Below are 115343 nucleotides of genomic sequence, written 5' to 3' on the forward strand. Positions count from 1 at the left end.
AAACCGTGGCAAGACCAGTTCGTCTTGGTCGCAACAATGGATCGTCAACCTCTCGAAATGATCGACAGCATCTTCGGCATTCAAGCCTTCGAGATGAAAGATCCGCGCCCGATCACGCAACGGTGCTGGAATAAGATCAGCATCATTTGCTGTCATGATCCAGACTACGCGGGACATATCGAAGGGCAATCGATGGAACGGGCACTCAAAACGCTGCGCTGTGCCTGCTTCAAGCAAAGGCAGCAGCGCCGTTGTCAAACTCGTTGACCGCCCACTCTCGCTCCACATTTCCCCCGCTTTATCAACTTCATCAACCACCATAACCGGATTTGCGGCATGCGAGGACAAGATGGTCTCGACGGGAATACCTGCCTGAGCTGAGCTCCAACCTTTCTCCGTCCCTGTGATCCGGAATCCGGCGCTGCCGCCGCCCACATCGATCAAACGCGAGGGCGTTCCGGCGAGTTCTGCCAGGCGCCGTGCAAAGTGCGACTTTCCGATCCCTGGCGGCCCCGCAAGGATCACAGGCGGCAGGGCAAGGCCGCACCCGCCGTTCTCGACGTGCGCAAGCATTTGATGCATCACCCATGCGGAAACATCTCGCATCCAAGGGCTTTCGGCATGGAGGTCAGCCGAGAATTGATGGACGGCGTCCTCACATGAGGGCACATTGAGTGTTGCGCCGGCACGGGCCAAGGCAATAACTTGAGCTCGGGCTTCTTTTGGCAGCGCACTCATACCTGCCTGACGCAAGCGACGAGCATGAGCATAGCCCGCAAGGTCCTTAGCCTTCTTCTCCTGTCGGTAGCCCAGCTCTTGAACACGCCCCCCAAGCTTGAGGTTTCCCTTCATACGGATCCAGGCGTGGATGAAATCCTGCTCCATATCCTCAAGGCGCGGCGTGACGAGATCGGGTGACACAACGACAAAACTGTTAGCTTGACGCTTATCCATGACCGCCCCCCGCTCGATACCGATGGGCGCGGCGCGATGCGGTCCCGATACTGATGATCTTGTTGGTTGCCGAGAGTTTGTGTTGGATGGACATGGTTTTGGTCTCCTTTGGTTGAATAACCGGGAGGGCCACGGGCAAATGCCCGGCCATGATGGCGTCAGTGCTGTTGGAAAAATGACAGAAGTGACCGGCCCCCGGGGTGGGGTTCAAATGGCGCGTATTGCGCCCTGAATATGCCGAATACTGTAAGTCATGATGGACACCGATAGGCCACATCTGCGGTCTGTGTCAACTATCCGCCGGATCAGCGGTCACCTAATGGAGTGCGGCGAAAATAAATAAATTGGGATTCATTATTTCTCGACCACCCAAGAAGACCCTCTCTTAGAAGCCGAACAGGGCACAACCGCCTCACCACATTGCAACACCATTCTTGAACACTCGGGAGAGCCAAAGCCGACGCAGCTGCGCATAATGCAGGCCGCGAGGCTCCCGGAGACACTAAATCACGACAAGCCTCTAGCTTTAAACGATAAATTTGGCTCATAAAAATAAGCCCCGTCAAGAGAATTAACTCTTGACGGGGCTTGCGCATGCTATTGCTTGCTTTTTCTGCCTTCTGCCTCACGCCACATCTAGCCGCATTTGGAATGGCCACAAGACGAACAGGTCATGCATCCTTCGACCATGCGCAATGTGTATTGACCGCAAGATGAGCACGCTTTGCCTTTGGGTTTGCCTTGGCCAGCATCCATCGCCACGACTTCGGCGTGTGGATCAGTTTTAAGGCCCATGCCTTCGCCTTCGATAAAGCCCGTCTCGATGAGGTGCGTTTCGATCACGCCGCCGATAGCCGCCAAAATCGATGGGATGTATTTGCCCTGAATCCAAGCGCCTCCGCGTGGGTCAAACACCGCTTTGAGTTCTTCCACCACGAAAGACACATCGCCGCCACGGCGGAACACGGCAGAAATCATCCGTGTCAAAGCCACAGTCCACGCGAAGTGTTCCATGTTTTTCGAGTTGATGAAAATCTCGAACGGCCGGCGATGACCACCGTGAATCGTGTCGTTGATTGTCACGTAAATTGCGTGTTCTGAGTCAGGCCACTTCAGTTTGTACGTGTTGCCCTCAAGTTGCTGCGGACGCTCAAGCGGTTCTGCCAAATACACGACTTCTGCGCCGTTTTCCACTTCTGGCGTTTTTTCAGACGTCTCAGACACGGACAAAACAGACCCCGTCACATCATTTGGACGGTATGTTGTGCAGCCTTTACAGCCTTGATCCCAAGCGGCCATGTAGACCTCTTTGAAATCGTCAAAGGAAATGTCTTCTGGGCAGTTGATGGTTTTGGAAATCGAGCTGTCGACCCATTTTTGCGCTGCCGCCTGCATGCGCACGTGATCAAGCGGCGCAAGCGTTTGCGCGTTGACGAAATGCTCAGGCAGTTCCGCGTCAGCACCGAATTTTTCACGGTACATTTTGACAGCGTAATCAACGACTTCTTCTTCGGTGCGCGATCCGTCTTTTTGCAAAACTTTGCGAGTATAGGCATAGGCAAACACAGGCTCGATGCCGGATGACACATTGCCCGCGTACAATGAAATCGTACCTGTTGGCGCGATAGACGTCAGCAAAGCATTGCGAATGCCGTGTTCTGCGATCGCGTCTTTGACGTCTTGGTCCATGTCGATAAGCGACCCAGAGGCCAAGTATTTATCTTTGTCAAAGAGCGGGAAAGCGCCCTTTTCTTTCGCAAGCAATGCAGAGCCCATGTAGGACGCGCGGGCGATCATTTTGAGCCATTTTTCACAGGTCGCCGCCGCCTCGACAGAGCCGTAACGTTGACCAACCATCAGCAAAGCATCCGCCAAACCAGTCACACCAAGACCGATACGACGCTTGGCTTGCGCTTCTTGGCGCTGTGCCTCAAGTGGGAAACGAGACGCATCCACCACATTGTCCATCATCCGCACAGCTGTGCCGACGAGATCATATAGGGCGTCCTCATCCATCTCGGCCCCCGCCTCAAACGGGTCTTTGACCAAAGTTGCCAAGTTGATCGACCCAAGCAAACATGCACCGTAAGGCGGCAAAGGTTGCTCACCACAGGGGTTGGTCGCTGCAATGGTTTCAACGTAGTTCAAGTTATTGAGCTTGTTGATGCGGTCGATAAAAATCACACCAGGTTCGGCGTATTCATAGGTGCCTTTCATGATCTTATTCCAAAGATCTTGCGCATCGACTGTGTGATAAATTTTGCCATCGAATTTCAAATCCCACGACCCATTGGCTTTCACAGCTTCCATGAAATCATCGGTGATCAATACGGACAGGTTGAACATGCGCAAACGTGCGGAATCTTGTTTGGCTTCAATGAATTGCAACACATCGGGGTGGTCGCAACGCATGGTCGCCATCATCGCACCACGACGCGAGCCTGCGGACATGATCGTGCGGCACATCGCGTCCCACACATCCATGAATGACAATGGACCAGAGGCATCAGCCGCCACACCAGACACGCCTGCGCCTTTAGGGCGAATCGTCGAGAAATCGTAACCAATGCCGCCGCCTTGTTGCATGGTCAGCGCCGCTTCTTTGAGCATATCAAAGATGCCGCCCATTGAATCTGGTACAGTGCCCATAACGAAACAATTGAACAAAGTCACAGCGCGTCCAGTGCCCGCGCCGGCCAAAATGCGGCCTGCTGGCAGGTACTTAAACCCTTCCAACGCATCGTAGAATTTTGCTTCCCAAGCCTCGGAATCTTTTTCAACCGCGGCCAAAGCCCGCGCAACGCGGCGCCAGCTGTCTTCGACGCTTTGGTCAACGACAGTCCCATCTGCGTCTTTCAAACGGTATTTCATGTCCCAGATTTGTTCAGCGATGGGGGCAGCAAAGCGCGTCATATGGTCGGTCCGATCTTGTGCGAGTCGTTGTTGGAAGGCCTGTGATTTACCCTAGCCCCATGCTAAGAGCAACACGTCGCCGAGCGAAAACAGCTAAATAATCACTACACCTAGGGGTACATCGTGCCAGAACACATACATCTTGTAAAACTCTGTGTGGGAATCGACAGCTTTGATGATCTCGATAGGCACATTTCCGCAACATCGGGCGATACCACGGGTCACGTAACGCGGATGCGACCCAAGCAAGAAGCACAGCTGTTAAACGGTGGCTCGCTGTATTGGGTGATCAAAGGCGTTATTCAAGCGCGACAAGAGGTCTTGGCCCTTGATGAATACAACGGCGGTGATGGCATCAAACGTTGTCGTATTGTGTTGGCCAAGCCCTTGATCCGTACACAAAATGCCCCCCGTCGCGCGTTTCAAGGCTGGCGCTACCTCAAACCCGAAGACGCACCTGCCGATATGCCAAAGGGACGCGAACACGAAGACGAGCTGCCAACAGAATTGGCACAAACCTTAGCGGACCTTGGCCTGTTCTAAGGTCTGTTTTAAACCAATCACCCACCCAAAACTGTCAGGCGCGCTTTCGTCAGTCACCCAAGTCCAGCTTTTGCTTCAATTCAAACATGGTCGCACGATCCGCGTCAGACCATGGCGCCGTGCGACTTTTAAACAAAGTCGCCTGAGATTTGTGCACTGGTTCACACGTCAAAATTTTAAGATGGTTCGCTCGCAGGGTTTCCCCTGTCGACGTGATGTCCGCCACAACTTCGGCGGTTAGATTTTTCACTGTGCCCTCAGTCGCGCCTTGAGAATCCACCAGCTGATAATCAGCCACGCCATTGGCTTTCAAAAACTCGTGCACGAGGTGGTGATACTTGGTCGCAATGCGCAGGCGAAATCCGTGACGCTTGCGAAATGCCGAAGCTGCGGCATCCAGATCATCCAGATTATCCACATCAACCCAAGCTTTTGGCACAGCAATAATCAAGTCTGCGTGGCCAAAGCCCATGACTGACAGTTCACCAATTTTAGTGTCCCAGCCTACAAGTTTGTCACGCACCAAATCCGACCCAGTCACACCCAAATGGATGCGCCCAGCGGCCAGTTCACGTGGGATTTCCGAGGCAGAAAGCAACACAAGCTCAACCCCATCAATGCCTTCGACAGCGCCAGAATATTCGCGCTCTGCACCGGTTTGTTTCAGCGTGATCCCACGTGCAGCAAACCAATCAAAGGTTTTGTCCATCAAGCGACCTTTGGACGGGATACCAAGTTTGATGGTCATAATGCACCCTCCTGAACAGCCAAAATCATCGCGGGTCGCATCACGCCCCCCACTGCCGGAATAGACCGCCCATGCCCCAGCACCGAGGTCAAAGCATCATAACGTCCCCCCGTGGCCACGGGGGGCAGATCAGCACGGCCCTCGGCGTAGAACCCGAAGACAAATCCATCGTAATATTCCATCGATGTACGACCATAAGCCGTCTCAAACTCAAGATTTTCAACATCAACACCGCGCGCATCCAATGCATCGACACGGGCGCGCAATTGATTCACTGCGGGTAAGATCGCGTCCATATCCACCGCGATATCACGCAAGGCTGACAAAACGTGAGGCACGGTTTCTTTGAGGGACAAAATATCGTTAAGCAGTTCAATTTCGCTAGAAGATATTGAGGGTTCAGCCGCATCTGTCGACAGCGCCATAACCCGATCCAAAATTTCGGTTTCCGTCCGCAATCCGATCGCTGGTGCATTGTTGGCTGCCATATTGGCGCGCACGCGTGCAAAGTTTTCTTCGCGCATCTCGGCGCCTTTTACTGAATATCGGTTCATCAACGCGCGAAAACGGCGCGGACGCCAAATATGGCGCAGCAAAGCATTGCGACGGGTTTCGGTGGTTTTAAGGCCGCGCACAGCAGCCATCAAAATTCCGATATCTCCGGTCGCAGCACGCAAACCTAGCGGCGATAGAATGTCAGAGAAAGCCGCGAACACTTCAGCATCGGCAGCCGCAGGATTGCTGCCGTCAAACACCTCATAGCCGACTTGAATGTATTCAGCAGCGCGATCCAATAGATCGTCTTGCTTGCGAAACACTTCGCCTGCGTAGGTATAGCGCGCAGGATCCGCGCCGCTGTCCATATGCGTTTGCACCACAGGCACGGTGAAATCGGGGCGTAACATCATTTCGCCACGCGCGGGGTCATTGGTCACATAAGCGCGGTGACGAATGTCTTCGCCGTAGAGATCAAGTAACACTTCCGCAGGCAGCAAAATATCGGTTTCGACATCGACAGCACCTAGCCCTTCAAAATAAGTTTTAAGGCGCGCAGCTTCTGCCCGAACACGGGACTTTGGCATCGTTTTCAACGGCATTAGGAATACATCTCGATGATTTCACGGACCTTGGCGATCATGTCGCCGCGCGGCACTTCGTATTGCGAGGGACGTTCTTTCCATTCTTCAAGCGTGGCATTTTCTGCCAGTTTTGCGCCCAAGATCAGGTCTTTGATTTGAATGACATCGCGCTCTTGCTCGTCACCGCCTTGGATGATCGCCACAGGGCTCATCCGTTTGTCAGCGTATTTCAACTGGTTGCCAAAGTTCTTGGGATTGCCCAAGTAAACCTCAGCGCGAATACCTGCATCGCGCAACTCAGACACCATCTGCATGTAGTCGCCCATACGCGCTTTATCCATCACCGTAACCACAACAGGCCCAGCAGGTGCATCATTCATTCGGCCTTTGGCGCGTAACGCTGCCAAAAGGCGATCAACTCCGATCGAGACACCTGTGGCAGGTACTTCTTGGCCCGTAAAGCGTTTAACCAGATCATCATAACGACCGCCGCCAGCAACAGAACCAAAGTCCCGCACGCGGCCTTTTTCGTCCTCAATTTGGAACGTCAACTCGGCCTCGTAGACAGGTCCCGTGTAGTATCCAAGACCACGCACAACAGACGGATCGATCACGATGCGATCCGCGCCATAGCCCTGCCCCGCAAGAAGGTCTGCGATCTGGCGCAATTCATCAACACCTGTCACACCCGTTTGCGAGCCTTCAACCAATGTTGCAAGCCGCGCAATGGTGCCTGCGTTGTCGTCTTGGCGACCATTTACAAAACCCAAGATCAGCTCGACCTGCGCGCGCTCAAGTCCCGCGCCTTCGGTGAAATCGCCACTGTCATCTTTGCGACCATCCGTGAGCAGCGCCATGACGCCTGCGTCGCCGAACTTGTCGTGTTTGTCGATTGTGCGCAGAACGATGCCGCGCACAGAGGCAAATTCGTCTGTATCAGGCAAGCCAGCGGCCTCCAGTACACCATCAAGCACCTTACGGTTGTTCACGCGGATGATGTAATCCCCACGCGGAATACCGACCTTTTCCAAAGTATCTGCCAACATCGAACAAATCTCGGCATCGGCGGCCACGCTTGGTGCACCAACGGTGTCTGCATCGCATTGATAGAACTGACGGAACCGACCGGGTCCAGGTTTTTCATTGCGCCACACAGGGCCCATCGCGAAACGGCGGTAAGGCGACGGCAAATCATTGCGGTATTGCGCCGCAACGCGTGCAAGCGGCGCGGTCATATCATAGCGCAAGGCCATCCAATCGCCGGGCTTTTCAAGATCCGCATCCTCTTGCCACGCGAACACGCCCTCGTTCGGGCGGTCTACGTCGGGCAAGAATTTTCCCAAGGCCTCAACCGTTTCAACAGCCGAGGTTTCCAGCGCCTCAAACCCGTACAAATGATACACTTCGGCAATCTGATCGAGCATCGCTTTGCGCTCGCTCACTTCTACGCCAAAGTAATCACGAAAGCCCTTTGGCGTGATCGCCTTGGGGCGCGGGGTCTTTTTGGGCTTTGCCATGGGGCAGCTCCTGAGGTCTCACGGCGCAGCGTTCGGTGCTGCACTTGTGGTTGCACTTGCGCGCGGCATAGCCCAAGGGGGGGATCAGAGCAAGCAATTGGCGCGAATTGGGGATGAAATCGCTGATGATTTCACCTAAGTTACACAATGTTCAAACCCATGATCCTCAAAGGACGACACAGATGACTGAGCACGTAAGCGATACAGACGCATCCGAGATCCGCATGATGGCGCTCGAGGAACAGGTCGCGCATTTGACCAAAACCGTCGAGGAACTGTCAGATGTCGTTGCGCGCCAAGAGCAGGTGATCGAGGTTTCTACCCGTCGTTTGGCCATGTTGATGCAACGAGAGGCAGGCCGCGAAGCAGATGGCGGCGGCACCGTGGCCTTGGCCGATCAACGCCCGCCGCATTGGTAAGCCCATTGGCGGTTCTCAGACCCTATCGCAGCTCTTTGGTTTCCATTTTTCCGTCATGCAGTAACAGCTCAAGCCAACCTTTGGCATCGCCAAACTGTTTATAAACGGAAACAAACGCCATATGCTTTTCAAGTTTATCCACTTTGCCTGACGGGCATGGGGTATTGCGCCCAACGCTGCAAACTTTTGATTTTATAGTCTCATAACTGTTGTCAGCCTTGGACCAAGACACTTTCGAGCGCGCTTTAGAATAGCGATGGACTTCGTGCAGACTAGGTGAGCCAAACAAGATCAATGCGGCGGTCACTTGACGCGCACAGCCATCACTAAACCCCGTAATAAACTGCGTACGCGGGGCGGTGCTGGAGGGATCTGTATCGAAAATTTGCCAAGTGGGTGCCCCTGAACTGGGGAACTGGTCCACCCGTTTGCCCATATCCTTTGGGCGCGCTTCGCAAGAAATACCAACAGTTCCAAAAGGCAAAACCTCGCCGACTGCGACTGTCGAATGCGATTTATTGGCCTTTGTTGATCCACCTTTGGGCTTTAAAAAGCCGAATAATGGCTTTCTAGGTAAAGCTTGTGTGTCGGGGGCCGTTTCAGGTGCAATCACCGTCTCTGTCTGTGGGAGGGCGTCAGTTGAATCATCCGGCGCAAGGCTCGGCGCTTCATTTAAATCTTGCGGCGTATCCGGTACAGGGGCCCTAAGCGCTGCCTGCGTCACATCATCTGTGGCCTTGGGTTTCAAAAACCCGAACAAACCACCCAGCCCCGATTTAACCGGCGTTGTGGTCTCAAGAATAGGATCGGTGCCTTGCGATTGAGGCGCATTCTCTGCGACTGTTATCGCATCTGGTTTCGCGCCTTCATCTGTGGCCGACGCCCCATCCACAACCTCGATATCCGTTCCAGCCAGAACCGCGGGTGCGGGTTGCGGCTTAGGCTTTAAAAACCCCAGAAAGCTTTTTTTCTCAGGTTCCGCATCGGTTTGCACCGCCAGTGCGGCCTGTTCAAAAGCCGCAGCTAAATCGGTTTCGACAGTAGAATCATCTACCGCAACAAGTGGTTTGCTTTCGACACTGATTTGCACAGCAGGCAAGCTCATTTGACACGCTGGCAACACCAGAACGACTGCGACAGCCCCCAATACCCGCATCAATAATCCTCCACCATCACAACCCCATCCAGCGACTTAATTGCGCCTTTAATTTCGGGGGTTATATGGAATGGCTGATCAACGTCAATGTCCACCTCGCCAGGCAGACCATCGCCCATCAAGCAAAAACTGATCATACCTTTGGGGCGGGTTTTGGCCTCAGCGGTCACACGGGTTAACAAATCGTTCACGGTGCTAACCGCGTTCACTTCGTCACAAAAAATCTTAAGCCCCGCCGCACCGGCATCTGCCACCACAGTTTCCATCACAGCGACAGAACGAATCGTCGGGTCAAATTGTCCGTCGTTGAACTTGGCTTCCAAGGTGGCCACAACTTTATCCGTCTGCTCGAACACAGCACGCGCCGCCATCAAATCCTCGACTTTGCGCGCGAACATGGCGATGCCTGAAATCTGTCCGGTGCTGTCCGAAATATTCATCCGGAAATAACGATTGCCCTTGGACGACTTCATCTCGCGGAAACCCGACACCATGACGCCAACCTGCACCACAGCTGCACCGTCACGCTGCGCTTGGGCTTCAGCTTCGGCGATGGTTTTGACTTTTTTGCGCTTGAGTGCTGCGGCGTAGTCATCAAGTGGGTGACCCGACAAAAAGAACCCGATGGCTTTTTGTTCTTCCATCAGACGTTCCGATGACACCCAATCATTGACCGGCGACAGGCGCGGCTCTGGCAGATCATCGCCCGCTTCGCCAAACAAAGATACTTGGTTGGACGCTTTTTGTTCGTGGATCGCAGCCGAATATTGCACCAGACCATCCAGACTATCGAACACACGACGACGATTGCTATCAAGCTGGTCAAAGGCGCCAGCCCGCGCCAACATTTCCAGCGGGCGCTTCCCGACCCGTTTGATGTCAACACGGCGCGCGAAATCGAACAGCGTCACAAAATCTTTGCCGCCTTCAACGCGCGCATCCACGATCAATTGCATCGCATCGCCACCGACATTTTTCAAAGCGCCCAGCGCGTAGACCAGCTTTTGATCCACCACATCAAAGGTCGCCAAAGAGCGATTGATGCACGGCGGAATGATCTCGACACCCAAACCACGCTTCACCTCTTCGGCGAAGACGGACAGCTTATCAGTCAGATGGATATCGCAGTTCATCACACCGGCCATGAACTCAACCGGATGGTTCGCTTTCAACCAGCCCGTTTGGTAGGACACAACCGCATAGGCCGCCGCGTGGGATTTGTTAAACCCGTAGTTGGCGAATTTTTCCAACAGATCGAAAACCTCAGAGGCTTTCTTCTTGGGGACGCCATTCTCAGCTGCCCCTGCCTCGAACTTAGGCCGCTCTGCGTCCATCGCCTCTTTGATCTTTTTACCCATCGCACGACGCAACAAATCCGCACCGCCAAGAGAATACCCCGCCATGACCTGTGCGATCTGCATCACCTGTTCTTGGTAGACGATGATGCCTTGAGTTTCGGCTAGAATATGGTCAATCGATGGGTGAACAGATTCCAGTTCCTTAGTGCCGTTTTTCACCTCGCAGTAGGTTGGGATGTTTTCCATCGGACCCGGACGATAAAGCGCCACAAGCGCCACGACATCTTCGATACAGGTGGGCTTCATCTGGCGCAGCGCAGACATCATGCCAGAACTTTCCACCTGAAACACAGCTACGGTTTTGGCGTCAGAATAGAGCTTATAGGTTTTCTCATCATCCAGCGGAATCAAGTTGATTTGGTTTTCACCCCCCTCAGCAGGCTCATAAAGCGTGTTGCCGGCGGCATCGATATGAAGTGGACGACCGTTTTTGAAAATCAGGTTCATCGCAGATTGGATGACGGTCAGAGTTTTCAGACCCAAAAAGTCAAATTTGACCAACCCAGCTTGCTCGACCCATTTCATATTGAACTGAGTGGCCGGCATATCAGAGCGCGGGTCTTGATAAAGCGGCACCAATTGATCTGTGGGTCGGTCCGCGATCACAACCCCCGCTGCGTGGGTTGACGCATTACGCAGCAAGCCTTCGACCTGTTGCCCATATGTGAGCAAGCGATCCACAACCTCTTCGTTTTTCGCCTCTTCGCGCAAGCGCGGTTCGTCCTTAAGCGCCTGTTCAATCGAGACAGGCTTGACGCCCTCGACGGGAATCAATTTCGACAGGCGATCCACCTGCCCGTATGGCATCTGCAACACACGGCCAATATCGCGCACAGCGGCTTTTGACAAAAGCGCACCGAACGTGATGATCTGGCCGACTTTGTCGCGACCGTATTTTTCTTGCACATAGCGGATCACCTCTTCGCGGCGATCCATACAAAAGTCGATATCGAAATCGGGCATGGACACACGTTCAGGGTTCAAGAACCGCTCGAACAGCAAAGAATAGCGCAATGGATCAAGGTCTGTGATCAGCAGCGCATAAGCCACAAGCGACCCCGCACCAGAGCCACGACCCGGTCCAACAGGAATGCCCTGATCTTTCGCCCATTTGATAAAGTCCGCAACGATCAAGAAATACCCAGGAAAGCCCATGCCTTCGATGATTTTTAGCTCAAAATCCAAGCGGGCTTCGTATTCGGACACCTCAACCGCATGCGGAATAATCGCCAAGCGATTGCGCAGGCCCTCTTCGGCCTGACGGCGCAATTCGGCGACCTCGTCATCGGCAAACTTCGGCAAGATCGGATCACGTTTGTAGGTTTTGAACGCACAGCGTTTGGCGATCTCGACCGTGTTTTCAATCGCCTCTGGCAAATCGGCAAACAGGGCTGCCATTTCAGCAGGGCTTTTAAAATAATGCTGCGGCGTCAAACGGCGGCGCGGCTCAGATTGATCCACATAAGCGCCAGCACCGATACAAATCAGCGCATCATGGGCCTCAAACATTTCTGTTTTCGGGAAATACACATCATTGGTTGCTACAAGCGGAATGTCCATCGCATAGGCTGTTTCCACGAACCACTGCTCTGTCGCCAATTCACCCAGCGTATATTGACCATTCTCGCCCAGATGGCGTTGCAATTCCATGTACAAGCGATCACCAAAAACCGCCTTCAAGCGATCAACCAACGTCTTTGCCTTTGGCAACTGGCTGGATTGGATCAACTGTCCCAAAGGACCATCAGCACCGCCCGTCAGGCAAATCAAACCACCTGAATATTGCTCAAGCTCGTCTAGCGTGACTTGCGGCAACTGGTCTTTGTTGTCGACATACAAACAGGAATTGAGCTTCATCAGATGCTCATACCCCGTCTCGTTTTTGGCCAATAAAACAACGGGCGCAGGGGCACGTGGTTGCTCACCGGGTGCAGGCGCATCGAAGGCTACATCCACCTGACAGCCAACGATAGGCTGCACCCCTGCACCCGACGCATATTCGGAAAACTCCAACGCACAAAACAGATTGTTGGTGTCTGTAACGGCGACGGCAGGCATCCCCATTTCAGCGACCATGCCGCTGAGTTTTTTCAACCGCAATGCGCCTTCTAAAAGCGAATATTCGGTATGGGTACGCAAATGGATAAATGTGGGTGTGCTCATTTGGGCAAGCTACATGAAGCAGACGGGCGGGGCCAAGCGTAAAATCACCCTCGTGACATTCTGCCTTTCGCTCATTATTTGACCAAAAGGACAATCATTGGGCAAAATGTTTAACCGAATCCCTTGCAAAAAGACCAAAGCGCACGTTTGCTGTACAAAAGAGCCGCATTTTCCGCCGCATCGGATGCGCTTCATATCAAAAGAAAGCGGCAGGTCGACCACATGGAGATCACTTTCAACCTCAACGGGACGCGTGTGACCACATCGCAAAACGCGACGGACACATTGCTGGACTACTTGCGCGAAACGCGCAAACTGACAGGCACCAAAGAAGGCTGTAACGAGGGCGACTGCGGAGCTTGCACAGTGATTGTGGAAGATGAAGCTGGACCAACAGCCCTGAACGCCTGTATTTTGCTTATGCCACAACTGCACGGCAAATCCATCACAACGGTTGAGGGGCTTGCCCCCAAAGGCGCATTGCATCCAGTGCAACAAGCGATGATCAATGAGCACGGGTCACAATGTGGGTTTTGCACCCCCGGTATCGTGATGTCTTTGGCCGCGGCGCACGCTGCGGGTGATACGGATATTGAGGATGCATTGGCGGGAAATTTGTGTCGTTGCACAGGCTATGCGCCCATTTTGCGCGCGGCTGAGAAAGCGGCACAAATCGCTCCTGCCCCGAAACCTCAGTCTGTGCCGCTTGATGTTCCTGCCTTGGCAGAACGACCCGAAACGGTTGACGAATTGGCCGCTGTTTACGCGATGCACCCCAACGCGACCTTGATTGCAGGCGCGACAGACGTGGGCCTATGGGTGACGAAGCAATTGCGCAGCTTAGACGAGGTGATTTTTCTTGGCGGCGTGCGTGATCTAAAAGGCGTCAGCGAAACCCCCGAAGCCTATGTGATTGGCGCCATGACCCCAATCGCAGACTTAGGTCCGCTGTTCGCGCAATCTTGCCCCTCTTTATCTGAAATGTTTCGCCGGTTTTCATCGAAACAAGTGCGCGCAGCGGCGACTCTTGGCGGCAATATCGCCAACGGATCGCCCATCGGTGACAGCCCGCCCCCCTTGATCGCTTTGGGGGCCAGCGTCACCTTGCGCTGTGGTGAAGACAGTCGCACGACTGCGTTGGAAGATTTCTTTATTGAATATGGCAAACAAGACCGTGCCGCATCTGAGTTTGTAACCCATATCACAGTGCCCAAAGCTGGCTTAACTGATCTGCGTGTCTACAAATTGTCCAAACGCTTTGATCAAGACATTTCCGCCGTTTGCGGCGCATTCAATATCACCGTCACAGATGGTACTGTCACCAACGCCTGCATCGCCTTTGGCGGCATGGCAGGCACGCCCAAACGTGCCACTTCTGTTGAGGCTGCTCTTATTGGTAAGCCTTGGACAAACACAACGATTGACGCTGCCTTGCCTGCCTTCGAACAAGATTATCAACCGATGACAGACATGCGCGCCTCGGCCACCTACCGCCAAACAACAGCGCAAAACATGTTAAAACGTGTCTTTGCCGAGTCTATAGGCCATACCGTATCAGTTCTGGATGTACGGGGAGACGCGTTGTGAGTGTTGGTAAGCCCCTTCCCCATGATTCCGCCCACCTGCACGTCACAGGCCAAGCGCGTTACATCGATGACATCCCAACGCCAAATGGTACATTGCATCTGGCTTTTGGCCTGTCGGACGTGGCCCATGGCGACATCACATCAATGAATTTAGACGCCGTACGCGGCGCCGATGGTGTCGTCGCAGTTTATACGGCGGATGATTTTGATCACGTGCCGGATTGTTCGCCAACTCCGTTGCAAGACGAACCCTTACTGTCCACCGGCACCGTACATTATCTTGGGCAGCCTGTGTTCTTGGTCGTCGCCACATCGCATTTGGCCGCCCGCAAAGCGGCGCGTTTGGGTGACATTACCTACGCCGAAAAGCCAGCAATCTTCAGCTATGAAGACGCGATGGCCGCCAATGCTCGTTTTGAAGACGGTCCACGGATTTATACAAAAGGCGATCCAGCCAAAGCCATTGACGCTGCTACACATGTGACACGCGGCCAAATCGATATGGGCGGACAAGAACATTTTTATCTTGAAGGCCAAGTGGCTTTGGTCACGCCGCTTGAAGGCGGTGATATGCTGGTGAATTCGTCGACTCAACACCCGACGGAAATTCAACACAAAGTCGCCCATGCTCTGCATATTCCGATGCATGCTGTGCGCGTTGAAACCCGTCGCATGGGTGGTGGATTTGGCGGCAAAGAAAGCCAAGGCAACTGGCTGGCCATTGCTTGCGCGATTGCAGCGCGCGACACCGGACAGCCCTGCAAAATGCGCTATGACCGCGATGACGATATGATGGTCACCGGCAAACGCCACGATTTTCGCATTTCCTATACTGTCGGCTATGACGACACGGGTAAAATCGCAGGGATCGAGTTTGTGCAAATGACACGCTGCGGCTGGTCGATCGATCTTAGCATTCCTGTGGCCGATCGCGCGATGCTACACGCTGATAATGCGTACCTGTTAGAACATGCGCGGATTGAGAGCCACCGCTTGCGCACCAACACCCAAAGCGCCACAGCCTATCGCGGGTTTGGCGGACCGCAGGGCGTGTTGGGAATCGAACGTGTCATGGATCATATCGCCGCCGACTTGGCCCTTGATCCTGCCGAGGTGCGCCGCGCCAATTACTACGCCGATATGGGCGACGAGCCGCAGAGCGGACAAACCACGCCATATGGTATGCCTGTCACCGATGGGATCATGCACGCCCTGTCCGCCAAGCTTTTGGCGGATGCAAACTATAAGGCGCGCTGCGATGCGGTTCGCGCTTGGAATAATGCAAACCCAATCGTGAAAAAAGGCATCGGGATTTCTCCCATCAAATTCGGCATTTCATTCACGCTCACCCATCTGAACCAAGCGGGCGCTTTGGTGCATGTCTACCAAGACGGCTCGATCCAACTCAATCACGGCGGCACGGAAATGGGCCAAGGACTGTTCCAAAAGGTCGCGCAAGTCGCGGCCAGTGAGTTTGGCGTCAGCATGGACGCGATCAAAATCACCGCGACAGATACAGCCAAGGTGCCCAATACGTCCGCCACAGCGGCCTCATCGGGGGCGGACCTCAACGGCATGGCGGTGAAGGCTGCTTGCACCACAATCCGCACGCGCATGTCAGAGTTTCTAAAAGACTACTACGGCGTCGATACAGTGACCTTTGCCGCAAATATGGTCACGGCAGGTGAGCATAGTTTGACTTTTAGTGATGCAGCACAACTTGCCTATCAAAACCGGATCAGCCTGTCGTCTACCGGATTTTACAAGACGCCAGATATCGTATGGGATCGGATCAAAGGCACGGGCCGCCCGTTCTATTACTTCGCTTATGGCATGGCCGTGACCGAGGTTGTTCTTGATACCTTAACCGGCGAAAACCGTATTTTGCGCACGGATATTTTGCACGACGCAGGCGCCTCATTGAACCCAATTTTGGACACCGGCCAGATTGAAGGCGGCTATGTGCAAGGCGCAGGCTGGCTCACCACTGAAGAACTGATTTGGGACGCATCAGGTCGTCTGCGCACCCATGCGCCCTCGACCTATAAAATCCCCACAGCTTCAGACGCGCCAGATGTGTTCAACGTCAGCCTTTGGGATGCTCCAAACCCTGAGAAAACCGTCTATCGATCCAAAGCTGTGGGTGAACCCCCGTTCAACCTTGGAATTTCGGCACTTTTGGCACTCTCAAACGCAGTCAGTTCTTGTGGGCCGTCCTACCCTGCCCTTAACGCCCCAGCCACGCCCGAGGAACTGTTGAACGCCATTTCGCGAGCCCGCGCATGAGCTTTGATCGACACGCATTAGAGCGGGCCATCGCCGCGCACGGACCGGTCGCACGCATTGTTGTGGCGGAAGTCAAAGGGTCAGCACCGCGTGAAGTTGGCGCTTCGATGTTAGTGTGGACAGGCCCAAATGGGCTTGAACAATCGGGCACGATTGGCGGCGGCACCTTGGAATTTGAGGCGATGAAATCAGCGTTTTCAGCGCCACGCTTGCAACGCATTCCGCTGGGCCCAAACTTGGGGCAGTGTTGTGGCGGTGCTGTCACGCTGTTGACCGAAGTGTTCGAAACCGCCGATAACATTCCAACTGACGTCTACGCGCGTGGGCCAAATATAATGCCTATGGCTGTGCAAAAGGCACTCAAAGGGGTCCGTCGCGAGGGGATCACATCACCGCGCTTGATCCAAGACTGGATGATCGAACCTGTCAGTCCGCTGATGCGCCCCATTTGGCTGTGGGGTGCGGGTCATGTGGGACGCGCCATTGCAAATGTTTTAGCCCCCTTGCCGCAGTTTTCTCTGACGTGGATCGATACTCATGCAGATCGTTTTCCCGTTGTTTTGCCGGCACGCACAGAGCAGCTTATCGCTACCAATCCAGCCCATTTGGTCACCCATGCACCCACGGATGCCGAGCATTTGGTGCTGACCTACTCCCATGCGCTCGACTTAGAGTTGTGCCACCAAATTTTATCGCATCCCTTTGCCTTTGCTGGTCTCATTGGGTCCGACACCAAATGGGCACGCTTTCGATCTCGCCTTAAGGATTTGGGTCACACAGCCGCTCAAATAGACCGCATATGCTGCCCAATTGGGCAACCAAAGCTTGGTAAACACCCACAGGCCATTGCGGTTGGGGTTGCGGCAAGTCTAATCTCAGCAGGTGAGCAGATCGAGACACTCAAAACACATACTGGGGGCGTGTAAGTGACGGAACTTCTTAAACTGCAAGGGTTGACCAAAGCCTACCCTGGAGTCATCGCCAATGATGATGTAGGGTTCTCGATTGCCAAAGGTGAAGTCCATGCGCTTTTGGGCGAAAATGGCGCGGGAAAGTCCACTTTGGTCAAGATGATTTATGGTCTAACGAAACCTGACAGCGGCACGATGACGCTACATGGTGCCAGCTATGTGCCCACATCGCCCCAAGCCGCACGCGCTGCTGGTGTTGCGATGGTGTTTCAGCATTTCTCGCTGTTTGAAGCCTTGAACGTCGCGGAAAACGTTGCACTCGGGATGGAAAACCCACCCAAGATGAAAGACCTGGCCAAATCGATCCGCGATGTGTCGCATGCCTATGGCTTGCCGCTGGACCCTGATCGCACCGTGGGCGATCTGTCCGCAGGGGAACGCCAGCGCGTTGAGATTATTCGCTGCCTGTTGCAAGACCCCAAGTTGTTGATAATGGATGAACCGACATCTGTTTTGACCCCGCAAGAGGTCGAAATTCTGTTCAAGACCTTGCGCCAATTGCAATCTGAAGGCACCTCGATCTTATACATTTCGCACAAGCTAGAAGAAATTCGCAGCCTGTGTGACGGGGCCACGATTTTGCGTCTGGGCAAAGTCGTCGGCACCTGTGATCCGCGCGCCACCAGTGCGCGTGACATGGCTGAACTGATGGTCGGCGAAACACTGCATATTCCGACCCGCGACGCCAAAGCAAGTGGCGCGGAGCTACTCGCGATCAAAGACTTGAACTATGCCCCAAAAAATCCCTTTGGCACGCGATTGAAAAACCTGTCATTGACTGTGCACGCAGGCGAAGTTTTGGGCATCGGCGGCGTGGCGGGTAATGGCCAAGACGAACTTTTGTCGATGCTATCTGGTGAGGCGCGCGCCCAAACAGGGACCGTGGCGCTTGAAGGCAAAGAGATCGGTAAACTTGGTCCAAATGCACGCCGTACTCTTGGGCTATTGGCAGCGCCAGAAGAACGTTTGGGGCACGCAGCCGCGCCCAATATGAGCCTGATCGAGAACACAGCGCTCACCGCGATCATTCGCAAAGACCTGAGCAAGAACAGCTTTATCAATTGGACCAAGACCGAAAGTTTTGCCAAAGACATCATTGCAACTTTTGATGTGCGCACCCCAAGTGCAACGGCTGCGGCACGGTCTTTGTCGGGCGGCAACCTACAAAAATTCGTCATTGGCCGCGAGGTGATGCAAGACCCCAAAGTGCTTGTGGTCAACCAACCGACTTGGGGTGTCGATGCCTCGGCTGCGGCCAGTATTCGCCAAGCTTTACTGGATTTGGCAGCAAGTGGCGCGGCGGTGATTTGTATTTCGCAAGATTTGGATGAGCTCATGGAAATCTCCGACCATTTCGCAGCGCTAAACGAGGGACGTCTCAGCACGCCACGTGCTGCCAAAGGGTTAAGCATCGACGAAATTGGCCTGATGATGGGTGGCAGCGACACCGTAAGCGACACACAGACCACTGAAGGAGTGCCTGCATGATTTCTTTGGTCAAACGCCCGCAACCTTCCAAAGCATGGGTTGTCGCAACGCCAATACTTGCCGTGATCGTCACGATGATTTTGGGCGGACTGTTATTTGCAGCCATGGGCAAAGATCCCTTTGTTGCGATCCGTACGATCTTTTGGGACCCGCTCTTTAACCCTGATTTTGCAGCCTATTCTCGCCCACAATTATTGGTCAAAGCGGCCCCGTTGATTTTGATCGCGATTGGATTGTCCCTTGGGTTCAAAGCTGGCATCTGGAACATCGGCGCGGAAGGCCAATATATCATCGGCGCGATCACAGGTGCTTCTGTAGGTCTCGCATTTTACCCGATGGAAGCCTGGTTCATATTTCCGCTGATGATAATCGCGGGCGCTTTGGGTGGTTTTCTTTGGGGGTTAATTCCCGCTTTGTGCAAAACGAAATTCAATGCCCCCGAGATTTTAGTCTCGTTGATGTTGGTCTATTTCGCCGAGCAAATCATGATCGCCGTCTCGCTTGGCGCCTTGCGCAACCCCGAAGGCAACGGCTTTCCCGGATCGCGCAACTTGGCGCAATATGCGTCCTCAGCCAACCCCGAACTGATCGCAGGCACAGGCGCGCATTGGGGCGTTATGGCCGCTTTTGCTGCGGTGGTTGCGGCTTATGTTTTGCTCAGCAAACACATGCTTGGGTTTCAAATTCGCGTCACAGGTGAAAGCCCGCGCGCCGCGGGGTTTGCCGGTATCAACGCCAATCGTTTGATCATCTTTTGCCTTGGCACATCCGGCGCTTTAGCAGGACTTGCTGGACTGTTTGAGGTCACGGGGCCGGCGGGTCAAATCACCACATCCTTCAACACGGGCTACGGTTTCACCGCCATCATCGTTGCCTTTTTAGGGCGTCTGAACCCGATTGGCATTTTACTGGCAGGGCTCTTGCTGGCGCTGACATTCATCGGCGGAGAACTGGCCCAATTCATGTTGTCGCTGCCGTCAGCGTCGATCCAAGTGTTCCAAGGGATGCTGTTGATGACGCTTTTGGCCATGGATATTTTCGTGAACTACAAAGTCATCTGGCGCAAAAAGGAGGCCGTGTAATGGATCTCGGATCAATCTCACTGGTCGCGTTTTTCGCATCACTGATGGTCGCCTCCACGCCAATCTTATTGGCTGCTTTGGGCGAAATGATCACGGAGCGCGCGGGCGTGCTGAACCTCGGCGTTGAGGGCATGATGATCATCGGCGCGATCTGCGGCTTTGCGGTCGCAGTGGAAAGCGGATCGGCCGCCATGGGATTTATTGGCGCAGCCGTAGGAGGCGCGCTGCTCTCGATGCTCTTCGCGCTTTTGACCCAGTTTTTATATGCAACTCAAGTGCCAAGTGGCTTGGCTTTGACTCTCGTGGGCGTGGGGCTCGCGTCCTTTATCGGACAGCCCTATGTGGGCGAAAGCCCGCCCGCGGTCGCCAAGATGGCGATCCCTGTTCTGGAGCATATCCCATTTTTCGGGCCGGCAGTGTTCCAACATGATGCGATGGTCTATATTTCGATCCTGCTCACCATCGCCATCTGGGCGTTTTTAAAATTCACCCGTGGCGGATTGATTTTGCGTGCTGTGGGCGAAAACCACGATGCGGCCCATGCCTTGGGTTACAAAGTACGCTTGGTCCGCGTCATGGCGATTGGATTTGGTGGGGCCTTGGCAGGATTGGGTGGGGCCTATATTTCGCTGATACGCGTGCCACAATGGACGGACGGAATCACCGCTGGCATTGGCTGGATCGCGCTGGCGATTGTTGTCTTTGCCTCATGGAAACCGGGGCGTGTTTTGTTCGGCGCTTACCTGTTCGGGGGATTGACGGCTTTGCAGTTGAACTTGCAAGCGGCAAACGTGCCTTTGTTGTTGGTGCTGCCATATTTGGTGATGCTGTCTGGCGTGATATATCTTGCGATTGCCGTAGCGGCAGGCTCGTGGAAAAAAACCTTGGATGTTAAACCAACACTCAAGACATTTGCGCAATTCATTGGCACAGGGCTTGTGTTGTTATTGATCGGCGTTCTGACCAACTATGCGTCTAGTCTTGATCTATTGCTGTTGTCGTCTGCGCCTTTTGTGGCGACGATTGTTGTTTTGGTTGTGATTTCTGCCCGCAGCAAAGGGGCCTCAAACGGGCCTGCTATGCTGGGTAAAATATTTCAGGCCCACTAAGGTCTGGGACTTAAATGAGCCGCAAGGCTTGTATTTCAAAGGGGGCATCCGTCCCCAAAAATCTGGGAGTGAACATATGTTCAAAAAAATCCTCGCGACCACAGCTTTGGCCGTCGGCCTTGCTGGTGCAGCTTTTGCAGACGACAAAACCAAAGTGGGTTTCGTTTACGTCGGCCCAATCAATGATGGCGGCTGGACACAAGGTCATGATCACGGACGTTTAGAGCTTGAAAAACACTTCGGCGACAAAGTCGAAACTGTATTCGTCGAAAATGTGCCCGAAGGTCCAGATGCAGAACGTGTGATGACGCAAATGGCACTCACTGGCACAGACATCATCTTCACGACATCTTTCGGCTTTATGGACCCGACGCTTAACGTTGCGGCCAAATTCCCAGACGTAAAATTTGAGCACGCAACTGGCTATAAGTCTGCCGAAAACGTAGCCACATATTCGGCACGTTTTTATGAAGGCCGCGCGATCCAAGGGACTATTGCGGGCCGCATGACCAAATCCAACATCATTGGGTATATCGGTTCTGTTCCAATCCCAGAAGTTGTCCGCGGTATCAACTCTGCCTACATTCACGCGAAAAAAGTAAATCCTGATGTCGAATTTAAAGTTATCTGGATCTACGAGTGGATGAACCCAGCCAAGGAAGCAGACGCGGCCAAAGCATTGCTTGAACAAGGCGCAGACGTGATCTTGCAACATACAGATTCAACAGCACCATTGGCCGCCGCCAAAGAAGCTGGCGCTATTGGTTTTGGACAAGCCTCCGACATGTATGATTTTGCCCCAGCGCCACGCGTGTCGTCCATCATCGACAACTGGGCGCCCTACTACATCGAACGCACACAAGCGGTCATGGATGGCACTTGGGAAACGGTGAACACTTGGGATGGCATCTCAACTGGTATGGTTGGCATCGGCGAAATCACTGACGCAGTTCCTGCCGACGTGAAAGCCGAAGCCTTGGCTTTGAAAGATGCGATCGTTGCAGGCACGTATCACCCCTTCACTGGCCCCTTGAACAAACAAGACGGCACGCCGTTCTTGGCAGAAGGCGAAGTGGCCGATGATGGCACATTGGCAGGTATGAACTTCTATGTTGAAGGTCTTACAGGCGACGTTCCACAATAACTGCGGTTTATTAAAACGCAGAATTTAAATTGGCCCACCTGATTTGGTGGGCCTTTTTCGTGTGATCCCTGCGCAGATATTTCGAGATGCCATCTGACTTGTCTCGACAAGCCAACCACCATTCATCACTGAATACGTGACTTGTCAAAAACAAAAACGGAACGGATCATCTGATCACACGCCGTTTACATAAGATAGATCACGCCTAAGTTTGCGGGTTTTAGCGAATGATCGTACAGACTTTGCCACCACCTTTTTTGGGTTTGCAGCTCATTTCATAGCTGTCTTCTTTTTCGCCACGATCCCCCAAAATCCAACGCCAGACAACGCCGGCAAAAAAGACGACTTTTTCGACAACCCCGGCATCTTCGCTCAAAACATAATCGGGTTCCTCGATCACCTTTGCCTCAAAGTCCACATTACCGGTCCCATCATCAATGATAACTTCGGCACTCGGAATGCCGTCATCAATGATTTCCAATTCCGCCAATTTTCCATTACCGCCTTTGGGCGCAATAATGCGTGTCGGATCAAGCACATCACCGTCTGACCGACCATGATAATATGAACTACCGGTCCCCGAGACCCCTGATACTTCTCCCGACACGGTGCTCATAACCGAGGTCGAAATACTGATCTGCATCGCCACCAAAATGATACCAACGACCACAGCTATAGCGATCCCCGCAATGCTCGCTTTAGATTGAAACATGAAAACAGTCTCCGCAAAAATACATAATTCATTGGTAATCTCGCAACAAAACATGGCGAAACCATGGTTGACCTGAGGACAATATAAGAAATTTACCGCGTTTATCGACCTACTTAAAACCTTGAGACCCAGCCACCACTGACGCTTGCCGAGGTGCCACAAGCTCGCTACTGTCCGCGCAAGATTATGTCGCGAGGAGGCACTGCGATGAAAATTTGCCGAACCAAAGCCGAGCTGAGAGACGCCGTCCAAGGCTTTCGAGCCCAAAACGAAACCATCGGTTTGGTCCCCACCATGGGATATCTGCACGAAGGACACATGACTTTGGTACGCACAGCCAAAGCGCAGACAAACCGTGTTATAATAACGATTTTTGTCAATCCAACGCAGTTTGGCGACCCATCCGATTTGGACGCCTATCCCCGTGATGAGGCGCGCGATTTTGCCTTACTCAAAGCTGAAGGCGTCGACGCAGTATTTGCCCCAGCGGTTGAGGAAATGTACGATCCATCAGCGCAGACCGTGGTCGAAACTGAACAGCTTGCAAATATGCTCATGGGGGCTTTGCGCCCAGATCACTACAAAGGTGTCTGCACCATCGTCGCTAAACTGTTCAACATAGCACAAGCGGACAAAGCATTTTTCGGCGAGAAGGATTATCAGCAATTGTTGGTCATCAAAACGATGGTACGCGATCTCGACATGCCTATTGAGGCCATTGGCGTGCCGACAGTGCGCGAAATTGATGGTCTGGCCATGTCATCGCGCAATGTGCGGCTGTCACCTGAGGATCGCCAAGCCGCGCTGATTTTGAACAAAGCTTTGGCTTATGGCGATTACGAGGCCTCAGATGGTCGTGAGGCGGCCGATCTGGAAAACGACATTCGCGCCTTTATTGCCCGTGAACCCCGCGCCACAGTGCAAAGCGTCGATGTGCGCGATGCGGCAAGCCTTGAGGTTCCGACAGGTCAAATCACAGCCCCCGTGGTGATCTTGCTCGCGGCGACCTTTGGCGATGTGCTACTTATCGATCAACGGGTCTGCGACCCCAACTAAAGTCGGCACCAGCCGAACGTAAAGGAGACATATCATGTCCACCCAAACCGAAACGATCCGCCGCGTGACCGTGCCACAAATTCGTGACCGCAAAGGAGGGGTGCCCATCGTGTCGCTCACATCCTACCACGCGCATACTGCTGCAATCGCTGAAAAGTACTGCGACTTTCTATTGGTCGGCGATAGCCTTGGTATGGTGATGCACGGAATGGAAAGCACCGTTGGCGTGTCTTTGGAATTGATGATCATGCACGGCAAAGCCGTGGTTCGCGGTACCAAACGCGCGCTGATCGTCGTGGATATGCCGTTTGGCTCTTATGAAGAAAGCCCCTCGCAGGCGTTTCACAACGCCGCAAAAATCATGAAAGAAACGCAGTGCCAAGCGGTGAAACTTGAAGGCGGGGCGCGTATGGCCGAGACAGTTAAGTTCCTGACAGAACGTGGCATTCCTGTGATGGGTCACATCGGTTTGACCCCACAATCGACAAACACCATGGGCGGTTTCAAGACCCAAGGTCGCGACGAAGATACTTGGCAAGTCCACATTGATGACGCAATCGCCGTGGCCGAAGCAGGTGCTTTTGCCATTGTGGTTGAGGGGGTCGTTGAACCACTGGCAGATAAGATCACCAATGCGATCGAGGTGCCCGCCATCGGGATCGGCGCATCCAAAACCTGTGATGGTCAGATTCTTGTGATGGAAGACATGTTGGGGCTCAACGAATGGGTGCCAAAATTTGTCAAAAAATATGGTGCCATGGGAGAAGCGATTGATGAAGCCGTCGCGGAATATGCAACCGAGGTTAAATCGCGAGCCTTTCCAGGACCAGCCAATGTCTACGGCTCCAACAAAAAATGAAACAGGACGCCCTTCGGGGCGTTTTTGTTTGAGTATTTAGGCTGCGATGGTGCCCCTGAGGCCCACGTCTCTTGTGATGACGACACAAAGCCGTGTTCCAATGGTCGGGGCGCTGTGTCGTCATTCTACCGTCATTCTATCCTTGGCGTCATTGCAGCCAAAACACTCAGATCCGTCCGATATACGTGCTCAATCTGCGCGCTACCGCACACAAAAGGTGTCCTTTTACCGAATATCGCACAGATGCGATTTTGATTATGTTGATCTCAACACAGGAGATCATCATGACCTTTCGCCCAGTAAAATCGATCACCGAAGCCCAAGCCACCATGGAAGGCGCAGGTGTACATCTGTACCGTGCCTTTGGATTTCACAAACCCCGCGAGTTTGATCCGTTTTTGTTGTTTGACGACTTTCGCAACGACGATCCTGCAAAGTTTGAAAAGGGCTTTCCGTGGCACCCGCATCGCGGCATCGAAACCATCACCTATGTCTTAGACGGCGAAGTTGAACATGGCGACAGCCTTGGGAATCGTGGTGTTCTGGGCGCGGGATCTGTACAGTGGATGACCGCAGGCTCTGGCATCATGCACCAAGAAATGCCACGCGCAAACCCTAAGGGGCAGATGCATGGGTTTCAACTTTGGGCCAATTTGCCCTCGGGCTTAAAAATGACCACGCCGCGTTATCAAGATATTCAAGGGTCGGATATTCCAATCATAACCGACGACGATGGCACCGTGGTCAAGATTGTAACTGGGTCTTTTTGGGGCAAGCGCGGTCCTGTGGATGGCGTTGCGGCTGACCCGCTATACTTGGATATTTCAATCCCGCCGAACACGCGCAAAACACTGCCGGTTGATACTTATGCCAACACCTTTGCCTATATTTTTGCAGGCACTGGCAGCTTTCGCGATGCCTCCACGCCCTACGGGATACGCGTGGAAAAGGAAGTTGCAGGCGAAGAAATCAACATCCGCGACATGACTGGAAACCGGTCCTTGGTAAACTTTGACACTGGTGATGAAATTTCAGTGCAATCAGGCCCACAAGGCGTTCGATTTTTACTTATCTCAGGCCAACCGATCCAAGAACCCGTCGCATGGCACGGACCGATTGTGATGAACACGCAAGACGAGCTGCGCCAAGCGATGAAAGACTTAAAAAATGGAACATTTATTCAGGACCAGAGGCACTAAACATCGCTTAAAATAGCAACAGATCCTGACAAACGATATGCAGATGTCTTTTGATTTATATCTATGGTCAAAAATGACGTCTTGGGCGATTTAGTCACCTTCACTTTTTGCCCTCGTGCTGGCACACTAAGGTCATCGCGGTTCAGGCATGAAACTCTTGAACGCGTGACACATTGTATCTAGGTATCCCCACATCTGTTCGGGGCAAAAGTCGGGTCAACTCCACGTGAAAAAAATCACTCTTCGATCTGTTGTGGCATCCAGCCGCATTGGCCCCTTTTGCAGGCCCCCTGCGATGATTGCGCTCATAAGCGTGTTTATTGCCGTGACAAGCACTCCCAACGTGGCGCTGGCCCAAAGCGCGCCCGCAAAGCCCGCTGAACAAAGCCAGCCCGCCCCTAAAACTCCAGCGCCTACAGATCCGAAACCGCCGGCCCCTGTCATAAGCAAAAGCGAGCGCGGATCGGTCACAAACCTTCCCTTGCCCCGTTTTGTGTCCCTGAAAGCAACCGAAGCCAACGCACGTCGCGGGCCGTCTCTCAGTCACAGAATCGATTGGGTGTTTAAGTTGCGCGGCTACCCTTTGGAAGTGATCGCAGAATACGGTCACTGGCGCCGCGTGCGTGACTTTGAGGATGCCACTGGGTGGGTGCATTACTCACTGATTACAGGCGTGCGTACGGCGCTCGTTCAACATGATACCGTAGACCTGCATGTGCGCCCCGACCCATCAAGCAGACTGGCCGCACAAGCCGAAAAAGGCGCAGTATTGCGATTGTTGGAATGTAATATTGACTGGTGCAAAGCCTCGGCTGGCGGCCACAAAGGTTGGCTGCGCAAGACAGGGCTTTGGGGGGTTGGCGCTGATGAAATCCTTGAATAATCGCACGCAAGATTAGGGGCACTATGCAACAGCTCAAATCACCATTGTCAGCGCGTAATATTCCTGCGGGTTATAAATCCGCGGTCATCCATGCCTATGGCAGCTGGCTGAACGCCCTCGCTGAGAACAAGCATGATTTTTTCATCAAGCTCTCTCGCAAGCTCGATCAAAAAGGCCTGTCGACCTATTTGGTCGAAGGCAACAGCCGCACCTCGCGCGGGCTTTTAGAACAACCCCATTTGCACATCATCGTGGGCGGTCCTGCGATGTACGGTGCTGGAATTTTACATGCCTTTCCGTCCTATTTGTGGGGGTTTTGGTACTTTGATGAAATCGGGCATGGCTGGAACAGCTCTTTGCGGTTTGCGCGCTATTCAAGTGATGAAGTCGATGCAGAAAAGTCTGCTTTTTTCTTCAACGGTGTCACAGGATACATGCTGCGCGAAAATGTCTCAAAGCACAATCAAGAACCCCGCATGGACGCGCCGCTGCGTTTGGCGACTGCAACGATTTTTTGCCAACCGACTGACCCAGTCCATCCGCGGCATAATTATTTGTCCATCGAGCAAATGATTGAAACCGCCTCGACCTACGACAAAGACGCTTTGGTTTATGTCAAACCTCACCCTCATCAGTCAAAAGCAACTCGAAGACGGATTTTAGAAACCTGCGAAGACTATCCAAATGTCAAAACCACAGACGCCTCGATCCATGATTTGATAGAGGCTTCACGCGTTGTCATCACGCATAATTCAACCACAGGCTTTGAAGCTTTGATGCAGCGAAAGCCTGTCATCACCTGCGCCAAATCTGATTACTGGCACGCCACACTGACACCAAAAACTGTGGCTGATTTGCGTGCAGCAATTGAGTTCGGCCCCGAAACCATGAAAGATTTCGACTTTGAGGGCTATTTTCATTGGTTTTTGGAACTGCATTGCCTTGAGCCAAGCAAAGACAACTTTGCCGACCGTGCTTGGGCGCGGGTCCGCGAAAAACTTATGCTTTCCTAAAGCTTCTAAAGCCATAATATAGCGCATGCACGCACACACACGCCTAAACATTTCCGCTGGATTGGCTTCAGTCAGCGTCGCCTTGATCTTGGTTTTGGCCAAGTATTGGGCGTTCGAACATACCGGTGCTTTGTCGATCGCCACCTCTTTGGTCGATAGCGCATTGGATCTGGTCATGGCGCTTGGCGGGTTGATGGCTATTTTCTATGCCGCACGGCCACCTGATGACGAGCACACCTTTGGCCACACCTCTGCTGAAGATTTGGCGGCTCTTGGGCAGTCTGGGTTCATCTTGTTATCAAGCGCAGTAATCGCTTGGTCCGCCATGCAGCGCTTGCTGACCCCCGAGCCTATCGAAATGCAATTTGAGACCCGTGGCATTGCCGTAATGATCCTCTCGATCATGCTCACCGCTGCACTGATCTTGTGGCAACGTCGCGTGGCAAAGCGCACAGGGTCCAAAGTGGTTGCTGCCGACAGCCTGCATTACGTTGGCGATCTGGTTCCCAACATCGGCGCGATCATCGCACTGATCGCAGCCTCGACCTATGACCTGCACCGCTTAGACAGCATCGTCGCCTTGGGGGCCGCAGGCATGCTTGCCATCGGCGCACTGCGTATCGGAAAATCCGCGCTAGACGCGCTGATGGATCGCGCAGCCCCGCTTGAGACCATCACCACGATTGAAACAATCGCGGCCAATCATCCAGGCTTGCGTGGGTATCATGACCTTAAAACCCGTATGGCCGGATCAAAAGTTTTTGTGCATTTACACATCGAGCTGGACGGCGAACAAACCCTGCGTGAAGCCCATGATATTGGCAAAGCGCTTAAAGCTAAAATCTGTGCCGCTATCCCCAATTGCGATGTGATTATCCATAAAGATGTGGCACGCGACGCCTAACGCACCGCGCACCGATATGATCAAGCGTTACGCCAATCCGCGCCCTTTGAGCATAGCCTCAGGCCCTGGCATACGCCCCCGAAAGGCTGTGTAGAGTTGCTCAGGATCAGCCGACCCGCCCGCAGACAAAATATGCGTTTTCAGCAGATTTGCCGTTTTTGTATCAAAAGGCCCCGTTTCTTTGAACGCATCAAATGCGTCTGCATCCATGACTTCGGACCACATGTAAGAATAGTAGCCACAAGAATATCCATCACCAGCAAAGACATGCTGAAAATGCGGAGTCTCATGAAACATCGTGGTCGCTTTCGGCATCCCCAATTGATCTAAAGTCTCGGCTTGCGATTGCATCGGATCAGCTGGAGCATCGCCGTCATGAAAATTTAAATCCGTCAAAGCCGAGGCCACATAGCCCACGGTGGTATACCCCTGATCATAGGTCTGCGCGTCTAGCAGCCGTTTTAGCATATCCGCAGGCATCGCCTCGCCCGTGTCTGCATGTGTCGCGAATTCTTGCAACACTTCAGGCACTTCCAGCCAATGCTCGTACAATTGACTTGGCAGTTCCACAAAGTCCCGCGCCACCGAGGTGCCCGAAATACTTTCATAAGTCACATCAGACAACATCTGGTGCAACGCATGGCCGAATTCGTGGAACAGCGTGCGTGCATCATCATAGGACAGCAAGTTCGGCTTGCCGCCCGAGGCCTTGGCAAAGTTACAGACGTTCAACACAATAGGTTTTGTATCGCCACCAAGCTTTTTTTGCGACCGCATCGCTGTGCACCATGCGCCAGACCGTTTAGATGCGCGCGCAAAATAATCGCCAATGAACACAGCAATATGTTCACCATCCCGCGTGACGTTCCATCCGCGCACATCCTCGTGGTAGAGCGTTGCATCAAGGGGTTCAAACGCCAAGCCAAACAGCCGTGTCGCACAGGCAAAGGCCGCCTCGATCATTCGATCTAGTTGCAAATAGGGCTTGAGTTCCGCCTCGTCCAAATCATGTTCGATTTTGCGGCGTTTCTCGGAATAATACCGCCAATCCCATGGTTCAAGCGGGCCTGTGTACCCATCTGCATGCAGCATCTGTTCCAAAATCGCACCGTCTTTTTCGGCGGCGGCTTTGGCGGGGGTCCAGACTTCCATCAGCAAATTGCGCACGGCATCTGGTGTTTTGGCCATCTGGGTTTCAAGCTTATAGGTGGCGAAACTTTCATAGCCCAACAGCTTGGCCCGCTCTTCGCGCAGTTTCAAAATCTCTGCCGCGTGACCACGATTGTCATTGCCTTTGCCACGCGCCCCACGTGATTTCCACGCGTGAAACACCGCTTCGCGCAGATCGCGGCGTGGAGAGAATTGCAAAAACGGCACGAACAAAGACCGCGATGTGGTCAGACATGGCCCGTCTAATTTCTTCGCCGCTCCAGCTGATTTCATCGCATCCACGACGAACTCTGGCAGACCCTCCAAATCGGAGTCTCCCAATGCCAAAAACCAATCAGATTCATCGCCCAATAGGTTTTGTGAAAACTCCGTGCCAAGCGTCGATAGGCGTGATTTTATCTTGGCCATACGATCCTTGTCATCACCAGACAGCAATGCGCCAGAACGCACAAAGCTGCGGCGTGTCAGCATCAAAACCCGCATTTGTTCATCGCTCAGACCCAAGTCCTCGCGTGTATTCCAAAGTGCCTCGATACGTTCAAAAAGCGCAGTGTTCGCTGTAATCTCAGATGAATAATCCGCCAAAATCGGACCGAAATCCCGCTGCAATTCTTCGCGTGTCTCGTTGCTGTCAGCGCCTGCGATTCCATAAAAAACGCCCAAGACTTTCGATAATAGCGCCTCGCAATTTTCCATTGCTTCAATGGTGTTCTCAAACGTTGGCGCATCGGTATTCTCAGCAATCGCTTTGATCGCAGCGCGGCCTTCTACAAGACCAGCCTCAAAGGCGGGTTTGAAATCGGCGTCGGAAATATCAGCGAAAGGCGGTAGGTCAAACGCGGTGGTCCACGGCGTTAGAAACGGGTTTGTCATAGGGATCTCCTTTGAAATCAAGCTATGCCCGACACTGGTAAAGTAAAAGGGTTCAGCCCGCGCAAATCGGGCAATCAGCGCGCTTTTTTGTCTTTATCACGCGGGTCTCGGCGTAAAGCGCATCATAGATCATCAAACGCCCTCCAAGCCCCTGACCAGCGCCAGTGATATGCTTGATCGCCTCCATCGCGAGCATTGTCCCTAAAATACCCGGCAAGGGGGCCGCCACGCCAGCCTCGGCACAGCTTGGCACCATTCCGTCAGCAGGCCGCGTGGGGAAAACACATTGATAACAAGGCGTATTATTTGCCGAATCATAAAGGCTAATCTGCCCTTCCCACTGCGTGATCGCGGCGGATAACAACGGGACACCACCGGCAACGCAATGCGTGTTCACCAAATATCGCGTGTCGAAATTGTCAGAGCCATCAATCACCAGATCATACTCGGATAGCAGCACTGAACAGCTGTCATCAAAGCGGCGATTGTAGGGTTTTACCTCGATAAAAGGGTTCTGCGCCCGCATCGCCTGTTCAGCGGAAAACACTTTGGGCATGCCTTGGTTCTTGTCCACATGGATCACTTGCCGTTGCAGGTTCGACGCATCGACATGATCGTCATCCATCACACCAATGGTGCCAACCCCCGAGGCCGCAAGATATTGCAACACAGGGGCGCCAAGCCCACCTGCCCCGATCACAAGTACTCGCGCGTCTTTGAGCTTGCGTTGCCCCGGCCCGCCGATTTCGCGCAAGATGATATGGCGCATGTAGCGTTCGAGTTCGACATCTTTGAAGGGGGCTTTCGCGTCAGTTTCAGGCTGAACCGGTGCGTTTTTATTGGCCCGCGTATGCAGCCATTTCAACCCACTGCGATAAACCGCAATCACCGCAACGACGCCGCCCAAAAGCACCCATTCTTTCAAACCGCCGCCAAGGGTCACACGCAGACCGTTATCAGGCGGCAAGACCATGACAGCGATCAAAACACCCGCATAGAGCATCCCAATCATCATCAACCGCGCAAAGACAGGCACTTTCATCACCACGCCGATGATCCACAGCACGGTCACAAGGATGAGCACTAAGACCATATCTTAAATTGTCCCAGTTGAACCAAAGCCACCAGAGCCACGCGCGGTCTCGTCCAACTCATCGCTGAGTTGATAATCGCCTTGCACCACAGGGGCGACGACAAGCTGTGCGATACGTTCGCCGTGAGCAATGTGAAACGGCTCAGAGCCATGATTGATCAACAAAACCCCAACAGGTCCGCGATAATCAGCGTCAATTGTGCCGGGCGTGTTGACCATGGAAATTCCGTGTTTGAGCGCCAATCCCGAACGCGGGCGCACTTGCACTTCAAACCCCGCAGGTATTTCCATTGCAAATCCCGTCGGGATCAACGCGCGAGCGCCAACATCCAACGTCACACCCGCAACGCGCTGATCAGGTGTAAAGTTCGCGCGAACATCTGCACCGGCGGCCTGCGCGGTTTCGTGTTTGGGCAAGGCGATGTCTGTATCAGCACCGTCCAACCATTTGATTTTGATCAGAGCCTTCATGATTTTGTCAGCTCCTGTGCGATGCGATCCGCCAGTTTGCGCGCCACCTCAGACTTACCCATACGCGGCCAAATGTCTGCCTTGCCGTTTGAAATCAGCGTCACGGCGTTTTCGGACCCGCCCATGATGCCTGTCTCAGGGCTGACGTCATTGGCCACAATCCAATCGCAGCCCTTGCGTGCCAGTTTTGAGGTGGCGTTTTCAATCACGTTGTCTGTCTCGGCGGCAAAGCCCACGATCAATTTGGGACGGTTCTTTTTAGAGTGTGAAACCTCAGCCAAAATGTCGGGATTTTCCGTAAACTTCAGCTCAGGCAAAGCACCGTTTTTCTTTTTGATTTTCGAAGTCGCGGGCAAAGCCAACCGCCAATCGGCAACGGCTGCTGCGAAAACAGCCGCATCCACTGGCAAAGCGGCATCGACGGCCTGCTTCATCTCGCGCGCAGTTTCGACTTTGATCACGTGAACGCCCAAAGGCGGTGGTGTATCGGCTGGCCCCGTGACAAAGATCACATCGGCGCCAAGATCACGCAGCGCAGTCGCAATCGCTGTGCCCTGCGCGCCAGACGACCGATTGGCGATATAGCGCACAGGATCGATCGGTTCATGTGTCGGACCGGATGTGACCAAAACCTGCTTGCCAGTTAGGGGCCCATCGGTGAGCGCCGCGCGAATAGCGCCAATGATATCAGTAGTTTCGGACAATCGACCAGGCCCGAATTCACCGCAAGCCATCGCGCCCTCATCGGGCCCCACAAACAATATCCCATCAGATTCGAGCGTCTTCACGTTGCGTTGCGTGGCGGGATGATCCCACATGCGGACATTCATCGACGGCGCGACAAGCACACGTTTGTCTGTCGCCAAGAGCAAAGTTGAGGCCAAATCATTCGCAAGCCCAGCCGCCATTTTGCCAAGCAAATCAGCCGTCGCAGGGGCAACAACAATCAAATCTGCCGCACGCGACAATTCGATATGCCCCATTTCGGCTTCATCCGTCAGGTCAAACAAGTCTCGATAAACCTTTTGAGTCGACAAAGCCGACACCGACAAAGGCGTCACGAACTCTTCGGCCGCTTTGGTCAAAACAGGCACGACCCGCACGCCCTCTTCGCGCAACCTGCGGATCAGATCCAGCGACTTAAATGCCGCGATCCCACCACCGATGATGAGAAGAATACTTTTGCCGTTCAACATAATAGGCCCCTTTGGCTGTCCCCCAAAGGTTTAAGCCTGCAGATGCGCAAACTCAAGTCGCATGAGATCCAAACGCCTAGTTCAACAATTCGGTCAATGCCTCACCGTGCCCCGCCAGAGTGCTGCGCATTTTTCCGAAGGCTGCCACCTCAACTTGGCGCACGCGTTCTTTCGACAGTTTCAATTCATCACCAAGGCTTTCCAGCGTGCGTGGCTCATCTGCGAGTTTTCGAGCCGTCAGAATATATCTTTCACGATCAGTGAGTTTGCTCATCGCATCCCCCACCCAAGCTTTTAACTGCGCTTGGTCGTGATTTTCCTCAACGGTCTCAGATGTCGTTGCCCCATCATCGACCAATGTATCAATCCATTCACGGCCTTCTTCGTCGCTCGACTGTGTGGCATTCAATGAAAAATCAGAGCCAGACAAACGCCCGTTCATTGCCTCGACATCGCGCAAGGGCACGCCCAATTCGGCAGCAATTTTTTGCATCAAGTCGGCGTTTTCTATGGGCGCACCAGCGGCCAAGGCTTCGCGTTCAAATCGCGCTTGCACGCGGCGCATATTGAAAAACAACGATTTCTGCGCAGATGTAGACCCTGTGCGCACCAAAGACCAATTGCGCATGACGTGATCTTGAACAGAGGCTTTGATCCACCAAACTGCGTAGGTCGAAAAGCGTACACCACGATCTGGATCGAATTTCTCAGCCGCTTTCATCAAGCCCAACGCCGCCTCTTGTATCAGATCAGGCATCGGCGCGCCGTAGCGTTTGAACTTAGATGCCTGTGAAATCGCCAAGCGCATATAGGCTGAAATCAAACGATGCAAAGCAGCCTCATCACGGTTATCACGCCATGCGAGCGCCAAGGCGTGTTCGGTATCTGCATCGAGCATTTCTGCTTTCATCGACTTGCGTGTAAACCCGTTGTCGTATGATGAATCAATGCGTCCCATATCACCCTTGTCCTTTTGTGCTGTCTCGCTCAACCGTTTGCGAAGCGATGTTACAAGTGATACGCATGGCAACGGATTTTGGATGACAAAAAGAGTCACAACTATGTGTGCAGATATCACCTTGGTTCTTGGCGGCGCGTCTTCTGGCAAGTCTCACTTGGCGGAAAAAATATGTTTTTCCAGCCGCTTACCTCGTATATACATCGCCACAGCACAGGCGTTTGATGACGAAATGCGCGACAAGATTACACAACATCAACTGGATCGTGGCGAGGATTGGACCACCCTTGAGGCCCCTTTTAAGGTAGATAGCGTTTTACGTGACGTCCCTTCAGGTCAGATCGTCTTGCTGGATTGCGCAACCCTTTGGTTGACCAATCACCTTTTGGCAGAGCATGATATTGCCCAGCAAACCGATGCCTTACTAGGCGCTCTGTCAACCTGCGCCAGCCCCGTGGTGATTGTGTCGAATGAAGTTGGCCAAGGCATTGTGCCCGAAAACAAATTGGCACGAACATTTCGCATCGAACAAGGCCGCCTCAACCGACGCCTCGCTGAACACGCGGCTTGCGTGGTGGGCGTGATGGCCGGATTGCCTTTTGTGCTCAAAGGCGACATGCCCAAGGCGCTGATGCAAGAGGCCAGCACATGAGTCGGATCTGGCTGGTGCGCCACGGGCCAACCCATGTGAAAACTTTTGTCGGATGGACCGATGTACCAGCTGACCTGTCAGACACCGCTGCGATTGTGCGCTTGGAAAACGCCCTGCCCGTGGATGTGCCGATTGTGTCCTCCACCTTGGACCGCGCGATCAAAACGGCGGATGCGATCCAAGGCACACGGCTTCGTTTGCCCCATGATCCCCGCTTGCGTGAAACGCATTTTGGCGAATGGGAAAACCGGTCTTGGTCACAAATCCAAGCGCTTGACCCCGCCTTGGCCCGCCGTGTTTTTGAAGATCCAGGGCAGCACGCCCCCCCAGGTGGCGAAAACTGGCATGACTTTTCTGCACGGGTTTACAGCGGGCTTGATGCCATCACAGGGGATGCGATTGTCGTGGCGCATATGGGCGTCATCTTAGCGGTGTTGCAACGCGCTTTGGGCTGTTCAGCCTATGAGGCTTTGGGTCACAAAATCGACAATTTATCGATCACATCGATCGCTCGGGCCACGCCACAATCACCAACTTGGTCTGCGCATATGATCAATCATATCCCGTGATGCACTCCATCTAAAATACTCGTTTTAGCATAGCTCACACCTGCGTTACTCTGCTTGCAACCCGCAGGAGGTGTTGCATGACATACGATCTATTTATTGGTGACAAAGGCTTTTCAAGTTGGTCTTTACGAGGCTGGCTGCTGTTTGAAAAATTTGGAATCGACGTACATGTCCACATGCTCGGGCTGTACAGCGGAACCATGAAGCAAGAGATGGCCAAACTTGCCCCCGCACGCTTTGTGCCAACCGTTCGCACGCCAGAAGGTTGGGTCATCGGCGAAAGCATCGCAATTGTTGAAACACTGGCTGAACGCCACCCAGACGCAAACATTTGGCCCAAAGACGCCGAAGCGCGCATTTATGCACGGTGGCTTGTCGCCGAAATGCATGCTGGGTTTTCAACCTTGCGCACTGATTGCCCGATGCAATTGTTCAAGCAAATCCGCGACTTTGACGTTTCCGATGCCTTAAATTCCGACATTGCGCGCCTTGAAGATATGCTTGGTCACGCCTTTGACCGCTTTGCCACAAAAGGCGCGGATGCAGAAGGTTGGCTCTTTGGCGCCTATTCTGCTGCGGATGCCTTTTATGCTCCAGTGGCGGCACGTATTGCGGGCTATGACTTACCGGTATCAGATCGTCTGGCAGCTTACGTACGTACTCATTTGAAAGATTCCGCGTTCAAGTCCTGGCGTGCAGACGGTATCGCGGCCACCTACGATCCATTTCCTTACGACCTTGGAACAGATCCCAAACCTTGGCCTGAATCCGATTAAGTCACATAAAAACAACCTCCTGTTAACCATTTACTAACCTTAAACGCGCTACCCCGTTTAAGGAAAGCGAATGCCCAATCCAAAGCAAGACATGCTTTGATTGAGGCACGCGGCAGTAGGAGGTCATTGATGATCGCGCGGACATTTACCGTCGCATTTGAAGGGGTAGAGGCACAGCGCGTCGAGGTGCAATGCGCGCTGGCCCCCGGCTTGCCGAATTTCACTATCGTGGGCCTGCCCGATAAAGCCGTCTCAGAAGCCCGCGAACGGGTGCGTGCGACCCTATCATCGATGCAAATATCTCTGCCTTCAAAGAAAATTGTCATCAACATGTCCCCTGCGGACCTGCCCAAAACCGGTTCGCACTTTGACCTGCCGATTGTTCTGTCCGTGCTCGCAGCCACGGGTGTCATCCCCCCTGAGCGGGTCGAGACCTGCCTGTCGTTGGGCGAGCTATCACTTGACGGCACGCTTGTTGCAGTCTCTGGTGCGCTGCCTGCGGCGTTAAAAGCAGCAGAAATGGACTGCGATTTGCTGTGTCCAAAGGCCTGTCAATCTGAGGCCGCTTGGGTCGGCGCGACACCCGTTTACGGGGCAAATCATTTGATGGAACTGGTCAAACATTTGGTCGGCGACATGCCATTACAGCAAGCGCACCCCGGCGAAATTGCCATGCCCGATCACGTCAAATGCCTGCGCGATGTGAAAGGTCAAGAAAAAGCGAAGCGCGCTTTGGAAATCGCAGCTGCCGGCCAGCACCACCTGTTTATGGTCGGCACACCTGGGTCGGGCAAATCGATGCTGGCGACACGCCTGCCCTCGATCCTGCCAACCCTCAGTGCCAGCGAGGCGCTTGAAACCTCTATTATCCATTCCCTGTCAGGCCTGATCGGCGAAGGTGGCATCAGTCGTGCGCGCCCTTTTCGTGAACCTCATCATACTGCATCCATGGCGGCAATCGTCGGTGGCGGGCGCGGCGCACAGCCAGGCGAAGTGTCTTTGGCGCATAATGGCGTGCTGTTTATGGATGAATTTCCAGAATTTCCGCGTGGCGTTTTAGAAAGCCTGCGCCAACCCGTTGAAAGCGGCGAGATCATGGTCGCCCGTGCCAACGCTCATATCAAATACCCTGCACGTTTCATGTTGGTCGCGGCTGCGAACCCTTGCAAATGCGGGTACTTGCCCGATCCTGAGCGTGCTTGCGCCAAAGTGCCTTTGTGCGGATCAGATTATTTGGGCCGCATCTCAGGCCCTTTGATGGATCGATTTGATTTGCGTTTCGAAGTGCCCCCCGTCCAGTTCACCGATCTAGAATTGCCGCCTTCGGGCGACAGCTCAAAAGTCGTGGCCCAGCGCGTGGAACGCGCACGCGACATTCAATTGGCGCGACTGGAAGGCACAGGCTTGCGCACGAATTCGGAACTTGAAGGGCAAATGCTAGACGCCTTGGCCATGCCCGATTCTGAGGGCAAAGAGATGTTGAACACAGCTGCCGAAAAGTTGAGCTTATCTGCGCGCGGCTATCACCGCGTGATGAAGGTCGCGCGCACCATTGCTGATCTCGATCACTCGGACGATGTGCGTCGCCCTCATATCGCCGAAGCGCTCAGTTATCGTGTCGTGTCAGGTGCCTTAAATTGATCATCGATAAAGGCGTAGAGGTCTTGCAATGCGGCATCGGCCTCGTTCAAGCGGTCATGAAACAGCTGCCAAACATGGGGTAAATCGTGCCATTCTTTCGACACCACAAGACCGCCCTCTGCCCGCAAATGCGCAGCCATGCGACGGCCATCGTCGGCCAAGATCTCACTGTCGCTCCATTGCATGAACACGGGCGGCGCATTCTTGTACCGAGCAAAAAGCGGCGAGGCGCGTGGGTCTTGAGGATCGCCATTGTGCAGATAGTGTTTGCGCACCTCGTAAATGCGCTCCACTGGCAAAATCGCATCTGTTTGCGCGTTTGTACTCAGCGTACTGCCCTTGAAACTCAAATCCGTCCAAGGCGAAAAGGCAAAAGCGGCACGTGGTCGGTGATCCGTTTCACACAAATGCGACAGCACAGCCAAGGTCAATCCGCCGCCAGCACTGTCACCCCCAATCACCAAATGATCCGACAGAGGTTCTAACGCTTGGGCAACGGCACAGGCATCATCAAAGGCGGCCGGAAACGGATGCTCAGGCGCAAGACGGTACGCAGGCAAAATGACTTCTAGCTTGGTCTTTGCCGCAATGGTGCCCGCGAGCGCGCAATGCGTCGCGGGCGACCCCATAATGTAAGCGCCGCCATGCAAATACAAAAGTGTGCCACGGGCGTCTTTTGGGGTCAGCTTGCGACACGATATGCCGCCAATTTTCACGGTTTCGTCTTTGAGGCCCCGCTCGCGCGGGAACCCCAAGGCTTGCAGTTCAAAGTTTTGCCGCTGCACCTCAACAGTCGGGAGCCACGCCAATTTGCGTTTTTCAACAGTGCGTAGCCAAAAGTTCAACACATCGCGGCGACGAAACAACATTTATGCGGACCTCTTTGCCTCGATCGCTTGCCACAATTTTTCAGCCGTATTGGTGCCATCAAAGCGTTCCAGCTCTTGGATACCTGTGGGTGAGGTCACGTTGATTTCGGTCAGATAATCACCGATCACATCGATACCGACAAAAATCTGACCTTTTTCGCGCAAAAGCGGACCAATAGCAGCACAGATTTCCAAATCACGCGCGCTCAGTCCGATTTTTTCAGGCCGTCCGCCGACATGCATATTGGACCGTGTTTCGCCTTTTTGCGGCACACGATTGATCGCCCCCACAGGTTCGCCATCAACCAAGATCACGCGTTTGTCGCCAGCCGAGACATCGGGCAAGAACTTTTGCACGATCAAAGGCTCGTTATTGATGCCACAAAACAGCTCATGCAAAGACGATAGGTTTTTGTCATCAGGCCCAAGACGGAACACGCCAGCCCCGCCATTGCCATACAGGGGCTTCAAAATCACATCGCCATGCTTGACCTTGAACGCTTTGATCGTATCCAAATCACGTGCAATCGTCGTTGGCGGCGTTAGATCAGGGAAATTCAACACCAACAGTTTTTCAGGATAGTTGCGCACCCAAAACGGATCATTCACCACCAAGGTGGTCTCAGAAATCATATCCAGCAAATGCGTCGATGTAATGTAGCCCATGTCGAAGGGCGGATCTTGGCGTAGCCAGACCACATCATAGGTCGACAGATCCACTTCGGTCTCATCGCCCAGCGTATAGTGATCGCCCTCAACCATTTGCACAGTGACTGGCCAGCCGCGTGCAGTGACCTTGCCCTCCTGAAACGCGAGCTTGTCAGGCGTGTAATAGAACAGCTCGTGCCCACGCGCCTGAGCTTCGAGCATGATACGAAACGTGCTGTCTGCGGTGATATCGATGGGACCGATAGGGTCCATTTGGATGGCAACTTTTAAGGACAAGGCTTTGTCTCCTCACAGGAACTTTCTTAATAGATGGACCAGCAAGCAACGTCATTCAATGGGGTGCATCGCACAAGGGCTGTGAAGCGATGCGAAAACCGTTAAATTGTGGCGTTTTCCAATATTTCAAGCGCGCCAGATCTGTCGACAAGGGCGACATCAATTTGCATATCGGTCAAAAACCCCTTGGGCGATTGCGCGATATAGTCCTCGGCGCTGGCACATATACGGGCCAGTTGTCGCGCAGACAGGCTTTGGGCCGCCTGCGCATGGGTTGCAGAGGATTTTACTTCGACGAAAAAATAAGCTTCATCTTTGGTGAAGATCAAATCGATCTCACCTGCCCGCCCCCGCCAACGCGCCTCGCTCAAAACATATCCGCGCGCGAGGTAATCTGCGCAGACGGCATTTTCAGCCTGTAAACCAGACTGATAGGCAAGCGCGCCGCGCACACGGCGTTGGGCATTTGGCAGGCTTTTTTCGCGTAGCATTTAAGCGTTATCCTATTCCAATTTAAGCGCCTTTGATCGCTCAAGCGCCTGTTGATACACTTGGCGTTTTTGCATGCCCAGCGCCTTTGCGACCGCAGCCGCCGCATCTTTGACCGTCATCTCAGCCAAAGCCGCATCCAAGGCCGTGTCTAAATCTTCAGCGCTGGCCTCGACCGCTTCGGCGCGCGCCACCAGCAAAACGATTTCGCCTTTGAACGCACGATCTTTCAAACTTTCGCACAATTCACCCAAAGTGCCGCTGATCACCTCTTCAAATTTTTTGGTGATTTCGCGGCAAATGGCGGCTTTGCGCGTGCTTCCATATATCTCGCACAATTCCGTTAGCGTTTTGTAAATGCGGTTTGGACTTTCATAAAACCCCAAGGTGGCTTGAACAGGGCCAAATTCTGCAAAGAACGTTTTGCGCGCCCCAGCTGATGAGGGCGGAAACCCTGCAAACAAGAACCGATCCGAGGGCAGTCCCGCGATGGTCAAAGCCGCGATCATCGCAGAAGGTCCTGGTGCAGAGGTCACGAACAGTCCTGCCGCCAACGCTTCACGACTTAAAACGAATCCCGGATCGGCCACAAGCGGCGTGCCCGCCTCGGACGCATAGGCGACAGATTTGCCCTCGGCCATAAGCGCCAACAAGCGCGGGCGCGCTTTGGCGCCATTTTGATCATGGTAAGCAATCATCTTGCGTGTCCCCAAAGGTACGCCGTGCATATCCATCAACCGCCGCAAGGTACGGGTGTCTTCGGCGGCCAAAACATCGGCAGAGGCCAATGTATCAAGGGCGCGCAAGGTGATGTCGCGGGCATTGCCAATCGGGGTTGCAACAAAGTGCAAACCGGCGGGAAGGTGCTTTATCTCGAAGTCCAAGGGATTTCCAAGTCTTTGCGGCGTTTACTCTTTGGGGCAGGTCGCATAGTCTGCGGCCAATTAATGTTGTCCCTAAAAAGCTGTCCACCGACAGGAGTGAGGTTCCCCTATGTTCGCTGTTCTGAGCACCGCCCGCAAGTCAATCACTCGCATCACTGCCGTTTTGTCGATCATGACGCTCGCGGCCTGTGACCCAAGCATGATGCCAAGCCCCACTGGCGGACCAAGCATCAACACCAGCAAGCCTATCCCCGTAGCTCTATTGGTTCCCTCTAACTCAGATCAAGCAACAGACAACGCGCTAGCGCAGTCTATTGAAAACGCTGCACGATTGGCGATGGCAGATTTGGATGGCGTCCAAATCGATCTACGCGTTTACCCCACCAGCGGGCAAGCAGAGCGCGCGTCTGCTGCGGCCTCTCGTGCGATCAGTGAAGGTGCTAAAATCATTCTTGGCCCAGTCTATGGCGGATCGACAAAATTGGCAGGCATCCCTGCCGCCAACGCTGGCGTGAACGTTCTATCGTTTTCCAACAACACAGACGTGGCTGGCGGTAACGTGTTCATTTTAGGCGCAACCTTTGACAACACAGCCAATCGCCTTGTTCAATATGCGGCCCAAAAGGGCAAACGCCGTATTGTGGTGGTCAACGCACAAAGCCCCGCAGAAAATGCCGGCGCAACTGCAATCAAAGGGGCGATTACCCGCAATGGTGCAACACTGGCAGGCGAACAAAGTTTTGAATTGAGCCAAGAAGGTGTGGTCGCTGCGATTCGCCCCATCGCCAACACAGTACGCTCTAGCGGCGCTGACGCAGTGTTCTTTACCTCAGGCAATGACGGCGCAATGCCACTTTTGGCGCAGATGTTGCCAGAAAACGGCATCACGTCACCTGACACACAATACATCGGCTTACAGCGTTGGAATTTTCCGGCCTCAGCTGTCTCGCTGCCAGGCTTGCAAAACAGCTGGTTCGCGATCCCAGATCAGCGCCTCGTACAAAACTTTTCTAATCGCTATTCCGCAGCTTACGGCCAAGCGCCTCACGCCCTTGCCGGCCTTGCCTATGATGGGATCGCCGCTATTGGCGCCTTGGCTAAATCTGGTGACTCGCAAGCTCTGACAGCTCAGGCTTTAACACGCGGATCGGGCTTTGTTGGCGTGAACGGTATCTTCCGCCTTAAAAGCGATGGCACAAACGAACGCGGCCTGTCCGTCGCAACCATTCAAAACAATCAGGTAATCGAGATTGACCCCGCACCAAGAGCCTTTGGCGGCGCTGGATTCTAAGTCAGCCCTAGCCACATTTGTTCCGGCACCGCCGAACAGTATCATCTGCGCCCCTACGGCGATTTTCGACACGGCTGCCGTAGAGGCCGCACTTGAGGACGCCTTTGCAGCGAGCTCAAGCTACTCTGATGTGCGCAGCCAAACAGTGCGTATTTTGGGTAAGGCCAGTGAACAGGGCCGCGCTGCGATTGAAAGCGCGATCATGCAGGCGCCGCGCAATGCGCGCCCTGCGACCCACGCCTATGCTTGGTTAACAGATTGCATTGTCACCACAATCCTTTACGTATCGCAGACCAAACTGCACCCCAACGACACCCCCTCGGCCGGCGAAAACATCGCTGTTTTGGCTGTTGGCGGATATGGACGCGCAGAAATGTCGCCGCATTCAGATGTCGACCTGTTGTTCCTCGCGCCACATAAAATCACTGGCTGGGTCGAAAGCGTGATCGAAAGCATGCTCTACATGTTTTGGGATCTGCATCTCAAAGTTGGGCATTCATCCCGCACGATCCGCGATTGCATTCAGCTTGGCAAAGAAGATTACACCATCCGCACAGCGATGCTTGAAGTGCGCTACTTGGCAGGTAACCGCGCCTTAACACAAGAATTGCAGCAAAAATTACGCGATGATTTGTTTAAAAACACAGCACGCGAATTCACCGAAGCCAAACTCGCCGAGCGCGCCGACCGCCATAAAAAGCAAGGCGGCCAAAGATATGTGGTTGAGCCAAATATCAAAGAGGGCAAAGGCGGTTTGCGCGATTTGCAATCCTTGTTCTGGATCGCAAAATACGTTCATGATGTGCGCGATACGGTTGATTTGGTCAAAGCTGGTGTCTTTACGCAGGACGAATTTCGCCAATTTGATGAAGCCGAGACCTTTTTACATGCCGTTCGCAACCAACTGCACCTGATCACAAAGCGCCCGATGGACCAACTGACCTTTGACCTTCAGGTCGAAGTGGCCGAACGCCTTGGCTTTATCGACCACTCAGGACGGCGCGCTGTCGAGCATTTCATGCAGTTTTACTTTGTCCACGCCACACGCGTGGGTGAATTGACCCGCATATTTCTTACTGCGCTTGAAGAACAGCACGTCAAACAAGAGCCTGCCCTGCAACGTCTTTTCAAACGCAAACGCAAAACCGTTGCAGGTTTCTACATCCATGGCGGCAGACTAAATATCGACGACCACAAGGCGTTCCTTGCGGATAAGCTCAATCTGCTGCGCATATTCGAAGAATCTCTACGCACAGGCCACCTGATTCACCCAGATGTCATGCGACTTATTTCAGCGAACCTAAATCTGTTTGATGACGCGTTTCGCAACCGCGCTGATGCAAAAAAAATGTTTCTCGATATTTTGCTCAAACATGGCAACCCCGAACGGGGTCTGCGGCGGATGAATGAGTTGGGTGTGCTTGGCGCGTTTATGCCAGAATTCCAGCACATCGTGGCGATGATGCAATTCAACATGTATCACAGCTACACTGTGGACGAACACACCATTCAAGTGGTGTCGAACCTTGCACAGATTGAGCGCGGCGAACTGATCGAAGAGCTTCCCGTGGCCTCAGGTATCTTAGAACGCGGCATCAATCGCAAAGTGCTTTATGTGGCGATGCTGCTGCATGATATCGGCAAAGGACGTAAGGAAGATCACTCTATCATTGGCGCGCAAATCGCGCGCAAAGTGGCCCCCCGCTTGGGACTTAAACCCGCCGAATGCGAAACCGTTGAATGGCTTGTGCGGTATCATTTGTTGATGTCAGACATTGCGCAAAAGCGCGATATATCCGATCCGCGCACAGTACGCGACTTTGCCAAAGCCGTCAAAACCCGTGAACGCCTTGATCTTTTGACAGTGCTCACGGTCTGCGACATTCGCGGGGTCGGCCCTGGCGTTTGGAACAATTGGAAAGCCGTTTTGCTGCGCAATCTACACGCACAAACGGCGGATGCGATGGAGCACGGATTAGAAGCCGTCAATCGTGAAACCCGTGAAGGCGATGCCAAAAAAGCTCTGCGTGAAGCCCTCAAAGACTGGTCCCAAACGGCGCGCCGTGCCGAAATAAATCGTCACTACGGTCCCTATTGGCAAGGTATGCCAACCTCTGTGCATGTGGTCTTGGCGCATTTGATGCAAGACATCAAAGACGACGAAATCAAAATCGAATTGAAACCCGACGAAGATCGCGATGCGACCCGCGCTTGTTTCGCCATGACTGACCATCCCGGCATTTTCTCTCGCCTTGCTGGCGCTTTAGCACTTGTGGGGGCAAACGTCGTCGACGCGCGCACCTATACCACCAAAGACGGATATGCGAATGCGGCTTTCTGGGTGCAAGATGCCGATGGGCATCCTTATGAACAAGCGCGTTTGATCCGCTTAAAGCAGATGATCACCAAAACGCTTATGGGCGAAGTGGTGGCGCGCGATGCGCTTGTGTCACGCGATAAGATCAAAAAGCGCGAAAGCAAATTCAGGGTCCCAACGTCGATCATTTTCGACAATGAAGGGTCAGAAATTTTCACCATCATTGAGGTGGATACCCGTGACAGACCTGGCCTGCTGCACGACTTAACACGTGCAATGGCGTCCAATCATATCTCAATCGCGACAGCGCAGATCGCCACATACGGAGCGCAAGCCGTGGATGTATTCTATGTGAAAGATATGTTTGGCATGAAAATTCATTCTGAAAGCAAGCGCAATTCGTTAGAAAAGAAACTGCGCGAAGCCATCGAGCAAGGCGCAAAACGCGCGAGCGACGCATGAAGCCTGTCCGTTTGATGCGCGGTTTTTTGACCGTTGGCAGTTGGACTTTGATGAGTCGCGTGCTTGGCTTTGTGCGCGATGCCTTGATCGCGGCTTATTTAGGGGCTGGCCCCGCAGCAGAAGCTTTTGTTGTGGCCTTTTCCTTGCCCAATATGTTCCGCAGGTTCTTTGCCGAGGGCACTTTGAACGTCGCATTTGTGCCGATGTTTTCGAAAAAAGTCGAAGCGAATGAAAACGCCCGCGCCTTTGCCGAAGATACGCTGTCGGCTTTGGCGGGAATATTAACGGTGTTGACCGTTCTATCGATGATTTTCATGCCTATCATGGTCTCAGCTATGGCCGCTGGCTTCATTGGCGACACACGATTTGATCTGGCAGTACATTACGCGCGCATCACCTTTCCATACGTGTTGTTTATCTCACTTGGCGCTTTGTTCTCTGGAATTTTGAACGCGACTGGCCGATTTGCAGCGGCAGCAGCGGCACCCGTTATGCTAAATGTGATTTTATCAACAGCGATGGTTTTTGCGCATTTTATGGGGTTAGACGTGGCGACGGCGTTGGTTTGGGCCGTTCCCGTGGCGGGAGCTGCGCAATTGGCTATCGTCTGGATCGCCGCCGCTAAGGCTGGGTTTTCCATCAAACCACGCCTGCCCCGTATGACACCTGAATTGAAAAAACTTCTTATTTTAGCGGGCCCTGCCGCACTTGCGGGTGGCGTTGTGCAGATCAATTTGCTGATAGGGCGTCAGGTGGCCTCGTTTTCTGAAGACGGCGCGTTGCAATATCTAAACCTTGCGGATCGTTTGTATCAGTTGCCGCTGGGCGTTGTTGCGATTGCAATTGGCGTGGTCTTGCTGCCTGATTTATCAAGACGTTTAACCGCAGGTGATGGTGCTGGCGCGCGCACGGCCTATAATCGCGCCTTTGAATTTGCTCTGCTGCTGACCGTTCCAGCTGCGGTGGCTTTGATTGTCATTCCAGAGGCTTTAATCGGCGTGCTGTTTCAACGTGGCGCTTTTACCCCTGAAGATGCCGCTGCCACGGCGCTTGCGGTGGCCATCTACGGATTGGGCCTGCCTGCCTTTGTGATCCAAAAGGTTCTGCAACCCTTATATTTCGCCCGCGAAAACACCAAAACGCCCTTTCGCTTTGCGCTGTATTCTATGGTCGTCAATGCCGTGGCTGCCATTGGCTTGTCGTTTTGGCTTGGCTACCTCGCGGCGGCGGTTGCGACCTCTTTGGCCGCTTGGGGCATGGTTGCTTTGCTATGGATGGGTAAAAAGTCCATGGGCGATGACGTGGCTGCCGACACTCAATTGCGTCACCGTGCACCGCGTATTTTGATCTCTGCGCTTGCGATGGGGGGCATTCTATATGCCGCACAAATCGGGCTTGCGCCTGTATTTGATATCTCACGCCTGATCGCCACCGTGATTTTGGTCGTGCTTGGCATCATCAGCTATTTTGGCATCGGCCAAGCACTTGGCGCGTTGAATCTACGCGATATTAAATCATCGATGAAGCGCGGCGGTTAAACGCCGCGCTGACATGTTTTATCGTTTACGCAACTTGGCCAAAATGCGTGGAAACGCACCGGGTACCAACAAAAGAGATATGGAAAACCCTGCAACAAAGCCTGAAAGATCAGCGATCCAAGTGGGGTCACTGCCAAAAACAAGCGCCCAGACCAACTGAATGCCCAGCAAAAACCCGATAAGGGAAAAGGCGCGCAACTGATTTTCTTTCATCGCCCCAAGGCCGATCCACAAGATGAACGTGTAAGATCCGATCAACCCGTAAGCACCCGCATAAGCGCCCAAAAGGGGAAGGCTTGAGTTCATAATCAAACCGTACCCCAAAGAGCCGGCAAGGACGGACACGACAAACACGATGATAAACGCGACATTGCCGAAAATTTCGCCGACCATTTTGCCCAGCGCCAGAATGAACACACAAGCCATCAGCGCGTGAACCAAAGACAGGTGGATCATGCTGTAGCTGAGAAAGCGGATCATATGTTCCAACGGCCAAAGATTGCGCTCACGCATGGCCTCGAACACCGCATCGAAGAATCCATAGTCTTCAATTGCGGCCACCCGCCAACCGATGGCTTCGGGGCCGCCGATGATCCCGTAAGACCCGATTTGGAATAAAAGCTCGATACCCACGATGAGCAACACCAAAGCCACAACCGCGGGCGGCAGGGCGTTAAATGGCATTTCTTCGCGATTGAACGGGGATTGGTCGGACATATGCTTTGGCTTCCTTGACGCTAATGTTCTGCATAGGTAAGCCAAGGACACTCAATAATCCAGTGACGGAGTTCCAAATGGACAAGCCAGCCTTTACCCCCCGTGTTTTTTCGGGAATCAAACCTTCGGGCGGCCTCACCCTTGGCAACTACTTGGGCGCGATCAAGCGTTTCGTAGACATGCAAGGCGGTGAGTTTGAAACCATTTATTGCGTGGTAGACATGCACGCGATCACTGTTTGGCAAGATCCAAAGGACCTGCGCCATGCAACACGTGAAGTTGCAGCAGGCTACCTTGCTGCGGGGATAGACCCTGACAAATCGATCTTGTTCAACCAGTCCCGCGTGTCTGCCCATGCCGAACTCGCCTGGCTCTTCAATACTGTGGCGCGTGTTGGCTGGATGAACCGGATGACCCAGTTCAAAGACAAAGCTGGCGAGAATGCTGAAGGCGCGTCGCTAGGGCTTTACGCCTACCCGTCTTTGATGGCCGCTGATATTCTTGTCTATCACGCAACACATGTACCTGTCGGCGATGATCAGAAACAACATATCGAGCTGACCCGCGACATCGCCAATAAATTCAATCACGACTACAAGGTGGATTTCTTTCCAGAAACCATCCCTGTGATCGAAGGCCCTGCGATGCGGGTGATGAACTTGCGTGATGGCACCAAGAAGATGTCCAAGTCTGGCGAGTCAGACATGGAGCGCATCAACATGACCGATGATGCTGATAAGATTGCGAAGAAGTTCAAGAAAGCCAAAACCGATCCTGATGGCATTCCGGAAACGCTGGAAGGTTTAGATGGCCGTCCAGAGGCACGTAATTTGGTCAACATCTACGCGGCGTTGAACGACATGACCAACGAGGCTGTCGTCGCAGAATATGCGGGCGCTGGTTGGGGGCGTTTCAAACCTGCCTTGGCAGATTTGGCTGTTGCAAAACTCAGCCCGATTTCAACCGAGATGCAGCGGTACATGGATGATCCTGCCGAGATCGATCGCATCATGGCCAAAGGGGCGGCAAAAGCCAAAGCCATCGCGGATCCGATTTTGGACAAGACCTTTGATATCATGGGGTTTGTGCGCTAACGCCTGCTACGTTTTAGACTAAAAACGATAAAGGGGCCTCATAGGCCCCTTTCTTTGTGCGTTTTAGTGTTCCTGCATTTCACGGGGAATGAGCGACCTCAGATCACCCGTACGCGCATTCCAACAGGCACCCGCGAATAAAGATCCGCGATCATATTGTTGTATAACCCAATGCACCCATCAGATGCCTTACGTCCAATTTTGCGCGTATCATGCGTGCCGTGAATACGGTAATATTGCCAGCTGAGGTACAGCGCATGGGTGCCCAACGGGTTTTTAGGTCCGGCAGGCACAACACGAGGCAGACTTGGGTCACGTTCGCGCATCGATGGGGTTGGGGTCCATGTTGGCCCTTCTACTTTTTTGATAACAGATGTGTAGCCACGCCGTGTTAGCTCTTCTGAAATCGGCACAGAGGTCGGGTAGAGCCTATAACCATTGGTTCCATCATTGCTGTCCGCCGTCCAAAAATGCAAAGCACGACTGACAGTGTCCGCAACCATCACTCCCTTGCCCAAATCGTCAAAGTGTTCGCGCCAATCAACGGTTCGAAAACTGGAAATATTGCGCCGAACAGCCTCCTGTTCTTGCGTCAAAATTTCTTGAGCCATCGCAGCGGACCCCAAAAAGGGCGTAGCCAGCACAGGGACTGATGCGATCAACCCCATAAATTTTCGTTTTGTAAGCACAGATTTTTTCAAATGGGTCATGGCGGGTCCTGAATTCTTTTTCTGTTTAAAACCACGCAATGGGGGACATTCGCAAATCACAATGCAGTTAACTCTACCACACAACAAACTTTGACACGCAACGCCACTGAATCGCGCGTCAGATCAAGGCACACGGCAATCGCTGAGATGATCATGAGAATCGTCATAAAAGTGAGGCAATACATGTTTATTCAGGCGTTAAACGCGTCACCCATTTGTATATCTGCGCCAAGCCCCCTTGAGGTGCAAGATGCGTTTACATCGAACAGTCCCCTTCGATGACATAGCAAACACCCTCGGCTCAATGTCGAGGGTGTTCTTTTGTCAGCCAATGCTTGCACTGGCGCGCGACCTCAGCCATCATTGCGCAAACTGCTGCTGGACAGTGCAGCTTAAGGGAGAGACCATGCGCAAGTTTCTTGTGATCTTAGATGACAGCCGTGAATGCCTAAACGCTATGCGCTTTGCCGCGATGCGTGCGACCAATACAGGTGGCGGTGTAACCATTTTGTCAGTGATTCCGCCCGATGAGTTCAATCACTGGATCGGTGTCGCAGATATCATGCGCGAAGAAGCCCGCGAACGGATCATCGTCCATTTCGAAGTTTTCGCCAAATGGATGCGCGACCGTCAAGGCATCGACCCCGAACTGGTGATCCGCGAAGGCGAAGCTGTGAGCGAAATCTTGGCACAGATACAAGAAGACCCTGATATCGGCGTGCTTGTCTTAGGGGCTGGAACAGAAAAGAGCGGGCCCGGTCCACTTATTGCCTCGATGACCAAACAGGCAGGCTTTTTACCGATTCCCATGACATTGGTGCCGGGCGAGATGTCAAAAGAACGCTTAGAATCGATCACTTAACGCCCTTGTATTTGGGCGCGCAAGCAACTGTGAGCGCCCTCATCGCGCCAGTCGTTTAGAATGATTCTAAATGTTGACTTTTCCACTCAGAAGGCCCATATCCGACTAACGCAGTAAGGAAAGCCGATCATGTTTATTCAAACCGAATCCACACCAAATCCAGCGACACTGAAATTCTTGCCCGGCCAAACCGTTTTGGAAACCGGCACAGCAGATTTCACCACAGCGGAAGCGGCGGCCTCTTCTCCGCTGGCCAAACGCGTGTTTGCAGTTGGCAATGTAACAGGCGTGTTTTTTGGCAATGATTTTGTCACAGTCACCAAAGATGATGTGACAGACTGGGATCACATCAAACCTGCCTTACTCGGCGCCATTATGGAACATTTCCAATCCGGCGATGCGGTAATGGAAGGCGAAAGCGGGTCCCCTGCCGGCCACGCGGCGCATGACGGCCCAGACAGCGACATTGTGAACCAAATCAAAGAATTGCTCGACACCCGCGTGCGCCCTGCAGTGGCACAAGATGGCGGTGACATTACGTTCCACGGCTTCGACAAAGGCGTTGTATATTTGCACATGCAAGGGGCCTGTGCGGGCTGCCCATCCTCTACGTTGACGCTGAAAATGGGTATTGAGAACCTATTGCGCCACTATATTCCAGAAGTTTTGGAAGTGCGTCCGGTCGCAGCGTGACCCATGACGCTTTCCCTGTCGCACGCTGATCTCGCGGCACTGCACAAAGCCAGCTTTACACTGCCCCGCCCTTGGTCCGAGACCGAGTTTGCGGGGCTTTTGTCTATGGCGGATGTATTTCTGACCTGCGGCGATGGCCCTTCCTTCGCTTTGGGCCGCGTGGTTGTCGGCGAGGCCGAACTTTTGACATTGGCCGTCGATCCCAGCGCGCAAAGCCGCGGCTTGGGGCGCGCTGCACTTGAGGCATATGAAGGTGAGGCCCGCAGGCGCGGCGCAGATATTTCCTTTTTGGAAGTGGCGACGACAAACACAGTCGCCATCAAACTATATCTGTCTCATGGCTACAGCGAATCTGGTCGCCGCCGCGCCTATTACGCCGCAGCAGATGGGACCAAAGTTGACGCTTTTGTTTTTTCTAAGCCATTGGATCAGGCGTAACTTTACGTCAACATTCCAATGTTTTGGCAAACATCGCCCAATCTGGGACCAAATGGTAAAATTTCTGTTGACCCTCTCTTTGCAAAACGCCCTAATTCAATTGTGAACATCAGCGATCTGCTCGCTGCTGTGGATATGTTCAACAGACATGTCACAATTGATTTCGGACATGCCTATGATGCAGGTCCCAATATAAACACTACGGGAGACGACCATGACCCTGATGAAATCCTTTCTAGGTGCAGCTGCCACTTTGGCGATCACTGCTGGCGGCGCTATCGCTGATCCCGCGATCATTTATGATCTCGGCGGCAAGTTCGATAAATCTTTCAACGAAGCCGCTTATAATGGCGCAGAACGCTGGGCTGCGGAAACCGGCGGAACATACCGCGATGTTGAATTGTCATCAGACGCACAGCGTGAACAAGCATTACGTCGTTTTGCCGAGAGCGGTTACAACCCAATTGTCATGGCTGGTTTCAGCTTTGCCACATCGCTCGAAGCTGTTGCCGCGGATTTCCCTGACACAAAATTCGCCATCATCGATATGGTTGTAGACGCGCCGAATGTGCAATCCGTTGTCTACAGTGAACACGAAGGGTCATATCTCGTTGGAGTTGCGGCAGCATACGCAGCAAAAGGCGACACTGTATCGTTCATCGGCGGCATGGATATTCCACTGATTTCTAAATTTGCATGTGGTTACGCTCAAGGCTTTAAATCTGTGAAGCCTGAGGGCACAGTCATCGTCAACATGACAGGTACGACTCCTGCGGCTTGGAATGATCCGGTAAAAGGCGGCGAACTTACCCGCGCACAAAAATCCCAAGGGTCTGAAGTTGTGTTTGCGGCCGCCGGCGGCACAGGTCTGGGAGTGCTTCAAACCGCAGCAGACGAAGATATGCTCGCCATCGGCGTTGACAGCAACCAAAACTACCTACAGCCAGGTAAAGTACTGACATCCATGGTGAAACGCGTCGACAACGCAGTGTTTCAAGCCTTTTCGCAAGGCACAGACCTAGAGCCAGGCTTTAATGTTATGGGGCTCGCAAACGGCGGTGTTTCTGCAGCGATGGATGAATTCAACGCCCCTCTCATCACAGAAGAAATGAAAATGGCTTTGGCAGAGACCGAAGCGAAAATCATTTCGGGTGAAATCGTTGTGCACGATTACATGTCCGACTCTGCCTGCCCAGCGTACTAAGGCTGGCTAGAATGGTTTCCACAACCCATGAGGGGCGGCAGACACCTGCCGCCCCAATTGCCCCCAGCACTGCGCCGCTTGCCATCGAGTTGCGCGGTATATCCAAAGCATTTGGTCCTGTTCAGGCGAACAAAGATATCTGTATCTCTGTTCGCAAAGGCACCATCCACGGTATTATAGGCGAAAATGGCGCGGGGAAATCTACGCTTATGTCGATCCTGTACGGCTTTTACAAAGCTGACAGCGGTACAGTGTTGATCAACGGCCACGAGGTGCAAATCACCGACAGTCAAGCAGCCATCGCGGCAGGCATCGGCATGGTCTTTCAACACTTTAAGCTGGTCGAAAACTTCAGTGTTTTGGAAAATGTTGTTCTGGGCGCAGAAGACGGTGGGCTGCTCATGCCCTCGCTGGGCAAAGCCCGCAAACTTTTGAAACAACTCTCTGACGAATATGAACTTTCCGTCGATCCTGACGCTTTGATTGAAGATCTCTCTGTTGGTCACCAACAACGGGTTGAGATCCTTAAAGCGCTATATCGCCAAGCCGATATTTTGATCCTTGATGAACCCACCGGCGTTTTGACCCCTGCCGAGGCGGACCACCTGTTTCGCATTTTGGAAGGCCTAAAGGCACAGGGAAAAACCATTATCTTGATCACGCATAAATTGCGCGAAATCATGAATGTCACCGATTCCGTATCCGTGATGCGTCGCGGTGAAATGACCGCGACGGTAAGCACCGCCGACACCTCACCTGAACAGCTGGCCGAACTCATGGTGGGCCGCAAAGTTCTGCTGGAAGTCGACAAAACGCCCGCCACGCCGGGGGCCCCAATTTTAGAAGTCGAGAAGCTGACAGTCGTTGACAGCCACGGTGTAACACGTGTGAAGGGCGTCGATTTGACCGTGCGCGCTGGCGAAATTTTGGGCATTGCAGGCGTCGCAGGCAATGGTCAAACTGAACTTTTGGAAGTCCTTGGTGGATACCAAAATGGCACTGGTGTGATCCGTGTAAACGGGCAAGAACTGGATCTGACTGGAAAAGCATCCGATGGGCAATCCCGTCGTGCGCGCGGCATCGCTCATGTGCCCGAAGATCGCCATGACGAGGGCCTAATCTTAAATTTCGCGGCATGGGAAAACATCGTGTTTGGCTATCACCACGATCCTGAGTATCAAAAAAACGCTTGGATCATGGACAACGCCAAGATCAAAAAGATTGCGCATGAAAAAATGGAGCGTTTTGACACGCGGCCACTGAATGAAAAGCTGGAAGCCAAAAGCTTTTCCGGCGGCAATCAACAAAAGATCGTTTTGGCACGCGAAATCGAGCGCAACCCAGATTTATTATTGATTGGCCAGCCCACACGCGGTGTCGATATTGGTGCCATCGAATTTATTCACCAACAAATCGTTGCCCTGCGCGACCAAGGCAAAGCGATTTTGCTAGTTTCGGTTGAGCTAGACGAAATCATGGCCTTGTCCGACCGTATCGCGGTGATGTTCGACGGCAATATCATGGGCGAGCGCTTGCCATCTGAGACCAACGAGCAAGAACTTGGAATGCTGATGGCTGGCATTAACAACGGCGCAGACGCCACACTGAGCGAGGGCGCGTAACATGCAAGCCATGCCAAAATGGGCGGATGCCGTCCTTATCCCGTTGATCTCGATCTTGCTCGCATTCTTTTTCTCTGGTCTGACAATATTGGCCATTGGCAAAGATCCTGTCGTTGCAATTCAAACCATGGTGCAAGGCGCATTTGGGTCGACCAACGGCTTGGGCTATACGCTGTATTACACCACCAATTTCATCTTTACGGGCCTCGCGATTGCCGTGGCTTATCACGCGCGACTGTTCAACATTGGTGGCGAGGGCCAAGTGATGCTGGGTGGTCTTGGCGTGGCTTTGGTCTGTCTGGCCATAGATTGGCCGCATTGGACGCTGGCATTGCCTGCGGCCATGGTTGGCGGTGCCGTGTTTGGCGCAGCTTGGTCCTTTATCCCTGCTTATTTACAAGCCAAACGTGGGTCGCACATCGTGATCACGACCATGATGTTCAACTTTATCGCTTCGGCCTTTGTTGGGTATATCTTATTGAATTACCTCAAGGTTCCGGGATCTATGTCAACAGAAAGCGCGGGCTTTTCAGCGGGTGCGCATTTGCCGACCTTTCACGAAATGCTTGCGCCTTTTGGTATCAATTTCAATAAAAACGCGCCTGCAAATATCTCGTTTCTCATCGCACTTTTGGCTGCTTTTGGCTTTTGGGTTTTGATTTGGAAGACCCGTTTGGGCTATGAAATTCGGTCCTTTGGTGAATCTGAATCTGCTGCGAAATATGCAGGCATCAATCCTGTACGCATCACCGTCATCGCGATGATGATTTCTGGCGCTTTGTGCGGATTGATGGCGATCAACAACGTCATGGGAGAAGCAGAACGCCTGATCGACAACGCCCCCGAAGGCGCTGGCTTCATCGGCATCGCCGTTGCCCTGATGGGACGGAACCACCCAGTTGGCATCGTGCTAGCAGCCCTTTTGTTTGGATTTCTCTATCAAGGCGGCGCAGAGTTGACCTTTTGGGAAGCGATCCCACGCGAGTTGATCATCGTGATCCAAGGGCTTGTGATCATGTTCACCGGCGCGCTTGATAATATGGTGCGTGCCCCGTTGGAAAAACTATTTCTGACGCCGCGCAAGAACAAGAAGGGGGCGTGATCATGGATTTTCTGACCGTTTTACAAATTCTGGACAGTACCGTGCGACTTGCCACACCGCTGTTGCTGACCTGTCTTGCGGGACTGTTTTCAGAGCGCGCAGGCATTGTTGATATCGGACTTGAGGGCAAGTTGTTGGTTGCCGCCTTTATGTCCGGTGCCGTCGCCTATGTGACGGGATCAATATGGCTAGGGCTCTTGGCTGGCGTTGCAGCTTCGTTGGTGTTTTCGATGATACACGGCTTGGCCTCGATCACCTTTCGGGGCGATCAATTGATTTCAGGCGTGGCGTTGAACTTCTTGGCCGCCGGCCTCACGGTGGTTATAGGACAAAGCTGGTTCGCACTTGGCGGGCGCACACCGCCCCTGTCTGGCCATGGACGTTTTGGCGAATGGAACCTTCCGTTTTCGGACGCATGGTCCAAAATTCCGGTATTTGGTCCGACCTATAGCGAGCTGATTTCTGGTCACACGGCATTAACATATATCGCGCTTATAGCTGTGCCTTTGTCATGGTGGGTCTTGTATCGCACCCGCTTTGGTCTGCGTTTGCGCGCAGTTGGTGAAAACCCAAGTGCGGTGGACACTGCTGGCATTTCTGTCGTGCGCTTGCGCTATATGGCGTTGGTCATTGCAGGCGTGTTATGTGGCTTGGCTGGCACCTATCTGGCGTCATTGGCTGCAGGTTTTGTCAAAGACATGTCTGCTGGGCGTGGCTACATCGCCCTCGCCGCCTTGATCTTTGCCAAATGGCGACCTTGGTACGCGCTGTCTGCCACGTTGATCTTTGGATTTTTGGAAGCTGTCGGAAACCGATACCAATCCATTTCCGTAGGTGATTTTGTCATCCCCGTGCAGTTCATGCAGGCCCTGCCTTATATTTTGACGGTTGTGATCTTGGCTGGCTTCATCGGCAAAGCCATCCCGCCCCGCGCGGGGGGCACGCCCTACGTCAAAGAACGATAGGCTAAATTACAGCACATCAAAGAAATGCGGGCCTTTTGGCTCGCATTTTACATTTTATACCGTCACACTATTTGACCTCAGCGCAAATCCGTTGCATCCATAGCCAACTAAGCTGTGAGAAACCGCCCATGCAGATATTTCTTCCCATTGCCGAAGTTTCGGTAAACGCATTTGTCCTTTTGGGATTGGGTGGAATTGTGGGAATTTTATCGGGCATGTTTGGCGTTGGCGGTGGTTTTTTGATCACCCCGCTCTTGTTCTTTGTGGGCATCCCACCCGCCGTGGCCGTGGCCACCTCAGCCAATCAAATTGTCGCCTCGTCTGTCTCAGGCGTTCTTGCGCATTTCAAACGCAAAACTGTTGATCTGCGCATGGGATGGGTGCTGTTGATTGGCGGCCTGATTGGCTCGGCCATAGGCATGCAAATTTTCAACCTGCTCAAAGCGCTCGGCCAAGTCGATTTGCTTGTGACCCTGTGCTACGTTGTGTTCCTTGGCATCATCGGCGCACTTATGTTGGTTGAATCGATCCGCGCCTTGCGCCGTGCTAAAGGCCGCCCAGGTCAAAGACGTGAGCGCACAAAGCATACTTGGGTTCATAACCTGCCCTTTAAGATGAAATTCCGCGCCTCTGGCCTTTATATATCCGTCATCCCTCCCGTGGTTGTGGGGCTCGTCGTCGGTATGCTTGGCGCGATCATGGGCGTTGGTGGTGGTTTTATCATGGTCCCCGCCATGATTTATATTCTTGGCATGCCAACGAAAGTTGTGATCGGCACATCCTTGTTCCAGATCATTTTTGTAACGGCCTTCAACACCATGTTGCACGCCTATACCAACCACACCGTCGATATGATGCTTGCAATGATCCTGCTTGTCGGGGGGGTTATCGGCGCACAGATCGGCACGCAAATTGGCTTGCGCCTAAAGGCCGAACAATTGCGGATTATGCTCGCGCTTTTGGTTTTGATCGTCTGTTTGAAATTGGGGCTAGATCTGCTTATTCCGCCCAGTGAACTTTACTCTATCGGGGTAATATGATGCGTGGTTTTGTCCTAGCACTGGCCCTGACGCTGGCCCCTTTATGGCTCGCAGCTGAAGAGGTCGTCGCAGATCTCAGTCAAAATCGTGTGTCCATCACGGCAAATTTTGATGGATCTGAAATACTCATTTTTGGTGCGATCAAACGTGAAGCCGCCATTCCTACTGACAGTGATCTAGACGTCATCGTCACCGTGACAGGCCCCAAAAAGATGGAAACTATCCTGCGCAAAGCGCGACGGTTTGGAATTTGGGTGAATGTCGAGCGCGAACGTTTGGGGCACGCCCCCAGTTTTTACAGCGTTGCCGCAACGCGCCCTGTTGAAGATATTATCATTCCCGCGACAGATGCTTTGTGGAAAATCACCGCCGATGAACAAATTTTAAGTGAGCGGCGCGGATTGCCAGCACGCGAAGCTTTGATCAGAATTCGCACTGGAAACGGTCTGTATCGCCGTGCCAACGCCGGCGTCGAACTCAACCAGAACACCTTGTTCAATACGTCAATTGCTCTGCCTGCAAACCTTGTTGAAGGGGCCTATATCACACGTATTTTACTGGTTCGTAACGGCTTAATCTTGGACGATTACAGTACAGAAATCCAAGTACAAAAGGTCGGCATCGAACGCTGGCTGTACAATCTCGCCCATAATAACGCTTTGATCTACGGCCTTTTGTCATTGCTTTTGGCGGGGATTGCCGGCTGGGGCGCATCAGAAATTTTCCGCTTGATCAGACGTTAAAGCAGTGTGTCGCCGTCTTGCATTTGCAATGTCAGCGGCGCCGCTTCTAACGCTTTAAGATCACTAACATTCAGTGGGTTTTCAGGCTTGGCCAGACGTGCACGCGTCACCCAAAATAATCGTTTTTCTGCCCGTGTAATCGCCACGTAAGTGAGCCGCTTCCACAGAGGAATGCCCGCCTCCATCCGACCAGCGCGAGAGGCTGCAAAAATATCGGGCGCAAACACTTGCACATTTTCCCACTGCGACCCTTGGGCCTTATGAATGGTGACGGCTGCCCCATGCAAAAACGCAGCGCCCATGCGTGCAGCAAAGGGAATAAACGGCTCTTCTTCATCCGGAAATTCGATTTTAACGATAGAGGCGGCGGAAATATTCGGGTCTTGTGCCCCTATCACATGCAAGCGCGAAAACCCCGGCTTACGACCTGGCCCCAAATAGACGACCTGCGCCCCTTTGATCAAACCGCGCGCTTCTAGATCAAGGCGCTTTTTGCGGTGTTTTGCAGGCAACTCGATACCATCACAAATCAGCGGCTCGCCTGCCAACAATTCGTCGGCAGGTGCGCCGTAAACATTGCGAAACGCTTGGATCAGACGAATTCGCGTTGCGTTACGCCAGACCAAAGCTGGCGAGCGCGCCATCAAATCACTTTCAACTCGCTGAGCATAGACCACGCGATCGTCGCGTTTTGACGCGTCTTCCACCATGCGCTCAAAATCATCGTAGCTCAGGGCGGGGTCAGCCAAAGCGTGGGCCAAATCCAAAATAGGACTATCGTTTTCTTGTCTATGAACTCGACTTAACACATGAACGTCAGGTTCTGGCAGTTGTTCAAACACCATTGATCCGGCTTGGTTCACAGGCGCAAGCTGGGCAGGATCACCGAAAAGCACAAGCGTCGGGAAAATATCCTGAAGGTCTTCGAATTGCTTTTTATCAAGCATCGAGGATTCATCGATAAAACCGATATCAAGCGGGTCTTCGCGCCGCTTCCAGCCCGTGATAAAATCAGAGCCCCGCAGGCCAGCTGCAGCCAAGGCGCCCGGGATTGATTTGTTGTTTTGGTAAAAAGCATAAGCACGATCCAACGCATCAGGGCCAAGCCCTTCCATCTCTGGTCGGTCTGCTTCACCAGCCAACCACTCTGCTATCCTTTCATAATCAGGATCGTAGACGGGCGTGTAAAGAATACGGTGAATCGTCGTCGCAGGCACGCCACGATTGCGCAGCACAGATGCAGCCTTGTTGGTTGGAGCCAAGATCGCAAGCGTCCGACGGTCGGGGCGCTTTTTGCCCTCGTAGTCCCCAGACACAATATCAACGCCAGCTTCATCCAAAGCTTTATACATCTGAGAAAGCAGTAATGTTTTTCCAGATCCAGCCTTGCCGATGATCGCTCGAACGTTGGATTGGCCCTCGACCATAGGCGAGATAAAACCATCATCTAAATCGACACCAACGCGTTTTAAAACTGCGCTGATGGCATCAAAGGCTTCGGCCTGATCGTTCGAGAATGTGATGGCATTTTTTGACATGCGCAGACCCTATAGGGACCGCGCGCGAGGTGCCAGTGAGATCGGACATTTGTGTCAATTCATGCGCATGCGCGTACCGAAACATCTTGAACCGGTACAAACGCACGACGCAGCCATGCCTTTGATGTCGCACGCTCGATACCCAATTTGGCCAATGTCGGCGCAAAGGCATCAGGCCGCATTTTCCAAAGACCGACCCCGATTTCTTCGCGCCCTTCCCCCGCTCGACCAATCACATCCGGTGACAGTCCCATAAGACGATAAATACGTTCCATGCGTGGATCAAACACACCCACAAAATGATCTAACTTGAATCCATCCATAACCTCGCCCGCCCCCAGAGTTAGGGCTGCAGTTACTTTTCGCTCAGCCCCTGGAGCCAAACAAAACCGTGTGCATTCCCAAATCAACGGGCTCTCGATACGGACGCCATCTGTCAGGTGAGAGAAGTGATCGTTGACCATTGTGCTGCCAGTGGTCGGCAAAAACCGCATCGATCCACCGTGGCTGCCATCTGCGTTTTCCCAAATCACATAAAGAGGATTGAGATCATCATATTCGTCCCGTTCGTGGCCCATCGCATTTACGGTCACGGCCCAACCCAGGCGGTTCTTAAATTGATCCGCACGATCCTTGAACATCGTGTCGCGCAGATGAGGAAAATGATGAAGTGAATCGCCGTAAATGTAACGCAACATGGGTTTGCTCCTGTGACCGTTCGTTGGTCTGAAGCTATGCTGCGCAGGTAACCGGTTGCTAAGTACAGCGCACGGGCGACCTATCAAGTGATGTTTGCTGCGCACGGCAACCTATGGATTCGTGCAACAGTAAACAGGCCGATGCGGTGCTGATCGGTGCTGGGTTAGACGATAATCACGCCCGTCGACAATGCACGTGCTACGGCATGTGTCGTATTTAGTGCTCCAAGTTTGTGTCGCGCGGCTTCGATATAGACGCGCAGCGTATGCTCAGAAATCCCCATTTCTTGTGCCGCTTGGGCACGGGAGAACCCCTTGGCAAGATAGGATATCGCCATCAGTTCACGCGGCGACAGGCTTGGGGTCGGCAGAGCACTATCCCCAGTCTCAAATTCCAACGCCTTTTTGTTAAACTCATGACCAACGATGATCAGATCACGTCCATGTGCGTCGATGAATGCCTCCCAATCCGCATCACTTGCCGTATTATTAACAGTGAACAACGCAAATTGACCGTGCGGTCCGCGGATCGGAATGGTGTAACCTTGGTTCCCCACTCCGAAGTCGATCGCTTCAACTAAAAACGCTTTAGCCGCCTTTGTGGACCAATCCAGCTGTTTCCAATTCACGGGAGTAAATCGTTGGAAGCACCCAAAAATAACAGGATCCATTCGCAGGTAATCTTTTTCAAGATAGCGATCGACCCACTCGGAGGAGTAGGTGCCTGCGCCAAAGCGTTCACCGACACTATTGACCCAGTGATAAACAACATGTTCAAGCTCAAGCTTATCTCGCAACTCTTCTGTTGCAGCCTGAAAGTGCTCTAATGTGTTAACTTGCGGGATAGCCTCCAGAAAGTTTTCTAACGTCGTTTTCATGCGTACATGCCTGATCTAGCTGCACCTCGGCACCCTTGTTCGCTAGCTCAACGGCAACCACGAGGTAAGCATCAGAAAGCTGATCTGCAGTCGCTGGCATCCCGTTCAGTTCGGCAAAAGTCCGAAGGTCTGTCAGTACATCAAGTATCCAATCGTTGCGCATGTAAAGCCTCATCCGTTGGTGTTTCTGTTGTTATTTCAACTTTAGCATGTGTAGACATGTCTGAAAATTCACGGATTTACCCTCCCCCAAAATAGGGAGGTATAAAATATTAAAGCACTGATACATATAACTATTGGGTAATATTGATAAAAATAATTCAGTCTTATCTGGAATTTCTATTTTGGAGTGTGGTGGCAGGTCAAATTTGAAAGCAACCTAAAGTTGCACAAAGACAACACTCAAAAAAATGCGAAAGGCCCGTGCAAAACACGGACCCTATCAAGATGAAATATGCGCCTTAGCCTTAGGTCACAGGCCTCGCGCTCAAAGCGTCTTCAAAGGTCTTCAAGCCTGCTTTTGGCGATTGAACCAGTACGGCCATATTTCCTGGCTTATGCTCATTGCGACGCATTTTGATATGGGCCAGTGGAATTTCATTCCATGGCAGCACTTCCGACATACAAGGATCAATCAACCCCTCGCACATCAACCGATTGGCCGATGCAGCTTGCTTAAGATGTGCAAAGTGCGACCCTTGAATGCGTTTCTGATGCATCCAGATGTAGCGCACGTCAAAAGTACAGTTGAACCCAGACGTGCCTGCGCAAATCACGATCATACCGCCTTTTTTACAAACGAATGACGAAACCGGAAACGTCGCTTCGCCAGGATGCTCAAACACCATGTCAACATTGTTGCCTTTGCCTGTGATGTCCCAAATGGCTTTGCCGAACCGACGCGCCTCGCCGAACCATGCCGCGTACTCTGGCATGTTCACAGTGGGCAGCTGGCCCCAGCAGTTGAAATCATTGCGATTGATCACGCCCTTTGCGCCGAGCGACATCACAAAATCACGTTTGTCTTCGTCAGAAATCACCCCAATGGCATGGGCGCCAGCCGCTTTGGCCAATTGGATCGCGTAAGACCCAAGTCCACCTGACGCGCCCCAAACCAACACATGTTGTCCCGGTTTGATGTCATGCGGCGCATGACCAAACAACATGCGGTAGGCTGTAGCGAGCGTCAACGTGTAGCACGCGCTTTCTTCCCATGTTAGATGCGTTGGTCGCTTAAGAAGCTGCTGCGCTTGCACACGCGTAAATTGCGCAAAAGACCCGTCAGGTGTCTCATAGCCCCAAATCCGTTGGGTCGGAGAATACATAGGGTCACCACCATTGCATTCTTCATCATCCCCATCGTCTTGATTGCAATGAATCACAACTTCATCGCCAACGCTCCAGTTTTTAACTTTAGATCCCACCTTCCACACGATGCCTGACGCGTCTGACCCTGCAATATGATACTCTGCGCCATGGCTATCGAACGGTGAGACTGGAATGCCGAGGCCGGCCCAAACACCGTTGTAATTCACACCAGCGGCCATCACCAAAACAAGCACCTCATGAGCCTCGATTTCAGGTGTCTCAACAACTTCGACTTGAAAACTTTTGTCAGGCTCACCGTGACGTTCGCGACGGATCGCCCATGCGTACATCGTTGAGGGAACATGGCCCAATGGAGGCATTTCACCAAGTTCGTAAAGATCTTTTTCTAGGGCCTCGTACTGGGTCAACCCGCGCGTTTCATCAAGTGCCATATCGGTTTCCTCTTCATCTCTTCGACCACCAGACAGTGCCGATTGTGACCTCTATCCCAATGGACATCAGGGAAGGGTTGCTCAATGCCGCGATGCAGAATCACAGCCTCTTCAACACAGGGATATGACTCAATAAGTAACTATACAACTATTTTATTATCATTTTTGTAACTTAATAACTCTTTAAATCCAAACAATCGACCATATTTGGTACATGTCATTTTGAAAAACTCCCCCAATAACCACACAAATAACTGTTTATAATAATAAAAAAATGAAACTAGCGATGTAAAATTTTCAATTGTCCTATTGTTGCGATTTATGTACAGTTTTAGAAATATAGTTACCTATCAATGCGAGACATCTCATGACCGACACTCCAAAAGACAGACCTTGGCTGTTCCGCACCTATGCTGGGCACTCAACCGCGATGGCGTCCAACACGCTTTACCGCAACAATTTGTCTAAGGGGCAAACGGGACTTTCTGTCGCTTTCGATCTGCCCACACAGACGGGATATGACAGCGATCATGAACTGGCCAAAGGAGAAGTCGGCAAGGTTGGCGTCCCGATCTCACACCTTGGCGATATGCGAATGTTGTTCAAAGATATCCCTTTGGAACAAATGAACACGTCAATGACGATCAACGCGACAGCCGCATGGCTTTTGTCGCTTTATATAGCCGCGGCAGAAGAACAAGGCGCCGATGTATCTAAGCTGCAAGGCACAGTTCAAAACGACATCGTGAAAGAATACCTATCGCGTGGCACCTATGTGTGCCCACCCCGCCCCTCATTGCGGATGACCACGGACATAGCTGCCTATACGCAAGCCCATATGCCCAAGTGGAATCCGATGAACATCTGCTCATACCATTTGCAAGAAGCTGGAGCCACGCCAGAGCAAGAATTGGCCTTTGCCCTCGCCACAGCCATCGCTGTGCTTGACGACCTTAAGGGCAAAGTTCCCGCCGAGGCCTTTCCGGCGATGGTTGGGCGTATTTCGTTTTTCGTGAACGCAGGCATTCGCTTTGTCACCGAGCTGTGCAAGATGCGCGCCTTTGTCGAATTGTGGGATGAAATCACCCAAACACGTTATGGCATAGAAGACCCGAAATTTCGCCGTTTTAGATATGGCGTTCAGGTCAATTCACTGGGTCTGACCGAGCAACAACCCGAAAACAATGTCTATCGCATTTTGATCGAAATGCTGGCGGTCACCCTGAGTAAAAATGCCCGCGCACGCGCTGTCCAACTGCCCGCTTGGAACGAAGCGCTTGGCCTGCCGCGCCCCTTTGACCAGCAGTGGTCTTTGCGCATGCAGCAAATTCTGGCCTATGAAACCGACTTGTTGGAATATGAGGATCTGTTCGACGGCAACCCTGCGATTGAACGCAAGGTCGCAGCCCTAAAAGACGGCGCACGTGCGGAACTGAACACGTTGGACGGCATGGGCGGCGCAATTGACGCGATCGAATACATGAAATCACGTCTGGTTGAGGCCAATGCCGACCGCATTGGCCATATTGAAACCGGCTCCACCACAGTGGTCGGTGTCAACAAATGGCTTGAAGGAGAACCCTCCCCTTTAACCACAGGCGACGGGTCGATCATGAAATCTGATCCTCATGCAGAGGCCGATCAAATCGAACGTCTCAACGCATGGCGCGAAAATCGCGATGAACCAAAAGTACAAAAGGCGCTCGCCGCATTGCGTGAGGCTGCGCAGTCTGGCGCAAATATCATGCCGCCCTCAATTGCAGCCGCCAAAGCTGGCGCAACAACAGGCGAATGGGGCGATATGGTTCGTGCGGCTTTTGGCCAGTACCGTGGTCCGACAGGTGTATCCATAAGTGCCTCCAATCGCACCGAGGGTTTAGATGACATTCGCGAAGACGTTGCTCGAGCATCCAAATCCTTGGGACGCCAGCTAAAATTTCTTGTCGGCAAGCCCGGCCTTGATGGCCATTCCAACGGTGCCGAACAAATCGCGGCCCGCGCCCGCGATTGCGGTATGGACATCACCTATGAAGGCATTCGGCTGACGCCGCAGGAAATCGTTAACGCCGTCGCTCGTGATGACGCCCATGTTGTTGGTCTGTCAATCCTGTCAGGATCGCACATGCCATTGATGGCTGACCTCATGGTGCAGATGAAAGAAAACGGTTTATCGCACATACCGGTCATCGTTGGCGGTATCATTCCAGAAGCTGATGAAAAAGCGCTTTTGGAAATGGGGGTCGCGCGTGTCTACACCCCCAAAGATTTCGAACTGAACCGTATTATGTTCGACATTGTTGGTTTGGTTGATCCTATTGCCTAACCTGATTTCAAGCGGCGCAAGGTAACCCCTAGCGCGTGGAAATTTCAAAGCTATAGTCAAAGCATTTCCAGACAAAGGGTGCTTTGATGCCGACTCCACATATTTCCGCTGCCAAAGGCGATATCGCCGAAACCGTTTTGCTGCCGGGCGATCCTTATCGCGCCAAATGGGCTGCGGAAACATTCTTGGACAATCCGAAACTGGTCAACGAAGTGCGCGGCATGTTCGGGTTCACAGGCACCTACAAAGGCAACCCTGTCACCATTCACGGGTCCGGCATGGGCATGGCGTCCTTGTCGATTTATGCCAATGAGTTGATCACGGAATATGGTGCGAAAACAATGATCCGCATCGGGTCCTGTGGCGCCATGCAAGAGGCGGTGAACATCCGTGACGTGATCATCGCCATGACCGCGTCGACACTGTCAACACCATCACGCGGTATCTTCAAAGAGATCAATTTCGCCCCCTGCGCCGATTATGGCCTGCTTGAAAAAGCCGTCTTGGCCGCGCGCGACAAAGGCACGACGACCCATGTTGGCAATATCTATTCCTCAGATGTGTTCTATGACGAACGTCCTGATTTGAATGACATCATGATCCGCCACGGGATCTTAGGCGTCGAAATGGAAGCCGCTGAATTGTACAATTTGGCTGCCCGACACAGCGTGCGCGCTTTGGCCGTTTTGACAGTCTCGGATCACCTAATCACACATGAAGCCTTACCCTCATCCGAGCGCGAAAGCTCGTTCGGCGACATGGTCGAAATCGCACTGCAAGCCGCCTTTGCATAACTGTCGCTTGGCTTAGCGGTGACATCATTTAAAATATAGAGGTCGTCCATTGGGCGACCTTTTTCAGTCGATATAAGGATTTTCCAATGACAATGCCAAAACGCAAACTGGGCAACACAGGCCCTGAGGTCAGCGCACTTGGGTTTGGGGCGATGAGCTTTGCAGGGTTCTTTGGACCGGCTGATGACGAGGTCAGCATGGAAACACTGGCAGCCGTTGATGAGGCTGGCATCGACTTTTGGGATACAGCCAATATTTACGGTATGGGACGTTCCGAGACCATTATAGGCCGTTATTTCAAAGAGGTCGGTGCCAAGCGCAATATCACTTTGGCCACAAAAGCCTCCATCGTGCCAGGCCCGCCGCGCAGCATCAACAACGAGCTTGGATACTTGCGCAGTGAACTTGAGGCATCTTTGACACGCCTCAACCGTGATCATGTCGAGCTGTTCTATATCCACCGCCGCGAACAAGAACGCCCAATCGAAGAAGTTGCCGAAAGTATGGGCAAGCTCATTGAAGAAGGTCTGATTGGCGGCTGGGGATTGTCCGAAGTGGCCCCCACAACCATTCGTCGCGCCCATGCCGTGATGCCTGTGCGTGCAGTTCAAAGTGAATATTCGCTTTGGTCGCGTGAACCCGAACTGGGCGTGCTGCAAACCTGTGCGGAATTTGGCGTGGCCTTCGTGCCCTTTTCACCTGTTGGGCGCGGCGTCATCAGCTCGGTTGATTTGGCGCCAAGCACATTTGAGGCTCATGACTTTAGGCGTGTGAACCCACGGTTCATAGAACCCAATTTTTCCGCCAATATGAAACATGTGCGTGCTTTACGTGCTTTTGCAGAGGCGAAAAACATCAGTGTCACGGCTCTCGCGCTTGCATGGACGATGAAGGCCGGCGACATGGTGATCCCCATTCCAGGGACGCGCACAAAAGAGCACCTGCAAGATTGGTTATCAGCCGCGACATTGACCCTAACCAATGAAGACCTTGCCCAGATCGAACAGATCATGCCTGTCGGTTGGGCACACGGTGCGCGTTATGCTGACAATCAAACTGTAGGCGTTGAACGTTTTTGCTGAATGCTTTGATCAAACGCAAAGAGCCGCCAATCGCTTGGCGGCTCTAACTCTACTTCCTGAAAGGCGGGACTAGTTTTGCGCCTCAGCCGCCTTTGCAGCCGCCGTTCGCGCAGCTTTCGCCTCGATACTCTCAGGGGCTGGCACTTTGACTTTTTTGGCAAACATACCTTTGCCCTCAGGCCCGTACCAATCTTCGTTTCGTGTAAAGTACATCGTCGCGGCCAAGGCCACGAAGGCGAGCGTAGCGCCGGCCAACAACGCGAAATCTTCGGATTGCAAAATCAGGTACAGCACACCGTAAAGCACCAAAAGCATCAACGCCAAAACGGCAGTGCGTTTGCCAAGGTTCAACCCGAAATGCCCAAAGAAGGTCAGTAAGGCAATCGTCGCCCCTGCGGAAATACCATAGGCAAAGGCAAAACCGAACTGCTCTGAATAGGCGACCATCAACAAGACAAAGATGGATTGCGCCAAGCCAATAAGCAGATACTGCACTGGGTGCGCGGGACGCTTGGTGCCTTTTTCAATCAGCAATACCGTCAAAAACGTCAAAGCAATAAACAAGATCGCGTATTTGGCGGCGCGGTAGGATTTTTGGTAAAAATCATTGGGTTCTATAAACTCGACCCCAAAGGCCATGTCGCGTCGCAGCGTGCTTGTATAGTTATCACGAGACAATTGCGGCAAGGTACGTGCAAGATGCGGAATAGTCCAACGTGCCGAAAATCCTGCATCAGAGATGTCAGAGCCATCGGGCAAAAATGCGCCGCTGAAACTCGGGCTACCCCAATCCGAAGTCACCGCGACCGATGTTTGACGCCCAACAGGCGCAATCATCAACGATTGTGCGCCATTGAGACCAAGGTGCAAATCATAAGACGTCCCCTCGCGTGGGTCACCGATGTTCGCTGTGATCCCAGCGCGACGCTCTGATGACGCGATGGGTTCAAGGGGGTATTCACTGCCATCAATGGTCAGCACAGCCACCCCACGCAATGCAGCATTGTTGGAAATATCGACCACCATCGCGGCGTCACCCCAAAGAATGACTTCTTCGTTCACAGCCATATCCACGATCAAATCTGTTGGGAAATCAAAGGCAACGGTCATGTCAGCTTGGTACACTGGCACATTGAAAATTCCACGGTGCCGCACTTGGGTTTGGGTCGCAATCTTCACATCAAAGGCGTTTGGATAGACATAGATAGGATCGCGTTTCACCGTGACACGACGCGTGACTTGCTTGAAAATGATCTGACCATTTTCATCCATCTTCACTTCATTTGTGACCGGATCGACAACTTGCTCGGAAGACGTTTGATCAACCGTTTCTTCAACAGGCACAACCAACACAGGCCCCGAGATCACTTGTTCACCGCCCCATTCGCGCCCAACATCGCGCAGGGTATTCTCGGAATAATATTTGCGGCTTTGCACAATTTCCGAAACGAAAAACAAAGGGATAAACATCAAAAGGGTCAATAGACCCACAATCAAAAACCGAATTCCTATAGAGTCGCGCATACCAGTCCTCACCAATTATTTCCGGCACCATGTCCGTGCAGCCTCTTAGGGTCAAGGTACGGAATATCTTGCAGTACATAGACAGGACACGCATAAAAAAAGCCCCGCAATATGCAGGGCTTTTCAAAATCTATGAGTTTTAACAGCCCTAGTGGGTCCGCTCGATCATCATGCCTTTGATAGACGCGATGGCTTTCGCTGGATTCAAACCCTTTGGACAAGTCTTGGAACAGTTCATGATGGTGTGACAACGGTAGAGCTTAAACGGATCTTCCAATTCGTCCAAACGTTCGCCAGTGGCCTCATCGCGGCTGTCGATGATCCAACGGTAAGCATGTAGCAAAGCTGCTGGCCCGAGGTATTTATCACCATTCCACCAGTACGACGGGCAAGATGTGGAACAACAAGCACACATCACACACTCATAAAGGCCATCAAGCTTTTTACGATCATCGATGGATTGACGCCATTCTTTGGCTGGCTTGTTGGTTTTGGTCTCGAGCCAAGGCATGATCGAGGCGTGTTGCGCGTAAAAATGCGTCAGGTCTGGGATCAAGTCTTTCACCACAGGCATATGCGGCAATGGATAGATTTTCACATCCGCTTTGATCTCATCCATGCCGTAAATACAGGCCAGAGTGTTGATGCCGTCGATGTTCATCGCACATGAGCCACAAATGCCTTCGCGGCAAGAGCGGCGGAATGTGAGTGTCGTATCAATTTCATTTTTGATCTTGATCAGCGCATCCAAAACCATCGGACCACATTTGTCCATATCGACAAAATATGTATCCACGCTTGGGTTTTTGCCCGCGTCAGGATTGTAGCGATAGATCTGAAACTTGCGCACATTGGTCGCGCCTTCGGGCTTTGGCCAAGTTTTACCAGTTGTGATCTTTGAGTTCTTCGGCAGAGTTAGTTGTACCATAAGTCTCTCCTATCCGAGCAAGCTGCTCAGTTCCGATTGCGCGATGCACGAGATTGTATCTGGCTGCGTCGCAATCGATGTAACAGTGCTGACTGTGCTGTCATCAACGCCAGTCACGGCCGCCTTGGCAATCTCAACGATTTGGTCTGTTGTGGCGTTCTCCACCACACAATCCACCGCGTCATCGATATCAACGCCAGGCAATTTGTCTGCAATCACAGACTTGATGACGCTTTTGGCTGCCGATTGAGCGGAAGCTTCCACCAAAGCGTCAGTGGACAGACATCCACTGAGCGCAAATGTAAGTGCGATAAGGCCAAGAACGCGCATTAGAATGTCCGCGCTTTTGGGGCGATGGTTTCAAGGCTGATGCCACCGTCTGCTTCTGTGGACAAAGGTGCTTTGACCACTTCGCGGTGCGACAGTTCAACCTTGTTGCCATCGACATGCGACACAGTGTGAACGCGCCACTCTTTGTCATCACGCTTGGGGTAATCCTCATGGGCATGCGCACCACGGGATTCTTTACGCGCTTCCGCGCCGACGATGGTCGCCATTGCGTTTGGCATCAGGTTGGCAAGCTCAAGTGTTTCCATCAGATCAGAGTTCCACACGAGGCTGCGATCGGTCACAGACAGATCACCCATTTTGCCCGCAATAACAGTCATCTTTTCGACGCCCTCTTTCAGCGTCTTGTCTGTGCGGAATACAGCCGCGTCGGCTTGCATGGTTTTTTGCATCTCAAGACGCAATTCAGCAGTTTTGATCGCACCATTCGCATTGCGTAGACCGTCAAAACGGTCAAAGGCTTTGTCGATAGAGGCTTGATTGAGCACTGGATTTGGCGCATCCGCATCAACGGTTTTGCCCGCTCTGATCGCAGCAGCGCGGCCAAAGACCACGAGATCAATCAAAGAGTTTGAACCCAAACGGTTTGCACCGTGAACAGAGGCACAGCCTGCCTCACCCACAGCCATAAGACCCGGCACAACAGCGTTTTGATCTTTTGCAGTCGGGTTAAGCACTTCGCCCCAATAGTTGGTTGGAATGCCGCCCATGTTGTAATGCACCGTTGGCAAAACAGGGATCGGTTCTTTGGTAACATCCACGCCCGCAAAAATTTTCGCAGATTCAGAAATACCAGGAAGACGTTCAGCAAGCGCTTCAGGTGGCAAGTGTGACAGATTGAGGTGAATGTGATCACCTTCGGCACCAACACCGCGACCTTCGCGAATTTCCATCGTCATAGACCGTGACACGTAATCACGTGGGGCAAGGTCTTTATAGGTCGGTGCGTAACGCTCCATGAAGCGTTCGCCTTCGGAGTTGGTCAAATAACCACCTTCGCCGCGCGCACCCTCGGTGATCAAACAGCCTGAACCGTAGATGCCTGTTGGGTGGAACTGAACGAACTCCATATCCTGCAAAGCAAGACCAGCACGCGCAACCATACCGCCGCCGTCACCTGTACAGGTATGTGCAGATGTAGCTGAGAAGTAAGCGCGGCCATAACCACCAGTCGCCAAGACAACCATCTTAGCGTTAAAGATGTGCATGGTACCGTCGTCGAGCTTCCAACATACAACACCCTGACATTGACCGTCTTCAGACATGATCAAATCGATGGCAAAGTATTCGATGTAGAACTCGGCGTTGTTTTTCAAAGACTGACCGTAAAGCGTATGCAAAATCGCGTGGCCAGTACGGTCAGCGGCCGCACAGGTGCGCTGAACGGGCGGGCCTTCGCCGAATTCAGTGGTGTGGCCCCCAAAGGGACGCTGGTAAATCTTGCCTTCTTCGGTGCGCGAGAATGGCACGCCGTAATGCTCAAGCTCGTAAACCGCTTTTGGCGCTTCACGGGCAAGGTATTCCATTGCGTCTGTGTCGCCCAACCAGTCAGACCCTTTGACAGTGTCATACATATGCCACTGCCAGCTGTCTGGACCCATGTTGCCCAAAGAGGCGGCGATACCACCTTGTGCGGCAACAGTGTGCGAACGGGTTGGGAAAACTTTGGTCACACAAGCGGTGCGCAGACCTTGCTCGGCCATGCCGAGGGTCGCACGCAAGCCAGCGCCACCAGCGCCGATCACAACGACGTCGTAGTCGTGTGTTTCATATTCATAAGCTGCTGCCATGGGGTGTGCTCCTTACAGCGCGAGTTTGACGAGGGCGAAAAGGCCAGTGGCCAGAAGCGTGTAGGAAAACGCGCTCACAGCAATCATTGTGAGTTGGCGTTTGGTTCCGCCGACGTAATCTTCCACGGCGACATTTGCTTCGCGCATGAGATGTGGGATGCCGACAATCAATGTCAGCCCTGCAACAATCGCAGGAAACGGACGGCTGTAATACGTGGTTACGTCACCATATGTACCACCCAGCGCGCAGCCGAACGTGAAAACAAAAAGCGGAACAAGAATAGCCAAGCAGATAGAGGCAACCATGCGTTGCCAATGGTGATCGGCTCCGTGGCCACCAGCGCCAAGACCTACAGCGCGTTTACGGTCAGTGATAAATGACATGATGGGCTCTCCTTATACCACAATCGCTGTGATGACGGTCAGGATGGAAGCGCCGATAAACATGCCCCAACCCATTTTTTCGGAAATCGCAACTTCGATGCAATACCCAAAGTCCCAGATCGCGTGGCGCACCATGCCCAGCACGTGGAACCAAAGCGCCCAAGCAGCCGCGAACATTATCAGATCGCCAAACCAGCAGGTCAGCAAATCATTGACCACATCGTAGTATGACGAAGATGTTGCTGCGGCCAAAAGCCACCAAACAACCAACAGCGCCGCCCCGAGCAACGCGATGCCCGTGATGCGGACCATAATGGAAGAAATTGAAGTCATCTGCGGGCGATAATATGGCCCGATCATAAAGGGCGACAGAGGACGATTGCCTCGGTTCACATCAGCCATGGCGTTTTCCTTTTACGAATGATGCTGCGACGTTTCCGGATCGTTGTACCAAATTCTAAGACAGAGTCATCCTTTGTCAGCGCTAACTCAGCATAAAATTCGCCCTATTTCGAACAAAAAGGTCAGATTTCCCGCCTATGTGATCACAAATATTTTGTCGTGATCACAAAATGCGGTCACAAATTTTCTGACTATTATTGTTGGTTTTAGGCAGCCTTGTGCTCAAAAAAACAAAGGGAATCTCGCAAAGTGAAGCGACAATCCAATCCACTTTGATCCATCACATCGGCATAAGCGCCCAATAATCAAGATCCAACAAAACGTCCGAATGGTACTTTCCAGCGTGATCTTTCAACGCGAATTCTGGTGCGCCATCTTTGACAGCAACCAAACGCAAGCGCACGGCCCCTACCCCCGGCGCGTGGGTTGCAGATTTATCCAAGACTTCGGACCACGCCCGCACCGTATCCCCCGCAAAACAAGGGTTGGCATGAGACCCACCATTGATTGCAGCGATCATCTGCGCATTGGCCAGCCCGTTGAACGACAAGGCGCGCGCAATGGAAATCACATGCCCCCCATATATAAGACGTTTACCATCTGCACGGTTGGTCGCATCAAAATGTACCTTCGCGGTGTTCTGCCAAAGCCGCGTGGCCATCATGTGCTCGGCGTCTTCAATCGTCATGCCATCCACATGATCGATTTTTTCGCCGATCTCATAATCTGCAAAACGATGCTCTTCGCCCGCCAGACCAAAATCATAACGCAGAAATTCAAGCCCCTTAGGTAAAACCAACGTGTTTGGATCAACGACGTCACTCAGGTGCGGGATAACCGTCTCGGGCGCAGGCGCATCAAGGTCGCCCTTACGCAGCATCACCCAGCGTACGAATTCCAACACGGTCTCGCCATGCTGATTGAGACCTTTGGTACGCACCCAAACGACACCTGATTTGCCGTTCGAGTTTTGTTTAACACCAATCACTTCGGACACAGATCGCAGGGTATCGCCCGCAAAAACAGGTTTCAAAAACCGCCCCTCAGCATAACCTAAGTTGGCCACAGCATTCAGCGAGATATCAGGCACCGTTTTGCCAAATACCGTATGAAAGGCAATCAAGTCATCCATCGGCGCGGCCGCCAGTCCGCAGTTTTCCGCGAACTCGTCAGATGAATACAACGCGTGACGCGCAGGATAGAGCGCATGATAGAGCGCCCGCTCGCCCCCTGACAAAGTGCGCGGCACAGCGTGCTCGATCACCTGGCCAACTGTGTAATCCTCAAAGAAACGTCCCGAATTGGTCTTCATCTGCATTAACTCCGCATACGAAAGCCCTCGATCAAAGGGCTCCCAGTTTGACGTCGCGGGAATAGTCTCCCTCGGCATCTTTGGTTACAGCTTGGGCACAACGCATGGTCCCATTGGCCGCATCATAGGCATAGGCAGGATCCCCGTAGAGATCCCATCCCTTACTCAAAGCCTCCGACACCTTGTGGCAAAACTCAGAGGTGTCGTCGGCAGTCAAAAGTCGGTAAGCTTTCATAATCGGCTCCTTAGCCCCAAGGTGTCGCGCCAAGCGCCGCATGAATACCCATCACAACAATGGTGACGACAACGGCCATTACAGCTGCGGTGATTTCTTTTTTGGCAGCAACAGGTACATAAGGCGCAGGCACCACACCGCTACGTTTCAACACGATCACGGTCACAACGGCCCAAGCTATCATGCCTCCAAATAACAAGATGTCTTCCAATGCACCGTTCACCAACAGATGCGCTAGCGCCCAGACTTTCACAGCTGTTAATTGCGGGTTCTTAATCTTGGATGTAATCCACGTTTTCGCGCCACTTGAGGCAAACAGATAGAATGCAAACACCATCAACAAATTGTTGATGCCGACCATCGCGGCACTGCGCCCCCAAAATACAGGACCATCAGCACTCCGATATCCGACGACCATCAAGACAATGGCGAGGATCGAAAGAGCAGCCACAATGCCCCTGCCCTTATTGCCTAGTTTTGCCCGTGCATCAGGCGCAAATCTGTTGAATAAATGTGCGCCGCTCCATAGCAGCACACCGAGAATTATAAGGATCATGGCTTACTCCATTGCTGTGATCGCACGCGCCTTATCTAACGTGGCCCGCGCCGTCACAATATGAAGATTTTCCACAATCTTACCATCCACAACCGCGATCCCTTCGCCTTTTGCCTCTGATGCTTCGAATGCTGCGATCTGGCGTTCGGCCAACTTGATCTCGTCGATACTTGGTGCAAAGGCAGCATTGGCCACGGCCAGTTGCGCTGGGTGGATCAAGGTTTTGCCATCAAATCCCATATCACGGCCCTGATCGCATTCAAATGTCAGCCCATCGTCATCTTTAAATGCGTTATACACACCGTCCAGCACCACAAGACCGTAAGCCTTTGCGGCCAAAAGTGCCAAATGTAGCCCGCCCATCATCGGTAATCGGTCGGCCCTAAAGCGTGCGCTCAGCTCTTTCGCCAGATCGTTTGTGCCCATGACAAACCCTGCCATGCGCGGATGTGCGGCAATTTCTCCGGCGTTCAACATGCCAAGCGGCGTTTCCATCATCGCCCAAATTGGCACGTCGGGAATGGCCTGCGCCAACACTTCGACCATGGCGGCACTCTCGACCTTGGGCAGCAAAATTCCGTCAATATCTGTGCCAACAAAGGCGGCAACGTCATCACGGCCCCAAATGGTATCAAACCCGTTCACCCGCACAATTTTGGCACGCGCGCCATAACCGCCCGCTGCGAGGGCTGCCTTTAACATCTGACGTGCAGCCACTTTTTCACTCAGCGCTACGGCGTCTTCGAGATCGAATAGAATAGCATCACAAGCAAGCCCCTTGGCCTTTTCCAATGCGCGTTCTTTGTCCGCTGGAATATAGAGTGCCGAACGATAGGGACGTGCTGATGTATGAACTGCTTCGACCATTGATTCCTCCAATGCGCAATATTGTTGCGCAAGAAGGCATTAAATGGAACCATTACGCAAGCTATAAATTTCCGCAGCGCAGAAAATCCGCGTTTTCTTCACAAAGCAGAAAATCCGCGTTTTCTTCACAAAAATGAATGCACTGTGCATTATAAAGACCATGTGAAAAATAACCTTTGAACTGTTCATAACCTAGCATAGCTGCACACTGTGACATAGTTCGATCAGGCGCGTCACACGCTGCGTTCAATTACATGAGAGCGTCAAATATAAGCTTTCCACCTGTCACCACCAAAAATACATAAGTTATTCCAAAGAATAACTTTTCAGGCATCATTTTATGCAAATATGCGCCCATGAACACACCAGCAACAGCTGCGGGGATCAAAAACAAATCCGCTTTGAACGTCTCTGGTGAAAAAATACCTAAGGCAAAATAAGGAATGAATTTAAGCACATTTATCGCCCAGAAAACGAGCACGCTTGTGGCTTGGAATGTGGTTTTCTCAAGTTTTTGCGACAGCAAATACACCGTAGCAGGTGGCCCCCCTGCATGACTGATAAAACTGGTGAAACCTGCAACGCCCCCCCAGAACATCCCGCCACGCGCGCCCATTTTGACTTTAGGTGTCGGAACCCAACCTCGGGATTTCGCCACTTGATAGATCACAAACCCAATCGCAACGATCCCAATTAAAAATCGAAAGACGTCAGGATTTGCAAATCCATAAAATGCCCCGCCAAGCAAAATTCCGGGAACAGCACCAAGGATCAAGGTCCGCGCAATAGGCCAATCCCATTTGCGCCAATAAACCTTGATTGCGGTAACATCCATGATCATCAGCAGGGGCAACATCAACCCAACGGCTTGGCCCGGCGTTAGAATCAGTGCCAAGAATGGCGTCGCGGCAAAGGAAGCCACGGACCCAAACCCACCTTTTGACATACCTGCGAACACGACTGCGGGTATTGCAAACACGAAAAAATATAGATCCAGATGCATAATGTTTTGGGCCTGTTTGTTTTGATTTTGTGGCACGTTAGGACCATGAAAGCGGCGTGACCAGTAAAAACACCAGCGGCTCTGCACTGCAGCGCACTTGCGCGATGGCACACAAATGATTACCCATGCGGCCAATCTTACCAACTGTCCGGAGACACATTCCATGGCTAGACCAAAGATTGCCCTTATCGGCGCAGGCCAAATCGGTGGCACACTTGCTCACCTTGCAGCCCTCAAAGAACTCGGCGACGTCGTGTTGCTCGACCTCAATGACGGCGCCGCCAAAGGCAAAGCGCTCGACATCGCTGAAGCAGGCCCATCTGAAGGCTTCGACGCTGACATGAGCGGCACATCCGACTACGCTGACATCGCAGGCGCAGACGTTTGCATCGTAACAGCCGGTGTTGCACGCAAGCCAGGCATGTCCCGTGATGACCTTTTGGGCATCAACTTGAAGGTTATGAAAGCTGTAGGCGAAGGCATCAAAGCCCACGCGCCAAACGCGTTCGTTATTTGTATCACCAACCCGCTCGACGCGATGGTTTGGGCTTTGCAAGAATTCTCGGGCCTTCCAACTGAAAAAGTTGTTGGTATGGCAGGTGTTCTCGATTCCGCGCGCTTCCGCCACTTCTTGGCTGAAGAATTCGGTGTGTCCATGAAAGACGTCACAGCCTTTGTTCTTGGCGGCCACGGCGACACAATGGTTCCCTCTGTGCGTTACTCTACAGTTGGCGGCATCCCGCTGCCAGACCTCGTAGACATGGGCTGGACCACACAAGAAAAACTGGATGCAATCGTTCAACGCACACGTGACGGCGGAGCTGAAATCGTTGGCTTGTTGAAAACTGGGTCAGCATTCTACGCACCTGCGACATCTGCAATCGAGATGGCAGAAGCCTACCTCAAAGACCAAAAACGCGTGTTGCCTTGTGCTGCTTACTGCGATGGTCAATTCGGTCTCGATGGCTTCTACGTTGGCGTGCCAACAGTGATCGGCGCTGGCGGTATCGAGCGCGTCATCGACATCAAAATGTCTAAAGAAGAGCAAGTCATGTTCGACAAATCTGTCGACGCGGTCAAAGGCCTCGTGGCAGCTTGTAAAGAAATCGACCCCTCTTTGGCATAAGATGCCGACATTTTAAAACGATAAAAGCCCGCGTGTTATACGCGGGCTTTTTTTGTGCCAACAGCGCATATGCGCAGACCAGCCCCACCAAGCAATCAGAAAAACCTTTAACTTCCACTTTCAAGATCATAGATTTTATCAAACTTGGTCGACTGATTTTAAACAAAAGCCAATCTATTGAGGAATTTCACATATGCCAATCGTCACCAATTTAGGCGTTTTCGATGATATCAAAGCGCAGGCTTTGGCCAAAGAAAAGCAAGGTGGCTTTTTTGTCGAACTGAAAGACCAAGTTTTGGTGTACATCCCAGGAAAAGACCGGCTGGTCGTCAGTTTTGACAACCATGCATCAATCAGTGAAGACCAAACAGAAACAAGATTGCCTTGGGCCTATGGGTTGATCGCAAAGCGAGGGTGGGGCTGTCTTGGCGTCATGAACAAACGCAACGGGTTTTACCAACAACCCGACCTGCACGCAGCACTCGAGATGTTGCGCGACGAGGGCTTTTTCAAAAGCTACCCTGCCGTGTCACTCTACGGTGCCTCATCAGGCGGGTTTGGTGCTTGCGTCTTTGCGGGGTTGGCCCCGAATGCAACAGTGGTCGCAACAGCACCGCAATCGTCATTGGCACAACGCTTGGCCCCGTTTGAAACACGCTATCGATATGCACGCCGCATTGAGCTGTGGAATGATCGTGAAGCCCCTTATCAAGACGCAGCCATTGGCTTGGCCACAGCTGCCAAGGCCTATCTATTTTACGATCCATATGAATCAATCGATGCCCAGCATTTCGCACGCTTGCGCGGCCCCAACACTGTCGAATTACGCTGTCCGCACTTTACACATAAAATCCCCCCCGTCATGCGCCGTTTGGGCTTGCTCAAAGCCATATTTGAACCCGCGCTAGAGGGCACATTGACCCCAAAAGAGTTTTACAAAGCCATTCGCGCCCGTAAATCGGTCCCCATGTATCAACTGAAACTTTTGCAAGACGCGATGGACCGCGGGCATTTTGACTTAGCCGAACGCACCGCATTAAGTTTGCTTGCCGAACAGAAAAACTGGAAAATTCGGAAGTCATTGCAGCGAATCCGCCAAGCACGCAAAGAAATTCAAGGATAGATTCGGATCATTTGCAACTTTGTGATCACAGCATTCGAGCGCGTGATCACAAAATGCTCAAAAAACCGCTTATCACTCTTCTATCAGGAAAAAACTGTTCCTTAACCCATATAGTGTGTGTCATGTCTTGAGAGAATAAAACTTAGGATGGGACACGTTCATGAATATTCATGAGTATCAGGCGAAAGCATTGCTTCGCACATACGGCGCACCAGTTTCTGATGGTCGGGCTGTTTTGAATGCAGCAGACGCAAAAGCAGCCGCTGGCGAACTTGACGGACCACTTTGGGTCGTCAAAGCACAAATCCACGCAGGTGGACGCGGCAAAGGTAAATTCGTTGAAGCGGAAGCTGGCGAAAAAGGCGGCGTGCGTTTGGCGTTCTCCGTTGAAGAAGCTGCAGAGCAAGCTCAAAAGATGCTGGGTCAGACTTTGGTCACACACCAAACAGGCCCTGTTGGCAAACAAGTCAACCGCATCTACATCGAAGATGGCTCAGACATCGAAAAAGAGCTCTACTTGGCTTTGCTCGTTGATCGCCAAACCTCTCGCGTGTCTTTCGTGTGCTCCACTGAGGGCGGCATGGATATCGAAGAAGTTGCAGCCAACACACCTGAAAAAATCTTGTCATTCTCAGTAGACCCAGCGTCTGGTTACCAAGCGTTCCACGGCCGCCGCGTCGCATTCGCTTTGGGCTTAGAGGGCGCACAAGTTAAACAGTGTGTGAAATTGATGGGCAACCTCTACCGTGCTTTCACCGAGAAAGACATGGAGATGCTCGAAATCAACCCACTCATCGTTCTCGAGAAATCACTTGATCTTAAAGTGCTCGACGCGAAAGTGTCCTTCGACGGCAACGCAATGTACCGTCACCCAGACGTGGCTGAATTGCGTGACGAAACCGAAGAAGATCCAAAAGAACTTGCTGCGTCCAAGCACGACCTCAACTACATCGCTCTCGACGGCGAAATCGGTTGCATGGTGAACGGTGCTGGCCTTGCGATGGCCACTATGGACATCATCAAGTTGTACGGCGCAGAGCCTGCGAACTTCCTTGATGTTGGTGGCGGTGCGACGAAAGAGAAAGTGACTGAAGCTTTCAAAATCATCACTTCTGATCCAAACGTCAAAGGCATCCTTGTAAACATCTTCGGCGGCATCATGCGCTGTGATGTGATCGCAGAAGGCGTGATCGCGGCTGTGAAAGAAGTTGGCTTGCAAGTGCCTCTCGTTGTGCGCCTTGAGGGCACAAACGTTGAGCTTGGCAAAGACATCATCAAAAACTCCGGTTTGAACGTGATTGCTGCTGACGACCTGAAAGACGGCGCGCAGAAAATCGTTAAAGCGGTGAAAGGATAATACCATGGCCATTCTCGTAGACGAAAACACCAAAGTGATCTGTCAGGGCCTCACAGGCTCACAAGGCACATTCCACTCAGAGCAAGCGATTGCATACGGCACCAAAATGGTTGGCGGCGTAACACCAGGCAAAGGCGGCATGACCCACCTTGATTTGCCAGTGTTCAACTCTGTCCACGAAGCACGCCACGTGACAGAAGCAAATGCTTCCGTGATCTACGTGCCTCCACCCTTTGCTGCCGATTCAATTCTTGAGGCGATCGATGCCGAAATGGAATTGATCATCTGTATCACTGAGGGCATCCCTGTTTTGGACATGATGAAAGTGAAGCGCGCTTTGGAAGGCTCCAAATCCCGTCTCATCGGACCAAACTGCCCTGGTGTTATCACACCTGACGCATGTAAAATCGGCATCATGCCAGGCCACATCCACAACCGTGGTTCCGTTGGCGTTGTGTCCCGTTCCGGCACATTGACATACGAAGCTGTGAAGCAGACATCTGATCTGGGCCTTGGCCAATCCACAGCTGTAGGCATCGGTGGCGACCCCATCAAAGGGTCCGAGCACATCGACATCCTCGACATGTTCTTGGACGATGACGAAACACAAAGCATCATCATGATCGGCGAAATCGGTGGCTCCGCAGAAGAAGAAGCCGCAGAGTTCCTTGCTGAGCAGCGCAAAAAAGGCCGTTGGAAACCAACAGCTGGCTTTATCGCTGGCCGCACAGCCCCTCCCGGCCGTCGCATGGGTCACGCTGGCGCGATTGTTGCAGGTGGTAAAGGTGATGCGGAAAGCAAAATCGAAGCCATGAAATCTGCTGGTATCGTTGTGGCAGATAGCCCTGCGACACTCGGTGAAGCTGTTATGGCAGCGATCAAAGCCTAATTTCTGGCCTTGCTCTAAAAAATCGCCTGCGCCTTTGACTTTAAGGGCGCAGGCTCAGCTTTATAAAACGATGCGCATGTCTATATGTGTATCATACGACACAGAAACCAAACCGCACAGACACCCAAACCAAGGTCATTCTCATGTCAGACCAAAGCGACAACGACATCTTCCACGCGTCTTCCTTTATGCAAGGCCACAATGCGGAATACCTCGAACAGATGTATGCCCGCTACGCCACCGACCCGTCTTCTGTTGACGCGGCTTGGGGAGAGTTTTTCCAAAGCTTGGGCGATGCGCCTGCGGATGCACAGGCCGAAGCAGCTGGTCCCTCGTGGGGCCGCGCCGATTGGCCACCTGTGCCAAACGATGATTTGACCGCAGCCATGGATGGTCAATGGGCGCCAGAACCAGCAGCGGCAGAGAAAAAAATTAAAGCCAAAGCCGTTGAAAAAGGCGTTGAGGTCTCTGACGAGCAAGTCAAACGTGCTGTGCTGGATTCAATCCGCGCGTTGATGATTATCCGCGCCTACCGTATTCGCGGCCATTTGGTGGCCGATCTTGACCCACTCAAGATGAAAGCCGACACACCACATCCCGAACTTGATCCAAAATCTTACGGCTTCACCGACGCAGACATGGATCGCCCGATTTTCATCGATAACGTGTTGGGTCTGCAAATGGCGTCCATGCGTCAGATCATCGACATTGTGAAGCGCACTTACTGTGGCACCTTCGCGATGCAATACATGCATATTTCTGACCCCGAACAAGCGGGTTGGCTGAAAGAGCGGATCGAAGGCTACGGCAAAGAAATTCAGTTCACCCGTGAAGGCCGCAAAGCCATTCTGAACAAGCTGGTCGAAGCTGAAGGCTTCGAGAAATTCCTGCACGTCAAATACATGGGCACCAAACGGTTTGGCCTTGATGGTGGCGAAAGCTTGATCCCCGCGATGGAGCAAATCATCAAACGTGGTGGCAACTTGGGCGTTAAAGAGATCATCATTGGCATGCCACACCGTGGACGCCTGTCTGTTTTGTCCAACGTGATGTCCAAACCTTACCGTGCGATTTTCCACGAATTCCAAGGCGGCTCGTTCAAACCCGAAGACGTCGACGGCTCAGGCGATGTGAAATACCACCTCGGCGCATCCTCGGATCGTGAATTTGACGGCAACTCAGTGCACTTGTCGCTGACTGCAAACCCATCCCACCTAGAAGCAGTGAACCCTGTTGTGCTTGGTAAAGTGCGCGCGAAAACAGATCAAAACAATGATTCTGAGCGCACATCAGTGATCCCAATCCTGTTGCACGGCGATGCGGCTTTTGCAGGCCAAGGTGTTGTCGCGGAATGTTTCGGCCTATCAGGTCTGCGCGGGCACAAAACCGGCGGCACGATCCACATCGTTGTGAACAACCAAATCGGTTTCACCACTGCGCCGCATTTCTCACGCTCCAGCCCCTACCCAACAGACAATGCCTTGGTCGTTGAAGCGCCAATATTCCACGTGAACGGCGACGATCCCGAAGCTGTCGTACACGCAGCAAAAGTGGCCACCGAGTTCCGTCAAAAATTCCACAAAGACGTCGTCATCGACATCTTCTGCTACCGCCGCTTTGGTCACAACGAAGGCGACGAGCCGATGTTCACCAACCCAGCGATGTACACAACGATCAAGCAGCACAAGACCACCTTGCAGCTTTACACTGAACGCTTGGTGAAAGACGGCCTCATCCCTGAGGGCGAGATTGAAGACATGAAAGCCGCCTTCCAAGCGCATCTGAATGATGAATTTGAAGCTGGCAAAAACTTCAAACCAAACCGCGCTGACTGGTTGGACGGACGTTGGTCACACATCAACAAAGAAGGCGATGAATATCAGCGTGGGCAAACCTCCATTTCTGCACAGACTATGCAAGAAGTGGGCAAGGCTTTATCGACCCAACCTGATCATGTGACGATCCACAAAACAGTGACACGTCAGTTGGATGCCAAAGCCAAAATGTTCGAAGACGGCAAAGGCTTTGACTGGGCAACTGGCGAAGCTTTGGCGTTCGGATCGCTTTTGACCGAAGGCTATCCTGTGCGTCTTGCTGGCCAAGACTCCACACGCGGCACATTTTCACACCGCCACTCTGCCTTGATCGACCAAAAAACAGAAGATCGCTACTACCCACTCAACAACATCCGTGAGGGTCAGTCACAATATGAAGTCATCGACTCCATGTTGTCTGAATACGCGGTGCTTGGGTTCGAATATGGCTATTCATTGGCCGAGCCAAACTCATTGGTCATGTGGGAAGCCCAGTTCGGCGACTTCGCCAACGGCGCGCAGATCATGTTTGACCAATTCATTTCGTCAGGTGAAAGCAAATGGTTGCGCATGTCTGGCCTCGTTATGATGCTGCCACACGGCTATGAAGGCCAAGGGCCAGAACACTCCTCTGCCCGTCTCGAACGCTTCTTGCAAATGTGCGGTCAAGACAACTGGATCGTGGCCAATTGTACGACACCAGCGAACTACTTCCACATCCTGCGTCGCCAAATCCACCGCTCTTTCCGCAAACCACTGGTTTTGATGACACCTAAATCGCTGTTGCGCCACAAGCTCGCAACTTCTGTTGCCGCTGATTTCACCGATGGGTCATCTTTCCACCGAGTTCTATGGGATGACGCGGATGCAGGCCACCGGACAGGTAAATCCGACATCACGCTTAAAGATGACGACAAAATCAAACGCGTCGTGATTTGTTCAGGCAAAGTCTACTACGACCTTCTTGAAGCACGCGATGCCGCTGGCAAAGACGACACTTACATCTTGCGCCTTGAGCAATTCTATCCCTTCCCAGCCCTGTCGTTGGTCAAGGAACTCGAACGCTTCAAAGGTGCTGAAGTCATTTGGTGTCAAGAAGAACCCAAGAATCAGGGTGGTTGGACATTCGTTGAGCCGAACATCGAATGGGTTCTCACCCGCATCAAAGCCAAACATACCCGTCCGGTTTACGCCGGTCGTAACGCCTCCGCGTCACCAGCCACTGGTCTCGCATCCCAACACAAAGCACAACAACTGGCGCTCGTGAACGATGCGCTGAATATCAAAGGGTAATCCAATGTCTGTTGAAGTCCGCGTCCCAACCCTAGGCGAAAGCGTCACCGAGGCCACTGTCGCAACTTGGTTCAAAAAACCAGGCGACGCCGTTGCTGTCGATGAAATGCTTTGCGAACTAGAAACCGATAAAGTCACCGTCGAAGTGCCTTCCCCTGCGGCAGGCACACTCGGCGAAATCGTAGCCGCTGAGGGCGAAACAGTTGGCGTTGATGCCTTGCTTGCCACTTTGAACGAAGGCGCAGGCGCGGCCCCCGCCCCTGCAGCTGAAAAACCTGCTGAGGCCGCAGCTGCCGCTGGCGGGTCATCCGTTGACGTGATGGTGCCAACACTCGGCGAATCTGTCACTGAGGCCACCGTGGCCACTTGGTTCAAAGCTGTCGGTGACACCGTCGCACAAGACGAAATGCTGTGTGAACTTGAAACTGACAAGGTCTCTGTCGAAGTGCCTTCGCCTGCCGCTGGTGTTTTGACAGAAATCGTAGCTGCCGAAGGTGCCACCGTTGACGCCACTGCAAAACTTGCTGTGATTTCTTCTGGTGCTGGCGCTGCTGTTGCGGCTCCTGCTGCTTCAGCCGCACCTGCTGCAACCACAGGAAAAGACATCGAGAACGCACCATCTGCCAACAAACTGATGGCTGAAAACGGTGTGAACCCTGCGTCTGTGTCAGGCACAGGCAAAGATGGCCGCATCATGAAAGACGATGTGCTTAAAGCCATGGCAGCACCAAAAGCGGCCCCTGCACCTGCCGCCGCGCCGCGTGCACCATCAGCTCCTGCGGATGCAGCGCGTGAAGAACGCGTGAAAATGACCAAACTGCGCCAAACAATTGCGCGCCGTTTAAAAGAGTCACAAAACACCGCTGCGATGCTCACCACCTACAACGAAGTCGACATGACCGAAGTGATGGCGCTACGCAACGAGTACAAAGACTTGTTCCTCAAAAAGCACGGCGTGAAACTGGGCTTCATGTCCTTCTTCACCAAAGCCTGTATCCACGCTTTGAACGAAGTGCCAGAAGTGAACGCCGAAATCGATGGCACAGACATCGTTTACAAAAACTATGTCAATATGGGCATCGCGGCAGGCACGCCAACAGGCCTCGTTGTGCCTGTGATCCGTGACGCCGATCAAATGTCTTTTGCAGGTATTGAGAAAGCGATCGCTGAAAAAGGCGCGCGCGCGCGTGACGGCAAACTGTCCATGGCAGAAATGCAAGGCGGCACCTTCACCATCTCCAACGGTGGTGTCTATGGCTCCTTGATGTCTTCACCGATCCTCAACCCTCCACAGTCCGGCATCCTCGGCATGCACAAAATCCAAGACCGCCCCATGGCGATCAAAGGCCAAGTTGTGATCCGTCCGATGATGTACCTCGCCCTGTCCTACGATCACCGCATCGTTGACGGCAAAGGCGCCGTGACCTTCCTTGTGCGTGTGAAAGAAGCGCTGGAAGATCCACGCCGCTTGTTGATGGATCTGTAAAAAAATCATGGCCGTTGCAGAGCAATCATCACGGCTTGTTTCAACTCTCCCTAGCGCTCTTGTGGCGTTAGGGAATGCCAGCATCATAGCAATACCCGGCTTTGCAACTCACGAGAAACACTGGGTCAACCGTGTTAATTTTGATCAAATGGATACCGTAGCGCAAATTTCGCTAAGCTTAGCTATCATGTTCAGCTTGTATGTCTTTGGACTGGGGCTCGTATTTTTTAGCGATTTGTTGCGGCAAAGGTTCGATAAAAACCATCACAAAAGATTCAAGTATATGATGGAAGTGGCAACTGACCGATTGCACCAAGAGTGGAAAGACAAAGAAATTCAAGCAAAGGTTTTGTCCGGATTTGTTATGAGCTTTACCATCAGCTCTCTTCTTAACTTTAGCTTCGTATTTGTGGGATCTGAAAACGTATATGTCCTGCTCTCATGGAAAATATTTTTCGCCCTCTTTCTCTCACTAGGAACGGTTACCGCTGCTTGGAAAATTGCAAAACTTCAATTCCATGAGATCGACAGTCTCATAGGACTAGACACTAAACACACTCATCAAGACTAGGAATAAGACCATGGCAAATTATGACGTCATCATCATCGGTGCAGGCCCTGGCGGCTATGTTTCTGCAATTCGCTGTGCACAGCTCGGTCTGAAAACGGCTGTGGTTGAAGGCCGCGACACGCTTGGTGGCACTTGCCTGAATGTGGGATGTATCCCCTCGAAAGCGCTGCTCAACGCGACGCATCATCTGCACGAAGCGGAGCACAACTTTGCTAAAATGGGCCTCAAAGGCAAATCGCCATCCGTCGACTGGAACCAGATGAAAGCCTATAAAGACGACGTAGTTGGTCAAAACACGGGCGGCATCGAATTTTTGTTTAAAAAGAACAAAGTGGACTGGATCAAAGGCTGGGCCTCTATTCCTGCGGCTGGCCAAGTGAAAGTCGGCGACGACGTGCATGAAGCTAAAAACATTGTTGTCGCCACAGGCTCAGTTCCATCCTCATTGCCTGGCATCACTGTAGACAACGACGCGGGCGTCGTGGTGGACAGCACAGGTGCGCTTGACTTGCCAAAAGTGCCTAAGAAAATGACAGTGATCGGCGCGGGCGTTATCGGGCTTGAGCTTGGCTCAGTTTACGCACGTCTTGGCACCGAAGTGACCGTTGTGGAATACATGGACGCGATCACCCCTGGCATGGACGCAGACGTTCAGCGCACGTTTAAGAAATTGCTTGAAAAGCAGGGCCTGAAATTCATCATGGGTGCGGCTGTTCAAGGCGTTGACGCGAATAAAACCAAAGCCAAGGTGTCTTACAAACTCAAGAAAGACGAGTCAGAACACGTGCTTGAAGCAGATGTCGTCCTTGTCGCCACAGGTCGCAAAGCCTTTACAGATGGTCTTGGCTTGGCGGAAGCTGGGGTTGAATTCACAGAGCGCGGGCAGGTGAAAACCGATGCGCATTGGGCCACAAATGTCGCGGGCATCTATGCTATCGGTGACGCTATCGTCGGGCCGATGTTGGCACACAAAGCCGAAGACGAAGGCATGGCTGTGGCAGAAGTTCTTGCGGGCAAACATGGCCACGTCAACTACGACGTCATTCCCGGCGTGATCTACACATCGCCAGAGGTCGCAACAGTCGGCAAAACCGAAGCGGCGCTTAAAGCCGAAGGTCGTAAGATCAAAGTGGGCAAGTTTTCATTCATGGGCAACGCCCGTGCGAAAGCTGTGTTCCAAGGCGATGGTTTCGTGAAACTTATCGCAGACGCAGACACTGACCGCTTGCTGGGTGCAGCCATCATCGGACCATCGGCTGGCGACATGATCCATGAGATTTGCGTTGCGATGGAATACGGTGGATCGGCACAGGATGTTGCGATGACATGCCACGCGCACCCAACCTATTCCGAAGCCGTGCGCGAAGCCGCACTGGCCTTGGGCGATGGCGCGATCCACGCGTAAAATCGACTTATGACAATATGAAAAGGCGCCCAAGCGGCGCCTTTTTCGCGTTTAGATCTGTGTTCTATTTGCTCATCTCTGAGATTTCTTGCAATCGCGCGGCATGCTCTTTGCGCAGTTCTTTGCGTAATTCCGCAGCATGCCAACGACGACGGTCCAGTTCTGTCATCGGTTGGAACTGAGGGGCCGCAACCGGTTTTCCATCTTCATTCACCGCAATCATCGTAAAGTAACAACTGTTGGTGTGACGCACTTTACGGGTGCGAATGTTTTCGGCCTCGACCCGCATACCTATTTCCATCGATGAATGTCCCACATGGTTTACGGAGGCACGAAAATGCACCAACTCACCCACATGAATAGGTTCTTTGAACACCACCTGATCCACAGACAAAGTCACCGCATATTTGGCCGAAAAGCGTGAGGCGCATGAAAAGGCAACCAAATCGAGAATTTTCAACAAAGCCCCCCCATGGACCTTACCTGAAAAATTCGCCATTTCCGGCGTCATAAGTTCGGTCATTTCTAAAAAGCGTGCATTTTCCATTGGGATCTCATTTTATTTTTTAGGATAGTCGTTGAACGAAGACACTCACGTCAGACAGCGAGCAATCGCAATCCTTGCGTCACGTCAGATCGCAAGGCCAGTCGCAGCCCAGGTTCATCACCTGCGCGTAAGGCGGCGACGATAAGACGGTGATTATGGGGCACTTCAGTGCGATTAAGCCGTGCATACATAGCACGCATCGTCGGCCCCAATTGCAACCAAACGGTTTCAGTCATGGCCAACATTGCAGGCGCTTGAGCACGCAGATAAAGCGTGCGATGGAATTCAAGATTGGTGCGGATATAGCCGACATCATCGTGCTTTGCAGCGCATTCAGCGATCGAGGCATTGATCGCCTGCAGCCGGTCAATCAACGCCAAGTGAGCCCGCGGCAAAGCCCGCGACGCCAATTCAGGTTCGATCAAGGCACGAATGGAGGCGAGTTCTTCAAGGCGTTCATTGGACAGCTCGGGTGTACTCACGCGACCCGACGATGACAAAGACAGCCCGCCATCGGCCACAAGGCGACGCACAGCTTCGCGCGCCGGCGTCATAGACACCCCAAAGGTTTTGCCAATCCCACGCAGGGTCATGGATTCTCCAGGGCGCACTTCCCCGTGCATAATTTGAGTGCGCAATGTCCGGTAGACGCGATCATGTGCCGACGATGCGGTTTCATTGGGTTTTGGAGCTTGAATCATCATTGGATCAATGTGATCACAAAATCCAGAAACGTCAATTCCCCTGCTCACCTTGTCAGATCAAAGTCCCAAAGCATGGCCAAATTGCCGCCTTTTAAGACTCTTACGTCTTAAACTGCCACGCATGCAAAACCTGTCCCTCAGTACGCAGCCAGTCACGGTGCGTCGCATAGTCGGGACAAACCCGTGCGACATGCGCCCAAAATCGGTCAGAGTGATTCATTTCCAAGCGATGCGCAACCTCGTGAGCGGCGACATAATCAAGCACAGCGATCGGCGCCATCACGAGTCGCCAAGAATACATAAGATTGCCGTCACTGGTACAAGACCCCCAACGCGATCGAGTGTCTCTAATGGTCAGACGCGCATAATCTGTGCCCAAGGCCTTGGCGTATTTGTCAGAGGCTGCACGCAGATAGGTTTTAGCCTGCAATTTTAAGAAGGCTTCGATCCGTGGACCAACCATATTGGGCGCACTTGGCACCAACAACCTGTCCCCCTCAAGGCGGGCTGCGCGTCCAGTTCCCGCGACCACAGACACGCCTTGACCAAGGAACGGCACTGTCGATCCAATCGAGACGACACGTCCCTCAGGCAGCTGTTCTAAATTGTCGCGAATCCAACTTTCTTTCTCACGCAAAAAAGCCATCGCCGCTCGTTCGCTGGCGCGCGGAGGCAAAGACAACGTCACACGCCCGTCCAAACGCGACACTCTTAATGACAGCCTGCGTGCACGCGCCGAACGCCGCAACACGACGGATACTGGGGGGTCGCCATCTAAGATTGCTTGATCCATTGTCGCGCGCCTGTCTGAGGGGCTAAGGGGTGTGCCAAGCCCTGATGTGGGCCTCCGCCCGAGAATACCCGCGCGCAAGCCAACAGACCACACCCAAAACACCTTGAAACCCGAAAAGCCTTTGACACGCCTCAATTCATGTGGCATGGCGCGTCATCTCCGAAATGGATCTACACGACGAAAGGGATTGTCATGCCCAATGAAGAATGGGGTGTTAAGCGCCTCTGCCCAACGAGCGGCAAAAGGTTTTACGACCTCAACAAAGACCCAATCGTTTCGCCATACACTGGCGAAGTGGTGACGTTTGACGCGAACAACAAATCGCGCGTTGAAGCAGCCGAGAAAAAAGCGCCTGTCGAAGACGAAGTCGATGAAGTGGACGAGCTGTTGGTCGTCGATGACGATGAAGACATCGATATCGATGATGATTTGCTAGAAGACGACGATGACGACAACGTTTCGCTTGATGAAATCGCTGACGTTGCCGCGGACGACGACGAGTAAAATCGCATCAAAGACGACTTTCTGCTTGATCTCCAAGCTGAGTCGCAATACCTAACGCGGCAGGGCGATATAGCCCGCCGCAGACCCGCCAGTTTGGCGCGGAATGCACTGGTTTCAGGGGCCTTAGCTCAGTTGGTAGAGCGCTTGCATGGCATGCAAGAGGTCAGGGGTTCGACTCCCCTAGGCTCCACCATCCCACCGTAAATCTCAACGACTTGCAAATATTATTGGGCAGCATTCAGTCAACGAGAATGCGATGCACGCGCGTGCCTGAAGCACAGACGATTAGCAATCCCAGCTGCCCACACCTTCCGTATGAAGCACGAGAACCTCTGTGATCTTTGCCTTCGCAGTCGGGGTCCTGCCCTTGTCTTGCACTCGCCCTAAGCCGCACTGTGGCAAAATGCATGACACCCTGATCCTTTGACGCCAAGTTATGTGCGCGACGACGCCTCTTTCCTGTCATAAATATTTCGCATCTTCGACACGCGATGTTCGCTTCCAAATGGAATTCATCCGCATGAATTTCATTTGGAGCCTATCATGAAAATCAAATCAATCCTTCTTGGCCTCGGTCTTGCAACTGTATCCACATTCTCTGCTGCGGCAGATACATTCAAACTTGCCGTCACGGATGTCGAAGGCATGGAGCGTCTCCTTGTAGAATGGGGACCATTCAAAGACGCGCTGGAAACAGCAACTGGCGATAGTTTTGAATTTTTTGCCGTACCATCGCGCACCGCTGCGGCAGAAGCCCTACGCGGCGAGACCGTTGATTTCGTTGTCACGGGGCCTGCAGAATATGTCGTGATCAATAAGCTGACGAAAGCGACGCCATTGATCGGTTTGGGTCGCCCTGATTATCACTGTGCAATCGTTGTGCGCGCCGACAGCGGCATCAATGTACCAGCCGACCTAAAAGATAAAAAAGTGGCCTTTGGCGACATCGGCTCCACGTCAAACATGTTGTGCCCGATGCAAGTGTTGGCCGATCACGGCGTTGATCCCGTCAATGATATCGACAAGATCCATACAGAACGCAACATCGCACATGAGGCCCTGAAAGCGGGCGACGTAGATGCCATCGGCACCAACGCGGGCAGCTGGTTGCAAGTGCGCAATAAAGAAACAGACCTGCCATACGGGTTCTTCAAAATGATTGCGCGCTCAGGGGATTTGCCCAACGACATGATCATGGTTGGCGCGCATGTTCCGACTGATAAAGCTGAAGCTGTGAAACGCGCTATCTTGGAAAACAAAGAAGCGGTTATCGCCGGTATCGTGGCCCATGAAGAGAACGAAAAATACTCTGGTATGGATTTGGTGGCCATCGATGACGCGGCCTATGATTACGTGCGCTCAATGTATTCCAACGCGGGATACCCACAATTCGATAGCTTCATCGGTGAGTGATCCAATGACACTACAGCCAGACGCCAAACGGCGCTCTGACACGGCCGGGGTGCATCGCACTCCGGTTTCGCCTGTGCCTTTGGGCCATGATGTCACCGTTCAGGGCCTCAAGAAATCATTCGGTGCAACACCTATTTTTCAAGACATCAGCTTTCGCTTGGCCACGGGCGAATCCATGGCGCTTGTGGGGGCCAATGGGACCGGAAAATCAACCTTATTGCGGTGCATTGTGGGATTGATCCCAGTGAGTGGCGGTACGGTTGAAGTGTTGGGGCAACATGTGAACGAAGCCACGCCGCGCGACATGCGCAGGTTGCGGGCACAAACGGGATTGGTGGCGCAAAAGCACAATTTGGTGCCGCGCCTTTCGGTTTTAACCAATGTTATCCATGGCTTTCTTGGCCATCATTCTGGGCCGCGCTATTGGTCGCAATCCTTTGCGCCAGCTGCCGCGCGCCATGCCGCACTTGCCGCATTGGACAAGGTGGGTTTGGCACATTTGGCAGATCGCCGTGCGGACCGGTTGTCCGGCGGACAATCTCAACGGGTGGCCATCGCCCGCGCCTTGGTTGCGAAACCGAAACTCTTGATTGCGGATGAACCCTGCGCCTCGCTTGACCCGTCTGCGGGCGAAGAGGTGATGGATTTGTTTTTTCGCTTGATGCGCGAAGACGGCGTAACAGTGATTTTTACATCGCATCATATGGAACACGCTTTGAGTTATGGCGACCGCGTGCTCGGCTTGGCCGCTGGCAAAGTGCGATTGGATGCGACAGCCCAATCATTGAGCGTCAAAGACCTAAGGGGGCTTTATGACTGATACATCTTTGCCGCAGCGACTAGAGCGCCCTACGGCCTTATCCTTTTTGATCTATGCTGCCGTCATCATCGTGATGCTCTGGTCTTTTCAAGGCGCCGGATTTTCCGCGGATAAGGTCCTAAGCTCTCCGCCTCGGTTTGGCGATTTCGTGTCACGGGCTTTTCCGCCCAACGTGGAGCCCAAAGTTCTATTGCGCCTGTTTTGGAAAATGGTTGAAACCCTTCAGATTGCTTTTGCTGGCGCGATAATTGGCATTGCTTTATCCGTGCCCATCGCACTCTTAGCCGCGCGCGGTCTGATTGCAGGGCAACTGATCAACACCAGCGTACGCAATATATTAGGGTTCATTCGTTCGGTACCAGATTTAGCTTGGGCCTTGGTGTTTGTCGTCGCTGTGGGGCTTGGTCCATTTGCTGGCACATTGGCCATCGCCATTGATACCATCGGCTTTTGCGGCAGATTTTTCGCGGACGACATGGAGGCCATAGACAAAGGTCCGTCCGAGGCGCTGACAGCCACGGGGGCGACCCGCATGGACATCGCAGCCTGCGCCACTGTGCCTGCATCCATGCCCGCATTCGTGTCAACAGCACTTTATGCGCTTGAAAAAGCGGTGCGATCATCGACAGTGCTGGGACTTGTGGGCGCTGGCGGTATTGGTATTGAGCTCAAGGTCGGGTTCGATCTTTTTGATTATCCAACAGCGATGACTGTGATCTTGATGATCGCAGTTGTGGTGCTGGGAATCGAAGCCTTTAGCACTTGGGCGCGCAAAAAAATTATAGGAGAGCAGCGATGATCCCCCTCCCGACCGCCGCCATGACACCACATCTAAGCTTGGAGACACTGAAATGACCTATACGTTTGTGGGCGCAAAAGTATTTTTGCCTGACGGTATCGTTGAAACCACTGTGACTGTTTCGAACGGGACGATTGTCGAAATCGGCGGGGCTGAAGTTGGCGAGATTATCGACGCCAAAGGGCAATATCTTGCACCTGCACTTATCGATGTGCATGGCGATGCTTTCGAGCGCCAATTGATGCCACGCCCTGATGTGTTTTTCCCAACGCAAACAGCGCTGCTCGACACAGATCGCCAACTGGCCTCCAACGGGATCGCCACGGCCTATCACGCCATCACTTTGGGGTGGGAACCGGGATTGCGCGATGTGCAGCGCGGGCGTGAATTGATGCAGGCAATGATTGATCTGGCGCCACGTTTGACTGTGGAAAACCGTGTGCAACTGCGCTGGGAAACCTTCGCGTTTGAAGCGCTGGACACCATCGAATGGGCGCTGCAATCGACATTGAAGCCATCTATCGCTTTCAATGACCACACATCAATGACGATGCGCGCCTATGATGTTGCCATTCAAGACCGCACATTCGAATTGTCACCCGATTTCTCAATCGCCGCTCTTGATGATGCGCGCATGATTAAACGCACGGCCTCTAAAGCGCGGCGCGCGGGGCTGAGCGACGAGGCCTATATCGCGCTTTTGAGCAAGGTTTGGGACCGTCGTCCCGATGTGGAAAACGCAGTGCGCAAGGTTGCTGAACTTGGCCGTAACGCGGGCGTGCCGATGCTCAGCCACGACGACACCCGCAGCGAGACCCGCAGCTATTTTCGCGATTTAGGCGCGAAGGTCGCAGAGTTTCCGATGGTTATGGAAGCCGTGCAAGCGGCGCGCGACAACGGCGATTTAATCGTCTTCGGCTCTCCCAACGCGGCACGCGGAGGCAGCCACATCGGATCGCTTGGCGCAGGCGACATGGTCGAAGCGGGCCTGTGTGATGTCTTGGCCTCGGACTATTTCTATCCCGCAATGCTTGCGGCCGTCGCCCGCCTCGATATGGAACGCCGCGCGGATCGCAGCACGCTTTGGTCGCTTGTGTCCAGTGGACCAGCGCGTGCCATGAACCTGACGGACAGAGGCGATATTGAGATCGGCAAACGGGCTGATTTGGTCTTGGTGGATTGGCCAGACGGGCAAGCGCCAGCCATTTTGGGCACTTGGGTTGCAGGGCGCTGCGCGTATCGCGGGCAACCTGCCGCATGCTAAAGCACCTAGGCCCTTACATACCGGCCATCGGATTGGGCGTCACCCAGATCATGGGTTACGGAACTTTGATGTATGCCTATGCGGTCTTATTGCCGCATATGGCGGACGATTTGTCTTTGACGCTTTCGACTGTGTTCGGCGTTTTATCACTAGGCTTGTTTTTCGGCGGCTTGGCGTCACCTGTTGCGGGGATGTTGGTGGATAGATTTGGTGGGCGGTATGTCATGACTTTCGGTTCAATCGTAGCCGCAATCGCATTGGCATCGCTATCTCTTGTCGAAGGTGTCATAGGGTTGTTTTTAGCGATCCTCTTGGTCGAGGGCGCGGGTCGGTTTATTTTGTACAACGTAGCATTTGCCAGCGTGGCACGCTTAGACAATCCTGTCCCCGCGAAAAAATCAATCTCGATCATCACGCTGTTTGGCGGTGTGGCGTCGACTATTTTCTGGCCGCTGACCTTGGCGCTTTACAACGGATTGGGCTGGCAAAACACATGGGTGGTGATGGGCGTGGCCTTGGGCGTTGTCTGCGTCCCGATCCATTTTTGGGCCTTGCGCGGCCCGCAAAAAGATCATGACGCGCCTCAAAGTCGCAACGATACGGATTGGCCAGAATTGGCAGAACAAGACCGAATGCGTGGCATGCTATGGATGGTGCTGTCTTTTGTGTTTACCGGTTACATCATGGGCGCAATAATGAGCCTTTGGGTGGTCAACGTTCAAGATTTGGGTCACAGCGCAGGAATAGCAGCTTTGGCAGGGGCGGTGATTGGCCCATTTAAAACCGTTGGCCGTGGGTTTGAGATGCTGGTCAGCCGAAATATGTATCCTCTGTTCACGTATTTTTTAAGCCTTGCCTTGATGCTATCGGGTTTTGCTGTCTTGCTAATTTTGGGCTTCACCCTACCCGGTGTCATCATCGCAGCCGCGCTTTACGGCATGGGCGACGGGATCAAGACAATCGCAGGCGGCACACTGCCGCTGGCGCTGTTTGGCGCTAAAGGGTACGGTGCACGGCTGGGTTGGATTTCTTTCGTCCAATTGGGCGTGAACGCCTCTGCGCCCTTCGTCTTTGCATGGATCACGCAAGTCTATGGCGGCTGGTATTCCTTTGCCGCTATGACGCTGTGCCTTTTGGCCGGTCTGTTCACATATTTTTTTATTCCCGACCCAAGGAGACACTCCAATGCCCCCGCTTAAGATCGGCGCATGTCTGCGCCACAATGAAATTTTGGAACATCGCGATTGGCTTTTTGATGCCGCCCGAGACATCGAATTGCAAGACTTTATGAGTCATGCTGCGCTGACACAGGACAGGCAAGATTTGATTACGGCTGCGAAATCGGCTTTGCAAGGCCACGATGGTCGTGTGGGTATTCATGGGCCCTTTGAAGGACTTGATATCGACAACAAAGACGCCGAATTACGCCCATTGATCACAGCGCGATTTTTGAAAGCACTTGAGGCCGCGGCCGCCATAGGCGCACGCCAAATGGTGCTGCATTCGCCCTATACGCTTTGGTATCAAAACAATCTCCACAACGCGCAAGACTACTGCGCCAGCAAACTGGGCCGCGTCCATGACGTGCTTGGCCCTGTTGTAAAACAAGCTGAAATCGAGGGCATCACTTTGGTGATCGAGAACATCCAAGACGTCGACCCAGCCACACGGCGCGCCATGGTCGACAGCTTTGGCAGCGATGCTATCGCGCTGTCCATCGACACCGGTCACGCGCATCTGGCCCGCAAAATGTCCGGTGCGCCGCCCGTTGATTACTTTGTGCGCGATGCAGGGCATCAGTTGCAGCATGTGCATTTGCAAGACCTTGATGGATATGCAGATCGCCACTGGGCGCCAGGGGATGGCGAAATTGAATGGCCTGCCGTCTTTCGTGCGCTATCGATATGTCAAAGCGCGCCGCATCTGGTGTTAGAGCTGCGTAACAAGGCCGATATCCCCAAAGGGTTTCAGTATCTCAAAGGCTTGGGATTGGCCTGCTAGCAGATCACGCGCTTTGCCATGCAAGCCGAACTAGGCGCATGGCAAAGCGGCCTGCTATGGACGATATTTTTCAATGAACGCATCTATAGTTAAAGCGCGTATATCAGGTAACGCCGCTTTGTATTGCGCACGAGGCCAATCCCAAACTGCGATCTCTTGTAAGGCGTCGGACTGAGCCTGCGAAAACCGCCGCTTGATCAGGCGCGCGGGCACGCCGCCAACAATCGTATAGGGGGCGACATCACGCGACACGACGGCGCCTGCGCCAATGACAGCCCCGTTGCCGATGGTCACCCCTGCGGTCACAGTCACCCCGTGGCCTATCCAAACATCATGACCGATGGTGACCCAGTGATCTTTGCGCCACTCGAAAAACTCATGGTCGTCTTCGCCCAGATCGTAAGCCTCGGCGCGATAAACGGAATGGTGCTGCATCGCGCGCCATGTCGGATGATTACCCGGATTGATCCGTGCTGCATTTGCGATGGAACAGAACTTACCGATGGTGGTCCAAACCACATGACCGTTTTGAGTGATGTACGAATAATCGTCCATCTGAGAGGATTTCATCACCGTGCCTTTGCCCACCTCAGTCCAAGCGCCAAGCTCGCAGTCAGCCACTTGGGCTTCGGGGTGAATGGTTGGGGCCTCGCCTAGTTTTGGTTTCGATCCAGCGCCGCTCATATTAGGCCCTCCGATGTTTGGGAAAATTTAATCTCATGCGCACGGCTTATACGCCCGACAACAGTCATTTCGCGCCGTCCCACGTGCCGATGATACGTTGGCGGATCAAGCCGGACAGATAGTCGATGACATAGACCATGGCGATGATCAAAAAGATGATCGACCATGCTTCATCCCACCTATAAGCGCTGATGCGGTCTGACAAAATAAACCCGATGCCACCTGCCCCAACGATGCCCAAAATCGTGCCCGAGCGCACGTTGGATTCAAAGTTGTACAACAAGATCGACAAGATGACGGGGTTGACCTGCGGCGCAATGCCAAAACGGATTTGTTGCAGACGTGATCCACCCGAAGACTTCACGCCTTCCACAGGCTTGTCAGAGGTATTTTCGGTCGCCTCCGAGAACATTTTCGCGAAGGTGCCGATCTCGCTGACTGCAATTGCCAAAATACCTGCCAATGGCCCAAGCCCAAAAGCGCGGATGAAAATTAACGCAAGGATCAAAGTTTCAAACGCACGGATAACATCAAAGCCGCGCCGTGCAGTTTGGCGCAGAAAGGTAAAACGGTTGATGTTTTTTGCGCCCAAAAATGACAAAGGATAACCGATGATCGCGCCCAAAAGCGTGCCCATGAAGGCAATCGACAGCGTCTCGCCCAGACCCTTTAAAATTTCCGAGACCTCGAACCAATTGTCCCAGATATGCGGTGGGAACATAAAGCCCAAGACAGTGCCCAAACGGCCCAACCCCGTCCAGATCCGAGCAGGGCTAAAATCAAAAGCCCACAGGCAATAGCAGAACAATCCAATAAAGCCGACCCAAAGTGCGGCGCGGCGCAACCGCACAGGCATTGGCGCTTTAAACGCCAGCGGTACGCGCACTTTGGCGACATTGATGTCGTCGATGTTCAGGCTCATGACTGTGCCTCCATTCCAATCACGCGGTGGCGTAGTTTTTCTGATCCGTAATCGATGATGACAACGGTGACGAAAATGATGACGAAAAGCGCGGACAAATCTGCATATTCTTGAAACGACATCGCCGTGCGGAACTCTTGCCCCAGCCCCCCTGCGCCGACGTAACCGATGATCGAACTAGAGCGCACGTTGATTTCAAACCGCAGCAAAGTGTAGCTGACAATATTGGGCAAGACCTGTGGCACCGCGCCAAAACGAATTTGATCGAACCATGTTCCCCCAGAGGCTTTGACACCTTCAAGAGGACGCATATCTATGTTTTCATTCACTTCGGAATACAACTTGCCCAGCGCGCCCGTGGCATGAAGTCCGATGGCTAGAACGCCCGCCAAGGGGCCAACCGAGAAACAGAAGACGAAAATCAAAGCCCAAACAAGTTCAGGCACAGTGCGCGCGATCTCCAAATAACGCCGCGCTGCCCAAAGCACCCATTTGTTTGGAGACAAGTTTCTAGCGGCAGGAAAAGACAAAATAAAGCCGCCGATGACACCAAAGACAGTGCCCATAAAGGCAATCAATAGGGTCTCAAGCAACAACCGTCCCCAAATTTGCCAACGCCAAAACCATTCAGCAAAATCGCTGCCCAAACTGTTCCAGCGTAGGGTCGGAATGGTCAGTGAAATATATTCCCCAAGGCGCGGGATGCCCGCCGGAATAATCCACCGCCATTCGCGTGACCCATCTGGCAGACTGACTTGGGTGTATTTGAAAAAGTCACCCATCCAACTTGTCAAAGCAAAGAGCCCCAAAAACAAGACACTGCCGATGATCCAAGCACGCTTTGAGCGCTGACGTTTGGAAGCGAAGTCTTGTTCAAAGGCGTGAAACCTATCAGTTGGCACAGGTCTTTGGGAAGGAATTTCGGCCGTCAGGGTCATAGTGCGATGCCTTCAAAAAACGAAAAGGAGGGCACGGCAGCCCTCCTTTTATGTGATCAAACTCAGTTTGCTTTGCGGCGCTCGTCTTTGATCCATTCGCGCATCTCAACGATCCACTGATAGCGCTCTTGATCAACTTCGATCCATGCTTTCTGTGTGGAATCTTCGCCACCAGACATTTCTTTGAACGCCACAGGATCTTTCTCAGGAAGTTCCATCATTGCAGAGGTCATCGCGTCCATAAGAGCTTCTGGCAGATGGGAACGTGCCGTCAATGGACCCGATGTGATTTCAGGAGACCGCCAGATTTCGCAAGTCTCGCCGTCTTTAATCATTCCCTTGGTCACCATCTTCTGTACGACGCCGCTGATTTCATTGGTTGTGTAGGTGGCTGCCGCATCAAAGGTTCCGTTGACAACGGCTTGAACACCCGCCTCATGTGAGCCTGAAAATGGGATCGCTGAGAAGTATGTTTTCGGGTCAACTTCTTTGGACAAGTTGAAATATGGCACAGCGTAGCCAGATGTGGAATCTGGATCAGCAAAGGCCAAAACTTTGCCCTCAAGCGAGGCCAAGTCGTTCAATTCGCTGTCACACCGTGTGACGATAACAGAGTAGTAGCCTGTAGAACCGTCATTTTGCAGACGTGCCACCAATGGCGTCACACCGCCGTTGGTGGCTGTGTAAGCGGCTGCATAAGCGGAGGACCCCAAGAACGCAAATTCGATTTGGTCGGCGGCCATGGCTTGGATCACGCCATCATAGTTGCCAGCCGTAAAGATTTCGACTTCAACGCCAAGCTCTTTTTCAAGATACTGTTCAAACGGCGTGTAGCGCGCGATGCGATCTTTTTCGTTTTCACCGGACAAGATACCGAATTTGATCACTTGGTAGTCATCTTTCCAACCTTCGGCCAAGGCTGGAACTGCGATGAGAGCGGCGAGTGCTGTGGCTGTAATAAAACGCATGTGGATATCCCCTTGTGAGCGTTTGAATAATTAAGCAGGCATGGGTGTTCGGATCGCGGTCGACGTGATGTCGGCGTTGAAGTCTTTCAGGCCTTCAAGACCATAGATGTCGCGCACAACATCATCGGTGAGTTGCGCAGCAACCCCATCGAAAAACACGCGTCCTTGGCGCATCGCGATGATACGGTCGCAGTAAGCGCGCGCCGTATCGAGCGTGTGCAAATTAACCAAAACGGTGATGCCATCCTCGCGGTTGATCCTTCGCAAACTTTCCATCACCAACGAGGCATTGGCCGGGTCAAGCGAAGCGATTGGTTCATCCGCCAACATGATTTTCGGTTTTTGGACCAAGGCTTTGGCAATCGCGACACGTTGCTGTTGCCCGCCTGAAAGCGTGCCTGCGCGCTGCAAGGCTTGGGGCACCAAATCCAGACGATCTAAAGCCTGAATCGCCATGGCACGTTCTTCGTCGGTGAACCGCATCGCCATCGATGATAAAAACCCGTGCTCTGCCAAACAGCCAATCAACACATTGGTCAGAACATCCAAACGGTCGACCAGATTGAACTGTTGAAAGATCATCGCGCAATCGCGTCGCCATTGACGCAGTGCCTTACCTTTCAGCGATGTAACATCAAGCTCTCCAAAAGAAATCGACCCCGAAGTGGGATCGATAAGACGATTGATCAAGCGTAACATTGTGGACTTGCCAGCACCGGAGCGGCCAATGACACCCACAAACTGGCCCGGCTCAATCGACAGGTTCGCGCGATCCACCGCATGGGTATCACCGAATTGACGCGAGACTTGGCTCAAGGTCAGGATCGAACTCATTGTGCGGCACTCCCAAAAAAATTCATTCGAACGTTTCTAGAGCGTGATACCCAAGGAAAATGACCCTGAATCTACATTTGCATGACAAGTTTCCCAAGGCTTTGTAACGCCTTGGTGACTTGCCCCTAGGTCTTAGGCCACGGCGGGCTGAGCGATCAATGTGTTCGGCAATTGACCTATGGAGTGGACAAAGTTTCCATCGCGTAACGTCGCGATGACCCGTGTGAATGCATGTGTCTCAACGATGGCAAGGTCCGCTTTCAAACCAACAGCCAATTGTCCACGATCTGTCAATCCAAGCGCGCGTGCTGGATTGGACGTCACAAGGGCTGCCGCTCCAGCCAGACCGTTTGGATCAGATTTTGCCAACTCCAACACGGCAGGCAACATCGCGCCCGGATGATAATCCGACGCCAAAATATGCAACAATCCTTGCGCATGTGCCGCACGCGCCGACAGATTGCCGGAATAGCTTTGCCCGCGCATCGCATTTGGCGCGCCCATTGCTGAAAGCATTCCGCGTTCGGCTGCGATTTTTGCTGCCTCGAACGTGACGGGGAACTCGGAAATAACTGCGCCAACATCTGCCATCAAATGCGCTTTTTCGCGCGTGTCATCATCGTGGCTGGCCAGCGCCACACCCTGCGCTTTGCACAGAGCTGCAACCTGTTGCAGATTGTCTAAGATCACACTTTCAGGGCGACTGCGCTCGGCAATACGCGTGGCCACATCTTGGCGCGCTTGTGTAAGTGAAATGCCTTCTCGCGCGGCCACCAATGTGATGTGGCGCTCAATGTCGCGGTACTGACCTTGGCCAGGCGTGTGATCCATAACCGACACAAGATCGACCAAATCATCCCGAATAAGACCTTCGAGCACAGACACGGCAGTGTCAAATGTAATGTCAAACCGCGCATGAATACGGTGATCAATTTGGCAATGCTGCCGCAGCGCATTGAGCGCGCGGATGGTTTGATTGGTATGTTCAAACGAACGCTGCTCACCGCTGCGCGCCCCTTTTGAAAAACTGACCGCAGCATAGGCCGTAGTGATCCCTGAGGCCGCCAAGCGATTGTCCAAATGACTTAGCGCCACCTCCATCGGAAAATCGACCAGCGCACGTGGCTCCAGCTCCATCTCAATCATATCGCCATGCATATCGATGAAGCCTGGGAAAATCAGCGCGCCACCACAATCAAGACCAACATCAACAGGCTGTTCTGCGATGGCGGCAATCTGGCCGTTTTCAAGTCTCATCGCACCGTTTTCAACAACGCGGTCAGGCAGCACCAGTTTTGCATTCGTAAGCCACATCTTCTCTGTCCTCTGGGTTGGAAGCATTGGGGGTGAGGTCGATAACGCGATCGATCAAATGCGACACGTCATCAGGGTGGTGAAAGACGCCGATCATCGCGGTGCCTTGAGATTTCAACTCGGCCAATCGCGCCACCAAAGCGGTGCGGGCTTGGACATCAAGTGACGCTGTTGGCTCATCCAGCAACAGCAGTTTTTGCGGTAAGATCAGCGCCCGTGCAAGATTTACCTTTTGCTGTTCTCCACCGGAAAACGTCGTCGGATAAGCCCGCCATAATTCTTCTTTGACGCCAAAAGCGCTGAGCCAACGGCGCGCTTCATCCAGTGCCGCCTCAGCCGAGTGTCCCGCTTGGCGCAAAGGTTCCGCCACTAAGGCCTGCGCACTGACGCGGGGACGCGCCACAAGAAACTGTGTGACAAAGCCGATTTCGGTGCGTCGCAAATGGGTGATATCCACATCTGCCGCACGTATCAGGTCAATCACGCCATGCGAAGACTGGAACAACACAGCCCCACTTTGCGCCAAATAGCTGCGATACAGCGTGCGCAACAACGTCGATTTACCCGCGCCGTTTGTACCTTTGAGCAAAAGGAATTCACCTGCGTGTAAGCCAAAGGAAATATCGTCGAAGGCCGCCATTTGCGTGTTTAAATGGTGCATCGTGAAGCCTTTGGTCAGGCTTTGAACATCCAATACAAGTGTCATAACTTTGCGTGCACCAATTGTTGTGTATAGGGGTGTTGAGGGTCTTGAAATATCTGATCGGCCAAGCCGGATTCGACGACCACACCTCGGCGCATGACGATGACACGGTCCGCCATCGTGCGGATCACACCCAAGTCATGAGAAACGATAACCATGGTGATCTGCCGGTCTTGTTGCAGTCGTTTCAATGTATCAAGCACCAGCGCTTGCACACTGACATCCAAACCCGTGGTCGGTTCATCCAGCAACAAAAGCGCAGGCTCCAAGGCGATTGCCTTGGCCAATTGCACCCGTTGCTGCATACCGCCGGACAATTCAATCGGCGGGGCGTCCAAACGTTCCAGCGGAAACTCTGATGCTTCTAGGGCGATTTGGGCCTTGTCACGCAGTACCAAAAATCGTCGTTCGCCCGCCACCAAAAGCCGTTCAGCCACATTGCCGGAACTGGAGTGGTTCATCAAAAGCCCCAGATGCGGGTTTTGGTAAACGATGCCGATTTTCGTGGCGCAAAGCATCCGGCGCGCAAACCTATCCAGTTCAAATAGGTTGCCCTGCACATCAGGCAAGTCGAGTGTATAGCTGCCGGTGTCTGGGGTGTCTTCGAGGTTCATCATCCGCAACAACGTGGATTTGCCCGATCCACTTTCACCCACGATGCCCATGACTTCGCCGGGGAACACCTCAACCGATGCGTCACGTACAGCCTGCACAGCGCCATAAGATTTCGAGACATTTTTTAATGTCATCAACGGACGCGTTATGACAATGCGCGGAGCATCCAAAACAATGGTCATGACGACATCTCCCCATTTTTATACCATGTGTCGCCCAGCACGATGTCATCGCCCTCGGTACGACGAATGGCTTTTACCCCATATTCGCTGTCAGAAATTTCATGGGTTGAGCTGCCATCCTCTTGTGGAATTTCGTTCATAAAGAACCCACGCGCACCCGATCTGTTACAGGTCAGTTTGGCGTGATCTTCGACTTTATAAGGCACATCATCAAAGACCAAAGGCTCAACCCGCGTATAGGGCGGCACAGCGAAAATACGCTTCTCGCGTCCTGCTGACAGAATCGTCAAATGCTTGGCCATATTCAATTTCGGTACATCCCAACGCGGGATCGGCGAAGGCGTCATCACATGGCGTCCATTGACCATCGATGGGTAAGACGCCCCTTGCATGATCCGACCCGAGCGCACAATTTGTTCGTAAAGTTGCAACCACATCCGCCCGTAATCCGCATCTGCATGCATCTGGCGCGCGATGGACATGTTGGGTTGAACGGATCGCAAAGGTTCAGGATTGGGCACTTGCAGGACGAGCACCTGATCTTCGCGCAGCACCTCTTCTGGGATACGGTGACGCGATTGAATGAGGTCTGCTTTCAGCGTATCGAGCGTTGTCGGCGCACCGGACACCTTTGCAAGAAACGACCGGATCGACGCAGCATTGACACTGTCGTCAGCCCCTTGATCGATCACTTTCACGCAAGTCTTCGGATTGATCAACGTCAAAGACACTTGCAAACCGCCCGTGCCCCAACCGCGCGCCATGGGCACTTCGCGACTGGCATAGGGCATCTGGCATCCGGGCACGGCCACAGCTTTGAGCATCTTACGGCGCAACTCGCGTTTGGCGGATGCATCCAAGAAACCATAGCTCATTGGTTCCCAATCGCGGGTGAGGGTTTTCAGGCTCATTGCGCTGGTTCCTTTTGCTGCGCTGAGCGCGCTTTTGCATCGCGCATGGCGTCCAAGGACGACTGAAACGTGACGTAATGTGGCAGTTTAAAATGGATGCAAAAGCCCGAGCTTTCGACGCCTTCAGTGTGGTACAAAAAGAACTCTTCTTCCGTCGCAGAGCCTTTGGGCGCCCCTGCGCTGTTCAAATCCAAGGTGGCAGCGGCGATGACTTTGACCTCGTTCCAACCCAGAGTGGCAGCGAATCCAAGCTCTAGTTTTTCGTCCTTTTTCGACAGTACTTCGGCTTGAGAGACTTTGACACGACCTGCGGAAAACTTGGTGCCCTTGGGATGGGTCACAACAATCTCTGCCTCGGCCAAGCGCAGCTCATTTACGGTTGGATGGGCCTGACCGTAGCCACGCATCGCGGCATACCCCAAAGCCAACACACCTCCCGTTTCCCCGCGCGCAAGGCTTTGCAAAGTATGCGCGCGCTTGGACGGGAACAGCAAAGGCTCGCGTGTGATGTCAGGAATATCGTCAGGCCGTGTGGCGTCACCCTTTGGCAAGTCGACCAAATCATTGGCGGCTTGCCAAGCGCTCACAGACGGCTGATGTGCTGGCGCGGGGGTGGCAGCTGGCTCAACAGGCACGGGATCAAACGCCTCGCCAGTCAGAACTTGCGTAGCCAGCAAACGGTGCGAATAGTCCAAGGTCGGCCCAAGCAACTGCCCCCCCGGAATGTCTTTGAACGCCGCAGACAGTCGGCGGTGAGTGAACAGCGCGTCTTGTTCAATGGGGTCAGCAACACTCAAGCGCGGTTGTGTCGTGCGCCAAGCGCGCAAGACCAGAACCGCCTCATACAATTCACCGCCGGTTTGCGCCAAGGCCAAGGCCGCAATGTCTTCGTCATATAAGGATGCTTCGCCCATCACACGATCCACCAAATAGGGCATGGCGGCTTTGATCTCGTTGATCCTTTCGGGGGTGATTGTGCCCATTTCGGCACGAAACAATCGTTCAGCTTGTTCAATCGCGCGTTCGCCGCCACGGGTCGCAACATAGGCCATCAGAGCACCTCGATTTGTGTAGAGCGCGGCAGGCCAATCACACGGGCCCCGTCGATCAAAAATATGTCAAACCCCATTGGGTAACGTAGGCAATCGGCGCGTTTGGCCCAAAATCCTTGGGGTAACCCGTCAATGTTGATTTGCAGAGATCCATCGACACCCGGACCGCTTAAACGCAAAAGCTGCCCCGTGCCGATCTGCGCATTGGCCACAACAGTCGCGCCATCATCAGGGTAAAGATCAGACCCAGCCCTAAGGGATTCCAAGACGTTGACGTCTATGAGTTTGCCGAGAAACGCGTGATCCGCCGTCGTCGGATCAGAAAGGAACGCCCCCGTTTTTAATATAAGCGGCATCAACACAGGGTCGGCACAGTAGACTTTGCATTCGCGATCGATCAGTGCATCGATGATGGCAGCTTCAGCGTCAGATGCTATATCACGCGGCATACCGGGGCGGCTGAGCGCCCAAAGCAAGGCTTCGAAAGTGTGATTGGCGCGGGTTTCTGTGGCGGTGGCTGTTGGAACAGTGAGCATCAAAACGTCTCCATATCAACGCGGGTGGCTTCAATACGGCGCAGGGTTTCGGTGTCTGCATCGCGGTGTTGCGCATCAGCATCGCGTAAAAAGTCATGGCAGATCTCAACCTTTGTGCCGCTCGCCAAGGCGATATCGACGAGAGCCATGGCCATGCTCGCTTCAAGATCCAATCCTTTGCGTAGACCGTAGCCCTCATGTATTCCGCGACGAATATGAGCTTCACTCACCAACACTTCGCCCAAGTGAAAAGCTGTACCTTTAGCTGTGTCACGCAAAGGCAGCATCACCAACCCCGTTCGGCTGTGCACCACTTCGACATCTGAAAAATCTATTGCCAGATCCTCACCAAGTGCCTTAAGCGCTGCCGCATCCGCGCGGGCCAAAATAGACAAGGCATCGTCATGGGAAAATTCTTGCGAGGGTGTGTGCATGGTTTAATCCTCGTTTGTCATCGTGAACTTGACCCGCGAGGCGGCCCAAATCACTTCGCTGAAACTGATCGGCGTGCCGTCCAGCAATTGATCTATAGCTCGCACAACCATCACGGCTGTCTGCGGGTGCAACTTAAGTGTCTTGGCCTCATGCGCCTGCGCCAGACGCGCGTGCATGGTCGTTTGGGCGCGTAGATAATCGTCAATTCCGTATGTCTTATAAGCCTCAGTGGCCGACCCCAAAACATCGCGCCGTGCAACGAAATCGGGAAAGCGGTTGGGGCAATGAAAGGCGCGACCAAAGGCCAACGGCACGCCATCGCCAAAGGTGATCCGCTGACTTTGAAGAACTTGAGCGCCCTCACCCAAATTCAATGCGCGCGCGACCTCTGCGCTGGCTGTGATGATTTGCGCATCCAAAAGTTCGCCGTGAATATCGACACCTTGTGACAACAGGTTCTTACGCAAACGGGTGCGCTGTCCGATAGCATATTCAAGCAAAGGGCCGCTTTCAACAAAGGTTCCACGCCCCTGTTCGACACTCACTTTACCGGCCTTCGCCAGCTCTGCGATGGCGCGCCTCACCGAATGCCTGCCAACGCCAAACTGGATGGCCAGCTCTGGCTCTGTTGGCAATTTCTCACCAGGCGGATACTGCCCAGACGTGATAGCCATTTCGATTCCGTCGCAGACAATGGACCATTTATTTCTATTCATACCGCACCAATCATTCGAATGAATTTTGAATAACCACTCTGCGTGACGCGACTATGACAGATAGATAAATCTCTGATGACGGAGCGCGCCAAAAAGCTCAGGCGACCAAAGGCAATGAATCGAAATTGATAGCACGCCTTATAACCAAGCCCTCTGATATCCACGCATCTTTGTGTGTCGTCATACGACCCATCTTCTCAATCGAGAGCGAAAATTTTCATCTCTGATGGTCTATTTCACAAAGGAAAAATTCGTAAGATCAAAAGCTTTTTCGCGCTGTACGCCGCAGACAACAGCGCGCGCAACTATCTAGCCCATCATATATTTCATCATCTCAATCCTTGTAAGCAGTCACTTTTTCTGCCTACTATACATTCAGTCACCAGTTAATATCGATATTTTTAAGAGTGCCGAGCAATTTGCCTTCGCTGTGTCAACGTGAAGCGCTTAGATGGATTGATCCACATAAGAAACCTAGACACGGCCCACCAACAGGCAGCGGTTAGCTGACGACATAAAAGCGAGCGCGTGCTTTCACGTTGCGGCGGCGGATGATAAACGAAGGGTCACTGCCCCGTCTATCTATCTTTCAATAAGGCAGTTAACCTGACTTAAATACCAGCATGAGGGCGTGCAATGAATATGAATGATGAGATGGCCGGCAAAGAGAGTTCCGCAACACGCGGTGCCTATATGACATTGCGTGATATGATCTTGACCGGCGCACTGCCCGCAGGTCAAAAGCTCAAGATCGAGCAATTGCGCGGATTACTAAAGACGGGAGCCTCGCCTGTGCGTGAAGCGCTCAGTCTGCTGACGTCTGATATGCTTGTTGAACGGATAGACCAACGCGGATTTCGTGCCGCCCCCGCGAATAAAGCGAATTTTGAAGAAATCTTGGAGCTGCGTTGCACGTTAGAAGAGCTTGCACTGCGCAAATCCATCGCGGCAGCGACCCCTCAATGGGAAGAGCAACTCATCCTGACGCATCACCGTATGCGTAAATCCGCGGGGCAAGACATAGCAATTTTTGAAGAAGCCCATAAGACATTTCACATGGCGTTATTGGCCAATAGTGGTTCACCGATGCTGGAACGCTATTGCGCGCAGCTCTATGATTTAAACATCCGCTATCGCAATCTTGCGGCGGGCGGCAGCAAATATCAAAGCCGTGACATTGCCGCCGAGCACGAAGAAATTTTAGAGGCGGCAGTTCAATACAATGCAGATCGCGCCTGTGCCTGTCTGCTGAAGCATTACCGACTGACAGGTGAGTATTTGGCACGCGAAATGGATGCGTAACTTCATTTATGACGATTTAATTGGACGCAGATAAAAAATATCGATATTAATTACTCCAGCGACTCTTGGACAACTGGAGACAACAATGCAACGAAATCGGTTTCTCGGGGATTTATTGTCCCAACTCTTTGACCGCAGCAGCACCGTGCGCGGCAAAGATGATCAGCGTGATATTTATATGCTTTGTGACGCGCTCATGTCGGCAGAGGGCGAAGTCTCTGGATTGAGGCTGGCCTCGTCCATCCTTGCGCGCTATGCCGATCTAAACGAAGATGAAAAGTTGGCGTTTTTCCAATATCTCAACTCGGAACTGGACGTGGACGCGGCGCATATTGCAAAGGTCGCAACCGATTACGCCGAAACCAAAAGCCCAGCAGTGTTCATTGAACTGTGCAAAGCCGCCGAACCAAAGCGCCAAGAATTATTGCGCCGCTTGAACCAGCCGTTTGGCGCCACGCATTTGCTGGTTGAGATGCGCGTCGATCTTCTCAAACTTTTAAAAGCGCACCCTGAACTCGCGCGGACGGACATCGATTTTGTGCACTTGCTGCGCAGTTGGTTTAATCGCGGATTTTTGGTGCTCAAGCAAATCAACTGGGACACCCCAGCGCGTATATTGGATAAAATCGTCGCCTATGAAGCCGTGCATCAGATCGATGATTGGGATGATTTACGCCGCAGGCTTTATCCACCTGATCGCCGTTGTTTTGCATTTTTCCACCCTTCTATGCCCGAAGAGCCGCTTATTTTTGTCGAAGTCGCCCTGACGGCTGACATTCCAGGGTCCATCGATGCGCTGTTGTCCGACAACCGTACACCGCTGGAAGAAGATCAGGCGAAGGTTGCCGTCTTCTATTCCATTTCAAACTGCCAAAAGGGACTGACGGGAATCAGCTTTGGCAATCTGTTGATCAAACAAGTCGTGGCAGAACTGTCCTTGTCCTGCCCCAACATCGATACTTTTGTTACGCTCTCACCAATCCCCCTTATGACCCGTTGGCTGAAAGCCCAGGAAGATGATGAACTCGTGCCCGCCGCCAATTCAATTCTGGAAGGCAGCGCCAGCTCCGAAACCATGCGCGCGATGGCAGCAAGGTATCTGTTGACGGGCAAGCGCGGTGATGGCTTGCCCTATGATCCTGTCGCGCGTTTCCATTTGGGAAATGGCGCAGAGATTCACGAGGTTCATGCGGGGGCGGATAGCTCTGAAAATGGACATAAACAGTCACGTGGTGCGATGGTCAATTATCTCTATAATGTTGATCACACCGAAAAAAATCATGAAAATTTTGCACTGAGATCGACCGTTAAAGCGTCGCGCACTGTGCAAACCCTGTCGACCGCAAAGCTAGAAGCAAAGACAAAGGAACCAGCGTCTTGACCAATACACTTTATGACGCCCTGATCGCGCCGCACGCCACCAATACAAATAATTTTTTGATTTGCGACAATGGGTCGACGATCACTTATTCGGGATTTGTGCGCCGCGTGGCACAACTTGCCAATGTCCTCAAAGATACAGGAGTCCAAGCAGGCGACCGTATCGTGGTGCAGGCGCCAAAGACCGCTGATACGATCGCGCTTTATGGGGCGGCGGTCCAAACCGGTGCGGTTTATCTGCCGCTGAACACAGCTTACACGCAATCAGAATTGTCCTATTTCATCGGCGACGCTGGTCCACGGGTGATTGTCTGTGATGCCAAAGACACTGCCATGATGCAAAGCTTTGACGCCGAAGTATTGACCCTAGATATGATGGGCACAGGCACGCTGTCACTGGCGGCCAATGCGGCAAGCGATCAATGCGCAACTTGCCCGCGCGGGCCAGACGATCTGGCCGCACTCTTGTATACATCAGGCACCACTGGACGCTCTAAAGGTGCAATGCTGTCGCATAAAAACTTGTTGTCAAACGCAGCTTCTTTGACGAACCTTTGGCAAATCACGGATCAAGATCGCTTGATTCACGCATTGCCTATCTTCCACACGCACGGGCTTTTTGTGGCGATGAACACAAGCCTTTTGGCGGGGGCGCAAGTGCGTTTCATGGCCGCGTTCAACCAAGATAGCGTCATCGAAGAATTGCCAAGGTCCACCATGCTGATGGGGGTACCGACGTTCTACACCCGCCTTTTGGACGATCCGCGTATGAACAAACCCCTCTGCGCCAAGATGCGGCTGTTCGTGTCTGGATCTGCGCCGCTTTTGGCCGAAACACACACCGCATTTCATGAACGCACAGGCCATCACATTCTAGAACGCTACGGCATGACCGAAACCAATATGATCACATCAAACCCGTTTGATGGCGCGCGCATCGCAGGCACAGTGGGTTACCCATTGCCCGGAACCGAGGTGGAAATCACCAACGCACAGACAGGCGAGCCCCTTCCATCTGGCGAGATCGGCATGATCGAAGTGCGTGGGGACAACGTGTTTCAAGGCTACTGGAACATGCCTGAAAAAACGGCCGAAGAGCTGCGGACGACAGGCTTTTTCATGACCGGCGATCTTGGCATTAAATCTGCTGATGGGCGCGTGAGCATTGTTGGCCGCCAGAAAGACCTGATTATTTCGGGCGGGTACAACATCTATCCCAAAGAAATCGAAGACGTGATCAACGACATCGATGGTGTGGTCGAAAGCGCTGTTTTTGGCGTGCCACATCCAGATTTCGGCGAAAGCGTTTTGGCCGCCGTGATCTTAGAAAAAGACGCGAACATTACGCCTGAGGCCATCGCGGCACATGTCGAACCTCTGCTGGCCCGTTTCAAACACCCGCGCAAATACATCTTACGCGACGCCCTGCCCCGCAACACGATGGGCAAGGTGCAAAAGAATATTCTAAGGGACGAATTCAGCAGTTAATCTAAGGCGGGGGATTTGCGACGAGCGCCCCGCATATAGACTTAAGCACTTAAGCACTTATGCCTTTTGGCATCTTTGACGAAGCCGATTGGCTTCGTCTTTTTTTTCATCTGACATATTTGAGTGCGTTTTGGTTCAAAACACGATCAAGTCCGACGTCCTTCGCATCTAAAATGATTTCAGCCACATCGCAAAGTCCACCAACACCATTGATGTGGGGTGAAACTTGCGACATGGCTGATTATCTTAGCACATATATGTCTAGGGGCGGCTTTCGCGTCAGCCTTAGTTTTCTTCTTTAAGAAGCGCTGCAATGGCATGGGTCTCGGACAGACGCGCACCCTTGTACATCGCGACATCATAGCTAGAGCGCGCTTTGAGGCGATCAAACCAGTCTTGCACCAATGGAAATTCTTCCGTCCAAATATCGCCCATCCCAAGATCATCGATCCGGTCAATCAGAGGGGCTGCGACGACATCGGCGAGACTGAACTCATCACCAGCAAGCCAAGGCCCGTTTTCCAACGCACGCTGCATTCGTCCACAGGTAAGTTTCATTTGATCGATGCTTTCTTGAACCGCATTAGATCCAAAACCATCTTTCGACATTTTGAGATAGAAGTGCTTTCGCAAAGGGCGCGGCCCCGCTTGTTGGTCAGCGAATTCTTCGTTTGAAAGGCCATCAAAACGCGACAAGAACGCTTTATTAAAAGACGGAACCCGCACTGCGTAAGTGGGCACTTCTTCGAGGAATCGCATCCAAGTGCGTACTTTGGCGCGAGCGACAGCATCTTTGGGAACAAGCGGATGATCAGGAAAGACCTCATCGATGTATTCCACGATGACACTGCTATCCATAATGGAATCGTCGTCATGCACGAGCGTTGGCACCACACCGTTTGGATTGATCGCAAGATATTCGGGCGTCAGGTGCCCTTTGTTCGCCAAATCGACGATGATGCTCTCGTATTCCAAGCCCTTTTCAGCCAAAGCAAGGCGGACTTTTTGACTGCACGTTGAGTGATGTGCGTGGTATAATTTCAACATCTTTTTGCTCCTACCAGCGATCTACATCGCCATCTGCATCCATCAGGACAAAGGCGATAATACAGGTTTCGTCGAACTTGTTTGACCAAGCGTGATTGTTGCCGCGCTGAACAAGCACATCGCCAGCTTCCAAGACAAGATCATCTTCTTCTTCATCCATCATCATCACGATCTTCCCTTTGACGACGACAGCATAATCAACACTGTCAGTGCGATGCATAAAAGGATGGCGTTGATTGTCTTTGATCCGATCCGCAGCGCCCATTTCGGCAAAGGCGGCGCGACCATCAAGCGTTTTCATCACTTCAGGGTCTTCGGGTTCAAATTCAACAAAGCGAAAAACCGTGCCATTTTTCGGCGGTTTAAGCACCAACGGACCGTCGAGCGTCTCATCTGGTCCGTCGAATTGTGGATGGCCTTCTGTTTTCCAGAAGTTCGTAAGCGTCACGCCAGGACGATTTGGCTTGCTTAAAATATTTGTCGCGATGTCATCGGAAACGACAATTGCTTTTCCTGTTTCATCATGCCCTGTAACGACACGTCTGATACCTTTTGACATTGAGATGCCCCCCTTTCACCTAGAATCTAGGCCAAACGGTAGCAATGCACACAATAAATGTCGATGATTATTTTCTATTGCTTAAATATCGATATTTTTGATTGACCCGAGAATGATCAAAAGAGTAGCATTCAAGGGAGGAAAATAAGATCTGGGAGGATTCTATGCTTAACTTCAAAACATTCGCGCGCGGCGTTTCACTTGGCATGATGCTAATGGCAACACCGCTTATGGCTCAAGAAGAGCTACGTATGGGAACGGCAAGTCTTGGCGGCGCGTTCTATCCGGTGGGCCAAGCGGCCTCTAACCTTGTGAACAAATACGCCGAAGGCTACTCTATGGTCCCGGTTGTGACCTCTGGCGGCACAGAAAATCCGCGCCTGATTGGCAACGGCGAACTCGACTTTGCCATCGGCAACGCAAATACATCCTTCTTTGCACATGAAGGCCAAGCCCCTTACGCAGACCCCATCGCAATCGCGTCGATTGGTACATTGCACAACTCAGTTTTACACATTGTTACGCTCGCAGGATCTGATGTCACTTCTATCGCAGACCTCAAAGGCAAACGTGTGGCTGTAGGCCCTGCCGGTGGTGGCACATTGAACCTGCTTGGCGATGTGATGGAAATCAACGATCTGAGCTTTCGCGACATCACACCAAGCTTCGTGTCTTATGCAGATGGCTTCAGCCAGCTTTCTGATGGTTCAGTAGATGCGGCGGTTGCCCTGTCAGGCTATCCTGCTGGTGCGGTGATCCAAACGAGCACAACAGCTGATATCGCATTCGTTGATATCGGAACCGAAGGCTTGAATGAAATCATCGCCAAGCATCCTTACTACTCTATCGTTGAAGTGCCTGCAGAAGCTTACGGCACCGATGCACCGCTGACCTTGCTCGGCACCAAAAACATTCTAATCACACAAGCTGATGCGGATGAGGAAAAGGTCTACCAAGTGACCAAAGCGATTTACGCGCATTTGGATGAATTTGCAGCAGAAAACGCCAATGCGGCGCAGATCGTTGCAGAGGACGCATATGATATTGCTGTTCCCCTGCATCCGGGTGCAAAGCGTTACTTTGACGAACGCTAAATCGTAAAATCGCCCCGTCGCATCACCAGATGTGGCGGGGTTTTTCTGTCGCAATTTACTGGACCGCTCACCATGAAAAAAGCCCTGTCAGCACTCACCTTTACAACCCGATGGATGGCTATTGGACTCAGCCTTTGGCACCTCTACGTTGTATCAGGCTTTGCATCCTTTTCGACGCTAGAAGTGCGCATCACCCACTTAACAGTGATGTTGGTTCTTATTTTTCTGGTCCTTGCGCTGCGACGGTTGGAAACCCGCCCAGAAACAGGCCCGCTTATGCTGGCGATGGATATCGGCTTGGCCGTTGTGGCGGCGGGGACAGGATATTATCTCTTTTCACGTTGGCTAGACATTGCCATGTCTGGCGGGATCACGACAGCAACCGATGCGCAAGTCGGGATGGTCGTAATCGCACTGGTGATGATCGCCGTTATCAGACGGATCGGCTGGTTTCTTGCTGGCATCATTCTGATCTTTCTCGCCTATCCGCTGATCTCTCCTATCTTGCCTGGAGTCTTTACTTCTCGTGGCTATTCTTTAACGCGGATCTCTGAGTTTATGACAACCTCATCGGAGGGCATCTATGGCATTCCACTCGGTGTTTCGGCCACGTTTATCATCATGTTTTCGATCTTCGGATCATTCCTCAATGTCTTTGGCGCGGGCGATTTCTTTTTTCAGATCTCCAGCCGTTTAACAAAAGGGTCTAAGGCTGCATCTGCGAAAACCGCTGTCGTTTTTTCCACATTGCTCGGTATGATTTCAGGGTCTGCGGCAGGCAATGTCGCCGTCACCGGCACCATGAC

Annotated in this window: 110 protein-coding genes and 1 tRNA gene (1 of these 111 running past the window's edge); 57 read left to right on the forward strand and 54 right to left on the reverse strand. The window is 52.7% G+C overall.

The features are described from left to right. Nucleotides 1-954 (reverse strand): AAA family ATPase (locus tag KO503_RS16290; protein ID WP_215992615.1); only part of this gene is annotated, 954 nt, incomplete at its 3' end. 636 nt (nt 955-1590) lie between these two features. Continuing rightward, on the reverse strand, nt 1591-3867 hold the full coding sequence (locus KO503_RS16295) for an adenosylcobalamin-dependent ribonucleoside-diphosphate reductase (protein ID WP_215992616.1): 2277 nt from the start codon (nt 3865-3867) through the stop codon (nt 1591-1593). 123 nt (nt 3868-3990) lie between these two features. Between KO503_RS16295 and KO503_RS16300 the strand changes: the two genes are divergently transcribed. After that, nucleotides 3991-4410: a DUF1489 family protein gene (locus tag KO503_RS16300; protein WP_215992617.1), complete on the forward strand. Its 420-nt coding sequence runs from the start codon at nt 3991-3993 to the stop codon at nt 4408-4410. 49 nt (nt 4411-4459) lie between these two features. On the opposite strand, the gene hisG is transcribed toward KO503_RS16300, so the two are convergent. The 3 genes from hisG to hisS are packed head-to-tail and all read right to left on the reverse strand — an operon-like array spanning nt 4460 to nt 7754. After that, on the reverse strand, nt 4460-5158 hold the full coding sequence (gene hisG / locus KO503_RS16305) for an ATP phosphoribosyltransferase (protein ID WP_215992618.1): 699 nt from the start codon (nt 5156-5158) through the stop codon (nt 4460-4462). Then, nucleotides 5155-6255, reverse strand: coding sequence for an ATP phosphoribosyltransferase regulatory subunit (locus tag KO503_RS16310; protein WP_215992619.1), 1101 nt, complete (start codon nt 6253-6255; stop codon nt 5155-5157). The genes hisG and KO503_RS16310 overlap by 4 nt, the downstream gene beginning before the upstream one ends. After that, nucleotides 6255-7754, reverse strand: coding sequence for a histidine--tRNA ligase (gene hisS, locus KO503_RS16315; RefSeq protein WP_215992620.1), 1500 nt, complete (start codon nt 7752-7754; stop codon nt 6255-6257). The genes KO503_RS16310 and hisS overlap by 1 nt, the downstream gene beginning before the upstream one ends. On the opposite strand from hisS, the gene KO503_RS16320 reads away from it, so the two are divergent. After that, nucleotides 7753-7893 (forward strand): hypothetical protein, encoded by a 141-nt coding sequence (locus tag KO503_RS16320; protein WP_215992621.1) that lies wholly within the window; start codon nt 7753-7755, stop codon nt 7891-7893. The two genes, hisS and KO503_RS16320, sit on opposite strands and share 2 nt — an antisense overlap. Nucleotides 7894-7978: 85 nt before the next feature. Continuing rightward, nucleotides 7979-8173: a SlyX family protein gene (locus tag KO503_RS16325; protein ID WP_215942562.1), complete on the forward strand. Its 195-nt coding sequence runs from the start codon at nt 7979-7981 to the stop codon at nt 8171-8173. 22 nt (nt 8174-8195) lie between these two features. Here KO503_RS16325 and KO503_RS16330 read toward each other — a convergent pair whose 3' ends face one another. Both KO503_RS16330 and dnaE read right to left on the reverse strand, forming a co-directional pair. Continuing rightward, nucleotides 8196-9329, reverse strand: coding sequence for a hypothetical protein (locus KO503_RS16330; protein ID WP_215992622.1), 1134 nt, complete (start codon nt 9327-9329; stop codon nt 8196-8198). After that, a complete protein-coding gene (gene dnaE, locus KO503_RS16335) occupies nt 9329-12850 on the reverse strand; it encodes a DNA polymerase III subunit alpha (RefSeq protein WP_215992623.1) in 3522 nt (1173 codons plus the stop codon). Before dnaE ends, KO503_RS16330 begins: the two co-directional genes overlap by 1 nt. Nucleotides 12851-13072: 222 nt before the next feature. On the opposite strand from dnaE, the gene KO503_RS16340 reads away from it, so the two are divergent. From KO503_RS16340 to KO503_RS16370, 7 genes are all read left to right on the forward strand, one after another. Then, on the forward strand, nt 13073-14437 hold the full coding sequence (locus tag KO503_RS16340; protein WP_215992624.1) for a xanthine dehydrogenase small subunit: 1365 nt from the start codon (nt 13073-13075) through the stop codon (nt 14435-14437). Then, nucleotides 14434-16722, forward strand: coding sequence for a xanthine dehydrogenase molybdopterin binding subunit (xdhB, locus tag KO503_RS16345; protein WP_215992625.1), 2289 nt, complete (start codon nt 14434-14436; stop codon nt 16720-16722). The genes KO503_RS16340 and xdhB overlap by 4 nt, the downstream gene beginning before the upstream one ends. Next, nucleotides 16719-17648 (forward strand): xanthine dehydrogenase accessory protein XdhC, encoded by a 930-nt coding sequence (gene xdhC, locus KO503_RS16350; RefSeq protein WP_215992626.1) that lies wholly within the window; start codon nt 16719-16721, stop codon nt 17646-17648. Before xdhB ends, xdhC begins: the two co-directional genes overlap by 4 nt. Then, entirely contained in the window at nt 17649-19181 is a 1533-nt protein-coding gene (locus KO503_RS16355) for an ABC transporter ATP-binding protein (protein ID WP_215992627.1), read from the forward strand. Then, on the forward strand, nt 19178-20263 hold the full coding sequence (locus tag KO503_RS16360) for an ABC transporter permease (RefSeq protein WP_215992628.1): 1086 nt from the start codon (nt 19178-19180) through the stop codon (nt 20261-20263). Before KO503_RS16355 ends, KO503_RS16360 begins: the two co-directional genes overlap by 4 nt. Further along, entirely contained in the window at nt 20263-21372 is a 1110-nt protein-coding gene (locus KO503_RS16365) for an ABC transporter permease (RefSeq protein WP_215992629.1), read from the forward strand. The genes KO503_RS16360 and KO503_RS16365 overlap by 1 nt, the downstream gene beginning before the upstream one ends. Nucleotides 21373-21448: 76 nt before the next feature. After that, nucleotides 21449-22516, forward strand: coding sequence for a BMP family ABC transporter substrate-binding protein (locus KO503_RS16370; RefSeq protein WP_215992630.1), 1068 nt, complete (start codon nt 21449-21451; stop codon nt 22514-22516). A 220-nt stretch (nt 22517-22736) separates the two neighbouring features. Here the strand turns inward: KO503_RS16370 and KO503_RS16375 are convergent, their stop codons facing one another. Further along, the gene (locus KO503_RS16375; protein ID WP_215992631.1) at nt 22737-23228 is read right to left on the reverse strand and encodes a hypothetical protein; all 492 of its coding nucleotides are present in this window, start codon (nt 23226-23228) and stop codon (nt 22737-22739) included. Between the two features lie 207 nt (nt 23229-23435). Between KO503_RS16375 and panC the strand changes: the two genes are divergently transcribed. The 3 genes from panC to KO503_RS16390 all read left to right on the forward strand — a co-directional run bounded on the left by panC (nt 23436) and on the right by KO503_RS16390 (nt 26342). Beyond that, nucleotides 23436-24284 carry a pantoate--beta-alanine ligase gene (gene panC / locus KO503_RS16380; protein WP_215992632.1) on the forward strand — a complete coding sequence of 283 codons (849 nt, stop codon included), beginning with the start codon at nt 23436-23438 and terminating at the stop codon, nt 24282-24284. A gap of 34 nt (nt 24285-24318) precedes the next feature. Continuing rightward, nucleotides 24319-25143 (forward strand): 3-methyl-2-oxobutanoate hydroxymethyltransferase, encoded by an 825-nt coding sequence (gene panB / locus KO503_RS16385; RefSeq protein ID WP_215992633.1) that lies wholly within the window; start codon nt 24319-24321, stop codon nt 25141-25143. 284 nt (nt 25144-25427) lie between these two features. Then, a complete protein-coding gene (locus tag KO503_RS16390; protein ID WP_215992634.1) occupies nt 25428-26342 on the forward strand; it encodes a pirin family protein in 915 nt (304 codons plus the stop codon). 216 nt (nt 26343-26558) lie between these two features. Here the strand turns inward: KO503_RS16390 and KO503_RS17845 are convergent, their stop codons facing one another. Next, the gene (locus KO503_RS17845) at nt 26559-26813 is read right to left on the reverse strand and encodes a hypothetical protein (protein ID WP_252731156.1); all 255 of its coding nucleotides are present in this window, start codon (nt 26811-26813) and stop codon (nt 26559-26561) included. Here KO503_RS17845 and KO503_RS16395 point away from each other — a divergent pair. From KO503_RS16395 to KO503_RS16405, 3 genes are read left to right on the forward strand one after another with little or no spacing between them, the layout of a single operon-like run. Beyond that, nucleotides 26785-27225: an SH3 domain-containing protein gene (locus tag KO503_RS16395; RefSeq protein ID WP_303506271.1), complete on the forward strand. Its 441-nt coding sequence runs from the start codon at nt 26785-26787 to the stop codon at nt 27223-27225. The two genes, KO503_RS17845 and KO503_RS16395, sit on opposite strands and share 29 nt — an antisense overlap. A 23-nt stretch (nt 27226-27248) precedes the next feature. Further along, entirely contained in the window at nt 27249-28238 is a 990-nt protein-coding gene (locus KO503_RS16400; protein WP_215992636.1) for a capsular polysaccharide export protein, LipB/KpsS family, read from the forward strand. 25 nt (nt 28239-28263) lie between these two features. Continuing rightward, complete coding sequence (locus KO503_RS16405) at nt 28264-29142, forward strand: cation diffusion facilitator family transporter (RefSeq protein ID WP_215992637.1); 879 nt, start codon at nt 28264-28266, stop codon at nt 29140-29142. 27 nt (nt 29143-29169) lie between these two features. Here KO503_RS16405 and KO503_RS16410 read toward each other — a convergent pair whose 3' ends face one another. The 5 genes from KO503_RS16410 to KO503_RS16430 all read right to left on the reverse strand — a co-directional run bounded on the left by KO503_RS16410 (nt 29170) and on the right by KO503_RS16430 (nt 34903). Beyond that, the gene (locus tag KO503_RS16410) at nt 29170-31185 is read right to left on the reverse strand and encodes a M3 family metallopeptidase (protein ID WP_215992638.1); all 2016 of its coding nucleotides are present in this window, start codon (nt 31183-31185) and stop codon (nt 29170-29172) included. Between the two features lie 52 nt (nt 31186-31237). Continuing rightward, on the reverse strand, nt 31238-32278 hold the full coding sequence (locus KO503_RS16415; RefSeq protein WP_215992639.1) for a HesA/MoeB/ThiF family protein: 1041 nt from the start codon (nt 32276-32278) through the stop codon (nt 31238-31240). A gap of 3 nt (nt 32279-32281) precedes the next feature. Further along, nucleotides 32282-32749 (reverse strand): dUTP diphosphatase, encoded by a 468-nt coding sequence (gene dut, locus KO503_RS16420; RefSeq protein ID WP_215992640.1) that lies wholly within the window; start codon nt 32747-32749, stop codon nt 32282-32284. Then, nucleotides 32746-33945, reverse strand: a complete 1200-nt coding sequence (gene coaBC, locus KO503_RS16425; protein WP_215992641.1) for a bifunctional phosphopantothenoylcysteine decarboxylase/phosphopantothenate--cysteine ligase CoaBC — start codon at nt 33943-33945, stop codon at nt 32746-32748. Before coaBC ends, dut begins: the two co-directional genes overlap by 4 nt. 76 nt (nt 33946-34021) lie before the next feature. After that, on the reverse strand, nt 34022-34903 hold the full coding sequence (locus tag KO503_RS16430) for an RNA polymerase factor sigma-32 (protein ID WP_215992642.1): 882 nt from the start codon (nt 34901-34903) through the stop codon (nt 34022-34024). A gap of 103 nt (nt 34904-35006) precedes the next feature. Between KO503_RS16430 and cobU the strand changes: the two genes are divergently transcribed. From cobU to KO503_RS16450, 4 genes are all read left to right on the forward strand, one after another. Beyond that, on the forward strand, nt 35007-35555 hold the full coding sequence (cobU, locus tag KO503_RS16435) for a bifunctional adenosylcobinamide kinase/adenosylcobinamide-phosphate guanylyltransferase (RefSeq protein WP_215992643.1): 549 nt from the start codon (nt 35007-35009) through the stop codon (nt 35553-35555). Next, the gene (locus tag KO503_RS16440) at nt 35552-36124 is read left to right on the forward strand and encodes a histidine phosphatase family protein (protein WP_215992644.1); all 573 of its coding nucleotides are present in this window, start codon (nt 35552-35554) and stop codon (nt 36122-36124) included. Before cobU ends, KO503_RS16440 begins: the two co-directional genes overlap by 4 nt. Before the next feature lie 77 nt (nt 36125-36201). Continuing rightward, nucleotides 36202-36900, forward strand: a complete 699-nt coding sequence (locus KO503_RS16445) for a glutathione S-transferase (protein WP_215992645.1) — start codon at nt 36202-36204, stop codon at nt 36898-36900. A gap of 129 nt (nt 36901-37029) precedes the next feature. Continuing rightward, nucleotides 37030-38541, forward strand: coding sequence for a YifB family Mg chelatase-like AAA ATPase (locus KO503_RS16450; protein WP_215992646.1), 1512 nt, complete (start codon nt 37030-37032; stop codon nt 38539-38541). On the opposite strand, the gene KO503_RS16455 is transcribed toward KO503_RS16450, so the two are convergent. The 4 genes from KO503_RS16455 to rsmI form a co-directional block, all read right to left on the reverse strand. Then, nucleotides 38511-39410 carry an alpha/beta hydrolase gene (locus KO503_RS16455; protein ID WP_215992647.1) on the reverse strand — a complete coding sequence of 300 codons (900 nt, stop codon included), beginning with the start codon at nt 39408-39410 and terminating at the stop codon, nt 38511-38513. The two genes, KO503_RS16450 and KO503_RS16455, sit on opposite strands and share 31 nt — an antisense overlap. Beyond that, the gene (gene gshB / locus KO503_RS16460; RefSeq protein WP_215992648.1) at nt 39411-40355 is read right to left on the reverse strand and encodes a glutathione synthase; all 945 of its coding nucleotides are present in this window, start codon (nt 40353-40355) and stop codon (nt 39411-39413) included. Between the two features lie 101 nt (nt 40356-40456). Next, nucleotides 40457-40846 (reverse strand): YraN family protein, encoded by a 390-nt coding sequence (locus KO503_RS16465; protein ID WP_215992649.1) that lies wholly within the window; start codon nt 40844-40846, stop codon nt 40457-40459. A gap of 12 nt (nt 40847-40858) precedes the next feature. Further along, nucleotides 40859-41728 (reverse strand): 16S rRNA (cytidine(1402)-2'-O)-methyltransferase, encoded by an 870-nt coding sequence (rsmI, locus tag KO503_RS16470; protein WP_215992650.1) that lies wholly within the window; start codon nt 41726-41728, stop codon nt 40859-40861. A gap of 109 nt (nt 41729-41837) precedes the next feature. On the opposite strand from rsmI, the gene KO503_RS16475 reads away from it, so the two are divergent. Genes KO503_RS16475 through murJ form a run of 3 tightly spaced genes read left to right on the forward strand, consistent with a single transcriptional unit; the run spans nt 41838 to nt 47336 of the window. Beyond that, complete coding sequence (locus KO503_RS16475; RefSeq protein ID WP_215992651.1) at nt 41838-43019, forward strand: penicillin-binding protein activator; 1182 nt, start codon at nt 41838-41840, stop codon at nt 43017-43019. Beyond that, nucleotides 42979-45798 (forward strand): [protein-PII] uridylyltransferase, encoded by a 2820-nt coding sequence (locus KO503_RS16480; RefSeq protein WP_215992652.1) that lies wholly within the window; start codon nt 42979-42981, stop codon nt 45796-45798. Before KO503_RS16475 ends, KO503_RS16480 begins: the two co-directional genes overlap by 41 nt. Next, nucleotides 45795-47336 carry a murein biosynthesis integral membrane protein MurJ gene (murJ, locus tag KO503_RS16485; protein ID WP_215992653.1) on the forward strand — a complete coding sequence of 514 codons (1542 nt, stop codon included), beginning with the start codon at nt 45795-45797 and terminating at the stop codon, nt 47334-47336. The genes KO503_RS16480 and murJ overlap by 4 nt, the downstream gene beginning before the upstream one ends. 18 nt (nt 47337-47354) lie before the next feature. On the opposite strand, the gene KO503_RS16490 is transcribed toward murJ, so the two are convergent. Further along, nucleotides 47355-48053, reverse strand: coding sequence for a rhomboid family intramembrane serine protease (locus KO503_RS16490; RefSeq protein WP_215992654.1), 699 nt, complete (start codon nt 48051-48053; stop codon nt 47355-47357). A 77-nt stretch (nt 48054-48130) separates the two neighbouring features. Between KO503_RS16490 and trpS the strand changes: the two genes are divergently transcribed. After that, entirely contained in the window at nt 48131-49147 is a 1017-nt protein-coding gene (gene trpS / locus KO503_RS16495) for a tryptophan--tRNA ligase (RefSeq protein ID WP_215992655.1), read from the forward strand. 98 nt (nt 49148-49245) lie between these two features. Here trpS and KO503_RS16500 read toward each other — a convergent pair whose 3' ends face one another. Continuing rightward, nucleotides 49246-49857 (reverse strand): L,D-transpeptidase, encoded by a 612-nt coding sequence (locus KO503_RS16500; protein ID WP_215992656.1) that lies wholly within the window; start codon nt 49855-49857, stop codon nt 49246-49248. Between the two features lie 406 nt (nt 49858-50263). Between KO503_RS16500 and KO503_RS16505 the strand changes: the two genes are divergently transcribed. The 9 genes from KO503_RS16505 to KO503_RS16545 all read left to right on the forward strand — a co-directional run bounded on the left by KO503_RS16505 (nt 50264) and on the right by KO503_RS16545 (nt 58526). Then, complete coding sequence (locus KO503_RS16505) at nt 50264-50719, forward strand: universal stress protein (protein ID WP_215992657.1); 456 nt, start codon at nt 50264-50266, stop codon at nt 50717-50719. A 129-nt stretch (nt 50720-50848) separates the two neighbouring features. Next, nucleotides 50849-51412 (forward strand): NifU family protein, encoded by a 564-nt coding sequence (locus tag KO503_RS16510; RefSeq protein WP_215945260.1) that lies wholly within the window; start codon nt 50849-50851, stop codon nt 51410-51412. A 3-nt stretch (nt 51413-51415) separates the two neighbouring features. After that, entirely contained in the window at nt 51416-51850 is a 435-nt protein-coding gene (locus KO503_RS16515) for a GNAT family N-acetyltransferase (RefSeq protein WP_215992658.1), read from the forward strand. Nucleotides 51851-52064: 214 nt separating this feature from the next. Continuing rightward, entirely contained in the window at nt 52065-53054 is a 990-nt protein-coding gene (locus tag KO503_RS16520) for a BMP family lipoprotein (RefSeq protein WP_215992659.1), read from the forward strand. 11 nt (nt 53055-53065) lie between these two features. Continuing rightward, nucleotides 53066-54676, forward strand: coding sequence for an ABC transporter ATP-binding protein (locus KO503_RS16525; RefSeq protein WP_215992660.1), 1611 nt, complete (start codon nt 53066-53068; stop codon nt 54674-54676). A 1-nt stretch (nt 54677) separates the two neighbouring features. Further along, complete coding sequence (locus KO503_RS16530) at nt 54678-55778, forward strand: ABC transporter permease (RefSeq protein WP_215992661.1); 1101 nt, start codon at nt 54678-54680, stop codon at nt 55776-55778. Between the two features lie 2 nt (nt 55779-55780). Beyond that, entirely contained in the window at nt 55781-56743 is a 963-nt protein-coding gene (locus tag KO503_RS16535) for an ABC transporter permease (RefSeq protein ID WP_215992662.1), read from the forward strand. Nucleotides 56744-56871: 128 nt separating this feature from the next. Next, nucleotides 56872-57783: a sulfite exporter TauE/SafE family protein gene (locus tag KO503_RS16540; protein ID WP_215992663.1), complete on the forward strand. Its 912-nt coding sequence runs from the start codon at nt 56872-56874 to the stop codon at nt 57781-57783. Further along, nucleotides 57783-58526 carry a TIGR02186 family protein gene (locus tag KO503_RS16545; RefSeq protein ID WP_354667597.1) on the forward strand — a complete coding sequence of 248 codons (744 nt, stop codon included), beginning with the start codon at nt 57783-57785 and terminating at the stop codon, nt 58524-58526. The genes KO503_RS16540 and KO503_RS16545 overlap by 1 nt, the downstream gene beginning before the upstream one ends. On the opposite strand, the gene KO503_RS16550 is transcribed toward KO503_RS16545, so the two are convergent. The 4 genes from KO503_RS16550 to ccrA form a co-directional block, all read right to left on the reverse strand. Then, entirely contained in the window at nt 58523-60064 is a 1542-nt protein-coding gene (locus KO503_RS16550) for an ATP-dependent DNA helicase (RefSeq protein ID WP_215992665.1), read from the reverse strand. The genes KO503_RS16545 and KO503_RS16550 overlap by 4 nt on opposite strands. Nucleotides 60065-60123: 59 nt before the next feature. Beyond that, nucleotides 60124-60762: an acyl-homoserine-lactone synthase gene (locus KO503_RS16555; protein WP_215992666.1), complete on the reverse strand. Its 639-nt coding sequence runs from the start codon at nt 60760-60762 to the stop codon at nt 60124-60126. A gap of 164 nt (nt 60763-60926) precedes the next feature. Continuing rightward, on the reverse strand, nt 60927-61640 hold the full coding sequence (locus KO503_RS16560; RefSeq protein WP_215992667.1) for a helix-turn-helix transcriptional regulator: 714 nt from the start codon (nt 61638-61640) through the stop codon (nt 60927-60929). Between the two features lie 467 nt (nt 61641-62107). Continuing rightward, the gene (gene ccrA, locus KO503_RS16565) at nt 62108-63400 is read right to left on the reverse strand and encodes a crotonyl-CoA carboxylase/reductase (protein ID WP_215992668.1); all 1293 of its coding nucleotides are present in this window, start codon (nt 63398-63400) and stop codon (nt 62108-62110) included. 367 nt (nt 63401-63767) lie between these two features. On the opposite strand from ccrA, the gene KO503_RS16570 reads away from it, so the two are divergent. The 3 genes from KO503_RS16570 to KO503_RS16580 all read left to right on the forward strand — a co-directional run bounded on the left by KO503_RS16570 (nt 63768) and on the right by KO503_RS16580 (nt 67599). Further along, the gene (locus KO503_RS16570; protein ID WP_215992669.1) at nt 63768-65723 is read left to right on the forward strand and encodes a protein meaA; all 1956 of its coding nucleotides are present in this window, start codon (nt 63768-63770) and stop codon (nt 65721-65723) included. 86 nt (nt 65724-65809) lie between these two features. Continuing rightward, complete coding sequence (gene deoD, locus KO503_RS16575; RefSeq protein ID WP_215992670.1) at nt 65810-66517, forward strand: purine-nucleoside phosphorylase; 708 nt, start codon at nt 65810-65812, stop codon at nt 66515-66517. Between the two features lie 86 nt (nt 66518-66603). Then, complete coding sequence (locus KO503_RS16580) at nt 66604-67599, forward strand: aldo/keto reductase (RefSeq protein WP_354667598.1); 996 nt, start codon at nt 66604-66606, stop codon at nt 67597-67599. Nucleotides 67600-67668: 69 nt separating this feature from the next. Here the strand turns inward: KO503_RS16580 and creD are convergent, their stop codons facing one another. The 11 genes from creD to KO503_RS16635 form a co-directional block, all read right to left on the reverse strand. Continuing rightward, on the reverse strand, nt 67669-69123 hold the full coding sequence (gene creD / locus KO503_RS16585) for a cell envelope integrity protein CreD (protein WP_215992671.1): 1455 nt from the start codon (nt 69121-69123) through the stop codon (nt 67669-67671). 148 nt (nt 69124-69271) lie between these two features. Beyond that, nucleotides 69272-70051 carry a succinate dehydrogenase iron-sulfur subunit gene (locus KO503_RS16590; RefSeq protein ID WP_215992672.1) on the reverse strand — a complete coding sequence of 260 codons (780 nt, stop codon included), beginning with the start codon at nt 70049-70051 and terminating at the stop codon, nt 69272-69274. A gap of 9 nt (nt 70052-70060) precedes the next feature. After that, nucleotides 70061-70381: a hypothetical protein gene (locus KO503_RS16595; protein ID WP_215992673.1), complete on the reverse strand. Its 321-nt coding sequence runs from the start codon at nt 70379-70381 to the stop codon at nt 70061-70063. Further along, the gene (gene sdhA, locus KO503_RS16600) at nt 70381-72189 is read right to left on the reverse strand and encodes a succinate dehydrogenase flavoprotein subunit (protein ID WP_215992674.1); all 1809 of its coding nucleotides are present in this window, start codon (nt 72187-72189) and stop codon (nt 70381-70383) included. The genes KO503_RS16595 and sdhA overlap by 1 nt, the downstream gene beginning before the upstream one ends. Nucleotides 72190-72201: 12 nt before the next feature. Then, nucleotides 72202-72573, reverse strand: a complete 372-nt coding sequence (locus tag KO503_RS16605) for a succinate dehydrogenase, hydrophobic membrane anchor protein (RefSeq protein WP_215992675.1) — start codon at nt 72571-72573, stop codon at nt 72202-72204. Between the two features lie 12 nt (nt 72574-72585). Further along, nucleotides 72586-72975 (reverse strand): succinate dehydrogenase, cytochrome b556 subunit, encoded by a 390-nt coding sequence (gene sdhC, locus KO503_RS16610; RefSeq protein ID WP_215992676.1) that lies wholly within the window; start codon nt 72973-72975, stop codon nt 72586-72588. 280 nt (nt 72976-73255) lie between these two features. Then, the gene (locus KO503_RS16615; protein WP_215992677.1) at nt 73256-74293 is read right to left on the reverse strand and encodes a MaoC family dehydratase; all 1038 of its coding nucleotides are present in this window, start codon (nt 74291-74293) and stop codon (nt 73256-73258) included. Between the two features lie 25 nt (nt 74294-74318). Continuing rightward, nucleotides 74319-74522 carry a DUF1737 domain-containing protein gene (locus KO503_RS16620; protein WP_215992678.1) on the reverse strand — a complete coding sequence of 68 codons (204 nt, stop codon included), beginning with the start codon at nt 74520-74522 and terminating at the stop codon, nt 74319-74321. Between the two features lie 10 nt (nt 74523-74532). Next, nucleotides 74533-75078 (reverse strand): NnrU family protein, encoded by a 546-nt coding sequence (locus KO503_RS16625; protein ID WP_215992679.1) that lies wholly within the window; start codon nt 75076-75078, stop codon nt 74533-74535. Between the two features lie 3 nt (nt 75079-75081). After that, nucleotides 75082-75945 carry an HpcH/HpaI aldolase/citrate lyase family protein gene (locus KO503_RS16630; protein WP_215992680.1) on the reverse strand — a complete coding sequence of 288 codons (864 nt, stop codon included), beginning with the start codon at nt 75943-75945 and terminating at the stop codon, nt 75082-75084. Nucleotides 75946-76195: 250 nt separating this feature from the next. Continuing rightward, a complete protein-coding gene (locus KO503_RS16635) occupies nt 76196-76948 on the reverse strand; it encodes a sulfite exporter TauE/SafE family protein (protein ID WP_215992726.1) in 753 nt (250 codons plus the stop codon). A gap of 163 nt (nt 76949-77111) precedes the next feature. Here KO503_RS16635 and mdh point away from each other — a divergent pair, with 163 nt between their 5' ends. From mdh to lpdA, 8 genes are all read left to right on the forward strand, one after another. Continuing rightward, the gene (gene mdh / locus KO503_RS16640) at nt 77112-78074 is read left to right on the forward strand and encodes a malate dehydrogenase (RefSeq protein WP_215992681.1); all 963 of its coding nucleotides are present in this window, start codon (nt 77112-77114) and stop codon (nt 78072-78074) included. Nucleotides 78075-78267: 193 nt separating this feature from the next. After that, on the forward strand, nt 78268-79197 hold the full coding sequence (locus KO503_RS16645) for a hypothetical protein (RefSeq protein WP_215992682.1): 930 nt from the start codon (nt 78268-78270) through the stop codon (nt 79195-79197). Nucleotides 79198-79357: 160 nt separating this feature from the next. Continuing rightward, nucleotides 79358-80554, forward strand: coding sequence for an ADP-forming succinate--CoA ligase subunit beta (gene sucC, locus KO503_RS16650; protein WP_215945232.1), 1197 nt, complete (start codon nt 79358-79360; stop codon nt 80552-80554). A 4-nt stretch (nt 80555-80558) separates the two neighbouring features. Continuing rightward, nucleotides 80559-81443: a succinate--CoA ligase subunit alpha gene (sucD, locus tag KO503_RS16655; RefSeq protein WP_215992683.1), complete on the forward strand. Its 885-nt coding sequence runs from the start codon at nt 80559-80561 to the stop codon at nt 81441-81443. 143 nt (nt 81444-81586) lie between these two features. Next, nucleotides 81587-84550 carry a 2-oxoglutarate dehydrogenase E1 component gene (locus tag KO503_RS16660; RefSeq protein WP_215992684.1) on the forward strand — a complete coding sequence of 988 codons (2964 nt, stop codon included), beginning with the start codon at nt 81587-81589 and terminating at the stop codon, nt 84548-84550. Between the two features lie 4 nt (nt 84551-84554). Beyond that, entirely contained in the window at nt 84555-86036 is a 1482-nt protein-coding gene (gene odhB, locus KO503_RS16665) for a 2-oxoglutarate dehydrogenase complex dihydrolipoyllysine-residue succinyltransferase (RefSeq protein WP_215992685.1), read from the forward strand. A 7-nt stretch (nt 86037-86043) separates the two neighbouring features. Then, entirely contained in the window at nt 86044-86607 is a 564-nt protein-coding gene (locus tag KO503_RS16670; protein WP_215992686.1) for a hypothetical protein, read from the forward strand. A 10-nt stretch (nt 86608-86617) separates the two neighbouring features. Continuing rightward, the gene (lpdA, locus tag KO503_RS16675; RefSeq protein ID WP_215992687.1) at nt 86618-88012 is read left to right on the forward strand and encodes a dihydrolipoyl dehydrogenase; all 1395 of its coding nucleotides are present in this window, start codon (nt 86618-86620) and stop codon (nt 88010-88012) included. A 64-nt stretch (nt 88013-88076) separates the two neighbouring features. On the opposite strand, the gene KO503_RS16680 is transcribed toward lpdA, so the two are convergent. The 3 genes from KO503_RS16680 to KO503_RS16690 all read right to left on the reverse strand — a co-directional run bounded on the left by KO503_RS16680 (nt 88077) and on the right by KO503_RS16690 (nt 90056). Further along, nucleotides 88077-88559: an acyl-CoA thioesterase gene (locus KO503_RS16680; RefSeq protein WP_252731148.1), complete on the reverse strand. Its 483-nt coding sequence runs from the start codon at nt 88557-88559 to the stop codon at nt 88077-88079. Nucleotides 88560-88609: 50 nt separating this feature from the next. Next, nucleotides 88610-89263 carry a GntR family transcriptional regulator gene (locus tag KO503_RS16685; protein WP_436836517.1) on the reverse strand — a complete coding sequence of 218 codons (654 nt, stop codon included), beginning with the start codon at nt 89261-89263 and terminating at the stop codon, nt 88610-88612. 100 nt (nt 89264-89363) lie between these two features. After that, nucleotides 89364-90056 carry a M48 family metallopeptidase gene (locus KO503_RS16690; RefSeq protein WP_215992689.1) on the reverse strand — a complete coding sequence of 231 codons (693 nt, stop codon included), beginning with the start codon at nt 90054-90056 and terminating at the stop codon, nt 89364-89366. Between the two features lie 192 nt (nt 90057-90248). On the opposite strand from KO503_RS16690, the gene KO503_RS16695 reads away from it, so the two are divergent. The 8 genes from KO503_RS16695 to KO503_RS16730 all read left to right on the forward strand — a co-directional run bounded on the left by KO503_RS16695 (nt 90249) and on the right by KO503_RS16730 (nt 96857). Continuing rightward, entirely contained in the window at nt 90249-90560 is a 312-nt protein-coding gene (locus tag KO503_RS16695; protein WP_215992690.1) for a TIGR02300 family protein, read from the forward strand. A gap of 117 nt (nt 90561-90677) precedes the next feature. After that, nucleotides 90678-90753 (forward strand) — tRNA-Ala (locus KO503_RS16700). 350 nt (nt 90754-91103) lie between these two features. Further along, nucleotides 91104-91973, forward strand: coding sequence for a PhnD/SsuA/transferrin family substrate-binding protein (locus tag KO503_RS16705; RefSeq protein WP_252731149.1), 870 nt, complete (start codon nt 91104-91106; stop codon nt 91971-91973). A 4-nt stretch (nt 91974-91977) separates the two neighbouring features. Further along, nucleotides 91978-92793, forward strand: coding sequence for a phosphonate ABC transporter ATP-binding protein (locus KO503_RS16710; protein ID WP_215992692.1), 816 nt, complete (start codon nt 91978-91980; stop codon nt 92791-92793). Continuing rightward, entirely contained in the window at nt 92786-93592 is an 807-nt protein-coding gene (gene phnE, locus KO503_RS16715) for a phosphonate ABC transporter, permease protein PhnE (protein ID WP_215992693.1), read from the forward strand. The genes KO503_RS16710 and phnE (KO503_RS16715) overlap by 8 nt, the downstream gene beginning before the upstream one ends. Before the next feature lie 52 nt (nt 93593-93644). Then, the gene (locus tag KO503_RS16720; RefSeq protein WP_215992694.1) at nt 93645-94856 is read left to right on the forward strand and encodes an alpha-D-ribose 1-methylphosphonate 5-triphosphate diphosphatase; all 1212 of its coding nucleotides are present in this window, start codon (nt 93645-93647) and stop codon (nt 94854-94856) included. Beyond that, entirely contained in the window at nt 94850-96055 is a 1206-nt protein-coding gene (locus KO503_RS16725; RefSeq protein ID WP_215992695.1) for an MFS transporter, read from the forward strand. Before KO503_RS16720 ends, KO503_RS16725 begins: the two co-directional genes overlap by 7 nt. Beyond that, nucleotides 96042-96857: a sugar phosphate isomerase/epimerase family protein gene (locus tag KO503_RS16730; protein WP_215992696.1), complete on the forward strand. Its 816-nt coding sequence runs from the start codon at nt 96042-96044 to the stop codon at nt 96855-96857. The genes KO503_RS16725 and KO503_RS16730 overlap by 14 nt, the downstream gene beginning before the upstream one ends. 54 nt (nt 96858-96911) lie before the next feature. Here KO503_RS16730 and KO503_RS16735 read toward each other — a convergent pair whose 3' ends face one another. The 13 genes from KO503_RS16735 to phnF form a co-directional block, all read right to left on the reverse strand. Next, nucleotides 96912-97541, reverse strand: coding sequence for a DapH/DapD/GlmU-related protein (locus tag KO503_RS16735; RefSeq protein WP_215992697.1), 630 nt, complete (start codon nt 97539-97541; stop codon nt 96912-96914). A 64-nt stretch (nt 97542-97605) separates the two neighbouring features. Then, complete coding sequence (phnE, locus tag KO503_RS16740; protein WP_215992698.1) at nt 97606-98463, reverse strand: phosphonate ABC transporter, permease protein PhnE; 858 nt, start codon at nt 98461-98463, stop codon at nt 97606-97608. Then, on the reverse strand, nt 98460-99401 hold the full coding sequence (gene phnE / locus KO503_RS16745) for a phosphonate ABC transporter, permease protein PhnE (protein WP_215992699.1): 942 nt from the start codon (nt 99399-99401) through the stop codon (nt 98460-98462). Before phnE (KO503_RS16745) ends, phnE (KO503_RS16740) begins: the two co-directional genes overlap by 4 nt. Nucleotides 99402-99463: 62 nt before the next feature. Next, entirely contained in the window at nt 99464-100369 is a 906-nt protein-coding gene (gene phnD, locus KO503_RS16750) for a phosphonate ABC transporter substrate-binding protein (protein ID WP_215992700.1), read from the reverse strand. 30 nt (nt 100370-100399) lie between these two features. After that, nucleotides 100400-101203, reverse strand: a complete 804-nt coding sequence (gene phnC, locus KO503_RS16755) for a phosphonate ABC transporter ATP-binding protein (protein WP_215992701.1) — start codon at nt 101201-101203, stop codon at nt 100400-100402. A 132-nt stretch (nt 101204-101335) separates the two neighbouring features. Next, nucleotides 101336-102517, reverse strand: coding sequence for an alpha-D-ribose 1-methylphosphonate 5-triphosphate diphosphatase (locus KO503_RS16760; protein ID WP_252731150.1), 1182 nt, complete (start codon nt 102515-102517; stop codon nt 101336-101338). Then, nucleotides 102483-103223: a phosphonate C-P lyase system protein PhnL gene (locus KO503_RS16765; protein WP_215992703.1), complete on the reverse strand. Its 741-nt coding sequence runs from the start codon at nt 103221-103223 to the stop codon at nt 102483-102485. The genes KO503_RS16760 and KO503_RS16765 overlap by 35 nt, the downstream gene beginning before the upstream one ends. Then, nucleotides 103220-104017, reverse strand: a complete 798-nt coding sequence (locus KO503_RS16770; protein WP_215992704.1) for an ATP-binding cassette domain-containing protein — start codon at nt 104015-104017, stop codon at nt 103220-103222. The genes KO503_RS16765 and KO503_RS16770 overlap by 4 nt, the downstream gene beginning before the upstream one ends. Continuing rightward, nucleotides 104014-104928, reverse strand: a complete 915-nt coding sequence (locus KO503_RS16775; protein WP_215992705.1) for an alpha-D-ribose 1-methylphosphonate 5-phosphate C-P-lyase PhnJ — start codon at nt 104926-104928, stop codon at nt 104014-104016. The genes KO503_RS16770 and KO503_RS16775 overlap by 4 nt, the downstream gene beginning before the upstream one ends. Continuing rightward, on the reverse strand, nt 104925-105980 hold the full coding sequence (locus tag KO503_RS16780) for a carbon-phosphorus lyase complex subunit PhnI (protein WP_215992706.1): 1056 nt from the start codon (nt 105978-105980) through the stop codon (nt 104925-104927). Before KO503_RS16780 ends, KO503_RS16775 begins: the two co-directional genes overlap by 4 nt. Continuing rightward, nucleotides 105980-106516: a phosphonate C-P lyase system protein PhnH gene (gene phnH / locus KO503_RS16785; protein WP_215992707.1), complete on the reverse strand. Its 537-nt coding sequence runs from the start codon at nt 106514-106516 to the stop codon at nt 105980-105982. Before phnH ends, KO503_RS16780 begins: the two co-directional genes overlap by 1 nt. After that, complete coding sequence (locus KO503_RS16790; RefSeq protein ID WP_215992708.1) at nt 106516-106950, reverse strand: phosphonate C-P lyase system protein PhnG; 435 nt, start codon at nt 106948-106950, stop codon at nt 106516-106518. The genes phnH and KO503_RS16790 overlap by 1 nt, the downstream gene beginning before the upstream one ends. Before the next feature lie 3 nt (nt 106951-106953). Beyond that, nucleotides 106954-107667 (reverse strand): phosphonate metabolism transcriptional regulator PhnF, encoded by a 714-nt coding sequence (gene phnF / locus KO503_RS16795; protein WP_215992709.1) that lies wholly within the window; start codon nt 107665-107667, stop codon nt 106954-106956. Nucleotides 107668-108303: 636 nt separating this feature from the next. Here phnF and KO503_RS16800 point away from each other — a divergent pair. From KO503_RS16800 to KO503_RS16810, 3 genes are all read left to right on the forward strand, one after another. Continuing rightward, nucleotides 108304-108969: a GntR family transcriptional regulator gene (locus tag KO503_RS16800; protein WP_215992710.1), complete on the forward strand. Its 666-nt coding sequence runs from the start codon at nt 108304-108306 to the stop codon at nt 108967-108969. 85 nt (nt 108970-109054) lie between these two features. Next, nucleotides 109055-110350: a malonyl-CoA decarboxylase domain-containing protein gene (locus KO503_RS16805; protein ID WP_215992711.1), complete on the forward strand. Its 1296-nt coding sequence runs from the start codon at nt 109055-109057 to the stop codon at nt 110348-110350. After that, entirely contained in the window at nt 110347-111837 is a 1491-nt protein-coding gene (locus tag KO503_RS16810; protein WP_215992712.1) for an AMP-binding protein, read from the forward strand. Before KO503_RS16805 ends, KO503_RS16810 begins: the two co-directional genes overlap by 4 nt. Nucleotides 111838-111943: 106 nt before the next feature. Here the strand turns inward: KO503_RS16810 and KO503_RS17950 are convergent, their stop codons facing one another. Genes KO503_RS17950 through KO503_RS16820 form a run of 3 tightly spaced genes read right to left on the reverse strand, consistent with a single transcriptional unit; the run spans nt 111944 to nt 113443 of the window. Further along, nucleotides 111944-112072, reverse strand: coding sequence for a hypothetical protein (locus KO503_RS17950; RefSeq protein ID WP_290122958.1), 129 nt, complete (start codon nt 112070-112072; stop codon nt 111944-111946). Between the two features lie 50 nt (nt 112073-112122). Beyond that, entirely contained in the window at nt 112123-112884 is a 762-nt protein-coding gene (locus KO503_RS16815; protein WP_215992713.1) for a glutathione S-transferase family protein, read from the reverse strand. A gap of 10 nt (nt 112885-112894) precedes the next feature. Then, nucleotides 112895-113443 (reverse strand): cupin domain-containing protein, encoded by a 549-nt coding sequence (locus KO503_RS16820; protein WP_215992714.1) that lies wholly within the window; start codon nt 113441-113443, stop codon nt 112895-112897. 164 nt (nt 113444-113607) lie between these two features. Here KO503_RS16820 and KO503_RS16825 point away from each other — a divergent pair, with 164 nt between their 5' ends. Beyond that, on the forward strand, nt 113608-114537 hold the full coding sequence (locus KO503_RS16825; RefSeq protein WP_215992715.1) for a TAXI family TRAP transporter solute-binding subunit: 930 nt from the start codon (nt 113608-113610) through the stop codon (nt 114535-114537). Between the two features lie 72 nt (nt 114538-114609). After that, a protein-coding gene (locus tag KO503_RS16830; RefSeq protein WP_215992716.1) for a TRAP transporter permease crosses the window boundary here: on the forward strand, nt 114610-115343 show its start. The gene runs 1156 nt beyond the window's last position; 734 of the gene's 1890 nt are visible here — the first part of the coding sequence; the start codon lies at nt 114610-114612; its stop codon lies off the right edge, out of view.

This window comes from Pacificibacter marinus (assembly GCF_018860505.1).
Taxonomy (GTDB): domain Bacteria; phylum Pseudomonadota; class Alphaproteobacteria; order Rhodobacterales; family Rhodobacteraceae; genus Celeribacter; species Celeribacter marinus_B.

Bases quoted from the DNA above. Each gene is read 5' to 3' on its own strand.
- KO503_RS16295 (WP_215992616.1), bottom strand. From the start codon at position 3,867: ATGACGCGCTTTGCTGCCCCCATCGCTGAACAAATCTGGGACATGAAA.
- hisG (WP_215992618.1), bottom strand. From the start codon at position 5,158: ATGACCATCAAACTTGGTATCCCGTCCAAAGGTCGCTTGATGGACAAA.
- KO503_RS16310 (WP_215992619.1), bottom strand. From the start codon at position 6,255: ATGCCGTTGAAAACGATGCCAAAGTCCCGTGTTCGGGCAGAAGCTGCG.
- KO503_RS16320 (WP_215992621.1), top strand. From the start codon at position 7,753: ATGGGGCAGCTCCTGAGGTCTCACGGCGCAGCGTTCGGTGCTGCACTT.
- hisS (WP_215992620.1), bottom strand. From the start codon at position 7,754: ATGGCAAAGCCCAAAAAGACCCCGCGCCCCAAGGCGATCACGCCAAAG.
- KO503_RS16325 (WP_215942562.1), top strand. From the start codon at position 7,979: ATGATGGCGCTCGAGGAACAGGTCGCGCATTTGACCAAAACCGTCGAG.
- KO503_RS16330 (WP_215992622.1), bottom strand. From the start codon at position 9,329: ATGCGGGTATTGGGGGCTGTCGCAGTCGTTCTGGTGTTGCCAGCGTGT.
- dnaE (WP_215992623.1), bottom strand. From the start codon at position 12,850: ATGAGCACACCCACATTTATCCATTTGCGTACCCATACCGAATATTCG.
- KO503_RS16340 (WP_215992624.1), top strand. From the start codon at position 13,073: ATGGAGATCACTTTCAACCTCAACGGGACGCGTGTGACCACATCGCAA.
- xdhC (WP_215992626.1), top strand. From the start codon at position 16,719: ATGAGCTTTGATCGACACGCATTAGAGCGGGCCATCGCCGCGCACGGA.
- KO503_RS16360 (WP_215992628.1), top strand. From the start codon at position 19,178: ATGATTTCTTTGGTCAAACGCCCGCAACCTTCCAAAGCATGGGTTGTC.
- KO503_RS16365 (WP_215992629.1), top strand. From the start codon at position 20,263: ATGGATCTCGGATCAATCTCACTGGTCGCGTTTTTCGCATCACTGATG.
- KO503_RS16370 (WP_215992630.1), top strand. From the start codon at position 21,449: ATGTTCAAAAAAATCCTCGCGACCACAGCTTTGGCCGTCGGCCTTGCT.
- KO503_RS16375 (WP_215992631.1), bottom strand. From the start codon at position 23,228: ATGTTTCAATCTAAAGCGAGCATTGCGGGGATCGCTATAGCTGTGGTC.
- panC (WP_215992632.1), top strand. From the start codon at position 23,436: ATGAAAATTTGCCGAACCAAAGCCGAGCTGAGAGACGCCGTCCAAGGC.
- panB (WP_215992633.1), top strand. From the start codon at position 24,319: ATGTCCACCCAAACCGAAACGATCCGCCGCGTGACCGTGCCACAAATT.
- KO503_RS16390 (WP_215992634.1), top strand. From the start codon at position 25,428: ATGACCTTTCGCCCAGTAAAATCGATCACCGAAGCCCAAGCCACCATG.
- KO503_RS16400 (WP_215992636.1), top strand. From the start codon at position 27,249: ATGCAACAGCTCAAATCACCATTGTCAGCGCGTAATATTCCTGCGGGT.
- KO503_RS16405 (WP_215992637.1), top strand. From the start codon at position 28,264: ATGCACGCACACACACGCCTAAACATTTCCGCTGGATTGGCTTCAGTC.
- KO503_RS16410 (WP_215992638.1), bottom strand. From the start codon at position 31,185: ATGACAAACCCGTTTCTAACGCCGTGGACCACCGCGTTTGACCTACCG.
- KO503_RS16415 (WP_215992639.1), bottom strand. From the start codon at position 32,278: ATGGTCTTAGTGCTCATCCTTGTGACCGTGCTGTGGATCATCGGCGTG.
- dut (WP_215992640.1), bottom strand. From the start codon at position 32,749: ATGAAGGCTCTGATCAAAATCAAATGGTTGGACGGTGCTGATACAGAC.
- coaBC (WP_215992641.1), bottom strand. From the start codon at position 33,945: ATGTTGAACGGCAAAAGTATTCTTCTCATCATCGGTGGTGGGATCGCG.
- KO503_RS16430 (WP_215992642.1), bottom strand. From the start codon at position 34,903: ATGGGACGCATTGATTCATCATACGACAACGGGTTTACACGCAAGTCG.
- cobU (WP_215992643.1), top strand. From the start codon at position 35,007: ATGTGTGCAGATATCACCTTGGTTCTTGGCGGCGCGTCTTCTGGCAAG.
- KO503_RS16440 (WP_215992644.1), top strand. From the start codon at position 35,552: ATGAGTCGGATCTGGCTGGTGCGCCACGGGCCAACCCATGTGAAAACT.
- KO503_RS16445 (WP_215992645.1), top strand. From the start codon at position 36,202: ATGACATACGATCTATTTATTGGTGACAAAGGCTTTTCAAGTTGGTCT.
- KO503_RS16450 (WP_215992646.1), top strand. From the start codon at position 37,030: ATGATCGCGCGGACATTTACCGTCGCATTTGAAGGGGTAGAGGCACAG.
- KO503_RS16455 (WP_215992647.1), bottom strand. From the start codon at position 39,410: ATGTTGTTTCGTCGCCGCGATGTGTTGAACTTTTGGCTACGCACTGTT.
- KO503_RS16465 (WP_215992649.1), bottom strand. From the start codon at position 40,846: ATGCTACGCGAAAAAAGCCTGCCAAATGCCCAACGCCGTGTGCGCGGC.
- KO503_RS16475 (WP_215992651.1), top strand. From the start codon at position 41,838: ATGTTCGCTGTTCTGAGCACCGCCCGCAAGTCAATCACTCGCATCACT.
- murJ (WP_215992653.1), top strand. From the start codon at position 45,795: ATGAAGCCTGTCCGTTTGATGCGCGGTTTTTTGACCGTTGGCAGTTGG.
- KO503_RS16490 (WP_215992654.1), bottom strand. From the start codon at position 48,053: ATGTCCGACCAATCCCCGTTCAATCGCGAAGAAATGCCATTTAACGCC.
- trpS (WP_215992655.1), top strand. From the start codon at position 48,131: ATGGACAAGCCAGCCTTTACCCCCCGTGTTTTTTCGGGAATCAAACCT.
- KO503_RS16500 (WP_215992656.1), bottom strand. From the start codon at position 49,857: ATGACCCATTTGAAAAAATCTGTGCTTACAAAACGAAAATTTATGGGG.
- KO503_RS16505 (WP_215992657.1), top strand. From the start codon at position 50,264: ATGCGCAAGTTTCTTGTGATCTTAGATGACAGCCGTGAATGCCTAAAC.
- KO503_RS16510 (WP_215945260.1), top strand. From the start codon at position 50,849: ATGTTTATTCAAACCGAATCCACACCAAATCCAGCGACACTGAAATTC.
- KO503_RS16515 (WP_215992658.1), top strand. From the start codon at position 51,416: ATGACGCTTTCCCTGTCGCACGCTGATCTCGCGGCACTGCACAAAGCC.
- KO503_RS16520 (WP_215992659.1), top strand. From the start codon at position 52,065: ATGACCCTGATGAAATCCTTTCTAGGTGCAGCTGCCACTTTGGCGATC.
- KO503_RS16525 (WP_215992660.1), top strand. From the start codon at position 53,066: ATGGTTTCCACAACCCATGAGGGGCGGCAGACACCTGCCGCCCCAATT.
- KO503_RS16530 (WP_215992661.1), top strand. From the start codon at position 54,678: ATGCAAGCCATGCCAAAATGGGCGGATGCCGTCCTTATCCCGTTGATC.
- KO503_RS16535 (WP_215992662.1), top strand. From the start codon at position 55,781: ATGGATTTTCTGACCGTTTTACAAATTCTGGACAGTACCGTGCGACTT.
- KO503_RS16540 (WP_215992663.1), top strand. From the start codon at position 56,872: ATGCAGATATTTCTTCCCATTGCCGAAGTTTCGGTAAACGCATTTGTC.
- KO503_RS16545 (WP_354667597.1), top strand. From the start codon at position 57,783: ATGCGTGGTTTTGTCCTAGCACTGGCCCTGACGCTGGCCCCTTTATGG.
- KO503_RS16550 (WP_215992665.1), bottom strand. From the start codon at position 60,064: ATGTCAAAAAATGCCATCACATTCTCGAACGATCAGGCCGAAGCCTTT.
- KO503_RS16555 (WP_215992666.1), bottom strand. From the start codon at position 60,762: ATGTTGCGTTACATTTACGGCGATTCACTTCATCATTTTCCTCATCTG.
- KO503_RS16560 (WP_215992667.1), bottom strand. From the start codon at position 61,640: ATGAAAACGACGTTAGAAAACTTTCTGGAGGCTATCCCGCAAGTTAAC.
- ccrA (WP_215992668.1), bottom strand. From the start codon at position 63,400: ATGGCACTTGATGAAACGCGCGGGTTGACCCAGTACGAGGCCCTAGAA.
- KO503_RS16570 (WP_215992669.1), top strand. From the start codon at position 63,768: ATGACCGACACTCCAAAAGACAGACCTTGGCTGTTCCGCACCTATGCT.
- deoD (WP_215992670.1), top strand. From the start codon at position 65,810: ATGCCGACTCCACATATTTCCGCTGCCAAAGGCGATATCGCCGAAACC.
- KO503_RS16580 (WP_354667598.1), top strand. From the start codon at position 66,604: ATGACAATGCCAAAACGCAAACTGGGCAACACAGGCCCTGAGGTCAGC.
- creD (WP_215992671.1), bottom strand. From the start codon at position 69,123: ATGCGCGACTCTATAGGAATTCGGTTTTTGATTGTGGGTCTATTGACC.
- KO503_RS16590 (WP_215992672.1), bottom strand. From the start codon at position 70,051: ATGGTACAACTAACTCTGCCGAAGAACTCAAAGATCACAACTGGTAAA.
- KO503_RS16595 (WP_215992673.1), bottom strand. From the start codon at position 70,381: ATGCGCGTTCTTGGCCTTATCGCACTTACATTTGCGCTCAGTGGATGT.
- sdhA (WP_215992674.1), bottom strand. From the start codon at position 72,189: ATGGCAGCAGCTTATGAATATGAAACACACGACTACGACGTCGTTGTG.
- KO503_RS16605 (WP_215992675.1), bottom strand. From the start codon at position 72,573: ATGTCATTTATCACTGACCGTAAACGCGCTGTAGGTCTTGGCGCTGGT.
- sdhC (WP_215992676.1), bottom strand. From the start codon at position 72,975: ATGGCTGATGTGAACCGAGGCAATCGTCCTCTGTCGCCCTTTATGATC.
- KO503_RS16615 (WP_215992677.1), bottom strand. From the start codon at position 74,293: ATGCAGATGAAGACCAATTCGGGACGTTTCTTTGAGGATTACACAGTT.
- KO503_RS16620 (WP_215992678.1), bottom strand. From the start codon at position 74,522: ATGAAAGCTTACCGACTTTTGACTGCCGACGACACCTCTGAGTTTTGC.
- KO503_RS16625 (WP_215992679.1), bottom strand. From the start codon at position 75,078: ATGATCCTTATAATTCTCGGTGTGCTGCTATGGAGCGGCGCACATTTA.
- KO503_RS16630 (WP_215992680.1), bottom strand. From the start codon at position 75,945: ATGGTCGAAGCAGTTCATACATCAGCACGTCCCTATCGTTCGGCACTC.
- KO503_RS16635 (WP_215992726.1), bottom strand. From the start codon at position 76,948: ATGCATCTGGATCTATATTTTTTCGTGTTTGCAATACCCGCAGTCGTG.
- mdh (WP_215992681.1), top strand. From the start codon at position 77,112: ATGGCTAGACCAAAGATTGCCCTTATCGGCGCAGGCCAAATCGGTGGC.
- KO503_RS16645 (WP_215992682.1), top strand. From the start codon at position 78,268: ATGCCAATCGTCACCAATTTAGGCGTTTTCGATGATATCAAAGCGCAG.
- sucC (WP_215945232.1), top strand. From the start codon at position 79,358: ATGAATATTCATGAGTATCAGGCGAAAGCATTGCTTCGCACATACGGC.
- sucD (WP_215992683.1), top strand. From the start codon at position 80,559: ATGGCCATTCTCGTAGACGAAAACACCAAAGTGATCTGTCAGGGCCTC.
- KO503_RS16660 (WP_215992684.1), top strand. From the start codon at position 81,587: ATGTCAGACCAAAGCGACAACGACATCTTCCACGCGTCTTCCTTTATG.
- odhB (WP_215992685.1), top strand. From the start codon at position 84,555: ATGTCTGTTGAAGTCCGCGTCCCAACCCTAGGCGAAAGCGTCACCGAG.
- KO503_RS16670 (WP_215992686.1), top strand. From the start codon at position 86,044: ATGGCCGTTGCAGAGCAATCATCACGGCTTGTTTCAACTCTCCCTAGC.
- lpdA (WP_215992687.1), top strand. From the start codon at position 86,618: ATGGCAAATTATGACGTCATCATCATCGGTGCAGGCCCTGGCGGCTAT.
- KO503_RS16680 (WP_252731148.1), bottom strand. From the start codon at position 88,559: ATGGAAAATGCACGCTTTTTAGAAATGACCGAACTTATGACGCCGGAA.
- KO503_RS16685 (WP_436836517.1), bottom strand. From the start codon at position 89,263: ATGATGATTCAAGCTCCAAAACCCAATGAAACCGCATCGTCGGCACAT.
- KO503_RS16690 (WP_215992689.1), bottom strand. From the start codon at position 90,056: ATGGATCAAGCAATCTTAGATGGCGACCCCCCAGTATCCGTCGTGTTG.
- KO503_RS16695 (WP_215992690.1), top strand. From the start codon at position 90,249: ATGCCCAATGAAGAATGGGGTGTTAAGCGCCTCTGCCCAACGAGCGGC.
- KO503_RS16705 (WP_252731149.1), top strand. From the start codon at position 91,104: ATGAAAATCAAATCAATCCTTCTTGGCCTCGGTCTTGCAACTGTATCC.
- KO503_RS16710 (WP_215992692.1), top strand. From the start codon at position 91,978: ATGACACTACAGCCAGACGCCAAACGGCGCTCTGACACGGCCGGGGTG.
- phnE (WP_215992693.1), top strand. From the start codon at position 92,786: ATGACTGATACATCTTTGCCGCAGCGACTAGAGCGCCCTACGGCCTTA.
- KO503_RS16720 (WP_215992694.1), top strand. From the start codon at position 93,645: ATGACCTATACGTTTGTGGGCGCAAAAGTATTTTTGCCTGACGGTATC.
- KO503_RS16725 (WP_215992695.1), top strand. From the start codon at position 94,850: ATGCTAAAGCACCTAGGCCCTTACATACCGGCCATCGGATTGGGCGTC.
- KO503_RS16730 (WP_215992696.1), top strand. From the start codon at position 96,042: ATGCCCCCGCTTAAGATCGGCGCATGTCTGCGCCACAATGAAATTTTG.
- KO503_RS16735 (WP_215992697.1), bottom strand. From the start codon at position 97,541: ATGAGCGGCGCTGGATCGAAACCAAAACTAGGCGAGGCCCCAACCATT.
- phnE (WP_215992698.1), bottom strand. From the start codon at position 98,463: ATGAGCCTGAACATCGACGACATCAATGTCGCCAAAGTGCGCGTACCG.
- phnE (WP_215992699.1), bottom strand. From the start codon at position 99,401: ATGACCCTGACGGCCGAAATTCCTTCCCAAAGACCTGTGCCAACTGAT.
- phnD (WP_215992700.1), bottom strand. From the start codon at position 100,369: ATGCGTTTTATTACAGCCACAGCACTCGCCGCTCTCATCGCAGTTCCA.
- phnC (WP_215992701.1), bottom strand. From the start codon at position 101,203: ATGAGTTCGATCCTGACCTTGAGCCAAGTCTCGCGTCAATTCGGTGAT.
- KO503_RS16760 (WP_252731150.1), bottom strand. From the start codon at position 102,517: ATGTGGCTTACGAATGCAAAACTGGTGCTGCCTGACCGCGTTGTTGAA.
- KO503_RS16765 (WP_215992703.1), bottom strand. From the start codon at position 103,223: ATGACACTTGTATTGGATGTTCAAAGCCTGACCAAAGGCTTCACGATG.
- KO503_RS16770 (WP_215992704.1), bottom strand. From the start codon at position 104,017: ATGACCATTGTTTTGGATGCTCCGCGCATTGTCATAACGCGTCCGTTG.
- KO503_RS16775 (WP_215992705.1), bottom strand. From the start codon at position 104,928: ATGAGCCTGAAAACCCTCACCCGCGATTGGGAACCAATGAGCTATGGT.
- KO503_RS16780 (WP_215992706.1), bottom strand. From the start codon at position 105,980: ATGGCCTATGTTGCGACCCGTGGCGGCGAACGCGCGATTGAACAAGCT.
- phnH (WP_215992707.1), bottom strand. From the start codon at position 106,516: ATGCTCACTGTTCCAACAGCCACCGCCACAGAAACCCGCGCCAATCAC.
- KO503_RS16790 (WP_215992708.1), bottom strand. From the start codon at position 106,950: ATGCACACACCCTCGCAAGAATTTTCCCATGACGATGCCTTGTCTATT.
- phnF (WP_215992709.1), bottom strand. From the start codon at position 107,667: ATGAATAGAAATAAATGGTCCATTGTCTGCGACGGAATCGAAATGGCT.
- KO503_RS16800 (WP_215992710.1), top strand. From the start codon at position 108,304: ATGAATATGAATGATGAGATGGCCGGCAAAGAGAGTTCCGCAACACGC.
- KO503_RS16805 (WP_215992711.1), top strand. From the start codon at position 109,055: ATGCAACGAAATCGGTTTCTCGGGGATTTATTGTCCCAACTCTTTGAC.
- KO503_RS17950 (WP_290122958.1), bottom strand. From the start codon at position 112,072: ATGTCGCAAGTTTCACCCCACATCAATGGTGTTGGTGGACTTTGCGAT.
- KO503_RS16815 (WP_215992713.1), bottom strand. From the start codon at position 112,884: ATGTTGAAATTATACCACGCACATCACTCAACGTGCAGTCAAAAAGTC.
- KO503_RS16820 (WP_215992714.1), bottom strand. From the start codon at position 113,443: ATGTCAAAAGGTATCAGACGTGTCGTTACAGGGCATGATGAAACAGGA.
- KO503_RS16825 (WP_215992715.1), top strand. From the start codon at position 113,608: ATGCTTAACTTCAAAACATTCGCGCGCGGCGTTTCACTTGGCATGATG.